The sequence below is a fragment of the Streptomyces sp. Ag109_G2-15 genome, assembly GCF_900215565.1.
Lineage (GTDB): Bacteria > Actinomycetota > Actinomycetes > Streptomycetales > Streptomycetaceae > Streptomyces > Streptomyces diastatochromogenes.
The window spans coordinates 3715381-3830723 of record NZ_OCNI01000001.1 but is presented as its reverse complement, the minus strand read 5'-3'; the positions used below and the strand labels follow the sequence as shown (position 1 = coordinate 3830723).

Annotated in this window: 96 protein-coding genes, 1 tRNA gene and 2 pseudogenes (2 of these 99 only partly in view); 36 read left to right on the top strand and 63 right to left on the bottom strand. The window is 71.7% G+C overall.

Annotated features, from left to right (window positions below; translation table 11 throughout):
* Nucleotides 1-965: the 5' portion of a galactose-1-phosphate uridylyltransferase gene (gene galT / locus CRP49_RS17200; RefSeq protein WP_097254162.1), read on the bottom strand. 97 nt of this gene lie to the left of the window's left edge; the window shows 965 of its 1062 coding nt (coding positions 1-965); it begins with the start codon at nucleotides 963-965; the stop codon falls past the left edge of the window.
* Nucleotides 966-1161: 196 nt separating this feature from the next.
* Here galT and CRP49_RS17195 point away from each other — a divergent pair, with 196 nt between their 5' ends.
* Nucleotides 1162-2853, top strand: coding sequence for a sodium:solute symporter family protein (locus CRP49_RS17195; RefSeq protein WP_097254161.1), 1692 nt, complete (start codon nucleotides 1162-1164; stop codon nucleotides 2851-2853).
* A gap of 21 nt (nucleotides 2854-2874) precedes the next feature.
* On the top strand, nucleotides 2875-3222 hold the full coding sequence (locus tag CRP49_RS17190; protein WP_097254160.1) for a hypothetical protein: 348 nt from the start codon (nucleotides 2875-2877) through the stop codon (nucleotides 3220-3222).
* On the opposite strand, the gene CRP49_RS17185 is transcribed toward CRP49_RS17190, so the two are convergent.
* From CRP49_RS17185 to rsmI, 12 genes are all read right to left on the bottom strand, one after another.
* Nucleotides 3223-3915 carry a LuxR C-terminal-related transcriptional regulator gene (locus CRP49_RS17185; protein WP_097254159.1) on the bottom strand — a complete coding sequence of 231 codons (693 nt, stop codon included), beginning with the start codon at nucleotides 3913-3915 and terminating at the stop codon, nucleotides 3223-3225.
* Between the two features lie 231 nt (nucleotides 3916-4146).
* Entirely contained in the window at nucleotides 4147-5910 is a 1764-nt protein-coding gene (locus tag CRP49_RS17180) for a PQQ-binding-like beta-propeller repeat protein (protein ID WP_097254158.1), read from the bottom strand.
* 67 nt (nucleotides 5911-5977) lie between these two features.
* On the bottom strand, nucleotides 5978-7705 hold the full coding sequence (locus CRP49_RS17175; protein WP_097257415.1) for a PQQ-binding-like beta-propeller repeat protein: 1728 nt from the start codon (nucleotides 7703-7705) through the stop codon (nucleotides 5978-5980).
* Nucleotides 7706-7898: 193 nt separating this feature from the next.
* Nucleotides 7899-9707 carry an ABC-F family ATP-binding cassette domain-containing protein gene (locus CRP49_RS17170; protein WP_097254157.1) on the bottom strand — a complete coding sequence of 603 codons (1809 nt, stop codon included), beginning with the start codon at nucleotides 9705-9707 and terminating at the stop codon, nucleotides 7899-7901.
* Between the two features lie 93 nt (nucleotides 9708-9800).
* Nucleotides 9801-11783, bottom strand: coding sequence for an ATP-binding protein (locus CRP49_RS17165; RefSeq protein WP_097254156.1), 1983 nt, complete (start codon nucleotides 11781-11783; stop codon nucleotides 9801-9803).
* A gap of 90 nt (nucleotides 11784-11873) precedes the next feature.
* Complete coding sequence (locus tag CRP49_RS17160; RefSeq protein WP_097254155.1) at nucleotides 11874-12653, bottom strand: MHYT domain-containing protein; 780 nt, start codon at nucleotides 12651-12653, stop codon at nucleotides 11874-11876.
* Between the two features lie 148 nt (nucleotides 12654-12801).
* Nucleotides 12802-13701 carry a 4-(cytidine 5'-diphospho)-2-C-methyl-D-erythritol kinase gene (locus CRP49_RS17155; RefSeq protein ID WP_097254154.1) on the bottom strand — a complete coding sequence of 300 codons (900 nt, stop codon included), beginning with the start codon at nucleotides 13699-13701 and terminating at the stop codon, nucleotides 12802-12804.
* Nucleotides 13698-14567: a 16S rRNA (adenine(1518)-N(6)/adenine(1519)-N(6))-dimethyltransferase RsmA gene (gene rsmA, locus CRP49_RS17150; protein WP_097254153.1), complete on the bottom strand. Its 870-nt coding sequence runs from the start codon at nucleotides 14565-14567 to the stop codon at nucleotides 13698-13700. Before rsmA ends, CRP49_RS17155 begins: the two co-directional genes overlap by 4 nt.
* A 202-nt stretch (nucleotides 14568-14769) precedes the next feature.
* The gene (locus tag CRP49_RS17140) at nucleotides 14770-16143 is read right to left on the bottom strand and encodes a resuscitation-promoting factor (RefSeq protein ID WP_097254151.1); all 1374 of its coding nucleotides are present in this window, start codon (nucleotides 16141-16143) and stop codon (nucleotides 14770-14772) included.
* Between the two features lie 115 nt (nucleotides 16144-16258).
* Nucleotides 16259-17137 carry a TatD family hydrolase gene (locus tag CRP49_RS17135; protein WP_097254150.1) on the bottom strand — a complete coding sequence of 293 codons (879 nt, stop codon included), beginning with the start codon at nucleotides 17135-17137 and terminating at the stop codon, nucleotides 16259-16261.
* 46 nt (nucleotides 17138-17183) lie between these two features.
* Nucleotides 17184-17591, bottom strand: a complete 408-nt coding sequence (locus CRP49_RS17130) for a hypothetical protein (protein WP_097254149.1) — start codon at nucleotides 17589-17591, stop codon at nucleotides 17184-17186.
* 297 nt (nucleotides 17592-17888) lie between these two features.
* A complete protein-coding gene (gene rsmI, locus CRP49_RS17125) occupies nucleotides 17889-18737 on the bottom strand; it encodes a 16S rRNA (cytidine(1402)-2'-O)-methyltransferase (RefSeq protein WP_097254148.1) in 849 nt (282 codons plus the stop codon).
* A 103-nt stretch (nucleotides 18738-18840) separates the two neighbouring features.
* Here rsmI and CRP49_RS17120 point away from each other — a divergent pair, with 103 nt between their 5' ends.
* The 4 genes from CRP49_RS17120 (at nucleotide 18841) to fxsT (ending at nucleotide 25728) form a co-directional block, all read left to right on the top strand.
* Entirely contained in the window at nucleotides 18841-19416 is a 576-nt protein-coding gene (locus CRP49_RS17120; protein ID WP_097254147.1) for an IS607 family transposase, read from the top strand.
* The gene (locus tag CRP49_RS17115) at nucleotides 19409-21046 is read left to right on the top strand and encodes a transposase (protein WP_097254146.1); all 1638 of its coding nucleotides are present in this window, start codon (nucleotides 19409-19411) and stop codon (nucleotides 21044-21046) included. Before CRP49_RS17120 ends, CRP49_RS17115 begins: the two co-directional genes overlap by 8 nt.
* A gap of 70 nt (nucleotides 21047-21116) precedes the next feature.
* Entirely contained in the window at nucleotides 21117-22865 is a 1749-nt protein-coding gene (locus CRP49_RS17110; RefSeq protein ID WP_097254145.1) for a dolichyl-phosphate-mannose--protein mannosyltransferase, read from the top strand.
* A gap of 172 nt (nucleotides 22866-23037) precedes the next feature.
* Nucleotides 23038-25728, top strand: a complete 2691-nt coding sequence (gene fxsT / locus CRP49_RS17105) for an FxSxx-COOH system tetratricopeptide repeat protein (protein ID WP_257033425.1) — start codon at nucleotides 23038-23040, stop codon at nucleotides 25726-25728.
* 82 nt (nucleotides 25729-25810) lie between these two features.
* Here fxsT and CRP49_RS17100 read toward each other — a convergent pair.
* Nucleotides 25811-26227 (bottom strand): annotated as a pseudogene (locus CRP49_RS17100) (YdcF family protein); the annotation flags it as partial.
* Between the two features lie 815 nt (nucleotides 26228-27042).
* Between CRP49_RS17100 and CRP49_RS17095 the strand changes: the two are divergent.
* Nucleotides 27043-28683 carry a penicillin-binding transpeptidase domain-containing protein gene (locus CRP49_RS17095; RefSeq protein ID WP_097254143.1) on the top strand — a complete coding sequence of 547 codons (1641 nt, stop codon included), beginning with the start codon at nucleotides 27043-27045 and terminating at the stop codon, nucleotides 28681-28683.
* 96 nt (nucleotides 28684-28779) lie between these two features.
* Nucleotides 28780-30444 (top strand): penicillin-binding transpeptidase domain-containing protein, encoded by a 1665-nt coding sequence (locus CRP49_RS17090; protein ID WP_097254142.1) that lies wholly within the window; start codon nucleotides 28780-28782, stop codon nucleotides 30442-30444.
* A gap of 15 nt (nucleotides 30445-30459) precedes the next feature.
* Here the strand turns inward: CRP49_RS17090 and CRP49_RS17085 are convergent, their stop codons facing one another.
* On the bottom strand, nucleotides 30460-30798 hold the full coding sequence (locus tag CRP49_RS17085) for an SsgA family sporulation/cell division regulator (RefSeq protein ID WP_097254141.1): 339 nt from the start codon (nucleotides 30796-30798) through the stop codon (nucleotides 30460-30462).
* 147 nt (nucleotides 30799-30945) lie between these two features.
* Between CRP49_RS17085 and CRP49_RS17080 the strand changes: the two genes are divergently transcribed.
* The 6 genes from CRP49_RS17080 (at nucleotide 30946) to CRP49_RS17055 (ending at nucleotide 35926) form a co-directional block, all read left to right on the top strand.
* On the top strand, nucleotides 30946-31989 hold the full coding sequence (locus CRP49_RS17080) for an energy-coupling factor ABC transporter permease (protein WP_097254140.1): 1044 nt from the start codon (nucleotides 30946-30948) through the stop codon (nucleotides 31987-31989).
* 1 nt (nucleotide 31990) lies between these two features.
* The gene (cbiQ, locus tag CRP49_RS17075) at nucleotides 31991-32752 is read left to right on the top strand and encodes a cobalt ECF transporter T component CbiQ (RefSeq protein WP_097254139.1); all 762 of its coding nucleotides are present in this window, start codon (nucleotides 31991-31993) and stop codon (nucleotides 32750-32752) included.
* Entirely contained in the window at nucleotides 32740-33498 is a 759-nt protein-coding gene (locus CRP49_RS17070) for an energy-coupling factor ABC transporter ATP-binding protein (RefSeq protein WP_097254138.1), read from the top strand. The genes cbiQ and CRP49_RS17070 overlap by 13 nt, the downstream gene beginning before the upstream one ends.
* The gene (locus CRP49_RS17065) at nucleotides 33495-33971 is read left to right on the top strand and encodes a MarR family winged helix-turn-helix transcriptional regulator (RefSeq protein ID WP_097254137.1); all 477 of its coding nucleotides are present in this window, start codon (nucleotides 33495-33497) and stop codon (nucleotides 33969-33971) included. The genes CRP49_RS17070 and CRP49_RS17065 overlap by 4 nt, the downstream gene beginning before the upstream one ends.
* A gap of 158 nt (nucleotides 33972-34129) precedes the next feature.
* Nucleotides 34130-34534, top strand: a complete 405-nt coding sequence (locus CRP49_RS17060) for an organic hydroperoxide resistance protein (protein WP_097257413.1) — start codon at nucleotides 34130-34132, stop codon at nucleotides 34532-34534.
* Between the two features lie 228 nt (nucleotides 34535-34762).
* Nucleotides 34763-35926 (top strand): serine hydrolase domain-containing protein, encoded by a 1164-nt coding sequence (locus CRP49_RS17055; RefSeq protein WP_097257412.1) that lies wholly within the window; start codon nucleotides 34763-34765, stop codon nucleotides 35924-35926.
* Between the two features lie 39 nt (nucleotides 35927-35965).
* On the opposite strand, the gene CRP49_RS17050 is transcribed toward CRP49_RS17055, so the two are convergent.
* The 15 genes from CRP49_RS17050 to CRP49_RS16980 all read right to left on the bottom strand — a co-directional run bounded on the left by CRP49_RS17050 (nucleotide 35966) and on the right by CRP49_RS16980 (nucleotide 51340).
* Nucleotides 35966-36241: a DUF1876 domain-containing protein gene (locus tag CRP49_RS17050; protein ID WP_097257411.1), complete on the bottom strand. Its 276-nt coding sequence runs from the start codon at nucleotides 36239-36241 to the stop codon at nucleotides 35966-35968.
* Nucleotides 36242-36331: 90 nt separating this feature from the next.
* Nucleotides 36332-37222, bottom strand: coding sequence for an NAD(P)-dependent oxidoreductase (locus tag CRP49_RS17045; protein WP_097254136.1), 891 nt, complete (start codon nucleotides 37220-37222; stop codon nucleotides 36332-36334).
* A 110-nt stretch (nucleotides 37223-37332) separates the two neighbouring features.
* The gene (locus CRP49_RS47900) at nucleotides 37333-38841 is read right to left on the bottom strand and encodes a zinc ribbon domain-containing protein (protein ID WP_257033424.1); all 1509 of its coding nucleotides are present in this window, start codon (nucleotides 38839-38841) and stop codon (nucleotides 37333-37335) included.
* Nucleotides 38842-38845: 4 nt separating this feature from the next.
* Complete coding sequence (locus tag CRP49_RS17030) at nucleotides 38846-39424, bottom strand: phage tail protein (RefSeq protein ID WP_097254134.1); 579 nt, start codon at nucleotides 39422-39424, stop codon at nucleotides 38846-38848.
* Nucleotides 39421-41382, bottom strand: a complete 1962-nt coding sequence (locus CRP49_RS17025) for a putative baseplate assembly protein (protein ID WP_097254133.1) — start codon at nucleotides 41380-41382, stop codon at nucleotides 39421-39423. Before CRP49_RS17025 ends, CRP49_RS17030 begins: the two co-directional genes overlap by 4 nt.
* Nucleotides 41382-41804 carry a GPW/gp25 family protein gene (locus CRP49_RS17020; RefSeq protein WP_097254132.1) on the bottom strand — a complete coding sequence of 141 codons (423 nt, stop codon included), beginning with the start codon at nucleotides 41802-41804 and terminating at the stop codon, nucleotides 41382-41384. Before CRP49_RS17020 ends, CRP49_RS17025 begins: the two co-directional genes overlap by 1 nt.
* Nucleotides 41804-42121 carry a PAAR domain-containing protein gene (locus tag CRP49_RS17015; RefSeq protein WP_097254131.1) on the bottom strand — a complete coding sequence of 106 codons (318 nt, stop codon included), beginning with the start codon at nucleotides 42119-42121 and terminating at the stop codon, nucleotides 41804-41806. The genes CRP49_RS17020 and CRP49_RS17015 overlap by 1 nt, the downstream gene beginning before the upstream one ends.
* A gap of 39 nt (nucleotides 42122-42160) precedes the next feature.
* Entirely contained in the window at nucleotides 42161-43990 is a 1830-nt protein-coding gene (locus CRP49_RS17010; protein WP_373560353.1) for a VgrG-related protein, read from the bottom strand.
* Nucleotides 43987-44709: a LysM peptidoglycan-binding domain-containing protein gene (locus CRP49_RS17005; protein ID WP_097254130.1), complete on the bottom strand. Its 723-nt coding sequence runs from the start codon at nucleotides 44707-44709 to the stop codon at nucleotides 43987-43989. The genes CRP49_RS17010 and CRP49_RS17005 overlap by 4 nt, the downstream gene beginning before the upstream one ends.
* A 63-nt stretch (nucleotides 44710-44772) precedes the next feature.
* Nucleotides 44773-45198, bottom strand: a complete 426-nt coding sequence (locus CRP49_RS17000) for a phage tail protein (protein WP_097254129.1) — start codon at nucleotides 45196-45198, stop codon at nucleotides 44773-44775.
* A 33-nt stretch (nucleotides 45199-45231) separates the two neighbouring features.
* Complete coding sequence (locus tag CRP49_RS16995; RefSeq protein WP_097254128.1) at nucleotides 45232-45615, bottom strand: hypothetical protein; 384 nt, start codon at nucleotides 45613-45615, stop codon at nucleotides 45232-45234.
* Between the two features lie 3031 nt (nucleotides 45616-48646).
* On the bottom strand, nucleotides 48647-48805 hold the full coding sequence (locus tag CRP49_RS46855; RefSeq protein ID WP_179851652.1) for a DUF6760 family protein: 159 nt from the start codon (nucleotides 48803-48805) through the stop codon (nucleotides 48647-48649).
* The gene (locus tag CRP49_RS16990; protein WP_097254127.1) at nucleotides 48802-49308 is read right to left on the bottom strand and encodes a zinc-ribbon domain-containing protein; all 507 of its coding nucleotides are present in this window, start codon (nucleotides 49306-49308) and stop codon (nucleotides 48802-48804) included. The genes CRP49_RS46855 and CRP49_RS16990 overlap by 4 nt, the downstream gene beginning before the upstream one ends.
* The gene (locus CRP49_RS16985) at nucleotides 49305-49745 is read right to left on the bottom strand and encodes a phage tail protein (protein WP_097254126.1); all 441 of its coding nucleotides are present in this window, start codon (nucleotides 49743-49745) and stop codon (nucleotides 49305-49307) included. Before CRP49_RS16985 ends, CRP49_RS16990 begins: the two co-directional genes overlap by 4 nt.
* A 35-nt stretch (nucleotides 49746-49780) precedes the next feature.
* Complete coding sequence (locus tag CRP49_RS16980; protein ID WP_097254125.1) at nucleotides 49781-51340, bottom strand: phage tail sheath family protein; 1560 nt, start codon at nucleotides 51338-51340, stop codon at nucleotides 49781-49783.
* Between the two features lie 424 nt (nucleotides 51341-51764).
* Here CRP49_RS16980 and CRP49_RS16975 point away from each other — a divergent pair, with 424 nt between their 5' ends.
* A complete protein-coding gene (locus CRP49_RS16975; protein WP_143670001.1) occupies nucleotides 51765-53162 on the top strand; it encodes a DUF4157 domain-containing protein in 1398 nt (465 codons plus the stop codon).
* Between the two features lie 22 nt (nucleotides 53163-53184).
* On the opposite strand, the gene CRP49_RS16970 is transcribed toward CRP49_RS16975, so the two are convergent.
* From CRP49_RS16970 to CRP49_RS16955, 4 genes are all read right to left on the bottom strand, one after another.
* Complete coding sequence (locus tag CRP49_RS16970; protein ID WP_097257408.1) at nucleotides 53185-55320, bottom strand: AAA family ATPase; 2136 nt, start codon at nucleotides 55318-55320, stop codon at nucleotides 53185-53187.
* A 50-nt stretch (nucleotides 55321-55370) separates the two neighbouring features.
* Nucleotides 55371-56078, bottom strand: a complete 708-nt coding sequence (locus CRP49_RS16965) for a DUF4255 domain-containing protein (RefSeq protein ID WP_097254123.1) — start codon at nucleotides 56076-56078, stop codon at nucleotides 55371-55373.
* Nucleotides 56075-59239: a DUF11 domain-containing protein gene (locus CRP49_RS16960; RefSeq protein ID WP_097254122.1), complete on the bottom strand. Its 3165-nt coding sequence runs from the start codon at nucleotides 59237-59239 to the stop codon at nucleotides 56075-56077. Before CRP49_RS16960 ends, CRP49_RS16965 begins: the two co-directional genes overlap by 4 nt.
* Before the next feature lie 198 nt (nucleotides 59240-59437).
* The gene (locus CRP49_RS16955; RefSeq protein ID WP_097254121.1) at nucleotides 59438-60133 is read right to left on the bottom strand and encodes a LuxR C-terminal-related transcriptional regulator; all 696 of its coding nucleotides are present in this window, start codon (nucleotides 60131-60133) and stop codon (nucleotides 59438-59440) included.
* Between the two features lie 231 nt (nucleotides 60134-60364).
* Here CRP49_RS16955 and CRP49_RS16950 point away from each other — a divergent pair, with 231 nt between their 5' ends.
* Nucleotides 60365-61717, top strand: a complete 1353-nt coding sequence (locus CRP49_RS16950; protein WP_097254120.1) for a hydrolytic protein — start codon at nucleotides 60365-60367, stop codon at nucleotides 61715-61717.
* Between the two features lie 151 nt (nucleotides 61718-61868).
* On the opposite strand, the gene CRP49_RS16945 is transcribed toward CRP49_RS16950, so the two are convergent.
* From CRP49_RS16945 to CRP49_RS16925, 5 genes are all read right to left on the bottom strand, one after another.
* Nucleotides 61869-62714, bottom strand: a complete 846-nt coding sequence (locus CRP49_RS16945) for a DMT family transporter (RefSeq protein ID WP_097254119.1) — start codon at nucleotides 62712-62714, stop codon at nucleotides 61869-61871.
* Nucleotides 62711-63226 carry a YbaK/EbsC family protein gene (locus tag CRP49_RS16940; RefSeq protein WP_097254118.1) on the bottom strand — a complete coding sequence of 172 codons (516 nt, stop codon included), beginning with the start codon at nucleotides 63224-63226 and terminating at the stop codon, nucleotides 62711-62713. Before CRP49_RS16940 ends, CRP49_RS16945 begins: the two co-directional genes overlap by 4 nt.
* 82 nt (nucleotides 63227-63308) lie before the next feature.
* On the bottom strand, nucleotides 63309-63683 hold the full coding sequence (locus tag CRP49_RS16935) for a hypothetical protein (protein WP_257033422.1): 375 nt from the start codon (nucleotides 63681-63683) through the stop codon (nucleotides 63309-63311).
* A gap of 172 nt (nucleotides 63684-63855) precedes the next feature.
* Nucleotides 63856-66084, bottom strand: a complete 2229-nt coding sequence (locus tag CRP49_RS16930; RefSeq protein WP_097254117.1) for an MMPL family transporter — start codon at nucleotides 66082-66084, stop codon at nucleotides 63856-63858.
* 103 nt (nucleotides 66085-66187) lie between these two features.
* Nucleotides 66188-66793: a TetR/AcrR family transcriptional regulator gene (locus CRP49_RS16925; protein ID WP_097254116.1), complete on the bottom strand. Its 606-nt coding sequence runs from the start codon at nucleotides 66791-66793 to the stop codon at nucleotides 66188-66190.
* Between the two features lie 167 nt (nucleotides 66794-66960).
* Between CRP49_RS16925 and CRP49_RS16920 the strand changes: the two genes are divergently transcribed.
* Complete coding sequence (locus CRP49_RS16920; protein WP_097254115.1) at nucleotides 66961-70266, top strand: S41 family peptidase; 3306 nt, start codon at nucleotides 66961-66963, stop codon at nucleotides 70264-70266.
* Nucleotides 70267-70382: 116 nt separating this feature from the next.
* Here CRP49_RS16920 and CRP49_RS16915 read toward each other — a convergent pair whose 3' ends face one another.
* From CRP49_RS16915 to CRP49_RS16900, 4 genes are all read right to left on the bottom strand, one after another.
* Entirely contained in the window at nucleotides 70383-70628 is a 246-nt protein-coding gene (locus tag CRP49_RS16915) for a hypothetical protein (protein ID WP_097254114.1), read from the bottom strand.
* Between the two features lie 88 nt (nucleotides 70629-70716).
* Nucleotides 70717-71601: an SDR family oxidoreductase gene (locus tag CRP49_RS16910; RefSeq protein WP_097254113.1), complete on the bottom strand. Its 885-nt coding sequence runs from the start codon at nucleotides 71599-71601 to the stop codon at nucleotides 70717-70719.
* Nucleotides 71598-72536 (bottom strand): alpha/beta fold hydrolase, encoded by a 939-nt coding sequence (locus CRP49_RS16905; protein ID WP_097254112.1) that lies wholly within the window; start codon nucleotides 72534-72536, stop codon nucleotides 71598-71600. The genes CRP49_RS16910 and CRP49_RS16905 overlap by 4 nt, the downstream gene beginning before the upstream one ends.
* The gene (locus CRP49_RS16900; protein ID WP_097254111.1) at nucleotides 72533-74080 is read right to left on the bottom strand and encodes an NAD(P)/FAD-dependent oxidoreductase; all 1548 of its coding nucleotides are present in this window, start codon (nucleotides 74078-74080) and stop codon (nucleotides 72533-72535) included. Before CRP49_RS16900 ends, CRP49_RS16905 begins: the two co-directional genes overlap by 4 nt.
* Nucleotides 74081-74282: 202 nt before the next feature.
* On the opposite strand from CRP49_RS16900, the gene CRP49_RS16895 reads away from it, so the two are divergent.
* Complete coding sequence (locus CRP49_RS16895) at nucleotides 74283-74903, top strand: MerR family transcriptional regulator (RefSeq protein WP_097257406.1); 621 nt, start codon at nucleotides 74283-74285, stop codon at nucleotides 74901-74903.
* A gap of 31 nt (nucleotides 74904-74934) precedes the next feature.
* On the opposite strand, the gene CRP49_RS16890 is transcribed toward CRP49_RS16895, so the two are convergent.
* A complete protein-coding gene (locus CRP49_RS16890; protein ID WP_179851651.1) occupies nucleotides 74935-75747 on the bottom strand; it encodes an exodeoxyribonuclease III in 813 nt (270 codons plus the stop codon).
* Between the two features lie 71 nt (nucleotides 75748-75818).
* Between CRP49_RS16890 and CRP49_RS16885 the strand changes: the two genes are divergently transcribed.
* A complete protein-coding gene (locus tag CRP49_RS16885; protein WP_097254109.1) occupies nucleotides 75819-76295 on the top strand; it encodes a GNAT family N-acetyltransferase in 477 nt (158 codons plus the stop codon).
* A gap of 49 nt (nucleotides 76296-76344) precedes the next feature.
* Here the strand turns inward: CRP49_RS16885 and CRP49_RS16880 are convergent.
* The 7 genes and pseudogenes from CRP49_RS16880 to galU all read right to left on the bottom strand — a co-directional run bounded on the left by CRP49_RS16880 (nucleotide 76345) and on the right by galU (nucleotide 81873).
* A tRNA-Ala gene (locus CRP49_RS16880) sits at nucleotides 76345-76418 on the bottom strand.
* A 93-nt stretch (nucleotides 76419-76511) separates the two neighbouring features.
* Complete coding sequence (glpR, locus tag CRP49_RS16875; protein ID WP_097254108.1) at nucleotides 76512-77750, bottom strand: gephyrin-like molybdotransferase receptor GlpR; 1239 nt, start codon at nucleotides 77748-77750, stop codon at nucleotides 76512-76514.
* 184 nt (nucleotides 77751-77934) lie between these two features.
* Nucleotides 77935-78567, bottom strand: coding sequence for a GNAT family N-acetyltransferase (locus CRP49_RS16870; protein WP_179851650.1), 633 nt, complete (start codon nucleotides 78565-78567; stop codon nucleotides 77935-77937).
* 20 nt (nucleotides 78568-78587) lie between these two features.
* On the bottom strand, nucleotides 78588-79088 hold the full coding sequence (locus CRP49_RS16865) for a molybdenum cofactor biosynthesis protein B (RefSeq protein WP_097254106.1): 501 nt from the start codon (nucleotides 79086-79088) through the stop codon (nucleotides 78588-78590).
* Complete coding sequence (gene moaC, locus CRP49_RS16860) at nucleotides 79085-79564, bottom strand: cyclic pyranopterin monophosphate synthase MoaC (RefSeq protein WP_097254105.1); 480 nt, start codon at nucleotides 79562-79564, stop codon at nucleotides 79085-79087. Before moaC ends, CRP49_RS16865 begins: the two co-directional genes overlap by 4 nt.
* Before the next feature lie 79 nt (nucleotides 79565-79643).
* Nucleotides 79644-80965 (bottom strand): annotated as a pseudogene (gene glp, locus CRP49_RS16855) (gephyrin-like molybdotransferase Glp).
* Nucleotides 80966-80970: 5 nt separating this feature from the next.
* The gene (galU, locus tag CRP49_RS16850; RefSeq protein WP_094217337.1) at nucleotides 80971-81873 is read right to left on the bottom strand and encodes a UTP--glucose-1-phosphate uridylyltransferase GalU; all 903 of its coding nucleotides are present in this window, start codon (nucleotides 81871-81873) and stop codon (nucleotides 80971-80973) included.
* A gap of 133 nt (nucleotides 81874-82006) precedes the next feature.
* On the opposite strand from galU, the gene CRP49_RS16845 reads away from it, so the two are divergent.
* Nucleotides 82007-82588, top strand: a complete 582-nt coding sequence (locus CRP49_RS16845) for a 5-formyltetrahydrofolate cyclo-ligase (protein WP_179851649.1) — start codon at nucleotides 82007-82009, stop codon at nucleotides 82586-82588.
* 104 nt (nucleotides 82589-82692) lie between these two features.
* Here CRP49_RS16845 and CRP49_RS16840 read toward each other — a convergent pair whose 3' ends face one another.
* Nucleotides 82693-85470, bottom strand: coding sequence for a penicillin acylase family protein (locus CRP49_RS16840; protein WP_097254103.1), 2778 nt, complete (start codon nucleotides 85468-85470; stop codon nucleotides 82693-82695).
* A gap of 269 nt (nucleotides 85471-85739) precedes the next feature.
* Between CRP49_RS16840 and CRP49_RS16835 the strand changes: the two genes are divergently transcribed.
* From CRP49_RS16835 to mscL, 6 genes are all read left to right on the top strand, one after another.
* The gene (locus tag CRP49_RS16835) at nucleotides 85740-87242 is read left to right on the top strand and encodes a potassium/proton antiporter (RefSeq protein WP_097254102.1); all 1503 of its coding nucleotides are present in this window, start codon (nucleotides 85740-85742) and stop codon (nucleotides 87240-87242) included.
* 267 nt (nucleotides 87243-87509) lie between these two features.
* A complete protein-coding gene (locus CRP49_RS16825; RefSeq protein ID WP_097254101.1) occupies nucleotides 87510-88805 on the top strand; it encodes an MFS transporter in 1296 nt (431 codons plus the stop codon).
* Nucleotides 88806-88873: 68 nt separating this feature from the next.
* On the top strand, nucleotides 88874-89194 hold the full coding sequence (locus tag CRP49_RS16820) for an FmdB family zinc ribbon protein (RefSeq protein WP_097254100.1): 321 nt from the start codon (nucleotides 88874-88876) through the stop codon (nucleotides 89192-89194).
* Nucleotides 89195-89296: 102 nt separating this feature from the next.
* Nucleotides 89297-90130: an S-methyl-5'-thioadenosine phosphorylase gene (locus CRP49_RS16815; RefSeq protein WP_097254099.1), complete on the top strand. Its 834-nt coding sequence runs from the start codon at nucleotides 89297-89299 to the stop codon at nucleotides 90128-90130.
* 275 nt (nucleotides 90131-90405) lie between these two features.
* Nucleotides 90406-90978, top strand: coding sequence for a hypothetical protein (locus CRP49_RS16810; RefSeq protein WP_179851648.1), 573 nt, complete (start codon nucleotides 90406-90408; stop codon nucleotides 90976-90978).
* A 138-nt stretch (nucleotides 90979-91116) separates the two neighbouring features.
* On the top strand, nucleotides 91117-91575 hold the full coding sequence (mscL, locus tag CRP49_RS16805) for a large conductance mechanosensitive channel protein MscL (RefSeq protein WP_097254098.1): 459 nt from the start codon (nucleotides 91117-91119) through the stop codon (nucleotides 91573-91575).
* A gap of 55 nt (nucleotides 91576-91630) precedes the next feature.
* Here mscL and CRP49_RS16800 read toward each other — a convergent pair whose 3' ends face one another.
* Entirely contained in the window at nucleotides 91631-91807 is a 177-nt protein-coding gene (locus CRP49_RS16800; RefSeq protein ID WP_097254097.1) for a hypothetical protein, read from the bottom strand.
* Between the two features lie 136 nt (nucleotides 91808-91943).
* Here CRP49_RS16800 and CRP49_RS16795 point away from each other — a divergent pair, with 136 nt between their 5' ends.
* From CRP49_RS16795 to CRP49_RS16780, 4 genes are all read left to right on the top strand, one after another.
* Nucleotides 91944-93182 (top strand): low temperature requirement protein A, encoded by a 1239-nt coding sequence (locus tag CRP49_RS16795; RefSeq protein ID WP_097254096.1) that lies wholly within the window; start codon nucleotides 91944-91946, stop codon nucleotides 93180-93182.
* A gap of 40 nt (nucleotides 93183-93222) precedes the next feature.
* Nucleotides 93223-94248 carry a P1 family peptidase gene (locus CRP49_RS16790; protein WP_179851647.1) on the top strand — a complete coding sequence of 342 codons (1026 nt, stop codon included), beginning with the start codon at nucleotides 93223-93225 and terminating at the stop codon, nucleotides 94246-94248.
* A 143-nt stretch (nucleotides 94249-94391) separates the two neighbouring features.
* Nucleotides 94392-95609 (top strand): Ig-like domain-containing protein, encoded by a 1218-nt coding sequence (locus CRP49_RS16785; protein ID WP_097254094.1) that lies wholly within the window; start codon nucleotides 94392-94394, stop codon nucleotides 95607-95609.
* A gap of 157 nt (nucleotides 95610-95766) precedes the next feature.
* Nucleotides 95767-96513 (top strand): DUF6227 family protein, encoded by a 747-nt coding sequence (locus CRP49_RS16780; RefSeq protein ID WP_097254093.1) that lies wholly within the window; start codon nucleotides 95767-95769, stop codon nucleotides 96511-96513.
* Nucleotides 96514-96544: 31 nt separating this feature from the next.
* Here the strand turns inward: CRP49_RS16780 and CRP49_RS16775 are convergent, their stop codons facing one another.
* From CRP49_RS16775 to CRP49_RS16755, 5 genes are all read right to left on the bottom strand, one after another.
* Entirely contained in the window at nucleotides 96545-96778 is a 234-nt protein-coding gene (locus CRP49_RS16775; RefSeq protein ID WP_094217325.1) for a hypothetical protein, read from the bottom strand.
* 111 nt (nucleotides 96779-96889) lie between these two features.
* Complete coding sequence (locus CRP49_RS16770; protein WP_097254092.1) at nucleotides 96890-98974, bottom strand: fructose-specific PTS transporter subunit EIIC; 2085 nt, start codon at nucleotides 98972-98974, stop codon at nucleotides 96890-96892.
* A gap of 259 nt (nucleotides 98975-99233) precedes the next feature.
* A complete protein-coding gene (pfkB, locus tag CRP49_RS16765; RefSeq protein WP_097254091.1) occupies nucleotides 99234-100181 on the bottom strand; it encodes a 1-phosphofructokinase in 948 nt (315 codons plus the stop codon).
* On the bottom strand, nucleotides 100178-100939 hold the full coding sequence (locus CRP49_RS16760; RefSeq protein WP_097254090.1) for a DeoR/GlpR family DNA-binding transcription regulator: 762 nt from the start codon (nucleotides 100937-100939) through the stop codon (nucleotides 100178-100180). Before CRP49_RS16760 ends, pfkB begins: the two co-directional genes overlap by 4 nt.
* A gap of 220 nt (nucleotides 100940-101159) precedes the next feature.
* On the bottom strand, nucleotides 101160-102671 hold the full coding sequence (locus CRP49_RS16755) for an MFS transporter (protein ID WP_097254089.1): 1512 nt from the start codon (nucleotides 102669-102671) through the stop codon (nucleotides 101160-101162).
* 62 nt (nucleotides 102672-102733) lie between these two features.
* Between CRP49_RS16755 and CRP49_RS16750 the strand changes: the two genes are divergently transcribed.
* Entirely contained in the window at nucleotides 102734-103717 is a 984-nt protein-coding gene (locus CRP49_RS16750; RefSeq protein WP_097254088.1) for a YafY family protein, read from the top strand.
* A 7-nt stretch (nucleotides 103718-103724) separates the two neighbouring features.
* Here CRP49_RS16750 and CRP49_RS16745 read toward each other — a convergent pair whose 3' ends face one another.
* Together CRP49_RS16745 and CRP49_RS16740 are read right to left on the bottom strand one after the other, a co-directional pair.
* Complete coding sequence (locus tag CRP49_RS16745; RefSeq protein ID WP_097257404.1) at nucleotides 103725-104336, bottom strand: TetR/AcrR family transcriptional regulator; 612 nt, start codon at nucleotides 104334-104336, stop codon at nucleotides 103725-103727.
* A 608-nt stretch (nucleotides 104337-104944) separates the two neighbouring features.
* Nucleotides 104945-105949: an RNA polymerase sigma factor RpoD/SigA gene (locus tag CRP49_RS16740; RefSeq protein WP_097254087.1), complete on the bottom strand. Its 1005-nt coding sequence runs from the start codon at nucleotides 105947-105949 to the stop codon at nucleotides 104945-104947.
* Nucleotides 105950-106139: 190 nt separating this feature from the next.
* Between CRP49_RS16740 and CRP49_RS16735 the strand changes: the two genes are divergently transcribed.
* Nucleotides 106140-106658: a GNAT family N-acetyltransferase gene (locus tag CRP49_RS16735; RefSeq protein ID WP_097254086.1), complete on the top strand. Its 519-nt coding sequence runs from the start codon at nucleotides 106140-106142 to the stop codon at nucleotides 106656-106658.
* Nucleotides 106659-106679: 21 nt separating this feature from the next.
* Here CRP49_RS16735 and CRP49_RS16730 read toward each other — a convergent pair whose 3' ends face one another.
* Complete coding sequence (locus CRP49_RS16730) at nucleotides 106680-107471, bottom strand: dioxygenase (protein WP_097257403.1); 792 nt, start codon at nucleotides 107469-107471, stop codon at nucleotides 106680-106682.
* Nucleotides 107472-107619: 148 nt separating this feature from the next.
* Here CRP49_RS16730 and CRP49_RS16725 point away from each other — a divergent pair, with 148 nt between their 5' ends.
* Nucleotides 107620-108129: a MarR family winged helix-turn-helix transcriptional regulator gene (locus CRP49_RS16725; RefSeq protein WP_097254085.1), complete on the top strand. Its 510-nt coding sequence runs from the start codon at nucleotides 107620-107622 to the stop codon at nucleotides 108127-108129.
* 16 nt (nucleotides 108130-108145) lie between these two features.
* Here CRP49_RS16725 and CRP49_RS16720 read toward each other — a convergent pair whose 3' ends face one another.
* Together CRP49_RS16720 and CRP49_RS16715 are read right to left on the bottom strand one after the other, a co-directional pair.
* Nucleotides 108146-109684 carry an MFS transporter gene (locus CRP49_RS16720; RefSeq protein ID WP_097254084.1) on the bottom strand — a complete coding sequence of 513 codons (1539 nt, stop codon included), beginning with the start codon at nucleotides 109682-109684 and terminating at the stop codon, nucleotides 108146-108148.
* Between the two features lie 143 nt (nucleotides 109685-109827).
* Nucleotides 109828-110469, bottom strand: coding sequence for a TetR/AcrR family transcriptional regulator (locus CRP49_RS16715; RefSeq protein ID WP_097254083.1), 642 nt, complete (start codon nucleotides 110467-110469; stop codon nucleotides 109828-109830).
* A 410-nt stretch (nucleotides 110470-110879) separates the two neighbouring features.
* Between CRP49_RS16715 and CRP49_RS16710 the strand changes: the two genes are divergently transcribed.
* From CRP49_RS16710 to CRP49_RS16700, 3 genes are all read left to right on the top strand, one after another.
* On the top strand, nucleotides 110880-112157 hold the full coding sequence (locus CRP49_RS16710) for a M6 family metalloprotease domain-containing protein (RefSeq protein ID WP_097254082.1): 1278 nt from the start codon (nucleotides 110880-110882) through the stop codon (nucleotides 112155-112157).
* A 60-nt stretch (nucleotides 112158-112217) separates the two neighbouring features.
* A complete protein-coding gene (locus tag CRP49_RS16705; RefSeq protein ID WP_097254081.1) occupies nucleotides 112218-113831 on the top strand; it encodes an IclR family transcriptional regulator C-terminal domain-containing protein in 1614 nt (537 codons plus the stop codon).
* Between the two features lie 104 nt (nucleotides 113832-113935).
* Nucleotides 113936-115343, top strand: the 5' portion of a protein-coding gene (locus CRP49_RS16700; protein WP_097254080.1) for a glutamate--tRNA ligase. Its footprint extends 233 nt past the window's final position; the window shows 1408 of its 1641 coding nt (coding positions 1-1408); it begins with the start codon at nucleotides 113936-113938; the stop codon falls past the right edge of the window.

The following is a 115343-nucleotide window of genomic DNA, read 5'->3' as shown; positions in this document are numbered from 1 at the left end:
TTCAGCTTGCCGGAAGTGCGGCGGATGGTGAAAAGCTCGAGGTGGAGCGCGAAGTCGTCCCGCGTCACACCGTCGAACTCCTCCAGCGCGCCGAACGGGGCCTGGTGCCAGGCCGCGATGTAGGGCGTGGGGGACTCACCTTCACCGAAGATCCGGTCGAAGCGCCTCAAGAGTTCCAGATAGATCTGGGGGAATTCTGTGCGTGCCGCCTCGTCGAGCGCGAGCAGATCGGGGACGCGGCGCCTCGGGTACAGGTGGACCTCGTACGGCCAGTGCGCCGCGTAGGGCACGAAGGCCAGCCAGTGTTCACCCTCAAGGACGACACGCTCCCCGGCGAGTTCCTGCTCCACGATGGCGTCGAACAGGTTCTCCCCGCCGGTCGCCTCCTTGTGGGCGGCGAGCGAGCGGAGCATCAGCGCGGTGCGGGGCGTGGTGAAGGGGTAGGCGTAGATCTGACCGTGCGGGTGTCCGAGGGTCACACCGATCTCTTCACCCCGGTTCTCGAAACAGAACACCTGCTCGACGGAGGGCAGATGCGACAGCTCCGAGGTGCGGTCCGTCCAGGCGTCCAGCACCAGGCGGGCCTGCTCCCCGGTGAGGTCGGCGAAGGAGGCGTCGTGGTCGGAGGTGAAGCAGACGACCTCGCAGCGGCCGGAGTCGCCGGCCAGCGAGGGGAAGCGGTTCTCGAAGACGACGACGTCGTACGAGGAGTCCGGGATCTCGCTCAGCCGCTCGCCCCGCGTGGGGCACAGCGGGCACTCGTCGGCCGGCGGATGGTAGGTGCGGCCCTGACGGTGGGAGGCGATCGCCACCGAGTCGCCGAGCAGCACATCGCGGCGGACCTCGGACGTGGTGATCGTACGGTCCAGCGGGCGGCGGTCGACGGCGTCCCGCACGGTGTCGTCCCGAAGGTCGTAGTAGATCAGCTCACGACCGTCGGCCAGCAGGGTCGAGGTCTTTTTCACGCCGGACTCCTTGTTCAGCCCACCAGGGGTGTGTCCCGCACCCAATCACTCAACACAATCAAACATAACAGACCACAACCCGACAACACCCTGGACCATCACAATCAAACAAAGGACATCAACAGAAGTGTTCAATTGCTGAACGCGGAGGCATAGGTTCCGCTCTGGATCAGTTCGCGCAACGAAGCGAGTTCTCATGCAAACCCCCACATATGCCCCCACAGAACTGGCGGCGGAGCTACGGCTCCCCACGAACGGGCTGGACTACACGATCCTGGCGATCTACTTCGTCGTCGTCCTCGGCATCGGCTTCGCGGCCCGCCGCTCGGTGAAGACCAGCCTCGACTTCTTCCTCTCCGGACGCTCGCTGCCCGCCTGGATCACCGGCCTCGCCTTCATCTCGGCGAACCTGGCGGCCACGGAGATCCTGGGCATGGCCGCGAACAGCGCCCAGTACGGCGCCTACACCGTGCACTGGTACTGGATCGGCGCCATCCCCGCCATGGTCTTCCTGGGCCTGGTGATGATGCCCTTCTACTACGGCAGCAAGGTCCGCTCGGTCCCCGAGTTCCTGCTGCTGCGCTTCGACCGGGGCGCCCACCTGCTCAGTTCGATCCTGTTCGCCTTCGCGGCCATCCTGATCGCCGGTGTCAACCTGTACGCCCTCGCGATCGTCGTCGAGGCCCTGCTCGGCTGGCCGCAGTGGGTGGCCATCGTGGTCGCCGGCGCCTTCGTGCTCGCGTACATCACGCTGGGCGGCCTGTCCTCGGCGATCTACAACGAGGTCCTGCAGTTCTTCGTGATCCTCGCCGCCCTCATCCCGATCACCGTCCTCGGCCTGAAGAAGGTCGGCGGCTGGAGCGGCCTGACCGACAAGCTCACCGCCACCCACGGCCCGAACTTCACGACCGCCTGGGGCGGCACCGGCATCGGCAGCGCCAACCCGCTGGGCGCCAACTGGCTCACCATCGTCCTCGGCCTCGGCTTCGTGCTCTCCTTCGGCTACTGGACGACCAACTTCGCCGAGGTGCAGCGCGCGCTGTCCGCGAAGAACCTCTCCGCCTCCCAGCGCACCCCGCTGATCGCCGCCTACCCGAAGGTCTTCATCGTCTTCCTGGTGATGATCCCGGGCCTGGTCGCCGCCGCGATCGTCCCGCACTTCGGCACCCCCGCCTCCGGCTACCAGTACAACGACGCCATCCCCTTCCTGATGCAGGAACTGCTGCCCAACGGCGTGCTCGGCATCGCGGTCACCGGCCTGCTCGCCGCGTTCATGGCCGGCATGGCCGCCAACGTGTCGTCGTTCAACACGGTGTTCACCAATGACATCTGGGCCCGCTACGTCGTGCGCGGCCGCGAGGACTCGTACTACGTCCGCTTCGGCCGCCTGATCACCGCGGTCGGCGTCGTCGCCTCCATCGGCACGGCGTTCCTGGCCTCGTCGTTCTCGAACATCATGGCCTACCTGCAGACGCTGTTCTCCTTCTTCAACGTGCCGATGTTCGTCGTCTTCATCGTCGGCATGTTCTGGAAGCGCGCCTCCGCCAAGTCCGGCTTCTGGGGGCTGCTCGCCGGCACCGTCACCGCGATGGTCAACTACTTCGTCTTCTACAAGAAGGGCATCATCGCGATCCCCTCCGACCAGGGCGCCAACTTCGTCTCCGCGATCGCGGGCTTCGTCGCCGGCGCGGTCGTCATGTTCGCCGTGTCCCTGTTCACCAGCCCGAAGCCGGCCGTGGAACTGCAGGGCCTGGTCTACGGCACCCGCTCCCCCGGCATGGCCGAACCGGCCGCCCCCGGCGACGAGGCCTGGTACCGCAAGCCGGCCCTGCTGGGCTGGGGCGCGGTCGTCCTGGCCGCCGCCTGCTACATCCCGTTCTCGTTCTGACCGCGGGAGGATGAGGAAACCATGAGCGAGCACTCTCGCCGTCACGAGCACGAGCACTTCCACTACTCCGAAGAGGATGTCCAGCGGGAAGTCACCGAGCTGGAGGGCAAGTCCGCGACCGCGGCCCGCATCTTCGACCTGCGCCGCATCATCGGCGGCCTCTTCGTGCTCTACGGCGTCATCGTCACCATCACCGGCATCACCGACTCCCAGGCCGAGATCGACAAGGCCCAGGGCATCAACATCAACCTCTGGACCGGCATCGGCATGCTGCTCCTGGGCATCTTCTTCCTGGCCTGGCTGAAGCTCCGGCCCACTCCGCCGCCACTTCCTCCGGAGGGGGTGCCGGAGGAGGAGCACCGTCCGTAGCTACAGCTCCGGTCCCGCCGAATCCAGCAGCGGGCCTGCCCTGTCCAGCAACCCCGTGCGCGCAGCCAACGCCGCCGCCTCCAGACGCGAACCCACGCCCAGCTTCATCAGCACCCGCTGGACGTGGGTACGGGCCGTGCTCGGCGCGATCCCCATGCCCGCCGCGATCAGCCGGGTGTCCTCCCCGTCGGCCACCCGCACCAGCACCTCCACCTCCCGCGGCGTCAGCATCTGCAGCAGCCGCTGCCCCTCGTCGTCGGGCTGGGCCGCAGGGTTGAGCAGCTCACCGAACGCACCCTGCAGCAACTGCGGCGCCACCGCCGCCTCCCCCGCGCGGGCCTTCATGATGGCCCGCTCGACCCCCTCGATCCGCTCGTCGTGCCGTACGTACCCCGACGCACCGGCCGCGAAGGCCGCCGCGATACCCCGCGGCGAGGGCACGGGACCCAGCACCAGCACCGCCACCTGCGGACGGTCCCGCTTGATCTTCACCACCGGGTCGAAGGCCCCCGGCTCGGCCGGCCCCGCCGTCCCCAGCAGGCACACCTCCGGCGCCCGCGCGATCACCAGATCCGCCGCGCCCGCGACCGGCGCCGCCGCCGCCAGCACCCGGTGCCCGCGCAGCTTCAGCGCCGACGCCAACGCCTCCGCGAGCAGGCGATGGTCGTCGACGACCATGAGCCGCACTCCCATAGAGCAACCCCCCAGTCCCCCTTATGGATGCCCCACTATGGACGCCCACCGGTCCACCACGACAGAGGGCCCCCCGGCTCCGCTGCCTTCATGCCCCCGGAAGCTACACGCTTGTTCGACGTCGCGCTGCCCCTATGAAGGAGAAGTGCCCCGGATCGACGAAATCCGGGGCACTCCCTGGTAATACCTGGCATTCACCCCGGGCGCTCTGAAGCGCTCGGGGGCGTGCGATCAGCCGCCCGCGCCGAACGCGAGCAGCAGATACTCCTTGCCGTACGACACCTTGTGCGCGTACACGGCCGACATGAACAGCCGGCCCTGCCCGTACAGGATCTCCGCGGAGTCCGGGAGCATCGTGGACTCCGCCTGCCGCGCGTCCCCCGCGGCCGGGTTCTCCAGCAGCTTGGTCGCCTTGAAGGAGCCGCCGTCGATGCTGACGACCTGGCCGCCCTTGTCGTAGGGCGGCTGCTTGTAGGCGAGCAGGTTGCCGCCGTCCATGCGCAGCGGGGTGATCGTGTAGCCGTCGCCGGCCTCGGCGCGCTGGCCGGTCTGCTTGCCGGTGGCCAGGTCGAAGGCGACGATCTCGTTGGTCTTGCTGGACTGGCCCGTGCCGTCGTGCTCCTCGGTCGGCACGTACAGCTTGCCGGCCCCCGCGACGACCTCCTTGCAGTCCTCGACGCGGTTGATGCCGTCGCAGCGGCCGGCGTAGGTGTCGCCGGGCGCGGAGATACGGGTGAGCAGCTTGCCGGTCTTGTTGTCGATGGAGAAGTAGTCCGAGATGCCGCTGCCGTCGCCCGCGCTGTCGCCGACGTCGGCGGCCACCACCAGCGGGTCGGTCGAGACGACGCTGGCGTACTCGATGCCCGTGGCCATCTGGTAGTCGGAGATCACCTTCCCGGAGGTCGGGTCGATGGTCTGGATGTGCAGCTCACGGCTGCCGTAGCTGCCGCACTTGCGCACCGCGACCAGCTTGGCGCCGCCGCCGTACCCGGCGTCGTAGCAGGAGTCCGTCGGCTTCGGCTGCCACAGCGACTTGCCGGAGTCGATGTCGAACGCGGCACCGCCGTTGGTGCTGCCGACCGCGACGGTGTGGTGAGAGACCGTCACGTTTTCCAGGTTGACCACGGAGTCGCCGGCCTTGACCGTCTTCGTCCACAGCTTGGTGCCCTTGGTGAGGTCGACGGCCGCGACCTGGCTGCATCCCGCGAAGGAGTTCTTCGCGGGCATCTTCGGCTGGAAGACGATCGCCGTTCTGCCGTCCGCGGTGGCCTGCTTGCTGGCCGTGCACACCGGGCCGGGCAGCTTCAGCGTCCACAGCTTGGTGCCCTTGGCGGGGTCGTAGCCGACGATCTCCGCGATCCCGCTCTTGGCGTACACCGTGTCGGTCAGCCAGGAACCCGCGGTGACGACGGAGTCGTTCGTCTTGGGCAGCGGGACCTGGAAGAGGATCTTGGCGGCGGTGTTCGCCGGCACCTTCTCCTTGCCGCCCCCGGACGTGCCCCCGGAGCCGTCCTTGCCGCCCGTGCCCCCACTGGAGTTGGCGGTGTCGTCCTTCTTGCCGTCGTCCCCGGAGGACTTGGCGTACCAGACCCCGCCGCCGACGATCAGGCCGATCACGACGAGCGCCGCGACGATGATGACGAGCGCGGTGTTGTTCCTCCCGCCGCCGGGCTGCGCGGGCTGCGGCGACATCGGCACGGTGGGAGCGCCCGGGTAGCCGTAACCCTGCTGCGGGACCGGCTGGGTGTACGGGTTCTGCTGCGCGCCGGGGTAGCCGTAGCCGGGCTGGGGCGGCTGCGGGGGCTGGGGTGCCTGAGGGGCCTGGGGGTAGCCGTAGCCGGGCTGGGGGGCCTGGGGCGGCTGGGGTGCCTGGGGATAGCCGTATCCGGGCTGGGGTGCCGGGGGCTGGGGCGGGCCGAAACCGCCCTGCTGCGGGGGCTGGTTCGGCGGCTGCTGAGGCGGTTGATTCGGCGGCGGAGGCGGCGGCTGGGTCATGACGGAGGTACCTCGGTGAAGCGCTCGGGGCCGGACGGCGGAAGGAGGACGGGAGACGGGCCGGGACTCACTTGCCGAAGGCCATCATCAGCTTCTCCTTCGAGTCGTCGTTGCCGGACAACCGGGTGGAGGAGATGAAGAAACGCCCGTCGGCCCAGTCGACGGCGCCGTCGAAGAAGGTGTCCTCGATCTCCGCGGTGCCCGCCGGGTTCTGCAGCAACCTGGTCGTGGTGTGCGAGCCGCCGGTGGTCGGGATCGACACGATCTGGCCGCCCGCCTCGTACGACGGATGCACATACGCGATCAGCTTGCCGCCCTCGGTCTTCACCGGGGACATCGACTCGTCCGCGGGGGACTTGACGCGCCACTTCTCCTTGCCGTTGGCCAGGCTGACGGCGACGATCTCGTTGGCACCGCTGGTGGTGTCGGTGGGGAGGTAGAGCGTGTCGGCGTCGACGGCGACGCCCTGGCAGCCCTGCAGGTCGCGTTCGAGGACCGCCCAGCCGCAGCGCGGGGCGAACTTCTCGTTCACCTTGACCTCCGAGCGGAACTTGCCGCTCTTGGTGAAGGTGGAGATGTTCCAGGCCTTCTTGCTCTCGTTGGTCAGATACACCACGAGCGGGTCGAGGGAATAGGTCCGCGCGACCGTCCAGCCCTTCTTGACCGGCTGCGTCCACCTGACCTTGCCGCTGGCCGGGTCGAGTTCCTGGATCTCGTCGTGCTCGTTGCTGCCGCCGGCGCCGCAGGAGGCCACCTGGACCAGCCGGCCCGTGCCGCCCGCGAACGCGGTCGGGAAGCAGCTCGTGCCGTACTTCTTCTTGTCGTACAGCTTGTGCCCGGTCTCCAGGTCGTACGCCGTGCCCGACTGCGAGCGGCCCACCATCAGCGTCTTTCCGCTGATGGTCAGTTCGATGCTGATCGCGCTGTCGAACAGCTCGCCGTCGGCGACCTCGCCGCTCCAGCCCTTCTTGCCGGTGTTCAGGTCGATCTGCTGGATCTGGTTGCACTTGGCGCGGTCGCTGACACCGCTCATGTACGCCACGACGATCTTGTCGTCGGTGGACTTCTGCGAGGTGACCGCGCAGATCTTCTGCGGGAAGGTGATCGGGTCCCAGCTCGGGTTGCCGTTGCCGACGTTGTAGGCGACGAGCTGCTTGTACGCCGCCTTGACCGCCGTCTTGCCGGTGATCCACATGCCGGGCGCGTCGGCGCCGGAACCGGGGGCGTCGGGTGCGGTCTTGTACCAGAGCACCTTCGCCTCGCCGGGCTTGCGGCCCTCGTTGAGGTTCTCCGGGTCCGCACCGCCGTCGCCGCTGCCGTCACCGGGGTTGACCGGCGCGCCGGAGGACTGCTTGCCGTCGTCGCTCTTCTGGGCGACCGGCTTCTTGTCGCCGCCGTCGCCGCTCGTGACCGCGTAGACGGTGCCGCCGATGACGGCCAGCGCGGCCACCGCGGCAGCGATGATCAGCGCCGTCCTCCCCTTGGACGCCGGCTTCCCGCCGAAGGGTGCGCCGGGCCCGGTGCCGGGCGCGCCCGGGAACTGGGGCGGCTGCTGCGGATAGCCGTAGCCGGGCTGCGGGGCGTACGCGTTCGGCTGGCCGTACGGTCCCGGCTGGGCGGGCCGGCCGTACGGGCCGGGCTGCTGGGGGTAGCCGTACCCCGGCTGCGGCGGGGTCTGCGGAGGCCCCTGTGGAGGCGGCGGGTTCTGCGGTGCGCCGAAGGCGCCGCCGGTCGGCGGCTGGTCCTGCGGCGGTCCGAAGCCGCCCTGCGGCGGCTGGTTGGGCGGCTGAGTCATCAGCGCGTTCCCCCGTTCGATCACTGATTTTTAGCCACGCCCTGAGGTTCGTGATGACCCAGAGTCGTACTCAGAAAGTTCTCAGACGGCTCTTTCTATCACTCACAACTGACAAGGCACGGGGCCGGTTCAACCCCTGTTCCCAAGGGAGGACCGGTCCGTGATGCCCTCGTTATGCGCCTTCACGCGCCCTTCACGCGTCTTCTGCCAGTTCCAGCCAGCGCAGCTCCAGTTCCTCGCGCTCCACGGCCAGATCGCGCAACTGGCCGTCCAGTTCGGCGACCTTCGCGAAGTCGGTGGCGTTCTCGGCGATCTGGGCGTGCAGCTTGGACTCCTTCTCGGAGATCTTGTCCAACTGGCGCTCGATCCGCTGGAGTTCCTTCTTGGCGGCGCGCTGGTCGGCGGCGCTCTTCTCCGTTGCGTCCGCCTTGGGTGCCGCGGCGGCGGCCTGCGCGGCGACCGCCTCCTCCATCCGCTGGCGCCGCTCCAGGTACTCGTCGATGCCGCGCGGCAGCATGCGCAGGGTGCCGTCGCCGAGGAGGGCGAACACACGGTCCGTGGTGCGCTCCACGAAGAACCGGTCGTGGGAGATGACGATCATCGAGCCGGGCCAGCCGTCGAGGACGTCCTCGAGCTGGGTGAGGGTCTCGATGTCGAGGTCGTTGGTGGGCTCGTCGAGGAAGAGGACGTTGGGCTCGTCCATGAGCAGGCGCAGCAACTGCAGGCGGCGCCGCTCGCCACCGGAGAGGTCACCGACCGGCGTCCACTGCTTCTCCTTGTTGAAGCCGAACGTCTCGCACAGCTGCCCGGCGGTCATCTCGCGGCCCTTGCCGAGATCGACGCGCTCCCGGACCCGCTGCACGGCCTCCAGGACCCGCAGGGCGGGGTCGAGTTCGGCGACCTCCTGGGAGAGGTAGGCGAGCTTGACGGTCTTGCCGACGGCGATGCGCCCGCCGGCGGGCTGCGCCTCCCCCTCGGTCCGCGCCGCCTCGGCCATGGCCCGCAGCAGGGAGGTCTTGCCGGCGCCGTTGACGCCGACGAGGCCGATGCGGTCGCCGGGGCCGAGCTGCCAGGTGACGTGCTTGAGCAGCACCTTGGGCCCGGCCTGCACGGTGATGTCCTCGAGGTCGAAGACCGTCTTGCCGAGCCGGGAGGAGGCGAACTTCATCAGCTCGCTGCTGTCCCGGGGCGGCGGCACGTCCGCGATCAGCTCGTTGGCGGCCTCGACCCTGAAGCGCGGCTTGGAGGTACGCGCGGGCGCCCCGCGCCGCAGCCAGGCCAGCTCCTTGCGGACGAGGTTCTGCCGCTTGGTCTCCTCGGTGGCGGCGATCCGCTCGCGCTCCGCGCGCGCGAAGACGTAGTCGGAGTAGCCGCCCTCGTACTCGAAGACGTCGCCGCGCTGCACGTCCCACATGCGGGTGCAGACCTGGTCGAGGAACCACCGGTCGTGCGTCACGCACACCAGCGCCGAGCGGCGGTTCTGCAGGTGCCGGGCGAGCCAGGCGATGCCCTCGACGTCGAGATGGTTGGTGGGCTCGTCGAGGACGATCAGGTCCTGTTCCTCGATGAGCAGCTTGGCGAGCGCGATCCGGCGCCGCTCGCCACCGGACAGCGGCCCGATGACGGTGTCGAGCCCCTTCGGGAAGCCGGGCAGGTCGAGCCCGCCGAACAGCCCGGTCAGCACGTCCCTGACCTTGGCGTTGCCGGCCCACTCGTGGTCGGCCATGTCGCCGATGACCTCGTGGCGGACGGTGGCGGCGGGGTCGAGGGAGTCGTGCTGGGTGAGCACGCCGAGGCGCAGCCCGCCGGAGTGGGTGACGCGTCCGGTGTCGGACTCCTCCACCTTGGCGAGCATCCGGATGAGCGTGGTCTTGCCGTCGCCGTTGCGGCCCACCACACCGATCCGGTCGCCCTCGGACACGCCGAGCGAGACGCCGTCCAGCAGGGCACGGGTGCCGTACACCTTGCTGACGTTCTCGACATTGACCAGGTTGACGGCCATTTCACTCCTGCCAAGGGGGACGGATCGACCTTCAAGCGTAGTCGGCGGCGGCCGCGCCCCTTCCCGCCGCTGGTCAGCGGCCCCCGGGGACGGTCATCCCGTGCCGGGAAGCAGGCCGGCCGCCGGTGCCAGGCCCCGCGTCCGGCCGGCCGTCGCGGCGGGGACGCCGTCCCGCGTCAGGCTCTCCGGGATCAGCACGGCCGCGGTGACGCCGCCGTTCGCCGAGGGGCGCAGCTCCACCCGCAGTCCCTGGCGCTCGCGCAGCCGGTTGACCACGAAAAGGCCGATCTGCTTGGCGTCGAGCAGGTCGACCGTGCCGGACTGGATCTTGCGGTTGGCCTCGGCCATCGCCTCCTCGTTCATGCCGAAGCCGCTGTCCTCGACCTCCACGAGCACCCCGTCCCGGAGCTGCGCGGCGCGCAGCTGCACCTTGGTGCTGGGCGGGGAGAAGGCGGCCGCGTTCTCGACCAGCTCGGCGAGCAGATGGATCACGTCGGCGACCGAGCCGCCGGCCACCGACACCTGTGGCACGGCCCAGATCTGCACCCGGGTCGCGCTCTCGATCTCGGCGACGGCGGCCCGCAGCACGTCCGCCAGCGGGATCGGGTCCCGCCAGCCCCGCCCGGGCGCGATGCCGGACAGGATCAGCAGGCTCTCGGAGTGGCGCCGCATGCGCGTGGCGAGGTAGTCGACGCGGTACAGGTCCTGCAGCTCCGCGGGATCGTGCTGGCGCCGCTGCATGCCCGCGAGCAGGTCGAGCTGCCGGTGCAGCAGCACCTGGCTGCGGCGCGCGAGGCTGACGTACACGCCGGAGATCCCGCTGAGCAGTTCGGCGCGTTCGGAGGCGGCCTTGAGGGCGGCCCGCTGTACGGCGGTCAGGGCGGTGCCGACCTGGGCCAGCTCGTCGCCGGCCAGGCGGCGCATGGGGGCCTCGGCGTCGATGTCGACGCCCTGCCCGGCGTGCAGCTTGCGCATGGCCTGCGGGAGCCGGCGGCCGGCCACCTCCAGGGCGTCGTTGCGCAGGTCGAGGAGTTCGACGATGAGGCCGCGGCCGACGAGCACGGAGACGAGCAGCGACAGCAGGACGCCGACCAGACCGAGGACGACGGCGACACCGGACGCGCCGAGCGTGCTCCAGCCGAACGGGTCGGCCTGGGCGGTGGCCCGGGTACCGGCGCCCTCCTCGGCGGCCGTGAGGGCCTTTAGCACGGTGGCGGCCGAGGTGTCCCAGCCGGAGAGCGCGGTCGCCGACACGGCGGTCGTGCCGGGCCCGGCCGCGCCGACCCGGTCCTCGACCACGGCCAGCCTCTTGTAGGCCGCGCTGTGCAGGACCTTGTCGTACGCCGCCTGGTGCGCGGCCTTCAGGTCGGCGACCGCCGGCTCCAGCAGCTCCTGCCGGGTCGCCGCGGCGCCCACGAACCGTGTGTACTGCGCCGGCGTCAGCTGCCCGGCCGCGCTCCCGGCGGCGAGCAGCGCCTGTTCCCGGGCCACCGCCTCGCGCGCGCGGGAGAGTTCGAGCACCACGCGCGCCTGGGAGGCGGAGTCGGTGCCCTTCTCGCCGGTGAGCGCCCCGGTGACGGCGAAGGCGTGCTCGATGACGGAGCCGTAGGCGGTGTAGGCCGCGGCGGCCTTGCCCTTCTGCTGGGTCTGCGCGCGCACCGTCGCCAGCCGTTCGGCGTCGGCGGACAGCCGCTCGATGCGGGCGGGGAGCGCGGAGTTGAGCAGGGCGGCGTCGGAGGCGGAGGCGTTGATCCCGTCGGCGAGCGCGGTCGTCGCCCGGTCGGTGGCGGCGCCGGCGGTCTTCAGCGCGGCGCCGGAGTCCGCGTCGGGCCGGGCGGCGTACCGGGTGGCGGCGGTCCGCTCGGCCTGCAGCGTGGTGACGAAGTCGGCCACGGGGGTGAGGAGTTCGGCGTTGACGTCCTTGGCCCGCTCGGTGTCGCCGATCCCGGCGACGGTCGTCACCGCGGCGTAGGCCCACAGCGCCATGAGGGACACGACGGGCAGCATCAGCAGGGCGACGATCTTCGCGCGGACCGATCTGGGGCGGAGTCTTCCGGAGGTACGACGCACACGCATGGGGGACCTCGTTCGGGGAGGAGCACGCCCGGGAACCGGGGGCTCGTGGACTCCGGTTCCCGGGCGGGTCGGGGGTGTTGAGGGGGACGGTCAGGCCGTCGTGAGTTCGACCTCGCGCAGCAGCTCGGCGGCGACGGCCGACTCGTGGCGCTTGCCGGTCGGGGACAGGGCGACGTAGGCGGAGGTCAGGAAGAGGAACGAGCCGAGCAGCACGGCGAGCGGGAAGAGGAACTCGGTGGCCGTGGCCCCGGCCAACTCGGCGTTGCTGGGCGCGAGATGGACGGTGACGGCGTACATCGCGGTGTAGTGCATGCTGCTGACCGCGAGCCCCATGACGAGCGCGGCGAGCGCGGCCAGGACGGGGCCGCGCACGATGAGCGAGAGCGTGAGCGCGGCGGTCGCGGCGGCGACGGCGATGGCGACGGAGACGATGACGAGCAGCGGGTCGTAGCCGACGGAGCCGTGCAGGTTGAGCGCGGCCATGCCGGTGTAGTGCATCGCGGCGACGCCGAGCCCGGTGCCGAGGCCGCCGAGGACGACCGCCGTCACGCGGGAGCGGCCGTATCCGGCGGTGAACACGCCGGCGCTGACGACGGCGATCGCCATGACCAGGCTGAGCACGGTCATCGGGACGTCGTAGCGGATGGGCGTGCCCTCCACGGAGAAGCCCATCATCGCGATGAAGTGCATGGTCCAGATGCCGGACCCGATGGCGAAGGAGGCGAGGGTCAGCCAGTTCCGTTTGGAGGCGCCCTTCGCCTCCAGCGCCCTGACGGTGCAGCGCAGTCCCAGGGCCGAGCCGACGCAGGCCATCGCGTAGGACAGGACGGGGGTGACCCATCCGGCGCTGAAGTGGTCCATGTGCCCCATGGAAGCTTCCTCTCTACCGCCGGTAACCAGGACCGGGGACGGCTGATCATGCCAGCCGTCGCCATGGATCAGAGGGGCACGAAAGGGATCATGGCGGAAATGATGAACATTAAATTACTGTGAAGTAGGTAACACCCGGTCCGTATATCTATGCAGGCAGTACGGTCGCGCCGGGCGCGGGCGCCGCTGCCGTACGCACCGTGCGGCAGGTGCCGGAGGCCTCGAGAGCCTCGGCGATCTTCGACGCGGACTCGGGATCGCGGGCGAGGAAGGCCGTGGTCGGGCCCGAGCCGGAGACGAGCGCGGTCAGCGCGCCCGCGCCGCGACCCGCCGCGAGGGTGTCGGCAAGCTCCGGGAAGAGGGAGAGCGCGGCGGGCTGGAGATCGTTGGAGACCGCGGCCGCGAGCGCGTCGGGGTCGCCCTTGGCGAGCGCGTCGATGAGGTCGGGCGAGGCCACCGGCTCGGGAATGGCACGCCCCTCGGCGAGACGGTCGAACTCGCGGAAGACGGCCGGGGTGGACAGCCCGCGCTCGGCCATCGCGAACACCCAGTGGAAGGTGCCGCCGACCTCCAGGGCGGTCAGCCGCTCACCGCGCCCGACGCCGAGGGCCGCGCCCCCGACCAGGCTGAACGGCACATCGCTGCCGAGGTCGGCGCAGATGGCGAGGAGTTCGGCGCGGGAGGCGCCGGCGCCCCAGAGCGTGTTGCAGGCCAGCAGCGCACCCGCGCCGTCCGCACTGCCGCCCGCCATGCCGCCCGCGACCGGGATGTCCTTGGCGATGTGGATGTGCACGGCCGGCTCGACGCCCCGGCGTTCGGCGAGCGCGACGGCCGCGCGCGCGGCGAGGTTGGTGCCGTCCAGGGGGACCTGGGCGGCGTCCGGACCCTCGCAGGTGACGCGCAGCTCGTCCGCCGGCGTGACCGTGACCTCGTCGTACAGGCCGACCGCGAGGAACACGTTGGCCAGGTCGTGGAAGCCGTCGGGGCGGGCGGCGCCCACCGCGAGCTGGACGTTGACCTTCGCCGGTACCCGTACCGTCACGCTCACGTGCCCGCCTCTTTCTGCTCGGCGATCCGGACGAACTCCTCCACCGTCAGCGACTCCCCGCGCGCCTGCGGCGAGATCCCGGCCGCGACCAGCGCCGCCTCGGCGGCCGGGGCGGACCCGGCCCAGCCGGCCAGCGCCGCCCGCAGGGTCTTCCTCCGCTGCGCGAACGCCGCGTCGACGACCGCGAAGACCTCCTTCTTGGAGGCCGTCGTCTTGATCGGCTCGGCTCGCCGGACCAGCGAGACCAGCCCGCTGTCGACGTTCGGCGCGGGCCAGAAGACGTTGCGCCCGATGGCGCCGGCCCGCTTCACGTCTGCGTACCAGTTGGCCTTCACCGACGGGACGCCGTACACCTTGTTGCCGGGTGCGGCGGCCAGCCGGTCGGCGACCTCGGACTGCACCATCACGAGCGTCCGCTCGATGCTCGGGAAGGTGTCGAGCATGTGCAGCAGCACCGGTACGGCCACGTTGTAGGGCAGGTTCGCCACCAGGGCCGTCGGGGCGGGGCCGGGCAGCTCGGTGACGTGCATCGCGTCGGAGTGGACCAGCGCGAACCGGTCGGCGCGCTCCGGCATGCGCGCGGCGACGGTCGCGGGCAGCGCGCCGGCCAGGACGTCGTCGATCTCGACGGCGGTGACCCGGTCGGCGACCTCCAGCAGCGCGAGCGTGAGGGAGCCGAGCCCCGGGCCGACCTCGACGACCACGTCGTCGGGGCGGACATCGGCGGTACGGACGATACGGCGGACCGTGTTGGCGTCGATCACGAAGTTCTGGCCGCGCTGCTTGGTGGGACGGACACCGAGCGCTGCCGCGAGCTCACGGATGTCGGCGGGGCCGAGGAGGGCGTCGGGGGTGGGGCTGCTCACGGGACAAGGGTACGGGGGTGTGGGTGCGGGGGTTGCCAGGTGCCCGGTGCTGCCGCGAGGTCAGGGGGTTGCCAGGGCGCCCGGTGCTGCGGCTGGGCGGGGGTGGGTTTCGCTTGCCCGCGCCGGCGGGGTGCCGCTGCGCCCACCCGTGCCGCCCCAGCGGCACGACTGCCCGCAGCTACGTGGGGACAGCCGGCCGCGGCTACCTGTGCAACCGCGCTCCGCAATGCGGCCAAGGGCTCGCCCCCCGGCGTACGTACAGCTTCTTCGCGCGGAACGTCTGCTCCTCCGCCGACGCGTCCTGCGGACGCCCGCTGCCGCCGAGGCTGTGCCAGGTGTACGTGTCGAACTGGTAGAGCCCGCCGTACGTCCCCGACGGGTCCACCGCGTGCGGGCGGCCGCCGGACTCGCAGACGGCCAGCCCCTGCCAGTTGAGATGGTCCGCGCCGTGCACGGACGGCGGCCGGGGCTTGGTGCCCACCTTGACCAGCTGGTTGCGCGGCTCCCGCACCACCTCGTACCTCTCCCGGCGCGGCTTCTCCCGGACGCCGTTGACGGTGCGCAGGAAGTAGGTGATCCGCCGCAGCCCGGGCTGTCCGGGCCGCTCGACGACCTCGGTGCCCTGGAAGAGGGAGGGGTCCTCGGTCCGCTCCACCTCGAAGGGGATCTGCTCCTCGCGCACCTCCCTGGTGCCGGTCACCCGCAGCACGGTCACCGTCTGCCCGTCGCGCGGGAAGCTGCCGGGTGGCACGGAGGTGGTGTCCTGGCCGTGCAGGGTGACGCCGGCCTCCTCGACGGCCTCACGGACGGTGGCCGCGTTGGTGCGGATGGTGCGGGTGCGGCCGTCCGCCATGATCGTGACGGCGCGCTCGGTGCGCACGTCCAGCGCGAGCCCGGCGCGTCCGATGGTCCGGGAGCGCGCGGCCGACAGGTACGCACCCTCCGCGCGCACCCCCAGCTCCCTGAGCGCCCCGTCCACCGTGCGCGCGGTCGTCCACACCTCGCGCCGCTCGCCGTCGAGGGTGAGCCGTACGGGGCGCCCGTAGCGCACCGCGATCTCGTCGCCGCTGGCGAGCGCCTCGCCCGGGCCGGGCGCGACCACGTCGTGCGTCCCGACGCGCACGCCCTCCTCGGCCAGCAGGTCCGACACGTTGTCGGCGAAGGTGTGCAGGGTGTGCTGTTCGCCGTCGACGCTCAGCTCGATCGCCTTGTCTTTGGCGACGAAGGCGGTGGTGCCGCCCGCGAGGAAGGCGACGACCAGCGCCTGCGGCAGCAGACGGCGCACGGCGGACTCCGGGCGCTCGGCGGAGCGCGCCCTGCGCCGGCGCACCGCACGCCCGCCCGCCGCTGCGGGCGCGTCGGACTCCGGGATCACCGGATCGGGCACGCGGGACTCGCTCGCCACGCCCGCCATCTGCCGCGGCAGCGGCAGCACCGGCTCGGTGACGAAGTACGCGTCGGCCTCGTAAGCGGGCCGGTAGGTGTCCTCGTACGTCCCGTAGGGCAGCGTCTCCGCGGTGTGTACGGAGGCGTCAGGGCCGTACGGGTCGTACGTCTCGTACTGCGACTTGCTCACGCCGACACGCTCCAGGGGGGCCAGAGGGGTCCGGATCGGGCCCCCAGAACCTAGCGGAGCGGATGTCACTGTCCAAAGCGACGCGACTACGTACTGTTGCGCGCCGAATGTGCGGTCAGTAATCGAACGCGCGGGCGGTGTTCGCGCCGAGCGCCGTCGCCAGCGTGTCCTCGTCGATGCCGCGCACGGCGGCCATCGCGCGCACCGTGACCGGCACCAGATACGGGGCGTTGGGCCGTCCGCGGTACGGCGCCGGCGTCAGGAAGGGCGCGTCGGTCTCCACGAGGACCAGCTCCAGCGGGGCGACGGCGAGGGCGTCCCGGAGGTTCTGGGCGTTCTTGAAGGTGACGTTGCCGGCGAAGGACATGAAGTAACCCTCGCGGGCGCAGATCCCGGCCATCTCGGCGTCGCCGGAGTAGCAGTGGAAGACGGTGCGCTCGGGGGCGCCCTCCTCCTTCAGGACGCGCAGGACGTCGGCGTGGGCGTCGCGGTCGTGGATGACGAGGGCCTTGCCGTGCCGCTTGGCGATCTCGATGTGGGCGCGGAAGGACCGCTCCTGGGCGGCCTTGCCCTCGGGGCCGGTGCGGAAGTAGTCCAGCCCCGTCTCGCCGACGCCCTTCACGTGGGGCAGCCCGGCCAGCCGGTCGATCTCGGCGAGCGCCTCGTCCAGCGCGGCGTCGCCGCCCGGCTGCCGGGCGCCCTGCCGGGACCAGCCGTCGGGGTCGCCGTGGACGACGCGCGGGGCCTCGTTGGGGTGCAGGGCGACGGTCGCGTGGACGTTCTCGTACGCGGCGGCCGTCTCGGCGGCCCAGTGCGAGCCCTTGATGTCGCAGCCGACCTGGACGACCGTCGTCACCCCCACCGACGCGGCCTTGGCCAGGCCCTCCTCGACGGTGCCGGACTGCATGTCGAGGTGGGTGTGGGAGTCGGCGACGGGCACCCGGAGGGGCTCCGGGAGCGGCGGTGCCGCGTTCTTGTCGGCGTTCGAAGGCATGCCCCGATCCTACGAAAGGGGCACGCCTGATCGACCGGCCCTCGGGTCAGCTCGCCCGGCGCTGGAACGGGTGCAGGAGATCGGACAGGTGCCAGTGGTGCGGCTCCTTGGCCTGCCCCGGCGCCTCCGCGGCCTCGACCGGGCCGCCCGCCCGCGGAGCGGGGTGATGGTGCCCCTCCGCCGCGCTGCGCACCGACGCGACCTGACCCGCGCGCATGATCCGCACGACGTGGCCGTCGCAGTTCTGGCACGCGGGCCGGCTCAGCGGGGACGGCACGATCCGCCCGTCGGCCACGTACCGCACGAACTCGTGACCGTCGCCGTCGGTGTGGTGCTCTATCTCGTACGACTGCTCCCAGCCGTGCCCGCATCGCATGCAGGCGAACGAATACGACTCGTGAACGACGGCTGTGGCCGTACCGCGGAGGCCGGACTGCCCTGCGATCTCACTCATGCCAGCTCCTCTGTACCGCTGGACAAGCGCCCCGAAGCGGGGATTCCCCCCGGAATCCCCTGGGGCGAGGGACGGGTGCGTCCCTTCGACCAGTGGACGCCTCCGCCGGAGCGAATGCATCAGGCCTGTCGAGTGTTGGAGGCGATTTGGACGACGCTTGCCAAATCGGCCCCTGGCACGGGGTCTGGTCTTTGCCTTTCGCGCCCCCCTTTTGCCCTCCCATGGGGCGCGCGCTCACAAGAGAACGCCCCTGCTCAGAGGGCATATTTCAGCAGGCACCAGCCGGACGGACCCGGTTCACTCCCCGGCGTGCTTGGCCGAAACCACCGCGTCGAAAACAGCCCGCTTGGGCAGCCCGGCCTCCGCCGCCACCGCCGCGATCGCCTCCTTGCGCCGCTCCCCGGCCTCCTCCCGGACCCGCACCCGGCGGACCAGTTCCGCGGCGTCCAGTTCCTCGGGACCGGACTCCGGAGCCCCCTCCACGACGACGGTGATCTCCCCGCGGACGCCCTCCGCGGCCCACCGCGCCAGCTCCGCGAGCGGCCCCCGCCGCACCTCCTCGTACGTCTTGGTCAGCTCGCGGCAGACGGCGGCCCGCCGCTCCGCGCCGAAGACCTCGGCCATCGCGGCGAGGGTGTCGTCCAGCCGGTGCGGGGCCTCGAAGTAGACGAGCGTCCGCCGCTCGCCGGCGACCTCCCGCAGCCGGGACAGCCGCTCCCCCGCCTTGCGCGGCAGGAAGCCCTCGAAGCAGAACCGGTCGACGGGCAGCCCGGACAGGGCGAGGGCGGTGAGCACGGCGGACGGCCCGGGGACGGCGGTGACCTTGACGTCCTTCTCCACGGCGGCCGCGACCAGCCGGTACCCCGGGTCGGAGACCGACGGCATGCCCGCGTCCGTGACGAGCAGCACGCGCGCCCCGCCGAGCAGCTCCTCGACCAGCTCGGGGGTGCGGGCGGACTCGTTGCCCTCGAAGTACGACACCACGCGCCCCTTGGGGGTCACGCCCAGCGCCTGGGTGAGCCGGCGCAGCCGCCGCGTGTCCTCGGCGGCCACGACGTCGGCGCCCGCCAGCTCCTCCGCGAGCCGGGGCGGCGCGTCCGCGATGTCGCCGATGGGGGTACCTGCCAGGACAAGGGTTCCAGTCACGCTCCCATCCTCCCAGGGCCGCAGAGGAGGGGTCTCCACCTGCTGGTCCTCGAAGTCGGGTAAGTGAGCATAACCATGTAGGAGTGAGTGTCGTTGTCAGAGCGTGAATCTGACGGAATGGGCGAAGACGCAGGGTGTGCATCCGCAGACCGCGTATCGCTGGTTCCGTGAGGGGATGTTGCCGGTACCGGCTCAGCGGGTCGGGCCACGCACGATCCTGGTGAACATTGACGCGAACACCAGGCCCGAGGCCATCGGCGGGCTGGGCCTGTATGCCCGCGTGTCCTCGCACGATCAGAAGACCGATCTGGAACGCCAGGTCGCTCGGCTGTCGGCGTGGGCAGCGAAGGCCGGTCACCGAGTCGTTCGTGTTGAGGCGGAGATCGCTTCCGGGATGAACGGCTGCCGTTCCAAGGCCCGGCGTCTGCTGGCCGACCCGAACGTGACCTGTGTGGTGGTGGAGCACAAGGACCGGCTCGGCCGGATGAACGTCGAGCTTGTCGAGGCCGCCTTGTCCGCGACGGGCCGTCGGCTGCTGGTCCTGGACGAGGGCGAGGTCGAAGACGACCTGGTGCGGGACATGGTGGAGGTGCTGACCTCGTTCTGCGCCCGCCTGTACGGGCGCAGGTCGGCGAAGAACCGCGCCCGCAAGGCACTGGAAGCCGCCGAACATGGCTGACCTCCGCCCGATTGCCGCGCCGTTCGTGGCTCTCGGCCCGTCCGGTGTTGCGATCCGTGCCCGGCTCAAGGAACCCACGCCCGAGGATGAGAAGGTTCTGCGCTTGGTGGGGGCGCACCTGGGCTCGGTGGCTTCGAAGGACCTCAAAGCGCGTTGCGCTGACGGCCTGGAGCACTCCACCGAGTCATGGGCGGCCCGTAAGAGGGACCTGACGGCCGAGTCGTCGTCCAGGTGGGCCGGGTCGATCACGAAGGCCACGCATGACCAGTGGGCGCTCGCCCGGCGCGGCCAGGCCGCACACGTGCAGTCCCTCGAAGCCGGTATCACGACGATCCGGCACCGGCTGTTGCTGCCGGTCGGGGAGAAGGGCACCAAGCGGGCTCCGGGCGGCTACCGCTCCGCGCACGAGTGGTTCCAGAAGACGCGACGGCTGCATGTGCTGGAGGACCGGCTCGACCGGGTTCGGGCTGACCGGGAAGCGGGCCGGGTGCATGTCGTACGTGGCGGTAAACGTCTGCTGGGCACCCGCCACAACCTCGACAAGGCGCAGCTCACCGAGGCCGAGTGGCGTGAGCGGTGGGAAGCCGAGCGCTGGTTCCTCCAGGCGGACGGCGAGGCGGGGAAAAGGCTCGGCAACGAGACGATCCGCATCACGCCCGAGGGCGAAGTATCGATCAAGCTCCCGGCCCCGCTCGCCAACCTGGCGAACGCCAAGCACGGCCGGTACGTACTCGCTGCGAAGGTGCGGTTCCCTCACCGGGGGCAGGAGCGGGCCGACCGCGTGGAGGCCAACCGGGCCGTGGCCTACCGCATCCACTACGACACGGGGCGCGGGCGCTGGTACGTGGACGCCTCCTGGCAGATCCCACCCACCAAGACCATCCCACTCAAAGCTGCCCTCGCCGATGGCGTGATCGGCGTGGACACCAATGCCGACCACCTCGCCGCATGGCGCCTGGACACTCACGGCAACCCGATCGGCCGGCCGCGCCGGTTCTTCTACGACCTGTCCGGCAACGCCCAGCACCGCGACGCCCAGGTACGGCACGCCCTCACGCGGCTGCTGAACTGGGCCAAGAGCTGCGGCGTCAAGGCCATCGCGGTCGAAGACCTCGACTTCCAGGCCGAGAAAACCAGAGAGAAGCACGGGCGCAAGCGCCGATTCCGGCAGCTCATCTCCGGCATGCCGACCGGCAAGCTCCGCGCCCGGCTGGCCTCCATGGCCGACGCCACAGATATCGCGATCATCGCCGTGGACCCGGCCTACACCAGCAAGTGGGGCGCCCAGCACTGGCAAAAGCCGATGGCCGGCCCCACCCGTAAGACCACCCGGCACGATGCGGCGAGCATCGCGATCGGGCGACGCGCCCAGGGGCACCCGATCCGGCGACGGACGACACCGCCCCGTGCACACCAGAGCGATGCGCACGGGCATCGGACCGTCCAGGCCGACCGGCGTACCCCTGGGCGTGAGGGACCCCGCCCCCGCATCCCCGGACCACGGACACGATCCGTGCCGCCGGACGCGGCGAGTACGCGGGCGACCAGGACATCCAAAACCGTTCGGGGTGTCCGCAGTGACCAGGTATGGGTCCAAGACTCACTCCTGCTCACTGATTGGGAACGGTGAAAGCGACCGCGTCCCGATCGGTACCTCACATGCACGGGACTCACACAGAACGGTTCCCTACGATGGCGCGGTGACCAGTACCGCGTCCTCCACGGACCTCCGGCAGGGCCAGGCACCGCACGACCAGCGGCCGTCGTGGCAGCAGCGGCTGCGCCGATTCGGCTACGCGCCCGCCAAGGACGCTCCCTCGGGTGACGTACGCGACCGGCTGGTGCCGCCGTACACGGAGCCCAGTCCGCGCCTGTGGCAGGTGCTGGGCGTCCCGCCGGTCCTGGCGGAGCGGATCAGCCGCTGGTCGGGCTGGGTCGGTCCGTTGCTGGTGACGCTGATGGCGGGCCTGATGCGGTTCTGGAACCTGGGCAGCCCGCGCGCGGTGATATTCGACGAGACGTACTACGCCAAGGACGCCTGGGCGCTCGTCCACCGCGGGTACGAGGTCAACTGGGACAAGAACGCCAACGACCTGGTGCTGCAGACGCACGGCCATCTCGCGATCCCCACGGACGCGGCGTACGTGGTGCACCCGCCGGTGGGCAAGTACGTCATCGGCCTGGGCGAGCTGATGTTCGGGTTCAACCCGTTCGGCTGGCGCTTCATGACGGCCCTGCTGGGGACCCTCTCCGTCCTGCTGCTGTGCCGGATCGGCCGCCGGATGTTCCGCTCGACGTTCCTCGGCTGTCTGGCGGGCGCGCTGATGGCGGTGGACGGCCTGCACTTCGTGATGAGCCGGACCTCGCTGCTCGACGGCGTGCTGATGTTCTTCGTCGTGGCCGCGTTCGGCTGCCTGATCGTCGACCGGGACAGGTCACGGCAGAAACTGGCCGCCGCGCTGCCTGCCGGGCCCGACGGCCGGGTACGCCCGGACGACCACGTCGGCGACACCTTCCGCTTCGGCTGGCGGCCCTGGCGCTGGGGCGCCGGGCTGATGCTGGGCCTGGCCATCGGCACCAAGTGGAACGGCCTGTACATCCTGGGCGCGTTCTTCGTGATGGCGGTGCTGTGGGACGCGGGCGCCCGCAGGGTGGCCGGCGCCCGGAACCCGTACCTCGCGGCGCTCAAGTACGACACCGGGATCGCGTTCCTCGCGACGTTCCCGGTGGCGCTCACCGTCTACCTGGTCTCCTGGACCGGCTGGATCCTCTCCCCGTCCAACGGCACCGGCGGCTACTTCCGCAACTGGGCGGCGACCGACGGCAGGGGCGGCCACTGGACCTTCCTGCCGGACTGGCTGCGCAGCCTGTGGCACTACGAGCACGAGGTCTACAAGTTCCACATCGGGCTGTCGTCCCCGCACACCTACCAGTCCAACCCGTGGAGCTGGCTCGTGCTGGGCCGCCCGGTGTCGTACTTCTACGAGTCCCCCTCCCCCGGCGCCGACGGCTGCCCGGCCGACGCCGGCGAGAAGTGCGCCCGGGAGGTGCTGGCCATCGGCACACCGCTGCTGTGGTGGGCGGCCTGCTTCGCGATCCTGTACGTGCTGTGGCGCTGGCTGCTGCGCCGCGACTGGCGGGCCGGCGCCATCGCCTGCGGCATCGCGGCCGGTTACCTGCCCTGGTTCATGTACCAGGAGCGCACGATCTTCCTCTTCTACGCGGTCGTCTTCCTGCCGTTCCTCTGCCTGGCGGTGGCGATGCTGGTCGGCGCGATCATCGGCCCACCGAACTCCAGCGAGACCCGCCGGGTGATCGGCGCGTCGGCGGCGGGCGTCCTGGTGCTGCTGATCGCCTGGAACTTCATCTACTTCTGGCCGCTGTACACCGGCACGGCGATCCCGATCGACAGCTGGCGGTCGCGGATGTGGCTGGATACCTGGGTCTAGCTCGACAGATGCACCACGACGGCGCGGCAGGCTGCTGTGCCGTCGTGGTCGTTGTTGGTCGCGCGGACACAATCCCGAGTCCATGCCCAGCCCGTCCGCGTGTCGTCCACACCGGATCTGTTCTTGGTCGCGAATAGCGGGAGAACCGGTGGGCTGCGCCAGTACGGTCAGGATGCTGGATCCGACCGTGTTCGAGGGGGCTTTGGTGGCGGGCGGGGAGGCGCGGTACGGCGCTGACGGTGGGGACCACGTCGACTTCCGTGGTGGTTTGTTCACCGGCCCGGTCACGGGCAAGGACATCCACCACCACTACTACGGAACACGGCGACCCACGGCCGTGTGGCCGCATCAGGTGGGGGTGATCCCGCCGCGGGCGGGCTGTTTCCAGACCCGCGCGGAAGTGGTTCGGCTGCGTGAAGCACTCACGGGTGGGCAGGCCGCGGTCCTGGTGGGGCAGGACACAGTCCACGGGCAGGTGCTGGCCGGGATGGGTGGGGTGGGCAAGACCCAGCTGGCCGCCGACTACGCCCGCACGGCCTGGCAGGCCGGTGAGCTGGACGTGTTGGTGTGGATCACCGCGAGCAACGCCACCGCGGCCGCCTCCGGTTATGCGCAGGCCGCCGTGGAGATCCTCGGTGCCGACCCCGCGGACCGGGAAACGGCCGCGCGCGCGTTCCTGGCCTGGCTGGAACCCAAGGCGAACGCCGCGCCATGCCGGTGGCTGGTCGTCCTCGACGACGTCACCGACCCGGCCGACCTGAACGGACTGTGGCCGCCGGCCGGCCCGCACGGCCGCACCTTGGTCACCACGCGCCGCCAGGATGCCGCCTTGGCCGGCCGTCTGATCAAGGTCGGACTGTTCACCGAGGCCGAATCCCTCGCCTACCTCACCTCCGCGCTGGGCGCCCGTAACCGCCACGAGCCCGCCGAACAGCTCACCGCACTCGCCCAGGATTTAGGGCACCTGCCGCTCGCGTTGTCGCAGGCCGCTGCCTATCTCATCGACGCCGGCATCAGCGCCGCCGCCTATCGGGGGCTGCTGGCCGACCGTAGTGCCTCTCTGACTGATGCCGCTCCCGAGGTCCTGCCCGACGGTCAGACCCAGACCGCGGCAGCAGCCTGGTCGCTGTCCGCCGACCGCGCCGACACCCTGCGCCCGGTGGGCTTGGCCCGCCCGATGCTCCAGCTCGCGGCGTTCCTCAGCCCCAACGGCATCCCCGAAACCGTCCTGACCAGCGCTCCCGCCCTCGCCCACCTGACCCGGCACCGCGCCGAAGAGCAGGACAAGACTCCCGCGTCCGTCACTGCGGACGAGGCGGTCGGTGCGCTGCGGGCACTGGATCGGCTCAGCCTCATCGACCACACCCCCGCTACCCCCCACCAAGCCATCCGCGTCCACCAGCTCATCCAGCGCGCCACCCGTGACACGCTCACCCCCGACCAGCACGACCAAATGGCCCGCACCACCGCCGACGCCCTCATCACCGCCTGGCCCGCCATCGAACGCGACACCGAACTCGCCCAGGCCCTGCGCGCCAATGCCACCACCCTCACCCGCACCGCCGGAGACGCCTTGTACCAGCCCGACGCACATGTGGTGCTGTACCGGGCCGGACGAAGCCTTGGCGAAGCCGGCCAGGTCACCGCCGCCACAGCCCACTTCCATCGCCTGACCGAGACCACCGGCCACCACCTCGGCCCCGACCACCCCGCCACCCTGACCGCCCGCCACGACCTCGCCCGGTGGCGGGGAGAGGCGGGGGACGCGGCCGGCGCTGCAGCAGCGTTCGAGCAGCTGCTGGCCGACCGGCTGCGGGTGCAGGGCCCCGACCACCCCCACACCCTGACCGCCCGCAGCCACCTCGCCCTGTGGCGGGGGATGGCGGGAGACGCGGCCGGCGCCGCGACCGCGTTCGAGCAGCTCCTGGCCGACCGGCTGCGGGCGCTGGGTGAGGACCACCCCCACACGCTGACCACCCGCAGCCACCTCGCCCGATGGCGAGGGGAGACGGGAGACGCGGCCGGCGCCGCAGCCGCATACGAGCAGCTCCTGGCCGACCGGCTGCGGGTGCAGGGTGAGGACCACCCCGACACGCTCGGCACCCGCCACAACCTCGCCCGATGGCGAGGGGAGACGGGAGACGCGGCCGGCGCCGCAGCCGCATACGAGCAGCTCCTGGCCGACCGGCTGCGGGTGCAGGGTGAGGACCACCCCCACACGCTGACCGCCCGTAGCAACCTCGCCCGGTGGCAAGGGGAGGCGGGAGACGCGGCCGGCGCCGCAGCCGCATACGAGCAGCTCCTGGCCGACCGGCTGCGGGTGCTGGGTGAGGATCACCCCCATACGCTGACCACCCGCAGCAACCTCGCCCACTGGCGAGGTGAGACGGGAGACGCGGCCGGTGCCGCAGCAGCGTTCGAGCAGCTACTGGCCGACCGGCTACGGGTGCAGGGCCCCGACCACCCCCACACCCTGACCACCCGCAGCCACCTCGCCCACTGGCGAGGTGAGACGGGAGACGCGGCCGGTGCCGCAGCAGCGTTCGAGCAGCTACTGGCCGACCGGCTACGGGTGCAGGGCCCCGACCACCCCCACACCCTGGCTGCCCGCAGCCACCTCGCCTACTGGCGGGGGATGGCGGGAGACGCGGCCGGCGCCGCAGCCGCGTTCGAGCAGCTCCTGGCAGACCGGCTGTGGGCACTGGGTGAGGACCACCCCGACACGCTGGCTGCCCGCAGCCACCTCGCCTACTGGCGGGGGATGGCGGGAGAGACCCCCGCGCCTGAGGGCTGGCGGGATCCGACGCCGCGTCCTGGCGGGGCGCAGCCTGCTCATAGGCGTCGTGGGCGCCAGGGGGAGTAGCTGTCTTTGTGCGCTGCTGTTGGCGTACGGGCTAGCGTGCGAGCAAGCGAGGGCCTAGCCATCGCCAGGCGGCCGACGATGGTCAGGCAACCAGCCGGCTTGTGAAGCCGCGTGACGAGAGCCGCTCGAACGCTTGGGTTACGTCGGCTGGTACTCCCTGCGTGATCATGAAGCCCTGGGACGGGTAGAGCAGCAGGCGTTGCAGCGATCCGACGAGCATGTCGACGACTAGGCGGGCGCTCTGGATCGAGTCGACGTATTCGGAGAGTGTCATGGACGTGGACGCGCTGACGAACTCCACCTCAGGCCACAGCTTGCGTGCAGTGGCGTAGGCACGGCGCTCCTCGTACGGCTTGCTGACGAGAAGCACGGATGTCACGACGATCCCGCGCTCCTCGAGCAGTGCACGGGACAGAGTGATGTTCTGCCCGGCATTTCGGGCGCATGGCTCGACAAGGATCGCGTCTGCCGGCACGCCCAGCTCCAGGGCGCGGTCCCGTCACCCCGACCCAGTCCACCCGCCGGCGGGCCGAGTCGCCCGCCAGGGCGGCCGCTCGGAGCAACGTCGACGATCACCGCTGGAATACGCCAGGTTTCGCCACCCCGGCGCGTCCGCTGCCTGGGGCTTTGTGATTCGCCACTCGAATACGCCATTCGAACGCAAGCCTGCCCGCCACCGGCAAAGAGGGGCAAAGCACCGTCCAAAGATCGCGGCCGGATGCTTGAGCAATACGGCCGACTTGGGGTTTCCTCGTCCCGCACACGCAGAAGGCCCAGCCCCGGGAGGCAACCCCGAGGCCGGGCCGGTGCGCGGGGCGGGTGGGTCCGGCCGCTTAGGCGTCGGCCGGGCTCACCTGTCATGCGTCACGAAAAGCGCTCGACGCATCCCGCGATGGCAGTGACCGCCGTGAGGAACAGTGCCGCGAGTTGCACCCAGTCGGACTTCGGGCGCCGCCCACGGCACCGTCCCCGCCTCGTCGATCGCTCCATCAGGTCCGGTCTCCCCTCTCGATGTGGCCAACCTGCCCACCACGGGCAGGCGTTGAGGGAGGGGCACGGCCGGACGACTCGCAACATACCGGCGCGCCAGGCTGCCGCACGACCGCGCGCCACCTTTCGCCAGCCTTCGCCATGGACCGTGTCGGGGAGTGATCACTCGCGTCCGGCAACGTCTCTGTTCGGACAACAATCGGCAACTCTGGCCACAGGATCCCCGCAGGCGCTTAGAGTTCCGCTGCGACCTGCTTTTGAACGCGTTCAGGAAATTGGGGGCGCGGCAGGTCCTCACGGGGAAACGGGGAGAGGATTCGCGCGATGCGCAGGGGAGTCAAGGCAACGGTCATAGGCGGGGTGTGTGCGGCCCTGCTGGGCGGGGCCGGGTACGGCGCCTACAACATCATGTCCGCGCTGAGCGGTGACGGGGGGACGGGCGGCGGTCCCGCGGCCGTGAAGAGCGGGCCGCCGAGCGGTACGGAGGTCGAGGAGACCACCGCGAAGTTCTTCGCGGCCTGGGAGAAGGGGGACGCCTCCACCGCGGCGGCCTACACCAACTTCCCGGAAGCGGCACGGGAACTGCTCGCGGCGTACGGCGGGGACGCGCACATCACCAAGGTGCACATCACGCCCGGCACGGCCACCGGCACGACCGTGCCTTTCACGGTCAAGGCAACGGTGTCGTACGGGGGAAAGACCCAACCGCTCAGCTACGAGAGCCACTTGACCGTCGTGCGCGGCAAGACCTCGTACCGGCCGCTGGTCGACTGGCAGCCCTCCGTCGTCCATCCGCAGCTGCGCAAGGGCGACACCCTGATGACGGGCGAGTCCGCGGCTCCGCCGATCGAGGCCGTGGACCGCGACGGGAAGGTACTGACGAAGGAGAAGTACCCGTCGCTCGGCCCGATCCTGGACGAACTGCGCAAGCGCTACGGCGACAAGACGGGCGGCCGGGCCGGCGTGGAGCTGGTGATACGGCACGAAGGCACGACGGAGACGGAGGAGGGCGCGGCCGACACCACCCTCCTCACCCTCACCAAGGGCAGACCCGGCACGCTGCACACGACGCTCAGCGCGGGCGCGCAGGCGGCGGCCGAGACGGCCGTGCGGAAGTACGCCGATTCGTCCGTCGTGGCCGTCAAGCCGAGCACGGGCGAGATCCTGGCCGTCGCCAACCACCGCGACGACGGCTTCGACGCGGCCCTCCTGGGCGAACGCCCGCCCGGCTCCACCATGAAGATCATCAGTGCGGCGGCCCTCATCGACAACGGCCTGACCACCGCGAACGGCCCGGCGCCCTGCCCGCCCTCCGCCGTCTCCGAGAGCCAGACCTTCCACAACCTCAAGGACCTCACCCCGGACGAGCACGCCACCCTCTCCGACAGCTTCGCCCGCTCCTGCAACACGGCGTTCGTGAAGTTCGCGAACGAGGTCAAGGTGGACACCCTCACCAGGGAGGCCCAGGAGCGGTTCGGACTCGGGCAGAACAACTGGCAGATCGGCGTCCCGTCCTTCGACGGCCGGGTCCCCGCCGCCGGCGGCCCCGACACCGCGGCCGCCCTGATCGGCCAGGGCCAGGTCCAGATGAGCCCGCTCAACATGGCCTCCGTGACGGCGACCGCGACGACCGGCACCTTCCGGCAGCCGGTGCTCGTGCCGCTGAGCCTGGACCACCGCGAACCGGCACGCGCGCGCGGGCTGTCGCAGAGCACGGTCCAGCAGCTGCGCGCCATGATGAACCGCACAGCGACCAGCGGCACCGCGGCCGGGGTCATGTCCGGGCTCGGCCCCGACTTCGGCGCGAAGACCGGCTCGGCGGAGGCCGACGGGCAGGCGAAGTCGGACAGTTGGTTCACGGGGTACCGGGGCGACGTCGCCGCGGCCGCGATGGTCCAGGACGGCGGGCACGGCATCGACGCGGCCGGACCGATTGTCGCAAGCGTGCTACGGAGTGCCGGCTGACATCACCCGCAAAGACGGGGACCTTACTGTGGTTGTCGTCGTTGGGGAGTGTGAGGGCTGCGGGGACCCTGGGGAAAGCGCGGAGGAACTGAGGCTGTGGGCAAGAGAAGGCGCGTCGCCGAGCGACGGAAGACCAGACCCGCCGTACTCGGCGGGATGATCGCCGTGGTCGTCGTCGGCGCCGGGTTCGGCGTCTACGCGCTGTACGACGGCGGCGCGGCGGCCGACGAGCGGACGTCCGCGGCCGACCACAAGGCCGTCAAGACCGGCCCGCTCACCGCCGCCGAGGTCCGCACGGCCTCCACCCGCTTCCTCACCGCCTGGCAGCAGGGCCGGGCCACCGAGGCGGCGGCCGCCACCGACGACCCGGCCGCCGCCACCACTCTGCTCACCGGCTACACCAAGGACGCCCACCTCAAGGGCGTCACCCTCAAGACCGGCACCGCCACCGGCGCCAAGGTGCCCTTCTCCGTCAAGGCGACGGTGGCGTACCAGAGCCTCAGCAAGCCGCTCGCGTACGACAGTTCGCTCACCGTCGTCCGGCGCAAGAGCGACGGCAAGCCGCTGGTCGACTGGCACGCCTCCGTGGTCCACCCGGACCTGAAGGACGGCGACACGCTCGTCACCGGCGAGTCCGGCACCCCGCCGATCAAGGCGCTGGACCGCGACGGCGGGGAGCTGACGACCGCCACGTACCCGTCGCTGGGCACAGTCCTGGACGGGCTGCGGGAGAAGTTCGGCAAGACGGCGGGCGGCAAGGCCGGCGTGGAGCTGCGGGTGGTGCGCGGCAAGGCGTCGGAGGCGGCCAAGCTCTCCGACAAGACGCTCGTGGAGCTGAGCAAGGGCACGCCGGGCACGGTGAAGACGACGCTGAGCCCGACGCTCCAGGCGGCCGCCGAGAAGCAGGTCGACCAGCGGACGCGGGCCTCGGTGGTGGTCATGCGGCCCTCCACCGGTGAGATCCTCGCGGTCGCCAACAGCGGGCACGGGTTCAACACCGCCTTCCAGGGCTCCCTGGCGCCCGGCTCCACGATGAAGATCGTGACGTCGACGATGCTGTTCGAGAAGGGACTCGTCACCCCCGACGCGTCCCACCCCTGCCCCAAGACGTACAAGCTCGCCGGCTGGACGTTCCACAACGACGCCGACTCCGAGATCAAGAAGGGCACGTTCAAGCTGAGCTTCGGGGCGTCCTGCAACAACGCCTTCATCAATTTCGCGCCGAAGCTGTCCAACAGCGACCTGACGCAGGAGGCCCAGCAGGTCTACGGCCTCGGCCTGAACAACTGGGCCATCGGCGTCCCGTCCTTCGACGGCTCGGTCCCGGTGCAGAGCGGCGCGCAGATGGGCGCCTCGCTGATCGGGCAGGGCGGGGTGCGGATGAACCCGCTGAACATGGCGTCGGTGGCGGCGACCGTGGAGTCGGGCGTCTTCCGCCAGCCGTACCTGGTGGCCCCCACGGTCGACCACCGCACCCTGGCGAAGGCCTCGCGCACCATGTCGTCGAAGACGCAGGCCCAGCTGAAGGACGTCATGCAGTACACGGCGGCGTACGGCACGGCGGCCAAGGCGATGGCGGGCCTCGGTCCGGACTACGGCGCCAAGACGGGCTCCGCCGAGGTCGACGGCCAGAAGAAGCCGAACGGCTGGCTCACCGCCTACCGTGGCGACCTCGCCGCGGCGGGCGTGGTCCAGGCGGGCGGGCACGGCGGCGACACGGCCGGGCCGATCGTCGCCGCACTGCTGAAGCTGGGCGGCTGAGCGGTCCCGGAGGCGTCAGCTGCTGACGGGCTCGGCCGTGTACGTCCGGCGCAGGAACCGGAGCAGCGCCTTCGACTCGAACTGCACCACCTCCACGCCGTGCGCGGAGTGGAACTCCACGACGGCCTGGACGCGCCCGCACGGCCACACCCGTACGTCGCCACTCTCGACCGGCGCCCGCAGTCCGCGTTCGAGCAGCGCGCGCGAGAAGGTCCACTCGTGCGGTCCGGGCAGCCCGAACCGGACCGACCGTGGATCGGTGTCGGGGTCGTACCGCAGCACAACGGGTACGGCCCCCGGGTCCTCCTCATCCGTGACGATGTGGGCGCGCGCGTACTGCTCGACTACAGACATCGGATCGCCCTCTCACGCTCAGTCACCTATGCGAAAGCTGTGCATCCGCTTCCATCCAATGTCGCATATTTTTCGGTTTGCGCCGCGGTGAGAGTGAGACTTCGTCTCTCTTGCAAAAGGTTCGCAACAAGCGTCTAAAATCGTACGGTGCACGTACCTGACGGATTCATCAACGCCCCCACCTCCGCGGTCACCGGAGTCGTCGCCGCCGGGGCCATCGCGGTGAGCCTGCGCGGCGCCCGCCGTGAACTCGACGAGCGGACGGCCCCGCTGGCCGGTCTGGTGGCGGCGTTCATCTTCGCCGTGCAGATGCTGAACTTCCCGGTGGCGGCCGGCACCAGCGGCCATCTGCTGGGCGGTGCGCTCGCCGCGATCCTGGTCGGCCCGTACACGGGCGTGCTGTGTGTGTCGGTCGTGCTGCTCATGCAGGGCGTGCTGTTCGCGGACGGCGGGCTGACGGCGCTCGGCGTGAACATCACCGACATGGCGATCGTCACCACCGTGGTGTCGTACGCCGTCTTCCGCGGGCTGCTCGCCGTCCTGCCCCGCAAGCGGCGCTCGGTCACCGTCGCCTCCTTCGTCGCCGCGCTGGTCTCCGTGCCGGCCGCCGCCGTCGCCTTCACGTTCATGTACGCGATCGGCGGCACCACGGACGTCTCCATCGGCAAGGTGGCGACCGCGATGATCGGCGTCCATGTGCTGATCGGCATCGGCGAGGCCGTGATCACCGCGCTCACGGTGAGCGCCGTCATCGCCGTACGCCCGGACCTCGTGCACGGCGCGCGCGGCCTCCAGCAGCGCCTGCGGCTGCGCGTGAACGGCGACCTGGTGGACGCTCCGGCTCCCACGGCGCCCGTGGCGGCCCGCACCTCCCGGCGCACGCTGTGGATCACCGGCCTGGTCACCTCGCTGGTGCTCGCCGGGTTCGTGAGCTTCTACGCCTCGGCCAACCCCGACGGCCTGGAGAAGGTCGCGCACGACAAGGGCATCGACAAGAAGGCCGAGAAGCACGCGGCGGCCGACTCCCCGCTCGCCGACTACGGCGTCAAGGACGTCTCCGACGCCCGGCTGTCCGGCGGCCTCGCGGGCGTGATCGGCGTCGGCGTCACGGTCGTCGCGGGCAGCGCGGTGTTCTGGGCCGTGCGCAGGCGCCGCAGCGCGGACGTCTCGCCCGTGAACACGGGCCTGTGACATGGGAGCGGGACACGCGCACCGCCTCTACCGGCACGGGCACTCCTCCGTGCACGCCCTGCCGCCGCACACCAAGCTGGCGGCCGTCTTCGCGTTCGTGGTGGTCGTGGTGTCCACCCCACGCGAGGCGATGTGGGCGTTCGCGGTGTACGCCGTCCTGCTCGCGTTCGTCGCGTACCGCGCGCGCGTACCCGCCGGTTTCCTGCTCAAGCGGCTGCTGATCGAGGTGCCGTTCGTGGCGTTCGCGGTCCTCATGCCGTTCGTGGCCGAGGGCGAGCGGGTCGACGTCCTCGGGCTCTCGCTGAGCGTGAACGGCCTGTGGGGCGCCTGGAACGTGCTCGCCAAGGGCACCCTCGGCGTCGCCGCCTCCGTGCTGCTGGCCGCCACCACCGAACTGCGTGAACTGCTGCTCGGGCTGCAGCGGTTGAAGCTGCCGCCGCTGCTCGTGCAGATCGCCTCGTTCATGATCCGCTACGGCGACGTCATCACCGACGAGATGCGCCGGATGCGGATCGCCCGCGAATCGCGCGGCTTCGAGGCGCGGGGCGTACGGCACTGGGGGGTGCTCGCCAAGTCCGCCGGCGCGCTGTTCATCCGCTCCTACGAGCGCGGGGAGCGCGTGCACCTCGCCATGGTGAGCCGGGGGTACGCCGGCGCGATGCCGGTCATCGACGAGGTGACCGCGTCCCGCGCGCAGTGGTCGTACGCCCTCGCGCTCCCCTCGGCCGCCCTCGTCGTCTGTATGCTGGGATGGATCCTGTGACACCTTCGCTGGAAGTGGCCGGACTGGCCTTCGCGTACCCCGACGGCCATCAGGCCCTGTTCGGCGTGGACTTCTCGATCGGGCGCGGCGAACGGGTCGCGCTGCTCGGCCCGAACGGCGCCGGCAAGACCACCCTCGTCCTGCACCTGAACGGCATCCTGGGCGGCGGCACCGGGACGGTGACCGTGGCCGGGCTGCCGGTCGGCAAGCGGCACATGGCCGCGATCCGGCAGAAGGTCGGCATCGTCTTCCAGGACCCCGACGACCAGTTGTTCATGCCGACCGTGCGGGAGGACGTGGCGTTCGGGCCGGCCGCCGCCGGCATCAAGGGGGCCGCGCTGGGGGAGCGGGTGCGCACGGCCCTGGAGCGGGTCGGCATGCAGGACTTCGCCGACCGGCCGCCGCACCACCTGTCCTTCGGCCAGCGCCGCCGGGTCGCCGTCGCGACCGTCCTCGCGATGGAGCCGGAGATCCTGGTCCTGGACGAGCCGTCCTCCAACCTCGACCCGGCCTCCCGGCGTGAACTCGCCGACATCCTGCGCTCGCTGGACGTGACGGTCCTCATGGTCACGCACGACCTGCCGTACGCCCTGGAGCTGTGCCCGCGCTCGCTGATCCTCAGCGACGGCGTGATCGCGGCGGACGGCCCGACCGGCGAGCTGCTCTCCGACGACGCCCTGATGCGGGCGCACCGTCTGGAGCTGCCGTTCGGCTTCGACCCGAAGTCCGTGACAATGGGCGCGTGACGCGTCAAGACGACCGAGACGACAACGGGGCCGCCGGGTCGCTGCGCCTGGACGACCAGCTGTGCTTCGCGCTGTACGCCGCCCAGCGCGCCGTGACCGCCGCATACCGTCCGCTCCTCGACGACCTCGGGCTCACCTACCCGCAGTACCTCGTGCTGCTGGTCCTCTGGGAGCGCGGCGAGACCAGCGTGAAGGAGCTGGCGGGCGCCCTGCGCCTGGATTACGGCACCGTCTCGCCGCTGCTGAAGCGGCTGGAGGGGGCGGGCCTGGTGCGCAGGGAGCGCGCGGCGGACGACGAGCGCTCGGTGCTCGTGGCGTGCACCGGGCGCGGTGAGCAGCTCAGAGAGCGCGCGGAGCGCGTGCCCGGCGCACTGCTCACGACCACGGGGCTCGGCACCCAGGAGATCGCGCGGTTGCGCGAGGAGCTGTGGAAGCTCACCGAGCGCGCCGACGCGGCGGCCGACCGGCGCTGATCTCGCGTTACCCACGGTTGTAACCCCCTGCTGGCGCAGACTGACGTACCGGCCAGTACCTTGTGCACGATGTACTTGTGCGCCACTTGTCCTGGGGGAGGCCAACCTTGACCGATGTCACCGCAGACACCGCTGTCGACACCCGTCCGACGAAGATCATGTACGTCGCCGAGGCCACCGCCCACGGCGGCCGGGACGGCTACGTCACCAGCCAGGACGGCCAGATCCAGCTGAAGGTCGCGATGCCGCCGCAGCTGGGCGGAGACGGCAACGGCACCAACCCGGAGCAGCTGTTCGCGGCCGGCTACAGCTCCTGCTTCCACAACGCGCTGATCCTCGTCGGCAACCGCTCGGGCTACGACCTGACCGGCTCCACGGTGGCCGCGAAGGTCGGCATCGGCCCCAACAAGCACCGCGGCTACGGCCTCGCGGTCGCCCTCAGCGTCTCCCTGCCGGTCCTGGACCCCGAGGTCGCGGCGAAGCTGGTGGACGCGGCGCACGAGGTGTGCCCGTACTCGAACGCGACGCGCGGGAACATCGACGTGACGATCCTGCTGGGCTGAGCCCCCGCGCCCGGGTGACGGCATCCCTGCCCGGGTACAACGCCGGTGTCGCCCGTCGAGAAGCTCGTCCGGGCGGCGCACGAGCCGCAGGACGCGGTCCCGGCCGGGTACGAGGGCGGGTCCGAGGACGTCAGGCCGTAGCGGATATCACCACCCGCCGAGGAATCCAAGGCCACACGCCCGTGTTTCACTCGTGGTCGTAAGCGAGTGGAGGGACCGGGCGTGGATGTGGACGTGAACGGCACGGTGGCCGAGGGCTTCGAGCCGGTCAGGGAGGCGTTCGCAGCGAACTTCGCGCTGCTCGGGGAGCGCGGCGCGGCCGTCGCCGTGTACCGGGACGGCCGGAAGGTCGTCGACCTCTGGGGCGGCACCAGGGACGTGGACGGTACGGCCCCCTGGGAGCACGGCACCGCGCAGGTCGTGCGCTCCGCGACCAAGGGAGTCGCCGCGGCCGCGCTCCTGCTGCTGCACCAGCGCGGCGAACTGGACCTGGACGCCCCGGTCGGCACGTACTGGCCCGAGTACAAGGCGGCCGGCAAGGAGCGCACGCTCGTCCGGCACCTGCTCGCGCACCGCGCGGGCGTGCCCGTGCTGGACCGCCCGTTGACCCCCGAAGAGGCCGCCGATCCCGACCTCGGCGCGGCGGCCGTCGCCGCGCAGGCGCCGGTGTGGGAGCCGGGCGCGGACCACGGCTACCACGCGCAGACCTACAGCTGGCTCACCGGCGAGCTGGTCCGGCGGATCACCGGGCGGCCGGTCGGCGCATGGGTGGCGGAGGAGATGGCGGCGCCGGTCGGCGCCGACCTGTGGCTCGGCCTGCCCGCGGCGGAGCAGGCGCGCGTGGGCCGTGTCGGCCCCGTGGAGGCACCTCAGACGGCCGGCGCGCTGAGGACCCGCCCGAAGCGGTCCGTGTCCGAGGCCTACGCCGACCCCGACTCCCTCACCCGGCGCGCCTTCGCCGCGATCAGCCCGCTCCCGGACGAGAACGCGCCCTCCTACCGCGCGGCCGCCCTGCCCGCCTCCAACGGCATCGCCACCGCCGACGGCCTGGCCCGCTTCTACGCCTCGCTCATCGGTGAAGTGGACGGCGGCACACGCCTGTTCACCCCCCGGACCATCGAACTGGCCCGCGCCGAGCAGTCCGCCGGACCGGACCGGATCCTCGTGGTGGGCACCCGGTTCGGCCTCGGCTACATGCTGCACGGCAGCGCGTCCCCGCTGCTCTCCCCCGGTTCCTTCGGCCACCCGGGCCGGGGCGGCGCCCTCGCGTTCGCCGACCCGGAGACGGGCATCGCGTTCGGCTACGTCACCAACGGCTTCAGGAAGAGCGTGACGGCGGACCCGCGGGCGCAGGCGCTGGTACGGGCGGTACGCACGGCGCTCGCACAGTAGGCAAGGGGCGCGTGCAGCGCCGCACGCGCCCCCTCGGCGTCACACGTTGATCGGATGCGAGGTCCGCCCGGACTCCGCGTCGATCTCCCCATGGGCCTTGGTCAGCAACTGCATGGCCAGTTCGTTGAGCGCGCGGGCGCCCGCTATCTCCTCGCCGACCCTGGGCTGGTTCGCGTCGACCCGGTGACGGCTCGCGTGCCCGTGCGCCCGGACCTCGGTGCCGTCGGGCAAGCGCACCAGGGCGACGGCACGCGTGTGCGTGTCGTCCTCCTGGAATTCCATCTCCACATGCCAACCCACAGCGGTGTGCATCATCTCGACCACCTCCGGAGTACCACTGATTCCAGGGTGCTCCCCCGCGCGCGGAACGTCATGTGGAGGCCGGGTCACCGTCCTTGAGCCGTCTCAGTCGGCCGGCTTCTCGTCGAAGCTGGCGAAGTAGGCGGCGACCATGTCCTCGTCGGCGTGCCCCTGCGCGGCGGCCCTGGCGAGCCGCTCGGCCGTCGCGGCGGCGACGTCGAGCCGGACCCCGTTACGCTCACCCGCCTCGACGATGAGCCGGGCGTCCTTCGCGGCGGTGGCCACGGCGAACGACGCCGGAGTCAGCTTCCCGTCGAGCACCAGAGCGGACTTGGCCCGCAGGTAGCCCATGTCGAGCGGTCCGCCCTGGATCAGGTCGAAGAAGTCCTGCGGGTCGACACCGAGGGCCTGGGAGAGGGCCAGCACCTCACCGGCCGCCGCGGTGGCCGCGAGGACCCAGCTGTTGGCGACCAGCTTCAGCCGGCTGGCGCTGCCCGCCGCCCCGTCCGCACCGGTCCACACGGTCTTGGCGCCGACCGCGTCGAACACGGGCGTGACCGTCTCCCGGCCCTCCTCGGGCCCGGCGGCCAGCACGGTCAGCTGACCGGCCTCGGCGGGCTGGCGGGTGCCGAGGACGGGGGCGTCGTAGAACACCAGCCCGTGCTCGCGCGCGAAGGCGGCCAGGTCGGCGACCAGGTCGATCCCGGCGGTGGTGCACTGCGCCCACACCGCGCCGGTACGCAGCGCCGGGGCGGCCTCGCGCATGACCTCCAGGACGGCGTTGCCGTCGTACAGCATGGTCAGCACGACGTCGGCGCCCTCGACGGCCTCGGTGGGCGTGTCCGTGACCCGGATCCCGTCCGCGGCCAGCGGCTCGGCCTTCTCCCGGGTACGGTTCCACGCCCGGACCTCGAATCCGGCGCGGGCGAGGTTGCGGGCCATGGCGGCGCCCATGATGCCGGTGCCCAGGACACTGACGGTCGGCTTGTCGGTCATTGACGGCTCCCTGTCGTACGGTTCCTGCTCTCGTCGTCCGCGATCATCTTCGTACGGACGAGGTCCGCGTACGGGAGACACTCCAGCGGGCGGCGCGCGACTGGTGGTCGTCAGCTGCGCTGGAAGAACTCCACCTCCGCCAGGGCCAGGTGGCGGCCCCGGGTCAGACCGACGGGCGAGCGGAGTACCAGGCGTACCGTCTTCGCGTCGCTGATCCCGGTGGGGATCGTCTGGGGGCCCGGTTTGTCGCTGAGGGTGACCTCCTTGCGGTGCTTCTCGCCGTCCTGCGTCGTCACCTCCATGTCCAGCTGGAGTGCGCGTGCCTGGCGGGCGTACTCCTCCGGGGACGAGGACGCGCCGTTGGTGATGATCACGTCGACCAGCCGGAACGGCTTGCGGAAGGTGTAGGTCACCGAGGCGCCCGGCCCGGGCGCGCCCCAGTAGTGGTTGCTCAGCCCGTCCGTGGTGTCCGTCGCCGGATGCCCGTGCACCTCTGCGCTCGCCTTGACCTCGGCCGGGGTCACGGACCTGGCCTTGCCCAGTTTGTCCCGGGTGTCCTCGAACAGGGCGCGTCCGGCCGGCAGCAGCAGGAAGCCGCCCGCGCACAGCGCCAGTACGACGGCCAGGATCACGAAGAACCGGAACGCGCGGCCGGAGCCCGCGCGGGTCCGGCGGCGGAACGGCCATACCGTTCGCCACCACGGCAGCGGGGCGGGCTTCGCGGCGGGCGTCAGCTCGGCGGCGCAGCGTCGGCAGAAACGGCGTTCCGGCTGGTTGAGGGTGCCGCAGGCGGGGCAGGGCCGTCCCGTTCCTTCGTCCGGCGCGGCGACCGGTCGTACGACGGGGCGGGGGGCGACGGGTTTCGCGGGGCGTACGGGGCCGATGGGGTCCGGGGCGGGTGCGGGTGCCTGCGGCGTGCGGGGCGGGATGGTCGGAGCGGGTGGGGTGGGGGGTACGGCGGCCTCGGCTTCGCCTTCGGCCGGGTTGTTCCCACCCGCACCACCCGTGCGGATTTCGTCGTCGGGTGCGGGTGGCCCCTGTGGGGCGTCCTCGCCGTCGGCGGCCAGCGGTTCGTTCGTCGTGGCAGCGGCGGGGCCGCGGGTTGCGGGCGGTTCGTTCGCGGCCGACTGGGGTGGAGGGGTGGTCTCGGTGCGGCCGGGGGCGGCGCCGGAGCCCTCGGTGTCCGGGGTGCTCGTCCCCCTCACCTCACCGCGGCCACGGCCGGTCAGCCGGTCGCGCAACGATGAGGTGCGGGTGCGCGCGGCGGGCGCCGGGGTGGGCGTGGAGGCGGGCGCGGACTCGGACTCGGACGGAGGCTCCGAGGACGGGGTCGACGGCTCCGGCGGCGCGGGTGTACCCGGGGTCGACGGCTGCGGTGTCGCACGTGTACCCGAGGCCGGCCGCTCCGGTGCCGCACGTGTACCCGAGGCCGACGGCCCAGGTGCCGCATCTGCACCCGAGACCGACCGCTCCGGCGCCGGAGGTGTGTTCGGCGCGTACGGCTCCGGGGCTGTCGGCGAGGGTGTGCTGGAGTCGGACCAGCCCAGGTACGCGCCGCAGTTGCCGCAGAAGTCGTCCGTGGGGTCGTTGGACGCCCCGCAGGCGGGACACGCGCGCATGACGTCACCTCCCTTCGTCGGCGGGCGGGGCGGGCAGGGCCTCCACCCGGAAGGCCATGTGCACCGGGCACATGGCCCGGACGATCTCGCGGACCCTGACCATGTCGACCCCGACCACGTCGACCCGCGCCTCGCGGGCCGGCCACACCCGGACCAGGATCTCGGCGCCGGGGTCCGGCGGTAGCTCGGCGCCCGCGGTGCTCGACCACGTCGCGCCGCCGTCGCCGGTCACCTCGGCGTGCACGCCGAGCGCGAGGTGCAGGGCCTCGATCAGGCCACGCCTGGTGCCGCGCCAGCGGTGCAGCTCCACCGCGCGGACGACCGCCTCGCGGCGCAGTTCCACGGGCCACTGCGGGTCGTCCGCGACGCCCACCCAAGACGCCAGCCAGGCCAGGAAGTCGGTCGGGGTCACCCGGGGGTCGAGGTAGGCGGGCAGGTTGTCGAGGGTCGCGAACACCGGGGCGAGGACGGTGTCGAGACCGGCGGTGAAGCGTTGCGCGAAGTCGTCGTCGGCGTACAGGGCGGGCAGTTGCTCGCCGATCGGGTACCTGCTCGGCAGGCCGGGCACGGCGGCGCGGCTCATCCCCGCGCCTCCGGATCGACGGCCGTGACGACCACCTGGTGCTGGTAGGAGAAGACCAGCGCGCCCGGGGCCACGTCGATGCGGTCCGACGGGGCGCCGCGCCGGCCGGTGATCGGGTCGGCGGGGAACAGCCGGATCTCCTCCACCAGCGCGTTGCCGGTGGCGCGTTGCAGGACGCCGAAGACGTCGCCGTACTGCACCGGCCGCCCGAACGGCCAACCCGTGCCGTCCGGACCGCCGTTCAGCGGGTTGAGGTGCCGGAACAGCGCGTCGAGCGCCGCGTCGCGCACCCGGTCGGTGTCGCCCGGTGCCGCCGCGAGCCGGGCCACCACGGTGACGCCCTGGTACACCGGCGGCTCCACCACGAGGCGGGTGCCGATCAGGCGCCGCTCGTCGAGGCTCGTGGTGATCGCTTCGAGCACCTGGTCCGAGGGGATCAGCTGCTCGAAGCGGAGCCGGTCGTCGCCCTCGTCGGCCACCGCGTCCGGCACCACCAGGACCCGTACCGCGCCCGGACCGTCCGCGGCGGGCAGACAGCGGACCCGGCGTACCGAGGGCGCGGCCTGGCGGCTGATGATCTCGTAGTCCTCGGCGGTCACCGCGCGCTCCTGCATGCGCAGCACCTCCGGCGCCCGCAGCTTGGCGTTGGCAACGGTCTCGCCGGCGACGCCGCCCCGGGCCGCCTCCCGGTTGGTGACCCGGGCGACGTACGGAACGGAGCTGCGCAGCACGGAGATCGCGCCGCGGGCGACGTTGCCCGCCGGGCCGCCGCCGGTGCGGTAGCGGGCCACCCGTATCTGGGCTCCCTTGGGCGGTACGGCGCCGCACTGCCGCAGCGTGCCGTCCGGTTCGCGCAGCGCCGGGGGGAAGGTGAACTCCCCGGTGGTGGCGTCCACGCGGACGTGCGGGTCGGTGGGGCCGGAGCGGCCGAAGTGCTCCACCACCTCCCAGCGCTGCCACCCCTCGGCCGAGGACACCTCGACCACGGGGGGCTCGCCGTCGAGCAGGACCGGCGGGCGGCCGAGCCGGAACGTCTGCCCCGAGACCCCTTCCGAGGTGCCGAGCGGCACATCGGTCACGGTCTCCGCGTGCTCGACGGACATGGTGCCGCCCACGGTGAACACGGCCGCCTCGCGCACCGTCGGGGACTCCGAGTAGAACGGCTGGCCCGACTCCGCCTCGGTCACCCGGCAGCGCAGCCAGCCGGCCCGGATCCCGCCGATCACCGACGCCGTGTGCCCGGCCGGTACGTACACGATGACCTCGCCGGGCCGGTTCAGCCCGCCGGTGGTGTCGGTGCCGGTCTCGCACCGCTGCCAGCCGCCGCCGTCCCAGGCCTCCCACACGAGCGGGGGTTGGCGCGGGTCCACGCCGACGCCCTCCACGCGGCTGTCCAGGCGCACCGCGACGACACAGCGCGGCACCGCCGTCGGCAGGCCGAACAGCAGGGCGTCGCCCGGCTCCGGTGCCGGCTGGAAGCAGGGGATGTCGTGGCCCTCGGCGAGCACGGCCGTCCGGTCGGTCTGCTGACCGGACCGGGGTGCGGTCACCAGGCGCATCAACTCGCTGGGGACGATGCGCAGCTCGTCCGTGGTCGTGAACACCACGGCCTCGTCGGTCTCGCCGCCCGCGGTGGTCACCTCGGTGCCCGCGGGCAGCGCGACCGTGTCGGGCTGCGGCGCCGAGAGCCAGAAGTCGACGTCGGCGTGGGCCGCGGTGGGCGGGAACAGACGGATGTCCAACAGATCGAGGAACGCGGTGTAGTTCTTGTCCGGGACCCGGTTCAGCCGATACAGCAGCTGGTCCACGAGGTAGGCGAACGTCTCGATCAGGGTGACGCCCGGGTCGGAGACGTTGTGGTCGGTCCACTCCGGGGCGCGCTGCTGCACGTACCGCTTGGCCTCGTCGACGAGTTGCTGGAACCGCCGGTCGTCCAGGTTCGGGGAGGGCAGGGCCATCAGTGAGCGCCCGCTTCCTCGGCCCCCTCCTCGGAGGGGATCGTGTAGAAGGGAAAGACCAGGTTGCGCCGGTCGTTGGTGGAACGCACCGTGTAGTGCACGTCGATGTAGAGGGTGCCGTCCTCGACGGCGTCGAAGGCGACCACCACGTCGTCCACCGCGATGCGCGGCTCCCATCGCTCCAGGGCCTCGCGCACCTGCTGCGCGATGCGTCCGGCGGTGGCTCCGTCACCGGGGGCGAAGACGTAGTCGTGGATGCCGCAGCCGAACTCGGGGCGCATGGGGCGCTCGCCGGGCGCGGTGCCGAGCACCAGGCGGATCGCCTCCTCGATCTCCCGCTCCCGTTCGACCATGGCGATCCCGCCGGTCGGCCCGACCCGCAGCGGGAACGCCCAGCCACGGCCGATGAACCGCTCGCTCATCACACACCGCCGATCAGGACGTTCGGGGCGCCGGTCACGATCATGGCGCCGCACGTCGTCTGGTCGCGCGCCCGCGCGGCCGGCAGCCCGCCGATGAGGACGGTGCCCCGGGTGGCCGCGGCCGGGTTGGGCATGATCACGTTGCCCGGTCCCAGGGCCGCGTGCGGCGGTACCACACAGGTGTGCAGGCTGCCCACGACGGCGGCGGGGCGGCCACCGATCAGCACGGTCGCCACCGCCCTGGCGGCGGCGGGCGGCGGGGTGGCGATCACCCCGCCGTGGTTGGTGGGGTCGCCGGTACGGGCTGCGGCGGGCATGCGGCGCTCCTTTCGAGTCGAGATCTCGGGGGCAGGGGGTCAGTTGATGCGGATGAGCTTGGCCTTGAGGACGCCGAGCAGACCGCCGTCGACGGTGACGTTCGAGCTGCCGGTGACGCTCACCCTGCGACCGCCGATCTTCACCCCGACCCTGCCGTTGATGTCCACGTTCGTGCCCGACACGCTCACGTTGCCCCGCCCCGCGTCCAGGGTGATGCCCTTCCTGTCGAGCTGGACGGAGGTGAGGGGTTGCCGGCTGCCCTTCCCCGCGTACACCTTCAGCTCGATCCGGTCCCGCCGGTCGTCCAGGAACACTTCGAGGCGCTCGTCACCGGTCATCAGCCGCACCCCGGAGCGTCCCGGTGCCCTCGCGTCCAGCAGCTCCACCCGGTGCCCCGAACGCGACACGATGGAGCGGCGGTTGACCTTCCCGCTGGTCCTGTCGATCAGCGGGACGTCGTGCGGTGACGGCTTGTCCACGCCGTTGTAGAGCCCTCCGATGACGTACGGGCTGTCCAGCAGGCCCTGTTCGAAGCCCACCAGGACCTCGTCGTTGACCTCCGGGCTCACCACGCCACCGCCGCCCTTGCCGCCCCACTGCACGGTGCGCACCCAGTCGGTGACGTATGTGTCGTCCAGCCAGGGGAACTTCAGTTTCACCGAGCCGCGCTCGGAGCCGCCCGGTTCGCGTACGTCCGTCACCACGCCGATCGCGAGTCCCGGCATGCGCGGGCCGCGGGACGGCGCGTTGGCTCCGGTCACCAGGCCGGTGAGCGAGCGGTCCGGGCTGGCACTGACCCACACCGTCGTCCGGTACCCGCCCTGCGGTTCGAGGACGTGCTGCACCGCCGTCGCCGTGTACTTGCCGGAGAACGCCTTCCCGACGTTGCCGAGCGCCACGGGCTTGCCCGCCCGCAGCTTGGGGTTGCCCTCGGCCACCACCTCCAGCTCGCCGAAGCCCGCGCTGACCTGGGCGGCCACCGCGTCGGCGACCGCGGTCGTCTCGGCCTGGGTGCGGTACGGGGTGTCGGTGACGGTCAGTTTCGACGACTTGCCGAACCGGGCGGCGAACGCCGGGCTCAGGCCCGGCACCACCGTGTCACTGTTCACCGACGGCTGCCGGGACACCAGCGGCCGCTTCGTGGTGACGTCCCAGCCGCGCACCTCCACCTGCTGCGCGCCGTCCGCGGCCGACAGCGAGGCCCGCAGCGCCAGCAGGTTCCGCCCGTACTCCAGCACCATCGGGTTCCGGGTGGCCGACGTCGACGGCGCCGGCGCGCCGGACGCCTTCTGCGGCTTGGTGAACTGCAGCAGCCCCTTGTCGTCGACGCGCACCAGAGCCCCGCTCTCGGCCGCCAGGAACTGCAGGAAGTCCCAGTCGGACACGTTCGCCTGCGACAGCTGCTTGTACGTGACCGGCGCGGCCTGCACGGTGCCGCAGGCCAGCCCGGCCCCGGCGGCCACCTTGCGGACGATCGCCGCCGCGGTCATGTTCCGGTACGCCACCACCTTCCGGCCGCGCTGGAGGCGGTGCGCCTTGGAGTAGGCGCGCACCACCGTGAACGAACCGGTGCGGTCCCGGTCCAGCTCCAGGGCCGTCACCTCTCCGTTGAACAGCCGCTCGCGGGCCTGTCCGCTCACGGTCACGACGGACACCTTGAGCGGGGTGCCGATGGTGATGCCGGTCGCCGTCAGGAACTCGTGGTCGGGGTCGCGGAAGGTGAGCACCGCCGTGTCCGGCAGGCCCACGTTCTCGTCCACCACGCAACTCACCAGCTGGGCGGCCCAGATCGGCGGAAGTTCGCCGGGTGCCTCCACGACCGGGTCCGCCGCGAACGACCGGCCGCCCTGTTCCCCGGATATGCTCACCGCTCCTCCTCTGTGCCCGCGTCCCGCAGCGCCGGCACCACCAGTTCGGTGCCGGGTACGAGCGCCATCGGGTCGTCGATCTCGTTCGCCTCGGCGATGGCCCGCCAGGCCGTGGCGTCGCCGTACTCCCGCCAGGCCAGCAGGGCCAGGCTGTCGCCCGCCACGACGGTGTGCGTACTGCGGGCGGTGCGCGCGCCGGACGTCGGGTTCTGGCCCGGCGGGTCGACGCTCGCCTCCTCGATCGACAGCGCGCAGGTGGCCCGCAGCGGCTTGCCGTCCACGTCGAAGAGCGTGTACGTCACCGACAGGCTGGAGAGCACCCCGTCGAACGAGGTCGTCCGCGCGGTGCCCCACTCGAACCGCACCCACGGACTGGCCGGCTTCTTGCGGCCGAGGCTGGCCGGAGTCGGCACGCACGCCTTCATCAGCTTCTCCACCGCCAGTTCCACGGAGTTGTCGTGGGTGGCGGTGGCGTCCAGGAACACCTCCAGGCTCAGCTCGCGCGGGCCGCTGCCGACGAATTCGGGCAGCGCCGACTGCCCCGCCATCCGGGACGGGGAGCGCCGCCACTCGGTGGTCTTGCGCAGCTCCAGGGTGGAGGGGTTGAACTGGAGGTTCAGCCGCGCGATCGTCCCGCCGGGCTTCGCGCCGACGGAGGCCGGGGGCTCCTTCAGCGTCAGCTGGGCCCTGGCCCGACTGGAGCGGGACGCTGGGGACATGCCGGGACTTCCTTTCCGGGACGAGGGCGAATCACTGGCTGCGGGAGGGTTGATGACGGTGCGTCAGGAAGGGCGAAGCCCCTCGTGGGCGATCTCCAGGGTCTCCACCGCGGCCTGCGAGCTGTTGGGGTCGAAGGACGGGCCCTGCCAGCGCACCGGGACGATCCCGAACACCTGCCAGCTGATGATCCTGGTCAGGTCGGGCTTCAACGCCACGATCTCGCCGTCCTTGGGCTCCACCCGCCTCAGCGTCTCGTCGAGCCAGCGGGCGATCTTCGCCGTGTCGGCGGTGACCGGCCGGGTGAGCGTGATGTTCGACCAGGTCACGCGGCCGGGGAGCTGCCAGGTGAAGTCGTTGTTGCCGCCCTCCGCGTAGCTCTCCATCTCGACCTCGGCGCCCATGCCGGAGCAGGTGTGGAAGGCGCCCAGGTCGTTGCCGCCGATCGCGAGCCGGAAGAACACGCTCGTCGCGAAGATGTTGTCCGTCATTCGTCCGTCATCCGTCCGATCCGTTCCGTGCCCTCAGCGGCGTCCGTCGTAGGGGCGGCCCGTGCGTTCCCGGCCGCGCCGCAGCTCGGTGCGCAGCAGCCGGGCCATGGGGTCCAGCAGGCGGCGGGCCAGGTCGTCCAGGTCGATGCCGGGGTCCTGCGGTGCCTCGGCGCGGTGGGGGGTGCGCTTGCCGGAGGCGGAGGGCGTGGAGGACGTGGTTGACGTCGAGGACGTGGTGGACGTGCCGGACGGCTGCTGCTTGCCGCGCGCCGGGGCCTGCTTGGCCGGTACGCCCTTGGACACGGTCTTCCCAGCGCCGGAGACCTCGCGCTGGACCGGGAACGCCGCCGGGCTGTTCCCGCCGGCGTCGCCCGCAGTCGATCGGGGGCCTGGCGCGACGTTCCTCGGCCGGACCACGGGAACGGTCCCTTCCGGTGCCGGTGCCGACGTGGCCGGCGGGCGGTCCGGGAGCGGTGGCGCCTGCGGAGCGGTCACCGGTAGGGGGCGCCCCGGTACGGCGGCGGCCCGGGCGAGCGGCCCGGAGGTCTCCGACCCCGGCGGTGCGGGGCGTACGACTGGGACGCGCTGGGCGTTTCCCGGGGAACTGGTGCTTCGTACCCCTGAGTTCTCCGGTCCGTACGCGGTCGCGGCTCGCTGTTCGTGAGGCGTCACCGGTGAACTCGTGCTTTGCACCCCCGAGTTCTCAGGTCCGTACGCGGTCGCAGTCCGCTGTACGTGAGGCGTCACCGAGGAACTGGTGCTTCGTACCCTTGAGTTCTCCGGCCCGTGCGCGGCCACGGCCCGCTGTGCCTGAGGCGTCGCCGGGGTGCCTGCGGACGGGCTCGGGCTCCGGGACGGCCACGCGGACGCCCCGGTGGACGGCGCGGGCTCGCCCTGCGGGGCGGCCGGCGCGCCGGGCCAGCGCACGGCCACCACGGGACGGCCGCCGGTGCGGGAGGCGGCGGGCTGCGCCACCCCTTCCGGAGCGCGGGTGTTCACGGTGAGCGGGCGCGCGTGGAGCAACTGGAGGGTGCGGGGCGCCGCAGGGACGGCGTGCGCTCCGGAGCCGGTCGCGGTGAGAACACGCGGGTCGGCCGCGCCGCGAGGTCGGTCGGCCGCGGTGCCGAGGGAGTGGGGTGCCGTCGGTGCGGACGGCGGGCCGGTGGCAGGGGTCCGGCCGCCTTCGGTGCGCTCGGTGCCTGCTTCGGCCAGGGTCCGGGCCACGACGACCGGGCCCGGGGCGCCGGGTTCCTGGGGCCGTTGCCCGCCCGGGCCGGGCCCGCCTGAGGTCACACCGGAACGTGACGCATTCCCTGCCGGTCCTGCCGAGCCCGCCGTACCCGCTGTGCCTTCCGGCGCTGCGGCCGGAGACGGCGTCACCAGCGGTGTGGCCGGCCCGTCTCCATGGCTTGTGGGGCGGGGTGACGTGGTGCCCCCTGTGGTGGGCTGGTCCGCGAGGCTGCGCTGGACGTCGACGGCCCCCAGCAGCGGCGCGTCCGCTCCGCCCGCTCCCCGCCGGAGGGGTGCCGCCTCGCCGGGCGCCCGGTCGCGATCCCCCGCGGACGGTGCCGGAGCGGCTCCGGCGCCCCTGTCCTGGTGGGCCGGGGCGCGCTGGACGTCCGGGCTGGGCGCCGTACGGGCCGCACGGGCGCCGGACGCGGCTGAACCGGGCAGGTCGACGCTCGGCGGCAACGCAGGCAGCGGCGCGCCCAGGCCACCTCGCACCCGTGCGCCGCTCCGGGCCGGGCCGGGGGTCCGGCGCGACTCGTCGGTGGCGTCCGGGGTGCCGTGAGCCGTCCCCTTCCCTCCGCCGTCGGCCGGGCGCGGGGCGCCGCGGTTCGTCCCCCTTGCATCGCCGTCGACCGGCCGGGAGGCGCCGTGCTTCGTCCCACTCCCGCCACCGTCAGCCGATCGCGAGGCGCCATGCCTCGTCCCACTCGCACCACCGTCAACCGACCGCGAGACGCCAACTGCCCCTTCCGCTGTGCCCTCGGCGTGTCGCTGGACGACGGGAAGCCCCCGGCCGGGCGCGGGCTGTGGGGCGGGGGCGGCCTGCGCCGGCGGAACGGCCGTGGCGGGCAGCTCGCTCAGTGGTGCGCCAAGAGGTGCGCGGCTCGCCGTGCGGGTGGCGGCACGCTGTACGGGGGCGGTCGAGGGCACCCCCGTACCGGCCGGTTCGGTCGTGGCGGAGGTGGGACCGGGTGCCTCGGAGGCGGCGCCGCCTGCGGTCGCCGGGGTGACGGCGGGCCGCAGGACAGGGATGCGGCGCGCAGGTCCGGCCGGGCGCAGGGCGACGGTCAGCCGAGTCCCCACCGGCCTGAGCCGGACGGCAGGGTGGGACGCCTCCGGCTGTCCGGCTCCCCGAGCGGACGGTGAACCTGTCGTCCGGGCGGCGGGGCCGGAGGGCGTACGGCCTCCTGAACCTGCCGCCGGCCGGGATGCGCCCCCGGAGTCCCGTTCGGGCGCGCCGGCCCGGGTCGCCGGGGCGGACCCGTCGGACGCGGAGCGGGCCATGCCCCCATCGGCTGCTGCGCCCGGGAGCACCGCCACACGTCGTACCAGCGGAATCTCCCGAGCGGCCGGCGGGCGGCCAGTGTCGGTGGGAGTCACGACCGGGGCCGTGCCCGGCGCCGTGGCGCGTTGGACAGGGGGAAGTGACGAGGAAAGCACGGCCGGGGAATCCCCGGACGTGAGGCCACGGGTCGGCGGAGCGCCGCTCGAACTCCCCTTCCCCGCTGAGTTGTTGCCGCTGTTGCCAGCGGAACGCGCCACCACGGGTTCCGGGCCCGCACCCGCTTCCGCCGCTCCCGTACCGCCGGAGCCGCCAGTGGTGGGCCGTACAGCGGAGGCGGAGGCGGAGGGCAGCGGACCGGACGGGGCCGAACCGGATGGTGTTGAAACGGACGGCGCGGGACCCGACATCCGCGCCCCCGCACGCACCCGGCGCTGCACCTGCGGTGGCCGGCCATCCGGCGTCCGAGCCGTGCCGTCCGGAATCCCGGCATCCGGAATCCCGTGGCCCTGCGCCCCCTCCGCCCCCTCAGGGCGCAGTGCCCGAAGCAACAACGGCCCCCCGCCGGTGTGGCTGGGCTGCGCGGCGGCCGGATGCGTGACACCCCGTACGAGGCCGGTCGGGGCCGTGGGCTGCAGGGCGTGTCCGAGGCCGTTGTCGAACGACGGGTTCTGCCAGGCGGCGAGGCCCGCGCGGAAGGTGAGGCCGTCGCTGACGCCGAGCGGAGCGCGGGAGAGGGTCAGTTCGGGCGCGGCGGTGCGGCGCCAGCCGCCGTCCCACTCGTGCGGCACGGAGGGAACCGGCGCGGCGGAACCCGAGCCGTCGGGCGCGCTCGGGACCGGGCCCTCGCCGGTGCGCCCCGCACTCCGCGGGCGCTCCGCGGTGTCCGGTCCTCCGGTGGCCCGGCGGCGCAGCCAGTCCCGCCATGCCATGTGCTCAACCGCCTTCGTTCATGCGGGTGTTGATGCGGGCGATCTCGCCCACCCACTGCTGGCGCTCGCCGTGGGTCAGGTCGAGGATCTCCTCGCGCTGCCAGTGGAAGTGGTAGGCGATGTACGCGATCTCCTCCCGGAGCCGGGGAAGGGCGTACGTCACGATTCCCCCAGGCGCCCACCCGAGAGGTCGACCTCGAAGCCGCCGTCGCAGTGCGGGCAGGTCACCGCCGCACGGGTGTGGCCCTCGCTGTTGACGCGGCGGTAGAAGTCCTGGAGGAAGGCGACGTCGGTGGCGTACATCCGTTCCACGATCCCGGCGTGCACGTCGGTGATGTTCCCGAGCCGGGTGATCACCTGGCTCAGCAGTACGACGCTCAGGTACGCCGGGTTCTCCTTGACCCGCAGATCGATCTGGGGCCGCAGCTCGTCCCGGGCCGTGGCCAGGCGCATCGCGCCATGGCGATGCACCGTGCCCGCCTCGTCGACGTACCCGCGCGGCAGCTCGAACTCGAACTCGGTGCGCAGGCCGTGGTCCTCCCGGGGCGCCGGGGCGGCGGCCGGGGCGGCCGCCGCCTGTTCCGGCGCCGCGGCGGGTGCCGTGCCGGGTGCCGTGACCTGGAGCAGCTCCTCCAGGTTGCCCGCCGTGACCGTACGACGCCTCATTCGACGACGATCTCCTCGAACACGATCGTGACGGACTCGGTGGCCGCGGACGACTCGCCCGCCTTCAGGGACGGGCCCTCCCACTTGGAGGCCCAGCCCTGCATCAGCTGGATGCGGCGGACCGTGTTGCCCTCGGTGTCCTTGATCTCGATGGTGAGGTTCTGCCGTGCGGAGTTCACGGCCCCGTTGTTCAGGGTCTCCTTGATCCACTTGGTGAACTCGCTGCTCTGGTCGAGTCCCCGGGTGATCGTGATCTCGCCGGCCTGCCGGGCGCCCGGCTGCTTGCGGATGATCTGCTTGCCTTCCGAGGTGACCTGCTTGACCTCGACTACATCCTCTTCGACGGTGAACCCGCTGATCTCCTGGATCGACTCGACCATGTAGCCGCCGAGCTGCACGCCGAAGACGTGGGTGGAAAGAGCATCGCCCGTTGCCATGACTGTCTGTCAACCTTTCCTTGCAGACCCGCGGGTCACTCGTCGATGAGGCTGGTGGTGTCGGAGAACTGGGCCAGCCGGAAGACCACGAACTCAGCGGGCTTGACCGGCGCGACGCCGATCTCGCAGACGACCCGGCCCTGGTCGATGGACTCCTGCGGGTTGTTGTCGCGGTCGCACTTCACATAGAAGGCCTCTTCGGCGGTGCGGCCGAACAGGGCGCCCCGGCGCCACTCCTCGCTGAGGAACGCCGTGACGTTGCGCCGGATGCTCGACCACAGCCGGTCGTCGTTCGGCTCGAAGACGACCCACTGGGTGCCCAGGAGGATCGACTCCTCCAGGTAGTTGAAGAGACGGCGCACGTTCAGGTAGCGCCAGGCCGGGTCGGAGGAGAGGGTGCGGGCGCCCCAGATCCGGATGCCCCGGCCGGGGAAGGCCCGGATGCAGTTCACGCCGATCGGGTTCAGCAGGTCCTGCTCGCCCTTGCTGAGCCGGGTCTCCAGGTCGACCGCGCCGCGGATCACCTCGTTGGCGGGCGCCTTGTGCACACCGCGCTCGGCGTCGCTGCGCGCCCACACACCGGCGATGTGCCCGCTCGGCGGGACGACGGTGTTGCGTCCGGCGGCCGGGTCGAAGACCCGTACCCACGGGTAGTAGAGGGTGGCGTAGCGGGAGTCGTAGCCCGCATCGTCGTTGCGCCAGGTGCGCACCTGCTGGGCGGAGAGCCCGGGCGGGGCGTCCAGGACGGCGACCCGGTCGCCCATCTGCTCGCAGTGCGAGATCACGGCGAGCTGCACGGTGCGCACGCCCTCGGCGTCGATGTCGCCGCGCTGGTAGGCGCTCATCAGGTCCGGCACCGCGACCATGGTGATCTCGTCGATGGTCTCCAGGCCGCCGAACCCGGTGCGGGCCCCGGCGTCACCGACGTACTCGGCCGGGTCGAGGCGGGACACCGCGCCGGAGCCGGGCACGGCCGGCGCGGCCGGGGCGTCGGCCAGCGCCACGGTCTGGTTGGCGGGCCTGCTCTGGGTGGCACCGGGCTGCTCGGTGACCTCGATCAGCTTGGAGGCGCGGGCCTGGTTGACCAGGTACCCCTTGACGTTCTTGCGGGCGGAGACCTCGTACGTCTCCGCCACCTGGTCGCCCCGGCGGACCAGGAGCTTGAAGCGGTCCTCCGGCGGGTTCTCGCCGTCCGCGTCGGCGACCTCCACCGACACCCCGGAGGTGCCGGGCTTGGCCGCGACCAGGAAACCGCCGAGTTCCGCCGGTTCCACGGCCTTGGTCTGCTGCCGCTTGGCGCCCTGGGCCGCCGGCGCGGAGGCGTCCTCGGCGGATCCGCCGATCCGCACGATGTACGCGGCGCCACCGCCGTTGGCGAAGTAGCCGTAGACCGCGTGGGGCAGGTAGGCGCCCTCGGCGAAGCCACCGAACAGCTGGGTGTACTGGTCCCAGCCGGTGACCAGCGTCGGCGCGTGGAACGGGCCGTTCTCGGCGAAGCCCACGAACGCGGCGACAGCGGTGCCGACCCCTTCGATCGGCCGGGCACCGGACTGCACCTCCTCCACGTACACGCCCGGGGTGAGGTACGTCGGCATGCTCGCTCCTTCGCGTCCTACGGGTCTGTCAGCTGTGTCCAGGCCGAGTCTGTGCGGGAGGTCCGCCGGGGCGACAGGGACGCGGGGACCTGGCCAAGGGCAAGATCGCTGCCTTCGGCTGCCCGCTCGGGCGGTCCGGCCGCCGCCCGGAGTTGCCCTCGTCCTGCCCGTACGGGCCTGGACGTCCCGGTCGCCCGGGCGGTCCACTGGGGGGCCGGAGCAGGGGTGCGGCCGACTAGGAGGCAGCGAAGTGCGGACGTCCGGGGCGCACACAGAGCAGACCGAGATCCGACAGGCCACGCGCGGCCCGGCCGCCGCCGCCCGCCGGGAGACGTCCTCGGGCGGCGCCGCCACGCCGCCGCCACTCACCGCCGACGCGCTCCGGGCCGCGCAGCGCGGCGCGGGCAACGCCGCGGTCACCGCCATGATCGCCCGGCGCGCCCGGCGCGCGCCCGCCCAGGAACAGCCGGACGCCGGGGTGCACGAGGACCCTCACTCGAAGCATCAGCACGGCGCGGGACACGGCCGGGAAGCCGCGGCGCAGCCGAGCGCCGCCGACGCGGTGAACTCCGTGGTGCGGTCCGCCGGCAGCCGACTGCCCGCCTCGCTGCAGCGGGAGATGGAAGCCCGCTTCTCGGGCGAGGACTTCTCCGACGTCGCGGTCCACACCGGCGCCGCTGCCCGGCGTTCCGCCGAGGCGGTCGGGGCCGAGGCCTACACCACCGGCACCCGTCACATCGTGTTCCGCGGCACGATCGACAAGAAGACCCTCGCGCACGAACTGGAGCACGTCCGCCAGCAGCGTGCGGGGGCTGTGGCCGGTACCGACAATGGCAGCGGTCTGAGCATCAGCGACCCCTCCGACCGCTTCGAAAGGTCGGCCGAGCGCAAGGCCGAGCAGGTGATGCGGGGCGGAGCGGACGTCCAGCGCTCGGTCGCGGACCACACCGCCGACGCCGCGCACCGGACGACCGGGGCGTCGGCCGAGGTGCAGCGCATGCCCCCCAAGAAGAAGCAGACGAAAAAGCAGGCGGGGAGCAACCCACCCGCAGCAGCGGCCACTTCCTCGAAGACCGAGTTCGAGCAAATAATGGAGTACTTCGAGGGACGCAGCGAAGAATTCAAGGCAAAGAAGCAGAACGAGAAGGAGTACATCCTCGAACAGATCGGAATCGAACCCGGAGGTGAACTTTTCACGCTCGACGAAGTAAAGAATGACGAGTCAATGATGGACCTTCTCCTCGCGGAGATCGAAACCGCGAAACACGCGTCCGGGTTCGCGGGTACGGGCGGCGGCAGCAGCGACTGGGCGGCGAGCGCGGTCACTTCGGCACATGCGGGGATGCGGGCGGACCATCCGATCTGGGGCGACAAGACGACCCTCCATCACAAGATCTCCCGTAGCGAGTTGGACGCTGTACTCGCCTCGGCCGAGAGGGACAAGGCAAGCGCGAAACCACTGTTCGAGTTCCTGGACGAGGTACGGACGGTACTCGGCTCGACTGCGGCGAACAAAAAGGCCCTGCACAACATGCCGGCCAACCTGGAAATGGGACCGGCGAGCGACACGAGGACCGGCGACCCGGGATCCGGAACCGACTTCAACTACACGCCCGAGGGCGCGATGACGCCGCGGTCGAGCGAGCTGAAGGATGCACTGAGCTTGGCGAACGCGCCCACCGTCGACTGGGGGGCCGTTGCGGACAAGCTGAGGGAGGCGCAGCGCCTTCACGAAAAGGAGTACGGAGGCGCGATCCTCTCCCCGCCCGCCCTGGAACGGTGGGAGAAAGTGGGCGCCAAGTGGAAGAAGGCCTCCGACTGAGGTCTTCCGCGCCGCCCCCGGCTCAGGCGTCGAGGGCGTCCGCCAGGTAAGGCCCGAACTCGCCCTCCAGGACCAGCCGTCCCAGCTTGCGGTACTCCTGCGCGACCGCCCTCACCAGCTGCCGCATGGTGAGCGGGCTGCCGGACTCGGCCGCGAGGTAGGCCGCGGTCACCGCGCAGGCGCGGATGGAGCCGCCGGCGAGTTCGAAGCGGACGGCGCAGAAGGCGAGGTCCAGGTCCCCGGCGCGGGGCAGCCGGCCACCCAGGCAGCGCTCCCACAGGGCGAGGCGCTGGCCGGCGTCGGGCACCGGGAAGTCGGCGATCACATCCAGCCGTCGGGTGAACGCCTCGTCGAGGTTGGCCCGCAGGTTGGTGGTCAGCACCGCGATCCCGTCGAAGGACTCCATGCGCTGCAACAGGTACGCCGACTCGATGTTGGCGTGCCGGTCGTGCGCGTCCTTCACCTCCGAGCGCTTGCCGAAGATCGCGTCGGCCTCGTCGAAGAGCAGCACGGCGTTGACCGCCGACGCCTCGGTGAAGATCCGCTCCAGGTTCTTCTCGGTCTCCCCCACATACTTGTCCACGACTGTGGACAGGTCCACCACATACAGGTCCATGCCCAGGTCCGCGGCGACGACCTCGGCGGACATGGTCTTGCCGGTGCCCGACTCCCCTGCGAAGAGCGCGATCACGCCGCGTCCCCGGCCGCCGCCGGGCCGCATCCCCCACTGCCCGAGCACCTGCTCGCGGTGGCGGGCGCGCACCGCGAGTTCGTGCAGCCGCCGGTGGGTGGCCGGCGGCAGCACCAGGTCGTCCCAGCCGACGCCCGGCTCCACCCGGCGGGCAAGCCGCTCCAGCCCCGCGCCGTTCTGGGCCCGTACGGCCGTGCGCAGGTCGTCGGGGCGGACCGGACGCCCCGCGAGGGCGGCCGTGCGCACCGCCACGTCGGCAGCGCGACGCAACTGCCCGGAGTCCAGGCGGTGCGCGGCGACCGCCTCGGCGAGCGCTGCCACGTCACCGGTCGCGAGGTCGTCACCCGAGATGTCGTCGGCCGCCCCTTCGAGGGCGTGCCGCCAGCGCGCGGCCTGCCGTTCGGGCGAAGGCGCCGGCACGGTCAGGGCGACGGGGGTGTCGGCCGCCCACTCCGGGGCCCAGCCGACGGTGCCGTGGGTGATCAGGGGAATCCCCCGTAGCGCCGCGCACAACGCCCCCAGCGTGGCGGCCCGTTCGGCGGGTTCCCCGGGGAGCGCCTCCAGGGGGCCGAGGACGACTCCGGCGCCGGTGAGGCGGGCTTCGAGGGCGGCTGTCCGGGCGAGTTCCGGTACGTCGGCCGAGCGCCGGGCGAGGGCCACCGCGTCCAGGACGAGCGGTGGCAGCCCGGCCGCGCGCAGGGCGGCGACGGCGAGACCCGCCGCGTCGCCGCCCCGGCTGCGCAGATGGACGAGGCCGACGCCGGTGCCGGCCGCGGCCGCCGTGCGGTGGACGTCGGCCGCCTCGGCGGTCGGGTCCTCGCGGGCCTCGCCGAGTATCCCGGCGAGCCGGGCGTCGGGCCGGGCACTGCCCAGCAGATGTCCGGTGACCCGGTCGGAGACCGCCAACCCCCGTGACAGTGGCGGCCGTTCGGGCTCGGTGACCTCCACCAGACCGCCCGCGATCAGCGGGGCGCCCGGAGCGAGCCGGAACCGGGCGGACGCCGCCCCGGCGAGCCCGCACAGTTCCAGGGCGAGCCCGACCGTGGGGCGCCGTCGTGTCAGGTCGTCGTTGAGGTAGCCGTAGAGCCGCTCGAACCGTGCGTCGAGGTCGGGTGCCAGCGCGACCAGGAGCAGGTCCAGGTCGAGCGGGGACAGTCCGAACCTCCGGGCGAGGCCGTCGAGGACGGAACCGGCGGGCGGCCGCCCCGGCTCGTGCGCGGGTACGTCGAGGCCGCCCGGCTCGTCCAGGATGCGGGCCGCCGCCTCGGGGGTGAGGTACTGGCCCCGGTACGGGTCGTCGGGGTCGGGGTCGCCGGCCCGGCGGGCCGCCACCGCGTGCCGCACGCGCTCCTCGACCACGCGAAGCCGCGTCCACAGGTGGTCCACGTCGACGAAGACGGCTTCGGCATCGGGGCGGACGTCGGTTCGGGCAGCCACGTCGGCTTCGGTACCGGAGGGGCCGGGCATCTCGGCTTCGCTTTCGGCTCGGACGTGCACGACATCTTCGGCGGTGTGTGTCACGGCTGACGGTCCCCCCGGCGACGGCGTCGGGCGGGGGCGGGCGGCCGTTCACGCGGGCCGGTGAAGCCCTCCGGGCCCGGATCGCCGACCTCCGTGTAGCGCAGCCGGCGCCCGGACGTCACTTCTTCGCCCTCGCGCCCGGCCGCGGAACGGACGACCAGGCCCTCGGTGACCGGTGGTGCGGCGGCGGCGGTCACACCGGCGAGCGGTGCCCGCACCTGCACCGCGAGGGAGGCCTTCATCTCCCCGCCGAGCGCCGACCACACGTCGGAGGCGGCCGGTGCGTCGAGCGCGCCCCCGGCGGTGTCCAGCGCCACGGTCAGGCCGAGTTCGGCGAGCGTGCCGGTGAGCAGCCGCGCGGGAAGCGTGTCGTTGGCCACCAGACAGGTGAGCACCTGCGAGAGCAGCCGGTGTTCGTCCTGCGGGCGGTTCGCCCACGCCGTGACCAGGTACGTCAGCTCGAACCAGCGCGGCGGGCTGCGCCGCGCCACGAGGTACCCGTCCTCGTCGTACACCTCCCCGGCGCCGCTGCCGCGCCGGGTTGCGTCCTCGCGGATGTGGTACAGGAAGACGCACACCGTCGGGGCGCTGCGGCGTGCCGCCCAGTCCCGGGTGGGGGCGTCGAAGACCACGTCGACGCCCGATGCCTCCAGGCCCGACTCGCCGAGCAGGCGGCGCAGCCCCTCGTCGACCTCGTGGATCACCGGCGGGTCACCTCGTCGGGCGGCTGCACGCTGCCGTTGACCACCAGGAAGTCGGTGGTCACGGGCGAGAACCCGGGGCCCTTGGCGGTGATGACGCGCGGTCCCGTCTGGTCCTTGGCGAGGATGAGCAGCTGGCCGATGAACGTGCCGTCCGGCTTCGGAACGGTCGGCGCCGCGGCCGCGGTGATCCCCGGCTTCCAGGTGAACCGCACCGGCGCGCCCGGCGGGAAGTCCTTGCCGCGCACCGAGGTGACGAACCCGGGCTTGCCGATGTCCGGCACCGCGACGATGCGCGGCTGCAGGATGCGCAGCCGCTGCCGTGCGGTGTTGTCGCTCTTGTCGGCGTCCGTCCCGGTGGTGGTGAGGACGCCGGTGACCCGGCCGGTCAGTGCCTTGTCGGGGCTGAGGACGACGCGTACGACGGTGCTCGCGCCCGGCGTCAGGTCCGGCAGCGCGCACACCCAGGAGCGGTCGCAGCCCTCCGGCGGCCCGCTGTTCGGGATGCCCTTGGGCAGGCCGATGCGCAGCCGCAGACCGGTCGCCAGCGCATTGCGGCCGTTGCGCACCGTGTACGTCACGACCACGCGCCCGCCGACGTAACCGGGGTTCGGCTGGGCCGTGACGCGCACCCCGGGCCCGGCCTTGGGCTCCGGCGGCGTCGGCGGCACGGTGGGCGGCGGCGTCGGAGTGGGCGGCGTCGGGGTCGGAGTGGGGGTCGGGGGCGGCGTGGCCTCGCGCACCGGGACCACGGTCCGGCCCGCGTTGTCGCTGGGCCGCGGATCCAGGACGGTGCCGGTGACCGACCAGTCGACGGGCGCGTCGCCTGGGGTGACCCCGGTGAGGGTGACGTCCACCGGAACGGTCGTGCCGGGCGGCACCACGCCGACGTCGCACTGGAGGGAGGCGGCGTCGCAGGTGCCCCCGGACCAGGTGATCCGGGTGACGCGCACGCCGAGCGGCGGGGCGACGGTCAGCCGGGTGCCGGGGGAGGCGGCGGGGCCGTTGTTCACGACGTCGACGCGGACCGTGGTGGAGTCGCCGACGGTCACCTCCGGGACGGTGCCGGGCGCCTTGACGGCGAGGTCGACGGACTGCTGGACGCTGGGTTCCTTCTGCCGGCCCGGAAGCTCGGTCGTGAGCTTGGTGAGTTTGCCGGACGCGATGTCCAGGAGCTTGAGTTTCTCGGGGGTGTTGACCGGACGGCTGGGGCGGGCGCTGATCACCAGCCCCTTGCCGTCGGCCGTCCAGGCGGCGTCCCGAGGCTGGAACGGGCCGGTGTTCTCCGGCAGTTCCCGGCCGCAGGCGCCGGGCAGGCCGCGGGCGGCGGTGGGCAGCAGCACCTGGCAGTCGTCGCCCGACAGCGACGTCAGGAGGATGCCGTTCTGCTCGTCGATCCGGCCGGCGCCGTTCTTGCGGTTGAAGGCGATGCTCAACCCGTCCGGGGAGAACGCCGGGCTGTCGTCGATGACCGCGCAGTCGCCCGGGCAGATCGTGGCGCTCAGGTCGCGCTGCCGGGACAGGTTGTTCACGGGCACGGTCCAGATGTGCTTGTTGCCGCCGCCCCCGTTGATCTGCATGTTGCGGGTGAAGGCCAGGGTGGTGCCGTCGGAGGACCAGGTGGGCTGGGCGTCCTGGCCCTGGAGCTGCCCGGCCGGCGGGGTGATCCGGCCGATGATCGCGCCGGTGGCGACCTCCGCGACGAGGATGCGGCTGGGTCCGGCGGCCTGGCCGACACCGCCCGGCGAAGTCCGGGTGAAGGCGAGGTACTTGCCGTCCGGGGAGAACGCCGGGTCGGTGTCCCAGTCCTTCGCCCCGCGTCCTGCCAGCGGCAGGGGGGCGGTGTTGGAGCCGTCGGCGTCCGTCATCCAGATCCGCTCGATCCGCTGGCCGTCGGCGTTGTTCTCGAAGCGGGTGACGACGATCCGGCGGCCGTCGGGCGTGTAGTTCTGCCGCTCGGTCCACGGGTCGTACCCGGCCGCTGGCTGGAACAGCGGATCCTTGGCGGGATCGGTGTTGGTGTCGGCCGCCGGGTCCTCGTTGAGGACCGTCAGGCCGAGGTCGCGGGGGTCGGCCCCGTCCATCCGGATGTCCTGCAAGGTCACCACGTGCGGGGTGGCCGCCGAGGTGCGCTCCACGACCACACCGCCGCCGTTCAGCGGGCCGAGCCAGGTGGGCGAGAGGACCTCGCGGTTCTCGTTGAGCACCAGTGAGGGGACCTGGTCGGAGTGGGCGGTCGCCCGGAACACGTGGTCCCAGTCGCCCTCGCACTCACAGGTGATCTCCGGGCTCAGGAACAGCACCCCGTCCCCGTCGGGCAGCCATGCTGCCCCGTGGGCACGCCACTGTGCCCGCGCGCCCCCGAGGAGCGGCTCGTCACCGGTGCCCTCCGCGTTCGTCACCCGCAGCCGGGGCACGGACTGCCCGTCGACGGTGGTCGTGGCGGTGTACGCGATCCAGTTCCGGTTCTCGTCGTCGTTCACCGGGTTCCACGCCGGTTCGCCGGCCGTGCCGTTCGCCGGGTCGGTGACCCGGGTGGCGGTGCCGCCGTTCAGGGGCCGGACGTAGATCTGCCGGCCGGCCACCGGGTCGCTGTCGCTGGAGTACGCCAGGCGCTGCCCGTCCGGGGACACCGTCGGGCACTCCTCGTCGGCGGGCGTGTCGGTCAGCCGGGTCAGGCCAGTGCCGTCGGTACGCACCAGCCACAGGTCGCGCTGCGTCCGGCCGTCCGGGCCGCCGGGTGCGGCCGCGTCGAACACCACGGCCCGGCCGTCCGGCGTCAGCCGGGGGTGTGCCGCGTCCAGGCCCCTGGTGAGCCGGCGCACCGAACCGTCGGCGGACCGCAGGTAGATTTGCGGCTTCTTCTCGTCGCGGCGGCTGGCGAAGACCATCTGGTCGCCGAGGGCGGACGGCTGGACGTCGTTGTGGGCCGGGCCCGCGCCGAACAGCGGTGTGCTGGAGGTGGTGGTGGCGACCCGGCCGAGACTGCGGTGCCGGGTACCGGCGTACGCGACCCGGGTGGCCGCGGCGTCGGCCGGCCTCGCCTGGGGTTCGGCGCTGCCCGGCCCGGCGGCCGCGGCCACCCCGAACAGCGGGACGAGCAGCAGCAAGGCCGAGCCGAGTCTCCCCAGGCGGTACCGCCCGCCGGAGCCAGCGGTTTCCATCGCGGTCCCCTTCGCAGTGTGGTGCGGCATCCGGATGTGCCCCCGCCACCCTGCACCGGCCGCGCGCGGCGCGGCAGGGCGGCGGGGCCGTACCCGGGGAAGCGCGCGGTGCGCTTTCGGGCAGTGCCGGGTTCCCTGCCGTCGCCCGGCCGACCGGCCGACCGGCCGGCCCCCGTCCCGGCCCGACGGCGCCGTCCGTCAGATCAGCCCGTTGCGCAGCGCATAACCGACCGCGTGGGCCCGGTTGCGCAGCTGCAGCCGGGTGACGATCTCGTGCAGGACGTTCTTGACGGTGCGTTCGGAGTACGCGGTCTTGCGGGCTATCTCCGCGGTGTCCAGGCCCTCCGACACCAGGCGCAGCATGTCCGCCTCGCGCGTCGTCAGGGTGGACAGGGACAGGCTCCCGTGGTCGAGCGCCGAGCGCTGCAGGCTGCCGACGTGGGAGAGCAGCTTGCCGAGCAGGTCGCCGGGCAGCACTCCCTCGCCGTTGGCCAGCGCCAGGACCAGACGCAGGAGCTGGTCCTGATCGGCCTCGGCGCGGCGCAGCACCGCCGCCACGCCGCACTCGATGACGCGTTGCAGCCCGCCGGCCGCGAGGGTGCCGACCACGAGGCCCGTGTGCGTGGCGTTGTTGTGCCGCAGCCGGTTGAGCAGGGCGGCGACGTCGTCGTCGACGCTGTCCACGACCACCAGTGACACCTGGGCCCGGTCCGCGTCGGCCTCGTCCACCAGGTCGACCTCGGGGCGCTGGCGCAGCTGCTGGACGACGCCGATGCGCAGGACGGGATCGGCGGCGTAGAGGGCCACGGTCACCCGGTTCGGGAGGGCTGGGCGGGAGGTCCGGTGGGTCGAGTCGATCCAAGCGGCAGCATCTGACGTGGTGGTGTCGGACATAACAGGGCCGTTCTCCTCAACAGGGGACATGGTGTACCTGTTTCATGAGTTCGTGGGGGTAGAAGTGCAGCTCGAGGCGACCACGGGAGGGCGGCCCGCGGGAGGCGGCGCGCCACATCAACGACCCGCTGTCACAAAGACGTTCGATTTGACTTCACGGGCACCGTGACTGCCCGGATGTTGCCCTCGCGCTCCTCGCCACACTCCGGAGCGCTCTCCTACGGTGCTGGCGTGACGCCTTCCGCAGCCTCTTCCGGACCCGGTGCGCCCGGCCTCGACATCCCGGCCGTGACGGTGACGCCCGGTGACATCGCCACCACCACCCTGACCGTGCGCAACGACAGCGACATCGTCGAGGCGTACAGCCTGGAGGTCGTCGGGGACTGCGCCCCCTGGACCACGGTGGAACCCGCGCGTGTCTCGCTGTACCCCGGCACCTCCGAGACGGTGACGCTCCGTCTGGCGCCGCCGCGTTCCCCGGAGATCCGGGCCGGCGACAAGCCGCTGGGCGTGCGGGTGCTGCCGACCGAGCACCCCGAGTCGGTGCGGGTCCTCGAAACCACCGTGCATGTCGAGGAGTTCCACGAGCTGCAGACCGAGCTGGCCCCGCGCCGCCGGCGCGGCTGGCTGCGCGGCCGCTACCGGCTGGCCGTACGCAACCAGGGCAACACCCCGGTGCAGGTGGGTTTCACTCCCGGCCAGGCCGGTGAGGAGCTGGGGTTCGCCTTCACCCCGGCGGAGCCGAACCTGGAGCCCGGTGAGTCGACGGAGGTCGTGCTGCGGGTCCGCACCGCCAAGCCGGTGTGGTTCGGCAAACCCGTGGTGTGGCCGTTCACCGTGGACACCACCGAGACCGGGGACCAGGAGGAGGCGGCGGAGACCAGGCGGGACGATCCCGCCGTACGGGCGCCGCTGGACGCGGAGTTCGTCCAGATCCCCATCTTCCCGAAGTGGCTGCTCGCGCTGCTCGCCGCGCTGATCGCGCTGTTGCTCGCCTGGTTCGCGCTGGTCCGTCCGGCGGTGCGCAGCGCCGCCAAGGAAGCGGCCCACGAGGCGGTCCAGCCCCGTCCCACGCCCGGCGGGGACCAGGGTGCCGGGGACTCTCCGGGCACCGGCGGGAACAACAAGCCCGGCGGCAAGGCGTCTGGGGCACCGTCCGGAACCGGCGGTGACGGCGGCTCGGGTGACGGCGGCTCGGGCGGCGACGGCACCTCCGGCGGCGACGGCCGGCAGAGTTCGGCGACCATCGATCTGAAGACGTCCGGCGGGCAGACCAAGACCGGTACCTACAAGGTGCCCGAGGACAGTGTCTTCGGGGTCACGGACATCGTCGTCGCCAACTTCCAGGGCGACGAAGGGGTGCTGACGATCACGTTCGGCGAGCGCAAGATCACCACGATCGCGCTGGAGACCTTCCGGAACCAGGACTACCACTGGGTGACCCCCATCAAGATCCCCGCGAACGACACCGTGACCATCAACGTGACGTGCGCGAAGCCCGGCACACCGGCCACCGGACGTCAGGCACAGGGGTGCCACGAGGTCCTGAACGTCAGCGGAGTGCTCAGCAGTACCAGGGAATGAACCGGTCCTTCCGATTCCGGGCCATTGTCGATCGTTACCGACGGCTTATGTAAAGGGTTGACTTTTGTTCCGGCCGGAAATCGGCAATCCAGGACCAAAAACCACACCATTACCGACAGAAACAGGTCACAGCCGTGTGCCGGGGCGCCCGCTACCCCGCGTGCAGCATCAGCCCGATGCCCACGACCAGCAGACCCGCCGCCGCGATCCTCGGCATGCCGAAGCGCTCCTTGAAGAACAACGCCCCGATGGCCGCGCCCACGATGATCGAGGACTCGCGCAGGGCGGCGATGGGGGCGAGGGCGGCGCGGGTCTGAGCCCACAGGACGAGGGCGTACGCGGCGACGGACAAGGCGGCACCGAGCAGGCCGAGCGAGACGTACGGCCGTAGCTGCCGAACCGCGTCACCGCGCACGCGCGCGTACATGTACGCGGGGACGAAGACACCCTGAACGGCCATCAGCCAGGCGATGTAGCCGAGCGGGGCGTGCGAGGCGCGTACGCCCAAGCCGTCGATCACCGTGTACGCGGCGATGGTCAGCCCCGTCGCCAGAGCGGCACCGATCGCGGCCCAGTCGGGCCGGCGGCCGCGCAGCCCCCACAGGCTGACACCGCTGAGCCCGACGCACGACACGGCGATCCCGGCCGCCGCCCACGCGCCGGGCACCTCGTGCGCGAACACCGCCGCCAGCACGGTCACCACCAGCGGTGCGCTGCCGCGCGCGATCGGGTACACCTGCCCGAAGTCGCCCAGCCGGAACGAGGTCATCAACAGCGCGTAGTAGGCGATGTGCACGCCCGCGGAGGCGAACAGGTACGGCCAGGCCGGCCCCGCCGGAAACGTGACGAACGGCGCCGCCGCGAGCCCGATGAGCATGCCGCCGCCGGAGATCAGCGTGAACCCGACCAGTTTGTCGGTGATGCGGTGCGCGATGGCGTTCCAGCTGGCGTGGGTGACCGCGGCGAGCAGCACCGCCGCGGTGACCAGCGGCGTCACGCGTTCTGCTCGCGAACGTCCACCAGGTCGGCACCGGCGTGGGCGACGAGCGCCTTCGGCTCGACAGGAAAAACCGTGTGCGGCGTCCCGGCCGCCGCCCACACCACATCGTGCGCGAGCAGCGAGCGGTCGGCGAGGACCCGGGTACGGGTGCGGTGCCCGAAGGGCGGTACGCCGCCGATGGCGTACCCCGTGGTCTCGCGTACGACGCCGGCGTCGGCCCGGGTCACCTTCCCGGCCCCCAGCACCTCCCGCACCCGCTCCATGTCCACCCGCGAGGCCCCGTCCATCAGCACCAGCACCGGCACCCCGTCGGCGGCGAAGATCAGCGACTTGCAGATCTGGCTCAGCTCACACCCGATCGCGGCGGCGGCCTCGGCGGCGGTACGGGTGGCTTCCGGGAAGCGCCGGGTACGGGCGAGCAACTCCTCCAGCCCGAGCGCGCGGAGGGCTTCGGCGAATCGGGGGTGGGCTCCGGGCTCTTCGGCGTCAGTGGCGGCTGTCGTCGTCATGCGGGGCACGGTAGCGGTGGGTGTACGGCGCACGCGACCGAGTTGTCCGAGCGCACGGCGCTCTCAGGTGTGGGGCGGACGTTCAGCCGACCTGAACCCACGTCCACACAGCAAGGCCGGCCGGCACCGGGCAGGCGAGGGCGCCCGTCAGGAGGAGGCGGGTGAGCGGGGTGAGGCGGCGGACGCCGGGGGCGAAGGCCAGCGCGGTCAGGGCCGCGGCGGCGCCGGCGACGGTCAGGGCGTACGGCAGCACGAAGCCCCGGACCTCCGCCCAGGACATGCCGTCCGCCAGGCCCCACAGCGCCACCATGCCCACCAGGAACGTCAGCCAGCCCAGCGAGGTCAGGGTGAGGATCCAGAGCACGGCGGCCAGCAGGCCCACCGCGGTCTCGCCACGGCCGTTTCGCGGAGCCGGCCGCGCGGGGCCGTACAGGGTCGTATACGTCTCGGGGTTCACGGGACGATCCTGCGCGGAGGGCCGCCGGTGCGGCATGGGCGCGGATACTCAGCCCGTGCCCCCAGGTACTCAACCCGTCCCCCTGGGCTCAGCTGGACCCACCCACAAAAGAAGCCGGTGAGGGCGCCCCGTCCCCACGGACCCTCACCGGCGGTCTTTCAGCGGCGGTACGTCAGACGCGTACCAGCTCCCGTTCCCCGTCGGGGTCGGCGTCCCTGCGCTCCTCGGCCGTGCGCAGACCCTCGCCCTCGACGTCGACGTTGGGCAGGGCGCGGTCCAGCCACCTGGGCAGCCACCAGGCCTTCTTGCCGAGCAGCGCGAGCACCGCCGGGACGATGGCCATGCGGACGATGAACGCGTCGAAGAAGACGGCGACCGCGAGGCCGAAGCCGATCATCTTGACCATCGACTCGCTGGAGCCGATGAAGCCGGAGAAGACGGCGATCATGATGATCGCGGCGGCCGTGACGACCCGTGCGCCGTACCTGAAGCCGGTCACGACGGCCTGGCCGGCCTTCTCGCCGTGGACGTAGGCCTCCCGCATGCGGGTCACCAGGAAGACCTCGTAGTCCATCGCGAGACCGAAGACGACACCCACCATGAAGATCGGCATCATCGACATGACCGGGCCGGTCTCCTCGACGTTCATCAGGCCGGACAGCCAGCCCCACTGGAAGACCGCGACCACGGCGCCGAGGGCCGCCATGACGCTGAGCAGGAAGCCGAGGGCCGCCTTCAGCGGGACGAGGATCGAGCGGAAGACCACGATCAGCAGCAGGAAGGCCAGGCCGACGACGAGGGCCAGGTACGGCAGCAGGGCGTCGTTCAGCTTCTGCGAGACGTCGATGTTCATCGCCGTGGAGCCGGTGACCAGCACCTTCGCGTCGGTCGCGGAGGTGATGTCCGCGCCCTTGTCGCGGATGGCGTGCACCAGGTCCTCGGTGGTGGTCGAGGACGGCTTGGAGTTCGGGATCACGGTGATGGTGGCCGTGTCGCCCGCCTTGTTGGGCGTCGCCGGGGTGACCGTGACGACGTCCTTCAGGCCCTTGATCTCATCGCCGACCTTGGTGAAGGCCGCCTTGGGGTGCGCGCTGTCCTTGGCGTCGACCACGACCATCAGCGGGCCGTTGAAGCCCGGTCCGAAGCCCTCGGACAGGAGGTCGTAGGCGCGGCGCTGGGTGGTGGAGACCGGCTGGGAGCCGTCGTCCGGCAGGCCCAGTTCGAGGGAGGTGGCCGGGACCGCCGCCGCGCCGAGGCCGATCACACCGAGCAGGAGGACGGCGACCGGGCGCCGTACGACGAAGCTCGCCCAGCGGGTGCCCATGTTGGGACGGCCGGCGTTCTTGGGGTTCTTCGCCTTGCGGCCGCCGCCGAGCAGCTTGCTCTTCTCGCCGGCCGGCTTGATCCTGCGGCCCGCGTAGCCGAGCAGCGCGGGAATGAGGGTGAGGGCGATCAGGACCGCGATGGCGACCGTGCCGGCCGCCGCCACACCCATCTTGGTCAGCATCGGGATGTTGACCACGGACAGGCCCACCAGGGCGATGACGACGGTCAGTCCGGCGAAGACCACCGCCGAGCCCGCCGTACCGACGGCCCGTCCGGCCGCCTCCTCGCGCTCGCGGCCCTCGGCCAGTTCGGAGCGGTAGCGGGAGACGATGAAGAGGGCGTAGTCGATACCGACGGCGAGGCCGATCATCGACGCCAGGGTGGAGGTGGTGGTGCCCAGGTCCAGGGCGTTGGCGAGCGCGGTGATCGTGGAGACGCCGATGCCGACACCGATGATGGCGGTCAGCAGCGGGAATCCGGCCGCGAGCAGCGAGCCGAAGGTGATGACGAGGACGACCGCGGCGACCGCGAGGCCGATGACCTCGCTGGAGCCGGTCTCGGGCGTCGCCTGCAGCGCGTCACCGCCGACCTCGACCGTGAGCCCGGCGTCCCGCGCGTCCTGCGCGGCCTCCTTCAGCGCGTCGCGGGAGGAGTCCTCCAGCTCCATGCCGGAGACCTTGTACTTCACCGAGGCGTAGGCGATCGTGCCGTTCTTGCTGACGGCGTGTCCGGTGTAGGGATCGGCGACGGAGGCGACCTCGGAGCCGCTCCGCAGCTCCTTGACGGTCTTCTTGACGGTCGCCTTGTTGGCCGCGTCCGTCATCTTCTCGCCGTCCGCCGCCTTGAAGACGACCCGTGCGGTCGCGCCGTCGGCGCTCATGCCGGGGAAGCGCTGTTCCAGCAGGTCGAAGGCCTTCTGGGCCTCCGTGCCCGGGATGGAGAAGGAGGAGTTGCCGGCGGCCGGCGCGGAGGCGGCGCCCACCCCGGCGAGGGTGAGCAGCGCGACCCATATGAGCGCGACGAAGTGCCGTCGCCGGAAGGCAAGCCGGCCGAGTTTGTAGAGGAACGTGGCCACGAGGGCGTACTCCCGGTCAGGTCGTGGGGTTCATCTGGGCAGGGGTGATCAGCCCGACGACGTGAGCGGTGACGTCAGTTGGTGGGCTTGCTGGGGAGAGGGTTCAGCTGGTGGTGACGCCGAGGGCGGGGAGGACCACGGCGTCGATGTACGAAATGAGGAAGGTCTGCGTCGGCGGCTGCTCGTCGATCAGGGTGCGAGCGGCGAACGCGCCGATCATCATGTGCATCACGTAGTCGATCGCCGGGTTGTCCGCATGGACCTCGCCCCGGTCGATCGCCCGCTGCAGCACACGACGGAACTCCGCCATCTCCGGTTCGATGAGATGGTCACGGAACGCCTTCAGGAGGTCCGCGTTGCCGTGCATCGCCATGGCCAGACCCCGCATCAGGGCGGAGTTCTGCTCCATCTCGCAGTCGTCCGAACGCAGGGTGAGGGCGTGCAGGTCGCCCTTGAGCGACCCGGTGTCGATCTGGCCGAGGCCGATGGCGCCCGGCTTGTTGTGCCGCACCGCCTTCGCGACCAGTTCGGCCTTGCCGCCCCACTGGCGGTAGAGCGTGGCCTTGCTGGAGCGGGTGCGGGCGGCCACGGCGTCCATGGTGAGGGCGTCGTAGCCGACTTCGCGGAGCAGTTCGAGGACGGCCTCGTACAACTCGGCCTCGCGTTCGGGCGTGATCCGACTGCGACGCGCGGCGGCGACCTCAGTCATGTCTCTCACCTTCCCGACGCGGTTGCCCGCTCCGAACGACACTGTTTCGTACGTGATGAATGTACCGCAGCCGCAAGCGAAACGAAACCGTTTCGTACGTGTGTTGGCTCACGCCTGTCGGTTTTCCATAAGTTGCTGGGCCTCCTCCACCGGAAAAGCATGGTGAGGTGAGCTATCTGCGCTTCCCCCACCTCAACGGCGACCTGCTGTGCTTCGTGGCCGAGGACGACCTGTGGCTGGCCCCCCTCGACTCCCCGGACCGCGCCTGGCGGCTCACCGTGGACCGCACCAAGGCCGGCCCTCCCCGCTTCTCGCCCGACGGCCGCCAGATCGCCTACACGACCTGGCGCAGCCTCATGCCCGAGATCCACCTCGTCGGCGCCGACGGTGGACCCGCGCGGCAGCTGACGTACTGGGGCAGCATCGACACCCAGGTCTGTGGCTGGACACCGCCCGACGAGGAGGGCCGGAGCGAGATCCTCGCCGTCGCCTCCCACGGCGAGCCCTTCTCCTACTACACCTGGGCCTACAAGGTGTCCCCGGACGGCGACCCCGGCCGCAAGCTGCCCTGGGGCCCGGTCTCCGACATCCAGGTCGCCGACATCGACGACGTGCACATGACCCTGCTGCTCACCGGCACCCCGCCGCACGAACCGGCCTCCTGGAAGCGGTACCGGGGCGGCGCCATGGGGCGGCTGTGGCTGCACGGGAAGCGGCTGCTGGAGGGGATCGACGGGCATCTGGCCTCGCCCATGTTCGTCGGCGGCCGGATCGCCTTCCTCTCCGACCACGAGGGCGTCGGCAACCTCTACTCCTGCGCCTACGACGGCTCCGACCTGCGCCGCCACACCGACCACGACGCCTTCTACGCCCGCAACGCCGCCGGCGACGGCACCCGGGTGGTCTACCAGTGCGCCGGCGACCTGTGGCTGGTGGACGACCTCGCCGCGAACTCCGTACCGCGCAGGCTCGACATCCGGCTGAGCGGCCCGCGCGCGGGGCGCCGCAGGTACCAGGTGCCGGCCGCCCAGCACGTGGACGGCATCTCCGTGGACGAGACCGGGCGGGCCAGCGCCGTCGTCGTGCGCGGCAGCCTGTACTGGCTCACGCACCGGGACGGCCCTGCCCGCACGATCACGGACACACCCGGCGTACGGGTCCGGCTGCCGGAGATGCTCGGCTCGACCGGGCAGCTGGCGTACGTGACGGACGCCGAGGGCGAGGACGCCATCGAGATGGCCCAACTCCCCCGCGCCACCGGCGACCGCGCCCCACGCCGACTGGCCTCGGGTCAGCTGGGCCGGGTGCTGGAGATGGTGTCCGACCCGCTGGGCGAGCGGCTGGCGATCGCCTCGCACGACGGGCGGCTGCTGTTGATCGACGTGGCGGACGCGGTGGAGGGGGCGGAGGGAGCCGGTGCGGAGGCCGGTGAGGGCACCGCAGACCCGGACGGTCAGGTCACCGAGCTGATCCGCTCCATCAACGGGCCCGTCCGCGACCTCGCCTTCTCGCCCGACGGCTCCTGGCTCGCCTGGTCCCAGCCGGGCATCGGCCGCTCGCTGCGGCAGATCAAGCTGGCCCGTATCAAGGACCGGCTCATCGTGGACGTCACCAACGGCCGGTTCGAGGACGAGAACCCCGTCTTCACCCGCGACGGCCGCTACCTCGCCTTCCTGTCCTGGCGCGGCTTCGACCCGGTGTACGACGTCCACACCGGTGACCTGTCCTTCCCGCTGGGCTGCCGCCCGTACCTGGTCCCGCTGTCCTCCGCGACCCCGTCCCCGTTCGCCCTGAACCCCGAGGGCCGGCCGGCGGCGGGCGGGCTCGACCCCGTGGAGGACGAGGAGAGCGGTGAGGGCGGCACCGTGACCGTGGAGGTGGAGGGCCTGGAGAACCGGGTGACGCCGTTCCCGGTCATCGCCTCCAAGTACTCCGCGCTGTATCCGGTCGCGGGCGGCGGCCTGGTCTGGCTGCGCTGGCCGATCTCCGGCGCGCTCGGCGAGACCTTCGTCAACCCGGCCGACATCAGCGGACGGCCGACGCTGGAGTACTTCAACATCACCAAGGCGAAGAAGTCCGAACTGGTCGACCATCTGGACTGGTTCGCGGTGAGCGGGGACGGGACCCGGCTGGTGGTGGTCGACGAGGGCGATCTGCGGGCGGTGCCGTCGACCGAGTCCGGCGACAGCGACACGACCGTCTGGATCGACCTGCGCCGCATCCTGCACCAGGTCGACCCGGCCGCCGAGTGGCGCCAGTCGTACGAGGAGGCAGGCCGTCTCATCCGCGCCTACTTCTGGGACCCCGGCATGTGCGGCATCGACTGGAGCGCCGTGCTCGACCAGTACCGGCCGCTCGTCGAACGGGTCGCCTCCCCCGACGAGTTCGCCGACCTGCTGCGCGAGGTCCTGGGCGAGCTGGGCACCTCGCACGCCTACGTCACGGCCGCCCGCCGCAACGAGGGCCCGGCCCACTACCAGCGCCGGCAGGGCCTGCTCGGCGCCAACTTCGTACGCCGGAACGGAGGCTGGACGGTCAAGCGGATCCTGCCCGGCGACTCCTCCGACTCCAAGGCCCGCTCGCCGCTGGCCGGGACGGGCATCCACGAGGGCGCCGTACTGACCCACGTGGACGGCCGCCCCGTCGACCCGGTGACCGGACCGTATCCGCTGCTCGCGGGCTCGGGCGGGACGACCGTGGAGCTGACCTTCTCCCCGGCCGAGGGCGAGAGCGGCGCGGCCCGGCGGGTCGCCGTCGTCCCGCTCGTCGACGAACGGCCGCTGCGCTACCAGGACTGGGTCACCAAGCGCCGTGAGGTCGTACGGGAGTTGAGCGGCGGCAAGTGCGGCTACCTGCACATCCCCGACATGGGCGGCTCGGGCTGGGCCCAGTTCAACCGGGACCTGCGCATGGAGGTGTCCCGGCCCGCGCTGATCGTGGACGTGCGCGGCAACGCCGGCGGGCACATCAGCGAACTCGTCATCGAGAAGCTCACCCGGACGATCCTGGGCTGGGACCTGACCCGCGACGCGCAACCGGTGTCGTACACCTCGAACGCGCCCCGGGGCCCGGTGGTGGCCCTCGCGGACGAGGCGACCTCCTCCGACGGCGACATGATCACCGCCGCCTTCAAGCTCCTGAAACTCGGACCGGTCGTGGGGCAGCGCACCTGGGGCGGAGTCGTCGGCATGACCGGCCGGCACCGCCTCGGCGACGGCACGGTGATCACGGTCCCGATGAACGCCGCCTGGTTCGACGCCTACGGCTGGTCCGTGGAGAACCACGGCGTCGCCCCCGACCTGGAGATCCTGCGCACCCCCCTGGACTGGGCCGAGGGCCGGCACGCCCAGCTCGACGACGCCGTACAGCTGGCCGTCGAGCTGCTGGACACCAACCCCGCGGCGATCCCCCCGGACTACAGCGACGTACCGGACCGTTCGAGGCCGAAGCTGCCGCCGCGCCAGAAGCCGTGAGCGGCGAGCCGGGTGCCCGGGCAGGACGAAGCAAAGCCGGGTGCCCGGGCACGACGAAGCGGGGTGCCCGGCGATCACCGGGCACCCCGCCTCAGGGGTGAAGTCGAGCGCGGCGACTAGGCGTCGTAGTCCCGGTCGAGGCGGTCCTTCATCTCCTGCTCCGTGTCCTCGATGTCACGGAAGTTCTGGCGACCGCGCTCGGGCTGCTGGCCGCGCTGCTCCTGGCCGCGCTGCTGCTGACCGCGCTGCGACTCCTGACCGCGCTGCTGCTGGCCACGCTGCTGCTGACCGGCCTTCTCACGGGCCTGGCCGAGCTTCTCCTGGGCCTGCTGCTTCTGACTGGGCTTGTCCTTCATACCCATGTGGGTTCACTCCCGTAGTGAGTGGGGGGTTGACCCCTCGGTGGGGCCTCGACCAGATTCACATGGGGGAACACGCGGCGCACTTCGATCAGTTACGGTGCGTAGCCCTCGCCGCTTCGTCGGCCGCCCCACCTGCGCCGACGAGTCCGGAGCGCATCCCTTCCAGACGGGGCGCGAACCGCTGCATCTCGCGCTGTCCGACCCTGCCGATGAGGGCCGGAAGATATCCGCGCACGCCCTGCATGCCGCGCAGCCACCACTGTCCGTACACGTGCGCCGAGCGCCGCTCGATCCCGGCGACGATCCGGTCCACCGTCGGGCCCAGCGGGTACGTCTTGTTCGCCGGCCACAGCAGCCGCTGCCTCAGCTCCCGCATGACGTCGTCCTGGTCGGCCCCGCGCACCATGTCGGTGTCGGTCCAGGACAGGTACCCGACACCGACGCGCACGCCCTGGTGGCCGACCTCGGCGCGCAGGCTGTGCGCGTACGCCTCCACGCCCGACTTGGAGGCGCAGTACGCCGTCATCATCGGCGCCGGGGTCATCGCGGCGAGCGAGGCTATCTGCAGCAGATAGCCGCGGCTCTCGGTGAGCACCGGCAGGAACGCCCGGGCCGTCACCGCCGAACCGATCAGGTTCACCTCGATCACCCGCCGCCAGGCCTGCGGATCGGAGTCGGCGAAGGGCCCGCCGGTCGCCACACCGGCGTTGGCGACGACGATGTCGACCTTGCCGAACCGTTCCTTGACCTCCTGCGCCACCCGGCTCATCGCCTCGTGGTCGGTGACGTCGGCGTACCAGTGCGCGCTGTCGCTGTGCAGCCGCTCGGAGACCTCCTTGAGCGCCTCCTCCTCCAGTCCGACGAGCGCCACCTTGGCGCCGCGCGCGGACAGCTTGCGGGCGAGCAACTCGCCGACGCCGCGCGCCGCTCCGGTGACGACGGCGACCTGCCCTTCGAGGCTGACCCTGCTCATGCGCCCTCCTTGATCTGCTGCACGGGGCTGTTCTCTGTGACGTACGTGGTGACGAGTTCCCGGATCCTGCCGGTCACCAACTCCGGGGCCTCGATGGGAGTCATGTGGCCGACACCGGGGAGTTCGGTGAGGCCGATGCACCGGGGCAGCGCGGCGGCCAGCGCGCGGGCGTGCACGGGGGGCGTGAGCCGGTCGGACGCGCCATGCACCACCTCGGTGGGCGCGTGCAACTCCCGTACGCCGTGGTCGAGGTCGAGCGCCGCGAGCACGGCGCTCCAGGTGTGGCGCACGGCGCGCGGGCAGGCGTGCACGATCCGCGCGCACGCCTCCACCATGTGCGGGGCGGAACCGGCGCCCATGGTGGCGTACTTGAGGATGCGCTTCGCGACGGGCGTGACGGGGCCGAGAGGGGCGCGCGAACCGAGAACGCGCCCGGTGACCCAGGTGCGCACGCGTCCGGCGCGCAACGGCACCACGCGCGACTCCGCGACCAGCCGCGAGCTGCCCGTGCTGCACAGCAGGACGGCGGCGGTGTGTTCCCGGAAGCGGGGGCGCGCGGAAGCTGCCATGACCGTCATCCCGCCCATGGAGTGGCCGACGACCAGGGCCTTCTCCCCGCGCGCGAGCGTCTGCGCGAGCACCGCTTCGAGGTCGTCCGCCAGCGCCTCGGTGGTGCAGGCGTGGCTCGCGGGGCTGCGGCCGTGCCCCCTCTGGTCGTAGGCGATCACCCGGTGATCGGCGGCCAACTCCCGTATCTGGGCTGCCCAGAACGCGGTCGAGCAGGTCCAGCCGTGGGAGAGGACGACGGGAGGCGCGTTCTCGGGCCCGTGCACCTCGACGTGCAGCCGCGCGCCGTCGGCGGAGACGGCGGTGAGCGTGCGGGCGGGGGCGGGCGGAGCGTAGGGGCCGGCGGCCACGGAGGTGATACGGCTCATGCGGCGGCCTCGCTCTTCTTCTCGGCGCGCGACGCCTTCTTCTTCTCGGCGGGCGACACCTTCTGCTTCTCCTCGGCCTTCCGGATCACCTCGTACTCCGCCAGATCCACCCGACGGGTCGCGCGCCGGAACTCGGTCGTCGTACCGGGCCAGATGGTGGTGTTGCGGCCGCTCGCGTCGAGGTACCAGCTGGTGCAGCCGCCGGTGTTCCACACGGTCCGCTTCATGCGCTCCTGGACCTTGCGGTTCCAGTCGTCGACGGCCGCGGGCCGGGCGTCGAGGGCGGTGCGGCCGCCGAGGACGTCGAGCTGGCGCAGGAAGTCGGCCATGTAGTTCAGCTGGGACTCGATCATGAGGATCATGGAGGAGTTCCCGAGGCCGGTGTTGGGCCCGATGATCGTCATCCAGTTCGGGAACCCGGCGGCCGAGGCGCCGCGCAGCGCCTGCATGCCGCTCTTCCAGGACTCCGTGAGCGTGCTGCCGTCCGCGCCGACCACGCGCTCGGCGATGGGCATGTCCGTGACGTGGAAGCCCGTACCGAAGATGATCGCGTCGACCTCGGCCTCGCTGCCGTCGGCGGCGATCACGGTCGACCCGCGGATCTCGCTGAGCCCGCTCGCGACGACGTCCACATTCGGCTGGGTGAGCGCCGGGTAGTACGCGCTGGACAGCAGGATCCGCTTGCAGCCGATGCGGTAGTCGGGCGTGAGCTTGGCGCGCAGGGCCGGGTCCTTGACGGCGCGGGCCATGTTGCGCTTGGCGAGCTGTTCGACCAGGCCGAGTTCGTCGGGGTGCTTGGTGAACGCCTGCACCTGCAGTTCCCGCAGGCCCCACAGCAGTCCGCGCCGCAGCTGGGTGGTGAAGGGCAGCGCCCGGTGCAGCCGGCGCTCGGCGCCGCTGATGGCGCGGTCCACGCGGGGCATCACCCACGGCGGGGTGCGCTGGAAGAGGGTGAGCCGGCCGACCTGGCGCTGGATGGCGGGCACGATCTGGATGGCGGAGGCGCCGGTGCCGACCATGGCGACGCGCTTGCCGCGCAGGTCGTAGTCGTGGTCCCAGCGGGCCGAGTGGAACACCTTGCCGGGGAAGGAGTCGAGCCCCGGGATCGCGGGGATCTTCGGGTCGGACAGCGGCCCGGTGGCGGAGACGACGACGTCGGCGGTCAGGGTCCCGCGGGCCGTCTCGATCTCCCAGCGCAGCCGCTCGCCGTCCCAGGTCATCAGCTTCACCTCGGAGTCGAAGCGGAGGTGCGGGCGCAGCCCGAAGACGTCGGTGACGTGCTCCAGGTAGGCGCGGATGTGCTGCTGCCCGGAGAAGGTGCGCGGCCAGTCGGGGTTGGGCGCGAAGGAGAAGGAGTACAGGTGGGAGGGGACGTCACAGGCGCACCCGGGGTAGTCGTTGTCCCGCCAGGTGCCGCCGACGCTGTCGGCCCGCTCCAGGACGACGAAGTCGGTGATCCCCTCGCGGCGCAGCCGCACCGCGGCACCCAGCCCGCCGAACCCGGACCCGATCACCGCCACTCGTACATGCTCGTGCTCGGCCATCCCGGAGCCTCCACGCATCGCCTTGGACTCTGCCAGTGAACACTGGCGCAGTGGGACTGTAGAGCAGCTCCGTACCGAGCGGTAGGGGTTGAGGTGAAGGAAAGTTACCGGCGGTACAACATAGGCTTCGGACGTGGCAGACGACGGCGAACACCAGGACGAGCAGGGCGGCAGGCAGGTCGGTGGAGTGCGCGAATACCGCATGGAGGAGCTGGCCCGCCTGGCCGGCATCACCGTGCGCACGCTGCGCTTCTACCGTGAGCGCAAGCTGATCCCGCCACCCCGCCGCGAGGGCCGTATCGCCTGGTACGACGAGCACCACCTGGCCCGCCTGCGCACGATCTCGGCCCTGCTGGAACGCGGCCACACCCTCAACGGCATCGCGGAACTCGCGGAGGCCCTGGACCAGGGCCGCGACGTCGCCGACCTGCTCGGCCTCGGCACCCCCACCGAGGAGGAGCCGGTCCACCTCACCCCCGAGGAACTCGCGGCCCGCTTCGAGGGCCAGGTCACCCCCGAGAACCTGGCCGCCGCCATGGAGCTGGGCTACCTCGGCACCGACGGCGACGAGATCGTCCACATCAGCCGCCGCCTGCTGGACGTCTCCTCCACCCTGGTCCGCGAGGGCATCCCCCTCGCCGAGGTCCTGGCGGCCGCCAAGCGCGTCCGCGAACACACCGACGCCCTCGCCGAACTCTTCCGCGACCTGATCCTGCGCCACGCCCCCGAGGAGGACCTGCACCGCCTGCGCCCGCTCGCCCGGAGCGTCGTGGAGGCGGAACTGTCCCTGGCGCTGGACCGGCGGCTCAGCAAACGGGACTGAGCGGCCCCCTGCGGGTCGTAAGGGGCAGCCCCTACAGGTCGTACACGACGGTCACCGGCGCATGGTCGGACCACCGCTCGCCGTGCGTGGCCGCGCGCTCGACGAACCCCTTGACCGCCTTGGCCGCGAGCCCCGGGGTGGCCACGTGGTAGTCGATGCGCCAGCCCGAGTCGTTGTCGAAGGCCCGCCCGCGGTAGGACCACCAGGTGTACGGCCCCTCGGCGTCCGGGTGCAGGGCGCGTACTACATCGACATAGCCGCCGTATCCGCCGTCCTCGGCGGCGAGCACCTGGGTGAGCCACTCCCGCTCCTCGGGCAGGAAGCCCGAGTTCTTGGTGTTGCCGCGCCAGTTCTTGAGGTCGGCCTGCTGGTGGGCGATGTTCCAGTCACCGCAGACGACCACCTGGCGCCCGTCGGCGGCGGCCCGCTCGCGCAGCGCCTTGAGGTGGACGAGGAACTCGCCCATGAAGCGGACCTTCTCGTCCTGGCGCTCGGTGCCGACCTCGCCGGAGGGCAGATAGAGCGAGGCGACGGTGACGCCGGGCAGGTCGGCCTCGACGTAGCGTCCGCTGCCGTCGAACTCGGCCGACCCGAAGCCGACCCGGACGCGGTCGGGCTCGCGCCGCGTGTACAGCGAGACGCCCGCGCGCCCCTTGGCGGCCGCCGGGGCGTGCACGACATGCCAGCCATCGGGCTGCCGGACCTCCTCCGGCAGCTGGTGCGGCTCGGCGCGCACCTCCTGCAGGCAGACGACGTCCGCGGAGGTCCGGGCGAGCCACTCCACGAAGCCCTTCTTGGCGGCGGCCCGCAGTCCGTTCACGTTCACCGAGGTCACAGTCAGCACCAGGGCACGATACCGGCACACTGGTCGTGGCCCAGATTTCCCACCCTCTGCATAGAAGTACGATATCCAGCATGAATATACGTCGTGTTCGTTTCGATCACCCCGACGCCGTCAAGCTCAACGACGAGGTCCAGGCCGAGTACCACGTGCGCTACGGCGACGGCGGCGACGCCACGTCCCTCGACGCCGCCGACTTCGACCCGCCCCGGGGCGTGTACCTGATCGCCTACGACGAGCACGACCGCCCGGTGGCCACCGGCGGCTGGCGCAGCCAGGACAGCAACGAGGAGGGCAACGAGGACGGCGACGCCGAACTCAAGCGCATGTTCGTCGTCGCACAGGCGCGTGGCCGGGGCCTCGCCCGCCGCATACTCGCCGCCCTGGAGGAGGACGCCCGCGCGGCCGGCCGCGTCCGCATGGTCCTGGAGACCGGCACCAAGCAGCCGGAGGCCATCGCCCTGTACGCCTCCAGCGGTTACGAGCCCTGCGCCAAGTTCGGCTACTACCGCCACTACGAGGACAGCCGCTGCTACGCGAAGCAGCTGTAAACGCGATGAAGCCCCAGTCGGCTACTGCCGACTGGGGCTTCATGATGCGTGGACCTGAGGGGATTTGAACCCCTGGCCCCCTCGATGCGAACGAGGTGCGCTACCGGACTGCGCCACAGGCCCTTGCAACGAGTGAAACTCTAGCATCCCCATCGGGGTGCTTGGAAATCCGTTCCCTGACTGGTCAGAGGCGGGGTTCCGGCGGCGTGACGGCGGTCACTCGTTGGCCGCGCGGGGGCGCTCGCCCTCCTCGTACTGGTCGAAGAGGGGCGTGCGTCCGCGCTCGCGTGCCCGGCGCGCGGAAGCCGCGCGGCGGGCGTCGCTCCGGCCGTCCGCCGACTTCTCCTCGGATTCGAGCGCCGCCTCGCCCTGCTCGGCCTCCGGCGCGTGGCTCGCCTCCTGCTCGGGCGCGACCGAGCTGGACCGCGCCGAACTCCAGGTGTCCGGCGCCCCGAGGTCCACGTCGGAGGTGGCCCGCGGCGCGACCGGCGCGGTCACGTACGTCGGGAGCGGCACCGGCACCGGGTCCCAGCTGTCCCCGTGCCCGGGGCGCCGCTGCCGCTCACGCTGCTGGTCGACCCACTCGGCGTGGTCGGTCTGTTCCACGAGGGCGCGGCGGTCCGCGGCGAGCGCGGAGAGGCCGGTGTCGGTCCCGGTCTCTGGTCCCTCGTCCGGTTCGTCGGCGCCGGGGCCCGCGTCCTGGGTCGCGCGTCGGCGCGGCTGGCGCTCGCGTTCCCGCAGGCGCTGGGCCGCGACCTCGGCGCGCCGGCGGTCCATCTGGTAGGCGAACCGGCGGCGCTCCTGGGAGCGCAGATAGGCGATGTACGCACTGAGCATGACGGCGGGTACGCCGGGCGCCCACAGGAAGGCGAGGCCTCCGACGGCGGCGACGATCGCGCCGAGCGTGAAGGCGAGGAAGAGCATCACGGTGGTGCGCCGACGGCGCGCGAGCGCCTTCGAGCGCTGGGCGCGCGCCGCGGACGCCTGCGCCGAAGGCGCGCGCCGAGCCGCCGGCACGCGCTTCTGCGCGGGGGCGGAGGCGGAGGGGCGCGCGGGGGCGCCGGCCGCGTGATGCGCGGACGCGGAAGGGGACTTGGGCGCCGGGATGACGGGCTTCTCGCGCACCGGTTCCGCCCGCCCGGGCGCCTCCGCCTCGACCTCCGCGCGCACCTGACGGCGGGTCGGAGGCATGGCGAAGGCCCGGACGTCCACCGAGTCGGTGACGGCGTCCGGATCACTGGCGTCCGGCTCCCCCTCCTGGGCGGAGCGCGCCCGCAGGTCCCTGGCGTACCGGCGCTCCATCCCCGCCCGTCCGGACAGCAGCCGGATGGCGGTGCTGAAGCGTTCCGTCGGACGGGCCTCGTTCAGCTCGTCCTGCCTACGGAGCCACATCGGCACCAAGTAGGCGGCCCAGGCCCCGACAATGACTGCGTAGATGAGGCCGCTGCTGCTCACGCCTCACACGGTAGAGGGGTTTGCGTGAGGCCATCCGCCAATTGGGCCGGTGTGTCGCACGATCTGGCTGATATTTCCAGCTTTTTTTGCGACCGATGCGATCAGCGGACCGTCCGAGGCGCCAATTCAATGCACCGAGACGGTCATCAGCCGATCAATTTCGAACACATATTCAATTTCTGGCCTAGACGGGATTCCCCGGAGTGTTCTCCTGCGTGTGCCGCGTCTGCTGAGAGCGTGCCCGCTTCCAGCGCCCCAGCAACCCCTCCGGCACCTCTTCCGCGGTGAGCGCGAAGACGAGGTGGTCGCGCCAGGCTCCGTCGATGTGCAGATAACGCGGCCGCAGCCCCTCCTCGCGGAATCCGAGTTTCTCCACGACCCGGCGGCTGGGCCGGTTCTCCGGTCGAATGCAGACCTCGATGCGGTGCAGCCCGACCGTGCGGAAACAGTGGTCCACCACGAGGGCGACGGCCGTCGGCATCACCCCGCGCCCGGCCACCGACTCGTCGACCCAGTAGCCGACATGGCCCGAGCACATCGACCCCCAGGTGATCCCGGCGACCGTCAACTGCCCGACGAGCCGCCCCTGGTACTCGATGACGAACGGCAGCATCCGGCCCGCGTTGGCCTCGGACCGCAGATGCCGGACCATCTGGCGGTAGGTCGGCCGGTGCGCGATCGGCCCGCTCGGCGTGGGCGGTGGAATGGTCGCCTCCCAGGGGCGCAGCCAGTCCCTGTTGCGCCGGTTCACCTCACGCCAGGCCCGCTGGTCGCGCAGCTTTATCGGCCGGAGGACGACATCTCCGTCCGCCAGCACGACGGGCCAGGAAGGGCTGTTCAGCTCGCACCCCCACTACTGGGTCTCGGGTGGTCGCCGCCGCGGATCTGGTCGACGGCGTGGACCAGCAGCGGCTCCAGGACGGCGAGGCCGTCCCGCACCCCGCCGGTGGAGCCCGGAAGATTGACGATCAGCGTCCGCCCCGCCACCCCGGCCAGGCCCCGGGACAGCGCCGCGGTCGGCACCTTCTCCCGGCCGAACGCACGGATCGCCTCCGCGATGCCCGGCACCTCGTAGTCGATCACCGCGCGGGTCGCCTCGGGCGTGCGGTCGGTGGGCGAGATGCCGGTGCCGCCGGTGGTGACGATGGCGTCGTAGCCGGCGTCGGCGCCGGCGCGCAGCGCCGCCTCCACCGGATCCCCGTCCGGCACGACCTGGGGGCCGTCGACCTCGAAGCCGAAGCTCCTCAGGCCGTCGGCGATCAGGGGGCCGCCCTTGTCCTCGTAGACCCCTGCGGCAGCCCGGTTGGAGGCGGTGACCACCAGAGCGCGGTAGCTCATGCCCGGCTCCAGTCGCCCGACTTGCCGCCCGTCTTCTCCTCCACCCGCACGTCCGTGATGACCGCTCCCTTGTCGACCGCCTTGACCATGTCGATCACGGTGAGCGCGGCGACCGTCACCGCGGTGAGGGCCTCCATCTCGACGCCCGTGCGGTCCGTCGTCTTCACGGTGGCCTGGATCTCCACGGCGTCGTCCGCGACCGACAGATCCAGTTTCACACCGGACACCGACAACGGGTGACACAGCGGGATCAGGTCCGGGGTGCGCTTGGCGCCCATGATCCCCGCGATCCGCGCGGTCGCCAGGGCGTCCCCCTTCGGCACCCCCTCACCCCGCAGCAGCTCGACCACACGGGGTGACACCAGGACCCGGCCGCTCGCGCGGGCGGTGCGCGCGGTCACGTCCTTCCCGGATACGTCGACCATGCGGGCCGCGCCCGCGTCGTCGATGTGCGTCAGTCGGTCCTCGGTACTCATGCTGTGCGGCGCTCCCGGTCCGGGCCCGTCACGGTGCGGTGCACGGGCCTGTTGTGCGCGACACGGTACCGCCCGCTCGTCAGCCGAGCAGCACGACCTCCACGTCCGTACCGGGCTCGACGGACTCCACGTCCTCGGGGACGACGATCAGCGCGTCGGCGTGCGCCAGCGCCGCGATCAGATGGGAACCGGAGCCGCCCACGGGGGTCACCTCGCCGTCGGCGTACGTTCCGCGCAGGAACTGCCGGCGCCCCTTGGGCGAGCCGAGCGCCTTGTCCGACCGCAGGGTGGCCCGGGTGTGGGGCCGGTGGACGTCCTCGAGGCCCATCAGGGTGCGGATCGCCGGGCGGACGAACAGCTCGAAGGAGACGTACGACGACACGGGGTTGCCGGGCAGGGCCAGCAGGGGCGTGTGGTCACGGCCGATGGAGCCGAAGCCCTGGGGCTTGCCGGGCTGCATGGCGATCTTGCGGAAGTCGATGCCGCCGCCCGCCTCGTCCTCGTCGCCGACGTGCGACAGCGCCTCCTTGACGACGTCGTACGCCCCGACGCTCACCCCGCCCGTGGTCACCAGCAGGTCGGCACGGATGAGCTGGTCCTCGATGGCGGAACGCAGGATGTCGGCGTCGTCGGCGACGGCGCCCACCCGGTAGGCGATGGCGCCCGCGTCGCGTGCGGCCGCGGTGAGGGCGAAGCTGTTGGAGTCGTAGATCTGGCCCTTGCCCAGTTCCTCGCCCGGCTGGACGAGTTCGCTGCCCGTGGACAGGACGACCACGCGCGGGCGCGGGCGCACCCGTACCGTGCCCCGGCCGATCGCGGCGAGCAGCGCGATCTGCGGCGGACCGAGGATCGTCCCGGCCTCCAGGGCGAGATCCCCGGCCTTCACGTCGCTGCCCCTGGCGCGCACGTGCGCGCGTGCCTCGGCGGGGCGGTGCACGCGTACGTGCCCCTCCGCGCCCTCGGGGCCAGGGCGCGGGCCCGCATCCCGCTGGCCGGCCCCTCGCCGAGCCCGCCGTCGGTCCACTCGACGGGGACGACGGCCTCGGCACCGGGCGGCAGCGGGGCACCGGTCATGATGCGGGCCGCCTGGCCGGGGCCGACCCGGACCAGGTGGGCGGCGCCGGCCGCGACGTCCCCGACGACCTCCAGGACGGCCGGGAACTCCTCGGTGGCGCCGGCGACGTCCGCGACCCGCACCGCGTACCCGTCCATCGAGCTGTTGTCGAACGGCGGCAGGGAGACCGGCACCGTGACGTCGTCGACCAGGACACAGCCCTGGGCGTCGAGCAGCTGCAGCTCGATGGGTTCGAGGGGGCGGACGGTGGTGAGGATGTCCTCCAGGTGCTCGTCCACTGACCAGAGGTGGTCCGGGCCGGCGGGGCTGGTCGCGGCGCTGCTCAACGTTGCTACATCTCCTCGGCTACGTAACTGCGAAGCCAGGTCCGGAAGTCCGGGCCCAGGTCTTCACGTTCGCACGCCAGTCTGACAATGGCACGCAGGTAGTCGCCACGGTCGCCGGTGTCATAGCGGCGGCCCTTGAAGACGACGCCGTGCACCGGGCCGCCGACCTTCTCGTCCTGGGCGAGCTGCTGGAGGGCGTCGGTCAGCTGGATCTCGCCGCCGCGGCCGGGCTCGGTCTTGCGCAGTATGTCGAAGATGTGCGGGTCGAGGACGTAGCGGCCGATGATCGCGTAGTTCGACGGGGCGTCCGCCGGGTCCGGCTTCTCGACCAGGCCGGTCACCTTGACCACGTCGCCGTCGGCGGTGGTCTCGACGGCCGCGCAGCCGTAGAGGTGGATCTGCTCGGGCGCGACCTCCATGAGCGCGATCACGCTGCCGCCGTGCTGCTCCTGAACCTCGATCATGCGCTGGAGCAGCGGGTCGCGCGGGTCGATCAGGTCGTCACCGAGGAGGACGGCGAAGGGCTCGTGGCCGACGTGCGGGGCCGCGCACAGGACGGCGTGGCCGAGGCCCTTGGGGTCGCCCTGGCGGACATAGTGCATGGTGGCCAGGTCGCTGGACTCCTGGACCTTGGCGAGCCGACCGGCGTCGCCCTTCTTCTGGAGGGCCGACTCGAGCTCGTAGTTGCGGTCGAAGTGATCCTCGAGGGGACGCTTGTTGCGTCCGGTGATCATGAGGACGTCGTCGAGCCCCGCCGACACGGCCTCCTCGACCACGTACTGGATCGCCGGCTTGTCCACGACCGGCAGCATCTCCTTGGGAGTGGCTTTGGTGGCCGGCAGGAACCGGGTACCGAGGCCTGCTGCGGGAATGACAGCCTTGCTGATCCTGGGGTGCGACTGAGTCATGCCCGCAACCTTATCCGGTGCCTTTGTAGGGAATCTGTGGCTCCGGTCAGTTGGCCCTCATATGAGCACATCAAGGAAGGCGCGGGAACGACCTGTGGAACACGACGGACGCACGGCCGAGCCTGACAAGCGAATGTTGCGACGGGAGTTCCTCGCGGTGAGGAACAGGTTGACGGAGGATGTCGTGCGGGAGGCGGGCGACACGCTGGCCGCGCGCGCCCTTGAGCTGCCCGAACTGGCGCGTGCGCGCTCGGTGGCGGCGTACGTCTCCGTCGGGAGCGAGCCCGGCACGCTCGCACTGCTGGACGCGCTGCGCGCGCGGGGCGTGCGCGTCCTGCTCCCCGCGCTCCTGCCCGACAACGACCTGGACTGGGGCGAGTACGCCGGTCCGGACTCGCTCGCGCGGATCCAACACGGCGGAAAGATGGCCCTGTTCGAGCCTTCCGGCGAGCGCCTCGGCCCGGACGCCGTGACCGCGGCGGACGTCGTTCTGCTGCCCGGGCTCGCGGTGGACGCGCGCGGGATGCGCCTCGGGCGCGGCGGAGGATCGTACGACCGGGTGCTCGCGCGGCTGGAGAGTGCGGGCGCACACCCCGCGCTCGTGGTGCTCCTGTACGACACGGAGGTCGTCGCGCGCGTCCCGGCGGAGGCGCACGATCAGCCGGTGCACGCGGTGGTGACGCCGTCGGGCGTGCGCCGCTTCCGAACGGCCTGAGAACGGTCCTCTCGTACCGGAACGGCCCTCCACGCGCGCGTGGAGGGCCGTTGTGCCGGTGTGCTGATGGGGGTCCCCCAGGCCCTTAAGGCACTGGGGGAGGCTCACGGTTTGAGGACGAGGGTGTCGCTCGTGCTCCGGTCGACCGCCTTGTCCGAGAACGACCAGGGCAGCAACTCGCCCTTGGCCCACTTGCTCGTCTGGTCGGTGTAGTGGGCGCTGAAGGCGTGCCCGGAGGCTCCGGTCAGGTTGATCCACTTCGACTTGTCGAAGTCCTTGAGGTTGACCACCATGCGCATCGACGGCACCCAGACGACGCCGTAGCCGCCGGCCGCGTTCCAGCCGGTCGCGTTGACGGTGGCCTCGCCGCCGCTGAGCTTCCACGGGCCGCGGTTGAGGATGTACTGCAGGAACTCGGGACCCTCGGTGCCGAGCGTCTGGTTCTTCAGGAACAGGCGGTGCAGCCGGCCCCAGCTCCAGGTGTCGATGTCCTTGCCGAGCTTGGCGGTCAGCTCCCAGCGGGCGTCGATCATGGCGCGGGCGAACAGCTGGTCGCGGTTGTTCGCCTCGGGGCGGGTGCCCGACTTGGGCGTCTTCCACCAGTCGCTGTCCGGCTTGTCCATCAGCTTGCGCACGACCTCGAACCAGCGGTCGCCGCCGTCCGGCTGCGCCTGGTCGGCGTCGCGCTGGCCGCACTCGCGCACCTTGGTGTCGTCGTCCACCGGACCGGTGCTGTCGATCTTGTCGACCCACAGGCACTGGCCCTTGACGCGCAGCTCCTTGGGGAGCTTGTTGCCGAAGGCGAGCTTGAGGATGTTGCGCCACACCGCGTTGAAGTAGGCGGCCGCCGCGGAGTCGGCGTCCTGGGTGTAGTCCCAGCCCTCCAGCAGCTTCTGCGCCTCCCGGACGTTCTTGTCGTCGAGGTTGATCTTCAGCAGCTTGGGCACCAGCAGCTTGGCGATCTCGCTGCTGTTGTCCAGCTGCATCTGTCGCATGTCCTCGGGGGAGATCCTGCCGCCGTCCTTGATCTTGGACTCGATCAGGTCGGTGATGCGCTGGCTGCGGGCGCCGTAGCCCCAGTCGGTGGTGAGCGTGTACGGGTACTTGTCCGGGTCGACCACGGCCTGGTTGGCGGTGACGATGTAGCCGCGCGCGGGGTTGTACTCGTAGGGCAGCTCGTCCTGCTTGATGAAGCCGGTCCAGCGGTACTTCGAGTCCCAGCCGGGCGCCGGGATGGAGCCGTCGTCCACCGAGGAGCGGGTGGGGATCTTCCCGGGCAGGGTGTAGCCGATGTGGTTCTCGGTGTCGGCGTAGATCAGGTTCTGCGAGGGCACGTCGAACAGGGCGGCGGCGGTGCGGAAGTCCTTCCAGTCGGCCGCCCTGTCGATGGCGAACACGGCGTCCATGGAGGTGCCCGGGTCGAGCGCCGTCCACCTCAGGGCGATGCCGTAGCCGTCGCCGCGGTCGGGCGCGGCGGTGTTGACGGCGGCCTTCCTGCCGACCTGGACGAGTTCGTCGTCACGGTCGGACAGCAGCGGCATCCCGTCGGCGGTCTGGCGTACGACGATCGTCTTGGACTTGCCGCCGGCGACCTTGATGGTCTCCTCGCGGGTCTTGAAGGGCCGGACCTTGCCGTCGTACAGGTAGCCGTTGCCGCTGACCTTCTCCAGGTACAGGTCGGTGACGTCGACGCCGGAGTTGGTCATGCCCCAGGCGATGTCCGCGTTGTGGCCGATTATCACGCCGGGCATGCCGGCGAAGGTGTAGCCGGTGACGTCGTACTGGCACGTGCTGGAGACGGTGCGGCAGTGCAGGCCCATCTGGTACCAGACGGACGGCAGCGACGGCGACAGGTGCGGGTCGTTGGCGAGCAGCGGCTCGTTGGTGATGGTGTACTTCCCGGAGACGACCCAGGAGTTGGAGCCGATGCCCTGGCCGTTCACGCCGACGGCGGTGGGCAGGTCGTCCAGGACCTTGTAGAGGCCCGCCAGCTGGCTCGAGAGCGCCGAACCGGCCGTGGACGAGGTGGAGGAGCCGGTGGCGCCCGTCGCGCCCTGAGAGGTGCCTGTGCCGCCGCCCTGCTGGAAGGTCTTGGTCAGCTCGCTGTACTGGCCTTCCTGGACGATCGGCTTGTTGCGGCTGTAGGGGTACTCGGGGTACAGGTCCTCGATCTGCTGCGGGCCGAGGCGGCTGGTCATCAGGGCCCGGTCGATCTCGTCCTGCATGTTGCCGCGCAGGTCCCAGGCCATCGCCTTCAGCCAGGAGACGGAGTCGACCGGGGTCCACTTCGCCGGCTTGTAGTCGTTGGTGAAGCCCAGCGCCGCGTACTCCAGGGAGATGTCCTTGCCGTCCTTGCCCTGGAGGTAGGCGTTGACTCCCTTGGCGTACGCGTCGAGGTACTTCTTCGTGGAGTCCGACAGCTTGGTGTCGTACTCCTCCTTGGCGATCCGGTCCCAGCCGAGGGTGCGCAGGAACTCGTCGTTCTTGACCTGGCCCTTGCCGAACATCTCCGACAGGCGCCCGGAGGTCATGTGCCGGCGCACGTCCATCTCGTAGAACCGGTCCTGCGCCTGGACGAAGCCCTGCGCCATGAACAGGTCCTCGTCGGAGGAGGCGTAGATCTGCGGGATGCCGTTGCCGTCCCGCTTGACGTCGACGGGCCCCGACAGGCCCTGGAGCGTGATCGAACCCTTGGTCTGCGGGAAGGAGGCGCGGACGGTGCTGATCGACCAGTACGCCCCGTAGGCGACGCCTCCGATGATGGCCAGGACGAGCACCAGCACGACAAGTCGGGCTTTGCGCCCCTTCTTCCTGCCGGACTTGACGGACGTGGCACCCGTTGTGGCGGTGTCACCCGTTGTGGCGGTGGTGTTGGGGGGCATCGCTGTCCTTGCTGTCCTAACGCGAGCGGCAGGTCGGGCTGTGACTTTGAATGAGCGCTGGAGCAACCATAGGCGCAGGGCCCCGAGCCGCTTGACGCGGAGTCGGGAACCGGCGTGCACGGACGTTCGATCTTGCCTCGGCGAGTGTCAAGAAAACGTCAAGAGTTAGGTAAGGTAACGAAGTACTTGGATGCGGTGCGCCGCAGCCTCGGGTCTTGTGTACGTGAGCTTGCACGCCCCCGCGCGCGAGCCAAGGAAGGGAACCGCCGCTGACTGTTCACCACCTCGACCAGCTCCTGCTCGTCTGCTCCCTGGTCCTCCTGGTCGCCGTCGCGGCCGTCCGGATCTCCTCCCGCAGCGGGCTCCCCAGCCTGCTCGTCTACCTGGGGATCGGCGTCCTCATGGGCCAGGACGGCATCGGGAACATCCACTTCAACAACGCCGAGATGACCCAGGTCATCGGGTACGCGGCCCTGGTCGTGATCCTCGCCGAGGGTGGTCTGGGCACGAAGTGGAAGGAGATCGAGCCGGCCCTGCCGGCCGCCTCGGCCCTGGCACTGTTCGGGGTCGCGGCGAGCGTCGGGGTCACGGCCGCGGGCGCGCACTACCTGATCGGGCTGGAGTGGCGGCAGGCGCTCATCATCGGCGCGGTGGTGTCCTCGACGGACGCGGCGGCGGTCTTCTCGGTGCTGCGCAGAATTCCTCTCCCCGCGCGCGTGACGGGCACCCTGGAGGCGGAGTCCGGCTTCAACGACGCCCCGGTGGTCATCCTGGTCCTCGCCTTTTCCGAGGCGGGCCCGATCGAGCACTGGTACGTGCTGGTGGGCGAGATACTCCTGGAGCTGGCCATCGGCGCCGCCATAGGCCTCGCGGTGGGCTGGCTCGGCGCCTGGGGCCTCAGGCGCGTGGCACTGCCCGCCTCCGGCCTCTACCCCATCGCCGTCATGGCCATCGCGGTCATGGCGTACGCGGCAGGCGCGCTGGCGCACGGCAGCGGCTTCCTGGCGGTCTACCTCGCGTCGATGGTGCTCGGCAACGCCAAGCTGCCGCACTGGCCCGCCACCCGCGGCTTCGCCGAAGGGGTCGGCTGGATCGCCCAGATCGGCATGTTCGTCCTGCTCGGCCTGCTGGTCACCCCGCACGACCTGGGCGACGACATCTGGCCGGCCCTGGTCATCGGGCTCGTGCTGACCATGGTGGCCCGGCCCCTGAGCGTGGTGCTCAGCCTGGTGCCGTTCCGGGTGCCCTGGCGCGAGCAGGCGCTGATGTCCTGGGCCGGGCTGCGCGGCGCCGTACCCATCATCCTGGCGACGATCCCCATGGTGAACGGGGTCGACACCAGCCGCCGCATCTTCAACATCGTCTTCGTCCTGGTCGTCGTCTACACCCTCGTCCAGGGGCCGACCCTGCCCTGGCTGGCGCGCATGCTGCGGCTCGGCGAGAAGGGCGAGGCGTCCGACCTCGGCATCGAGTCGGCGCCCCTGGAGCGGCTGCGCGGGCATCTGCTGTCCGTCTCGATCCCCGAGGGCTCCCGGATGCACGGCGTCGAGGTCAACGAGCTGCGGCTGCCGCCCGGAGCCGCCGTCACCCTCGTCGTCCGGGAAGGAAAATCGTTTGTTCCGCTGCCCACGACGGTGCTGCGGCGCGGCGACGAACTCCTCGTGGTCGCCACCGACCCCGTGCGCGACGCGGCGGAACGGCGCCTGCGCGCCGTCGCCCACGGCGGCAAGCTGGCCGGCTGGCTGGGCACGAACGGGGCGGGCGCGCGTTAAGGGTGCGTTTCACACTGTTCACACCCTCACCAATGCCAGGTGAACGCACCTTGTGGTGCTCATTTTCACAGGCGCACAAGGTCTGGACCCCTGTAACATAAAGGCACCCTGATCGAACCAACTCTGCCTGACGCAGAGCTGGCGCGACCGTATGGCGGCCGGGACGCCCTCCACAGAGGCGCCGGTATCTACCGCAGTTCCGCGCAAGAGGACAGCTCTCGGCGCCCCCGCACGGGCGCGCTACCAGGCGGCAGAAAGGCACGGGCCGTGGAATCCACGGTCACCACCGAGCCGTCGAAGAACTCGGCGGCTCCGTCCCGCCCGGGATACGGCCAGCTGCTGCGCACCCGCGGTGCCTGGACCTTCCTGCTCCCCGGCTTCGCCGCGCGCCAGCCGTTCGCGATGCTCACCATCTCCATCGTGCTGCTCGTGCAGCACACCACCGGCTCGTACGGTGCCGCGGGCGCCGCCGCGGCCGCCACCGGTGTCTCCATGGCGCTGTTCGCGCCGTACAGCGGCCGCCTCGCCGACCGCTACGGGCAGCGTGCCGTCCTGATCCCCGGCGTCCTGGTGCACGTGCTGTCGGGCCTGACCCTGACGGCGCTCGCGCTGGCACACGCCCCCCTGTGGGCGCTGTTCGCAGCCGCCGTGCCGACCGGTGCCTCGGTCCCGCAGGTCGGCCCCATGGTGCGCGCGCGCTGGGGCGTGAAGCTCCAGGGCTCGCCCCTGATGACCACCGCGGCGGCCTTCGAGTCCGTCACGGACGAGCTGACCTTCGTCTTCGGGCCGCTGCTGGCGACCGCGCTGTGCACCGCCGTGACCCCGTCCGCGGGCCTGGTGACCGAGGCCGCGCTGACGCTCGTGGGCGGTCTGCTGTTCGCCGCGCAGAAGAGCACACAGCCGCCGGTGACCGATGAGAGCGGGCACGCGCGCGTGCAGCACGCCTCCGCCCTGCGCGTCCCGGGTGTACGGGTGCTGATCGTGACCTTCCTGGGCATCGGGTCGGTCTTCGGCGGCATGCAGGTGTCGCTGGCGGCGTTCACCGAGTCGATCGGCGAGCCCGGCCTGAACGGGGTCCTGTACGGCACCTTCGCCGCGGGCAACATGCTCTCCGGCATCGTCTGCGGCGCCATCGCCTGGAAGGTCGCCCCGCAGCGGCGCCTGGTCCTCGGCTACGCGGCGCTCGCGCTGACCGCGTCCGCGCTGTGGACGGCGCACTCGGTGCTGCTGCTGGCCGGTCTCGGCCTGCTGGTCGGCATGTGCATCGCACCCGCCCTGATCACCGGCTACACGCTGGTCGAGGGCCTGGTGCCGGCCGGGGCCCGCACCGAGGCGTTCACCTGGCTGACCGGCGCCGTCGCGCTCGGCCAGGCGGCCGCCGTCACGGTCGCCGGACAGCTGGAGGACCGCCTCTGGGGCGGCGCGGGATTCCTGGTGCCGATGGCCGGCACCGTGCTCGCGCTGGCCACCCTGGTCGCCCTGCGTTCGCGGCTGGTCGCCCGGCCCCGGACCCTGACCGTCGCACGTGGCGTCGGTCACCGCGTGCCGGTGACGGTGGACTGATCCCCGGGGAATACGTCACTATGGACCGTTGTTAGCACTCATTGAGCGAGAGTGCCAGGAGGAAGACAGTGCCGACCTACCAGTACCAGTGCACCGAGTGCGGCGAGGGCCTCGAGGCGGTGCAGAAGTTCACCGATGACGCCCTCACCGAGTGCCCCAGCTGCGGTGGCCGCCTGAAGAAGGTGTTCTCCGCGGTCGGCATCGTCTTCAAGGGCTCCGGCTTCTACCGCAACGACTCCCGCGGCTCCACGTCGAGCAGCAGCCCGGCGTCGAAGCCGTCCAGCTCCTCGTCGTCGAGTTCTTCCTCGTCCGACTCGAAGTCGTCCTCGTCGACGTCCTCGTCGTCCTCGTCTTCGTCGGGCTCGACCAGCAGCAGCTCCGCAGCCTGAGATATCGCTCCCCGGGCCCTGCCGTCACGCGACGGCAGGGCCTTAGGCGTACCCTTCGGCACCGGCTCCCCCACCCTTTCGTGGCCAGCTAATGTGCTCGTCATGGCGAACGCAGAGATCGGCGTAATCGGTGGATCGGGCTTCTACTCGTTCCTCGACGACGTGACCGAGGTCCAGGTGGACACCCCCTACGGGCAGCCCAGCGACTCCCTCTTCCTCGGCGAGATCGCCGGCCGGCGGGTCGCCTTCCTGCCCCGGCACGGCCGCGGCCACCACCTGCCACCGCACCGCATCAACTACCGCGCCAACCTCTGGGCCCTGCGCTCGGTCGGCGTCCGGCAGGTCCTCGGACCGTGTGCGGTGGGCGGGCTGCGCCCCGAGTACGGCCCGGGGACGCTCCTCGTACCGGACCAGTTCGTGGACCGCACGAAATCCCGGGTGCAGACCTACTTCGACGGGCTGCCGCTGCCCGACGGCACGGTGCCCAACGTGGTGCACGTGTCCATGGCCGACCCCTACTGCCCCGCCGGACGGGCCGCCGCGTTGAAGGCGGCACGCGGACGGGACTGGGAACCGGTGGACGGCGGCACGCTGGTCGTGGTCGAGGGACCGCGCTTCTCGACCAGGGCCGAATCGTTGTGGCACCAGGCGCAGGGCTGGTCGGTGGTGGGCATGACCGGCCACCCCGAGGCGGCGCTCGCCCGTGAACTGGAGCTGTGCTACTCGTCGCTGACCCTGGTCACCGACCTGGACGCCGGTGCCGAGACCGGCGAGGGGGTCTCCCACGAGGAGGTGCTGCAGGTGTTCGCGGCCAACGTGGACCGCTTGCGGGGTGTGCTGTTCGACACGGTGGCGGCGCTGCCGGAGACCGGGGCGCGGGACTGCCTGTGCGGGAACGCGCTCGGCGGGATGGATCCGGGCTTCGAGCTGCCGTAGCACGAGGGGGGCGGGAGCGGGCCCGGGGCGGGAGCGGGCCCGGGGCGGGAGCGGGCCCGGGGCGGGAGCGGGCCCGGGGCGGGAGCGGGCCCGGGGCGGGAGCGGGCCCGGGGCGGGAGCGGGCCCGGGGCGGGAGCGGGCTGGCGGCGGAATTCCCCGTTCGCGTGGGCGGGTTGTCCACAACCTGCCAGTAGTCCACCGGCTCCGGCGGGCTTCGGCGCGAGACGTCATCGTGGCATCGCAAGCCGAATTCCTCGTCGCAGGCGGTGATCCCCGTGCCCTTGACCTCGTCGTCCCCCACTCCCTCCGCGCCCTCTCCCTACCTCCCGCGTCCACTGGGCACCGATGCCCCGGCGACCTGCGAGGTCCCGCACTTCGCCCCGGTGCGGGTGCGCGGCGGGCGGTATCAGCTGCAGCGGCTCGTACGGCATCGCAGGCGGGCTCTCGCGGCCGGTCTCGCCGTGACGGCGGCCGCGCTCGTGGCGGCGGGGCCGCGGACCGCGGCGGAACCCCACCGCGCCGACCGGGTCCGCGGACACCCGGTCACGGAACCCGTACGACGGCACGGAGCGGCGGACGTGGTGACGGCGCCGGTGCGGATCTCGGACGCCGCCACCGTCCGGTTGCTGCGGCCCGGCGACCGCGTCGACGTCATCGCCGCCGAGGACCCGGCGGCCGGAGGCGGCGCCCGGGTGCTCGCGCGCGGCGTGCGGGTGACGAAGGTGCCGGAGCCCCTGGAGGGTGCCTCCGAGAGCGGGGCGCTGGTCGTGCTGTCGGTGCCGCGCACCACGGCGGCGCGGCTCGTCGGTGCGAGCGCCACGGCACGACTGGCGGTGACGCTGTGCTGAGCCGCCTCGGCCGCTTCCTCGGCGGCCCGCCGTCAAGTCCTTCGATCAAGCTACGGAATTGGACACAATGGCCTACCCGTGCCGTAGGTTGCGGAGCGTTCCGTTCCACACCCGGTGCAGGCGAGGAGAGTCCCCGAAGTGAGCGTGAAGAAGGAACCGAACATCTTGCAGGGCTTCAAGGCCTTTCTGATGCGCGGGAACGTCGTCGATCTGGCAGTCGCGGTGGTCATCGGCGCCGCCTTCACGAACATCGTCAACGCGGTGGTGAAGGGGATCATCAACCCGCTGGTGGGCGCGATCGGCACACAGAACCTGGACAACTACAGCTCGTGCCTCAGCACCTCGTGCAAGGGGACGCACGGCATCCAGCTGATGTGGGGCTCCGTCCTCGGCGCCGCACTGACCTTCCTGATCACGGCGACGGTCGTGTACTTCCTGATGGTGCTGCCGATGTCGAAGTACCTGGCGCGGCAGGAGGCCCGCAAGAAGGCGCGCGAGGGCACGCAGGAGGTCATCGAGGTGACCGAGCTGGAGGTCCTCAAGCAGATTCGCGACGCGATGGTCGCGCAGCGCGGATCGGAACACGACCAGCGCTGACGGCGCTCCCGCGGGCGGCTCAGAGCCTGCGGGCGGGTGGGAGCCTGCGGACGGCTCAGAGGTGGTGGGGCGGCTTCTCGTCGAGGAAGCGCTTGAGGTCGGCGGCGCTGTCGCCGTCCGGGCGCTCGCCCCACCCGTGGTCGGTGTCGTCCGAGGACTGCCGGCTCAGCGGGTCGTCGAAGATCAGCGCGGGCTTCGGGTCGCGCGGCTCGGGTGCGGGGGCGGTGCTCATGCCCCAAGGGTACGGCCCCGGCCCGAAGGCCAAGAGATGCCTTCCGACCTGGGGCTTCTCCGGGGCCTGTGGTCCCCCGAGCGCTTGTGAATGCGTTCACAAGATATTGCGGCGGTTTTCTGCTGTCCTGAGAGGCATGACGTCCAGTTCCACTCCGGCGCCCGCTTCACAGGGCGCGCATGAGTCCCACGGGCCCCTGCGGAGGCTCACCGCGCGAGGGCGCGACGAGGCGCACCGGGTCTCCTCACCTCTGGAGCTCTTCTTCGACCTGTGTTTCGTCGTGGCCATCGCACAGGCGGGCATGCAACTCGTGCACGCCGTCGCCGAGGGGCACGCGGGCAACGGGATCCTGAACTACGCGATGGTGTTCTTCGCCATCTGGTGGGCCTGGATGAACTTCACGTGGTTCGCCTCGGCGTACGACAACGACGACCCGCTCTACCGGGTGGTGACCCTGGTCCAGATCGCCGGCGTGCTGGTGCTGGCCGCGGGCGTCTCCCGGGCGTTCGTGGAGCACGACTTCCTGGTGGTCTGGCTCGGCTACGTGATCATGCGGCTGGCGATGGTCGCGCAGTGGCTGAGAGTGGCGAGATCGGCCGAGGGCGCGGAGCGGACCGCGGCGCTCAGATACGCGTGCGGTGTGCTGGTGTGCCTGGTCGGCTGGCTGGGGCTGATCCTGCTGCCCGAGCCGGCCCGGCCCTGGGTGTTCCTGGTGATGGCGATCGCGGAGCTGTGCGTGCCGGTGTACGCCGAGAGGAACCACGAGACGTCCTGGCACGCGCACCACATCGCGGAGCGGTACGGCCTGTTCACGATCATCGTGCTGGGCGAGACGATCGCCGCGGCCACGGTGGCCGTGAAGTCGGCGGTGGACGAGCACGACGCGCTGGGTGAGCTGCTGCCGATCGCGGCGGGCGGCCTGCTGATCGTCTTCTCCGCGTGGTGGATCTACTTCGTCGTGCCCATCCACGGTCACCTGGCCTCCAACAGACAGGCGTTCCTGTGGGGCTACGGCCACTACCTGATCTTCGCCTCGGCCGCGGCGATCGGCGCGGGCCTGGAGGTGGCGGTGGAGCAGGCGGTCGGCAAGGCGCACATCTCCACGCTGTCCGCCTCGGCGGCCGTGACCCTGCCGACGGCGCTGTACCTGCTGACCGTGTGGGCACTGCACTCGCGGCACTTCAAGGTCGGCACCAGCCAGCAGCTGATCCTCCCGGTCACGGCGCTGCTGGTGGTCTGCTGCACCTTCCTGGGCGGGTGGGCGGTGCTCGCCGCGGGGCTCGTGTCGGCGGCCGCGGTGGCGGTCGGGGTGACGCTCACGGCGCGCATGGTCGACCGCGAGCGGCGCGCGAGCGCGACGGCGCCGGCCGCCTGAACCCTGCGGACGCGTCCTGGGGGTGGGCCAGACTGCCCCCATGACAGTTGACGCATTGACGGATGTCGCCGGGCTGCGGGTGGGACACGCCACCCTCAGCGGGGACGGCTGGCTCACCGGCGCCACGGTCGTCCTCGCGCCCGAGGGCGGCGCCGTCGCCGCCGTGGACGTGCGCGGAGGCGGCCCCGGGACCAAGGAGACCGACGCCCTCGACCCGCGCAACGTGGTGCAGAAGGTCGACGCCGTCGTGCTGACCGGAGGCAGCGCCTACGGGCTCGACGCGGCGTCCGGTGTCATGGCCTGGCTCGAGGAGCGGGGACGTGGGGTGCCGGTCGGGACGGATCCGGCCCATGTCGTGCCGGTGGTCCCCGCCGCCTGCGTCTTCGACCTGGGGCGCGGCGGGAACTTCCGCGCCCGCCCGGACGCGGCGACCGGGCGGGCGGCGGTCGAGGCTGCTGCGGCGAGCGCGCCGGGCGCCCGGGTGCACGAGGGGTGTGTGGGCGCTGGTACGGGAGCCGTGGCGGGGCAGTTCAAGGGCGGGGTGGGGACCGCGAGCACGGTCCTCGGCTCGGGGGTCACCGTGGCCGCGCTGGTGGTCGCGAATGCCGCGGGGGCGGTGATGGATCCCGAAACGGGCGTGCTGTACGGGGAGTTGTTCCAGGGGCGGGTGGAGTACCCGGAGGCACGCGTGCACGAGGCCGCGCGCCGGCGGCTCGACGCGGCCGCTTCCAAGAACGCGCCCCCGCCGCTGAACACGACGCTCGCGGTGGTCGCGACCGACGCCGACCTCACCAAGGCGCAGGCGCAGAAGCTCGCGGGCACGGCCCACGACGGCATCGCACGCGCCGTACGGCCGGTGCACCTGCTGCACGACGGCGACACGGTGTTCGCGCTGGCGACGGGCGCGCGCCCGCTCGGCGGGCATCCGCTGGCGCTCAACGACATCCTCGCGGCCGGCGCCGATCTCGTGACGCGCGCGATCGTACGGGCCGTGCGCGCCGCCGAGTCGGTCGACGGGCCGGGTGGAGTGTGGCCGTCGTACGAGGAGTTGTACGGGGGCCGGTAAAACCGGGGTTGAGCCCCGGATTGTCGCGGTTCTGTCACGTGATGGCGTGCATGAGCAACGGAGGGAACCTCCCCCGGGGCCGGATCCCTCTTTCTTCACGCACTGGAACGGATCACGCACATCACACGAACCTGGAGCAGCCCGTGACAACGCCGGACATTGCAGCGCGGCGCGCACTGGGGGCCTGTGCCGCCCTGATGGTCGGCGCCCTCACCCTGACCGCCTGCGGCGGAAACGCCAACGCCACCGACGACGGCAAGGGCGGCAAGGACTCGCCCAAGACGTCGACGGCGAAGGTGGTGATCTCGGCCAAGGACGGTTCGACCGGCGCGTCCATCAACGCGACCGGCGTGAAGGTCAGCGACGGCAAGCTGACGGACGTGAAGATGACCGTGGCGGGGTCGGGGCAGACGGTCCCGGGGGCGATATCCGCGGACGGCAGCAGCTGGAAGCCGAAGGAGCAGCTGGAGCGCGGCACGAAGTACGAGATCGACGCGACCGCGAAGGACGCGAGCGGACGTACGGCGGCGGCCAACTCCATCTTCACCACCGTCAGCTCGGCGAACAGCTTCATCGGCACGTACACGCCGGACAACGGCTCGACGGTCGGTGTGGGCATGCCGGTGTCGTTCACCTTCGACAAGTCCATCACCGACAAGAAGGCCGTGCAGTCGCACATCACGGTCAACTCCAGCAGCGGGCAGCAGGTGGTCGGGCACTGGTTCGGGGACCAGCGGCTCGACTTCCGGCCGCAGGAGTACTGGAAGGCCGGCTCCAAGGTCACGATGAAGATCGACCTGGACGGGGTGCAGGGCGCGAGCGGCGTCTACGGCGTGCAGAAGAAGACGGTGTCCTTCACGATCGGGCGCTCGCAGGTCTCCACGGTCGACGTCAACACGCAGACCATGACGGTGGTGCGGGACGGCAAGACGCTCAAGTCGGTGCCGATCTCCGCGGGCAGCGCGCAGCACACCACGTACAACGGGCAGATGGTGATCTCCGAGAAGTTCGTGCAGACCCGGATGAACGGGTCGACGGTCGGCTTCGGCGGGGAGTACGACATCCCGGACGTGCCGCACGCGATGCGTCTGACGTCGTCCGGCACCTTCATCCACGGCAACTACTGGTACAACCGGGGCAACCCGCCGTTCGGCCGGGAGGGCACCAGCCACGGCTGCGTCGGCCTGGCGGACGTGCAGGGCGCGCAGGGCGACACGACGGCCAAGTGGTTCTACGACAACTCGCTCATCGGGGACGTCGTGATCGTGAAGAACTCCCCGGACACCACGGTGTCCCCGGACAACGGGCTCAACGGCTGGAACATGGCGTGGAGTGCCTGGACCGCCGGAAGTGCCGCCTGACCGGCAGGTTCTGACGGGATGTGAGGCCGCGCGGGAACTTCTCGCGCGGCCTTCACGTTTTCCCGGCATACGTTTTCTCGGTTCCCGGACATGATGTCCGACCGAGGGGCTACGGTATGCACCCACAAGGTGACATGCAGCAACGCCGGGAGAAGCCTTGAGCGTTCCGTACGAGACGGCAGCGTACGAACCAGCCGAGTCGCCCGAGTCTCCGGAGGAGCATCTCGAGCGACTCCTCGGCCGTGCCCTGAACTCCTTCGAGCTGCCCGACGAGGTGATACGGCGGCTCGACTGCGCCCTGGCGCACGACAGTTCCCTGCGCTCCGCCCACCACAGCGCGGGGCTGCACCGCGAGACGTACCGGCACACCTGGCTGCTCGCCGACGGCTCGGCGGTGACCCTGTGGGAACTCGTCCACAACACCGTGCCGGGTGGCGACGCACAGCACGAGGTGTACGTCGACGAGGAGGAACTGCACACGGCCACCGCCCGGCTCGCGCTGTCGCCCGACACACCGGACTTCGAGCTGCCGGTGCTGATGCAGCTGTCGTCGATTCCCGAGCCCCGGCATGTGTACGCCCCGGACAACTCGGCGGACCACGCGCGCCGGCTGCTGCGCCGTGCGGAGAACCCCGACCGGCCGGGCGCGGAGACCGCGGCGCTGCTGGCGACGGCGGCCGCGCACCAGATCACCCAGGCGTTCGGGCGGCCCGGGCGGGTCGGCCGGGCGGGGCTGAGCTTCGCGCTGTACGAGCACGCGTTCCTGCTGGCGGACGGCCGGGAAGTCTCCCTGTGGGAGGTCGAACACACGGCGACGCCCGACGGGCGGCACATGTGCGAGGTCTACACGACGGAGGACGCGGCCCGGGACGCCATGGAGCGGCGCGCGGCACGGCAGGGCTGAGGCGCCCGGCAGGAGCTTCGGCGCTCTTCCGTCAGCGGCCGTCGAGGCGTCGTACGAGGCCCGCGAAGGCGTCCTGTTCCGCCGGGGTCAGTTCGACGTACTCGTGGACGGGGCCGACGTCCGGCTGGTGCGGGAGGGCCGGCAGAGCGGCGGCCTCGACGCGGGCGCGGCGCATCAGGCGCGTCACCGCGAGGGCCCAGACGACGCCCGCCACGGTGAGGACGGTCACGCCGATCAGTTGAAGAGTCGAGACGTGCTCAGGCATGCGGTCCAGTACACACCACGGTCCGGGACTTTGGCCCCGGACCGTGACGTATCTCGCATGAGCCGTGAACAACTCACAGCTCACCAAAGGGACAAGAGGTGGCCCTGCCGATCAGGCGGCGACCGGCTGCTTGGCCTCCTTCGGCGCCGTGGCCGGGTTCGCGCCGGGGTCGGTGGCCGTGGTCTCCGGGGCCTGCTTGCGCATGCCCTTGAGGAGGACGACCAGGGCCGCGGTGACGCACACGCCGACCGCGATGGCGATCAGGTAGAGGAACGGGTTGCCGATCAGCGGGACCACGAAGATGCCGCCGTGCGGGGCGCGCAGGGTGGCGCCGAAGCCCATCGACAGGGCGCCGGTGATCGCGCCGCCCACCATGGAGGACGGGATGACCCGCAGCGGGTCCGCCGCGGCGAACGGGATCGCGCCCTCGGAGATGAAGGAGGCGCCCAGCACCCAGGCGGCCTTGCCGTTCTCGCGCTCGGTCTGGGTGAAGAGCTTGCCGCGGACCGTCGTGGCCAGGGCCATCGCCAGCGGCGGGACCATGCCGGCCGCCATCACCGCGGCCATGATCTTCATCGCGGAGTCGCTCGGGTTGGCGACCGCGATGCCGGCCGTGGCGAAGGTGTAGGCCACCTTGTTGACCGGGCCGCCCAGGTCGAAGCACATCATCAGGCCGAGCAGGGCCCCGAGCAGGATGGCGTTGGTGCCGGTGAGGCCGTTGAGCCAGTCGGTCAGGCCCTTCTGGGCCGAGGCGATGGGCTTGCCGATCACGACGAACATCAGGAATCCGACGATCGCCGAGGAGATCAGCGGGATCACCACCACCGGCATGATGCCGCGCAACGCCGCCGGGATGTTGACCTTCTGGATCGCCATCACCACGCCACCGGCGATCAGACCGGCCGCCAGACCGCCGAGGAAGCCCGCGTTGATGGTGAGGGCGATCGCGCCGCCGACGAAGCCGGGGACGAGACCGGGGCGGTCCGCCATGCCGTAGGCGATATAGCCGGCCAGGACCGGGACGAGGAAGCCGAAGGACACCACGCCGATCTGGAACAGCAGCGCGCCCCAGCTGCCCGTCTGGGTCCACACGAAGTGGTCCATGACCGACGGCGCCTTGTTGACCTTCCAGCCGCCGATCGCGAAGCCGAGGGCGATCAGCAGACCGCCGGCCGCGACGAACGGGACCATGTAGCTGACGCCGGACATCAGCCACTTGCGGAGCTTGGTGCCGTAGCCCTCGGTGGAGTCGCCCGCGCGCTCGACCGGCGTGCCCGCGGCGGCGGCCGCGGTGACCTCGCCGCGCTCGGCCTTGCCGCGCACCTCGGTGATCAGCTCGGCGGGGCGGTTGATGCCCGCCTTCACGCCGACGTCGACCGTCGGCTTGCCCGCGAAGCGGTCCTTGTCGCGTACGGGGACGTCGTGCGCGAAGATCACGCCGTCCGCCGCCGCGATCGCCTCCGGGTCGAGCCGGGTGAAGCCGGCCGAGCCCTGGGTCTCCACGATCAGCTCGACGCCCGCCTCGCGGCCCGCGTTCTCCAGGGACTCGGCCGCCATGTAGGTGTGGGCGATGCCGGTCGGGCAGGAGGTGACGGCGACGATACGGAAGGGCCGTTCGGCGGAGTCAGGACCGGTGCTCGCGCCCGGCGCCGGTGCCGTACTGCCCGCCGCGGCGCCGGCGGAGGCCGCCCCCGGCGCCGCAGCGGTGTCTTCGGGGGCGTCCACGGCGCCCTGAGCGCCCTCCGCCGAAGGCGCCTCGTCCCCGCGGATCAGCGCCGCCGCCGTCCCCGCGTCGCCCGCCGACCGCAGCGCATCCGTGAACTCGGTGTTCATCAGCTGGCGGGCCAGGGACGAGAGGATCGTCAGGTGGGCGTCGTCGGCGCCGGCCGGGGCCGCGATCAGGAAGATCAGGTCGGCGGGGCCGTCCGGAGCGCCGAAGTCGATGCCGGCGGCGCTGCGGCCGAAGGCGAGCGTCGGCTCGGTGACGTGGGCGCTGCGGCAGTGCGGGATGCCGATGCCGCCGTCGAGGCCGGTCGGCATCTGGGCCTCACGGGCGGCCACGTCGGCGAGGAAGCCCTCCAGGTCGGTCACCCGGCCCTTGGCCACCATGCGCTCGGCGAGGGCGCGCGCCGCCGCTTCCTTGGTATCGACGGACAGGTCGAGATCGACCAGGTCCGCGGTGATCATGTCGCTCATCGCGGGCTCCTATGCACGCGTATCGCCCGGGGAGTGAGGTGGGCGGGGGTGGGGACGGGGGTGCTGTGGGGGAAGGCAGCGGGTTGGGCGGAGGCGGGGCCGGGGAGACCCCGCCTCCTGGGGGCGGCGGCAGAGCGGCTCGGGGCGCCCTGCCGGCCCGCTGAAGCGGCGAGTAACGGGGAGCCTCGCCGCTTCAGGACCGGTGGGTGGAGCGGCGCCGACGGCAAGGCCGGCGTGGTCGTACGGGCAGTGCGGACGTTCATGACACCGGCTCCGTCAGTTCGCGGTCGATCGGGATGTCGGCCGTGACCGTCACCGCGGCCGGGTCGAGGTCCGCGGGGGTCGGCATCACGCTGCCGGGCAGCTGGACGGCGGCGGCGCCGTGGGCGACGGCGGAGGCGAGGGCCTCCGGACCGCTGCCGCCGGCGATCAGGAAGCCGGCGAGGGAGGAGTCGCCGGCGCCCACGTTGCTGCGTACGGCGTCCACGCGCGCGCTGCCGAACCAGGCGCCCGCGTCGTCCACGAGCAACTGCCCGTCGGCGCCCAGGCTCGCGAGCACGGCACGTGCGCCCATCTCGCGCAACTCCTCGGCCGCCTTCACCGCGTCGCCCACCGTGGCCAGGGGCCGCCCGACGGCTTCCGCGAGTTCCTCGGCGTTCGGCTTGACCACGTCGGGCCGCGCGCGCAGCGCCTCCAGGAGCGCACGCCCCGAGGTGTCCAGGGCGATGCGCGCACCCCCGGCGTGCGCCCGCGTGACGACGTCGGCGTACCAGGAGGGCGCGAGCCCCCGGGGCAGGCTCCCGCAGCACGCGATCCAGTCGGCGTCGCGGGACTGCGTGCGGACGGTGTCCAGGAGCAGTTCCTGCTCGGCCGGGGACAGCTCGGGTCCCGGCGCGTTGATCTTCGTGAGCACCCCGTCCGCCTCCGCGAGCGCGATGTTCGAGCGGGTGGCTCCGGTGACCGGGACCGGCGCGACCTCGATGCCTTGCGCGTGGAGCAGATCGGCGACGAGCGCCCCCGGCGCACCGCCCAGGGGCAGAACGGCGACCGTGCGCCGCCCGGCGGCCGCGACGGCGCGCGAGACGTTCACACCCTTGCCGCCGGGGTCCATGCGCTCGCCGGTGGCGCGGATGACCTCGCCGCGCTCCAGGGACGGGACCTCGTAGGTGCGGTCGAGGGACGGGTTGGGGGTGACGGTGAGGATCATGCGCGCACTACTTCCGTGCCGCCGCGCTCGATGACGGCGGCGTCTTCGGGGCTCAGCCCGCTGTCGGTGATCAGCAGGTCCACGTCGCTCAGGTCGCCGAAGCGGGCGAAGTGCTCCTGGCCGTGCTTGGAGGAGTCGGCGAGGAGGACGACGCGGCGGGCGGCGGCGATGGCCGCGCGCTTGACCGCCGCCTCGGCGAGGTCGGGGGTGGTCAGACCGTGCTCGGCGGAGAAGCCGTTGGCGGCGACGAACAGGACGTCGGCGCGGATCTCGCCGTACGCGCGCAGCGCCCAGGCGTCCACGGCGGCGCGCGTACGGTGCCGTACGCGCCCTCCGACCAGGTGGAGCTGGATGCCCGGGTGGTCGGCGAGGCGGGCAGCGATCGGCAGGCTGTGCGTCACGACGGTGAGGGAGGCCTCCAGCGGGATGGCCGCGGCCATCCGCGCCACCGTCGTACCGGCGTCGAGGACCATCGTGCCCTCGGCGGGCAGCTCGGCGAGGGCCGCCTTGGCGATGCGGTCCTTCTCGTCGGCGGCGGTGGACTCGCGTTCGCTGAGGTCCGGCTCGAAGTCGAGGCGGCCGGCCGGGATGGCACCGCCGTGCACCCGGCGGACCAGGCCGGCCCGGTCGAGGGCCTTCAGGTCCCGGCGGATCGTCTCCGCGGTGACCTGGAACTCCTCGGCCAGCGACAGCACGTCCACCCGGCCGCCGTCACGGGCGATCCGGAGGATCTCCTGCTGCCGCTCCGGTGCGTACATGTCCGTTCGCCTCCGACTCATGCCCGAACGTGTGGTTTCACCGTGAGAGTACGCGCGGATTTCCGGGAAGTAAACAGGTTCGGGCCAGAATCGGGCATGAACGGACTTCCGGTTCCGTCCGGGCGTCTGCCCGGCAGCTACCCGGACAGCTGCCAGGACAGCAGCCCGGACGCAGAAGGGCCCGGTACCTGGCCGGTACCGGGCCCCTCGTCGTGCCTGGTCAGGCCACCAGCTCGGGCTCCCGCTCCGCCACCGAAGCGTCGGCCGCACCCTCCACGTGCTGCGCCGGACGCTTCGGCAGGGCGGACATCAGCAGGAAGATCACGCCCATCACGCCGGCCACCCACCACAGCGCGTGCTGGAAGCCGTGTACGAAGGCCGGGCCCACCTGGGCGCGGGTCAGCCGGTCGCCGATCACGCCGAAGAACACCACCGAGACCAGCCCGAGGCCGAGCGCGTTGCCCATCTGCTGCACGGTGTTGATCAGGCCGGACGCGGACCCCGCGTGCTCCCGCGGGACCTCCGAGAGCACCGCGTCCGTCAGCGGGGCGACGATCAGGCCCATGCCGGCGCCCATCACGACCAGCGGGAGCGCCATCTGCCAGGAGGCGATGGCGAGGCCGTACCGGTGCGCCTCCCAGATGTAGAGGAGGACGCCCGCGGCCATCATCAGCGCGCCCGCCTGGAGCACCTTGCGGCCGAAGCGCGGGACCAGCTTCTGTACGGACATCCCGGCCGCCGTCGCGACCGCGAGGGAGAACGGCACACCGGTCAGGCCCGCCCGCAGCGGGCTCCAGCCCAGGCCCACCTGCATGTACAGCGTCCAGACCAGGAAGAAGATGCCGAGCGCGACACCGAAGACGGTCTGCACGGCGATGCCGGCGGCGAAGCTCTTCACGCGGAACAGCGACAGCTCGATCAACGGGGAGCCGTCCCGGGCCGCCTTGCGCCGCTCGTACGCCACCAGCGCCGCGAAGACGCCGAGCGCGCCGGCCATCGAGACGTACCCCCACAGCGGCCAGCCCAGCTCGCGGCCGCGGGTGAGCGGGTAGAGCAGCATCAGCAGGCCGAGCGTCACCAGGGCGACGCCGACGAGGTCCAGCTTCAGGGCCTTCGGGGCGCGGGACTCGGTGATGTAGCGGCGGCCGAGGAGGAAGGCGGCGACGCCGACGGGGAGGTTGATCAGGAAGATCGGGCGCCACTCCAGACCGAACAGGTTCCACTCCGTCAGCAGGGCACCGAGCAGCGGGCCGGAGACCGCGCCCAGACCGACGATCGCGCCGAAGAGACCGAACACCTTGCCGCGCTCATGGGCGGGGAAGGTGGCGTGCACGATCGACAGGACCTGCGGAACCATCATCGCCGCCATGCCGCCCTGCAGGATGCGGGAGGCGACCAGCATCTCCGGGTTCGCGGCGAAGCCGCACAGGGCGGAGGCCAGGGTGAAGCCGCCGATGCCGATCAGGAACAGCCGACGGCGGCCGTGGATGTCGCCGAGGCGGCCGCCGGTGATCAGGCCGGCGGCGAAGGCCAGCGCGTAACCCGCGGTTATCCACTGGATCTGGCTGAAGGAGGCGCCCTCGTCCTGCTTGATCGAGGGGATCGCGATGTTGACGATCGTGACGTCGACGAGGTCCATGAAGGCCGCGGTCATCACGATCGCGAGGGCGAACCATCGGCGGCGGTCGCCTGGGGACTGCTGCGTACTGAGGGGCTGTTCCGTGGAGGTCATGCGCCCAAGCTAGGACCCCATTAGGTCAGATCGCGTCCTATTTCTACGGCATCCTCGACAGCATGACGACGGACACTCCGGCTCGGCTCCTCCAGCTGCTCTCCCTCCTGCAGACCCCGCGCGAGTGGCCCGGCGGTGAGCTGGCCGACCGGCTCGGGGTGTCCCGCCGTACCGTGCGGCGGGACATCGACCGGCTGCGGGAGCTGGGGTATCCCGTGCAGGCCAGCAAGGGTGCCGACGGCGGCTACCGCCTGGTCGCGGGCAAGGCCATGCCGCCGCTGGTGCTCGACGACGAGGAGGCGGTGGCGATCGCGGTCGGGCTGCGGGCCGGGGCCGGGCATGCGGTGGAGGGGGTGGAGGAGGCGTCGGTGCGGGCGCTGGCGAAGCTGGAGCAGGTGCTGCCGTCGCGGCTACGGCACCGGGTGTCGACGCTTCAGGCCGCGACAACGGCGCTGACCAGCGGGGACGGGGCGAGTATCGCGCCGGAGACGCTGACCGTGATGGCGTCGACGGTGGCGGGGCGGGAGCGGTTGCGGTTCGCCTACCGGGACAAGGACGGCAGTGAGTCGCGGCGGCTGACCGAGCCGCATCGGCTGGTGTCCACGGGGCGGCGCTGGTACCTCGTCGCGTACGACCTCGGGCGCGAGGACTGGCGGACGTTCCGGGTGGACCGGGTACGGGAGCCGTTCGCCACCGGTGTGCGGTTCGCTCCGCGGGAGTTGCCGGAGGGCAGTGCGGCGGAGTATCTGCGCCGGTCGATTCGGCGGGGGCCGGAGGCGCGGGAGACGTACGAGTTCGAGGTGCGGTTCGCCGGGTCGGTGGAGGTCGTGGCGTCGAAGGTGCCGGGGTGGGTCGGGGTGCCGGTGGCGGACGGGGAGGGTGGGTGCGTGGTGCGGGGGAGCAGCGGGGATCCGGTGGAGTGGTTGGCGGTGCGGTTGGCGATGGTGGGATGTGAGTTCACGGTTCGGGGGCCGGATGAACTGGTGCAGTGTGTACGGGAGTTGGGTGGGCGGTTGAGTCGGGCGGGGGGAGTCGGGGAGGCCTAGGCGGGTTTCAGGACTCCTCGCCCCAGTCGAAGCCCGCCAACGCCTCCAGGTTCTGCAGGGCCAGGGCCGCCGGCCCGTCAGGGCCAGTTGGCGGGGACGTCGTCGTGGACCAGGATTCGACGGCCACCCGGATCGCGGCGCCGGCAACTGCCGCTGCGAAGCGGAGGTGTTGAGGGGCCGGTGCCGGGTGGGCAACGTTGTCCTGAGGCTTGCCGGCGGACGCCAACCGCTCCGCCAGGATTTCCGCGAGCGTGCTCTCCGAGGCCTGGCAGACCTCCGCCCAGACCTTGCGCAGGGCGGGGCTCGCGTCAGCCAGGCGGATCAGGGTGCGGACCCATTCCCAGGACGATGCCGAGACGCCGACGCCCGGGGTGAGGGTGTGATGGACCGCGTGGCGCAGGGCCTCCGGGACGGTGAGCGTGGGCGGGGCCTCGCGGACCGCCTGCGTCCAGCGCTGGGCGCCCGCCGCGTAGAGCGGGGCCACCGCCTCTTCCTTCGAGGCGAAGTAGCGGTAGAACGTGCGCGGCGCGATGCCCGCCGCCTGGGCGATGTCCTCCGCGCGGGTGGCGCGCAGGCCCTGGCGGACGAACAGGGCGGCTGCCGCGCGGGCGATCTCCATCCGGGTCTCCGCCTTGCGGCGTTCGGTGAGGGACGCCGGGGCAGCGGCGGAGGCGGGGGCCGAGGCGGAAACAGGCTGGTGGGCGGTGTTGCCGGTGGTGCTGGGGGTGCTCACCTCGGCAGGCTATGCCGATGTGGCAGAATCTGCCATCCGGCGGGCCACCCCGGGGTTCAGGTACGGGGTGGCCCGCCGCTCCAGCATGTCCGCGCCGCCGGCCTTCGGCACGCCCGGTGTTCCGCACCATCGGCCATACGGGCCGCGGCTCTCCCCCAACGAAAAGCCGGGCCCCGGCGCCTGGGGGGGTAGGCGCCGAAGCCCGGCTCTGGGAAGGTCCCGGCGCCGGGGGGGGATGGCGCGGGGACGTGGCTCACAGCTAGCGTCGGATCAGGTTGCTACGACGTGCTCGTCATGGCAGGTGTGGGGTGTCTGCGAAAGGTGGGAGTGCGGGCCCTCGGGGTCCAACTCCTGGGCCCTGAAGGGTTGTTCCCTCGGGCCCCGGGGTTGAAGCGATGGGACCGCGCCATGTTTGCGCCGTCTTTCGCCACCGGGCGCACGCGGTCGTACGCCCGGTTGAGTCAGGGTCCGTCATAAACCGTAGGGCCGGTCCGTCAGGCCGCCGCGTCGAAGCCGGTGCTGCGGGCCAGCTTCTTCAGTTCGAGCAGCGCGTGCTTCTCGATCTGGCGGATGCGCTCGCGGGTCAGACCGTGCTCCTTGCCGACCTCGGTCAGGGTGCGCTCGCGGCCGTCATCGATGCCGTACCGCATCTTGATGATGGAGGCCGTGCGCTGGTCCAGACGGCCGATCAGGTCGTCCAGCTCCTCGCTGCGCAGCAGCGTCAGCACCGACTGCTCCGGCGACACCGCCGAGGTGTCCTCCAGGAGGTCCCCGAACTGGGTCTCACCCTCGTCGTCCACCGACATGTTGAGGGAGACCGGGTCGCGGGACCAGTCGAGCACGTCGGTCACGCGCTCCGGCGTCGAGTCCAGCTCGGCGGCGATCTCCGCGGGCTCCGGCTCGCGCCCGTGCTCGCGGTTGAACTCGCGCTGCACGCGGCGGATGCGGCCCAGCTCCTCCACCAGGTGGACGGGGAGCCGGATCGTGCGGGACTGGTCGGCGATGGAGCGGGTGATGGCCTGACGGATCCACCAGGTGGCGTACGTCGAGAACTTGAAGCCCTTGCGGTAGTCGAACTTCTCGACCGCGCGCACCAGACCGGCGTTGCCCTCCTGGATCAGGTCGAGCAGGGGCAGGCCGCTGCGCGGGTAGCGCCGGGCCACTGCCACGACCAGGCGGAGGTTGGAACGGATGAAGACGTCCTTGGCCCGCTCGCCCGCGGCGATCAGGGCCTCCAACTCCTCGCGGGAGGCGTCCGTCTCGGACTCCTCCTCGCCGTCGAGGACCTGCCGCGCGAACACACCCGCCTCGATGGTCTGGGACAGCTCGACTTCCTTGGCAGCGTCGAGCAGCGGTGTACGCGCGATCTCGTCGAGGTACATGCCGACCAGGTCGCGATCGGCGATCTCGCCGCCATGGGCGCGAGCGCGAACACTGCTTGCCGAGTCGGCCGTCTCGCCGGTGGCGGACTGACGACGGGCGACGGCACGGGTTGCCATGCGTGCTCCCTTGCGATGGTGGGCGGGCGGGTGTCCTTTAAGGGATGCTCAGCACTCCTGGAACTCCTGGGACTCTCCACGAGTGCCCGGCATCCGAAGGAAACAACGACTGGAATCCGGACAGAATTCCCAACCCTCCCCTCAATTTTTCTGATCATGCAGTACCCTGTCCGACCACAGGGGAGGCCAGATGCCCTCAGCACGTACAGAAGTGCAGGTCAGGCCGGGATTCGAGAGCGACCTCGAAGCCCTCACGGACATCTACAACCACTACGTACGTGAGACGCCCATCACGTTCGATACCACGATCTTCACGCCGGAAGAGCGCCGCCCTTGGCTGCTCTCCCACCCAGAAGACGGCCCGTACCGCCTGATGGTTGCCACGGACGGAGACTCTCAGCGAATTCTGGGGTACGCCACATCCAGCCCTTACCGGGCGAAGCCCGCGTACGCGACATCCGTGGAGACTTCGGTGTACGTCGCCCCGGACGCCGGCCGCCGCGGGATCGGCACCCTGCTCTACGACGCCCTCTTCAAGGCCCTGGCCGACGAGGACGTCCACCGCGCCTACGCCGGCATCGCCCAGCCCAACGAGGCCTCCGAGCGGCTGCACACACGCTTCGGCTTCCGGCACGTCGGCACCTACCGGGAGGTCGGGCGCAAGTTCGGCCGCTACTGGGACGTGGCTTGGTACGAGAAGGACCTGTAGGCCCTCTAGAGGCCGGTTGGCTCAGCCGAACTGCACCGACCGCTTCGCCATCCCCATCCAGAACCCGTCGATCACGGACTTCTGCGCGTCCAGCTCGCCGCCCGCCTCCGCCGCGCCCATGGTGACGAAGAGCGGGGCGAAGTGCTCGGTGCGCGGGTGGGCGTAGCGGCCGGCCGGGGCCTTGTGGAGGAAGTCCAGCAGGCCGTCCCAGTCGCGGGCCTCCAGGGCGCGCCGGCCCCAGTCGTCGAACTCGGAGGACCAGCTGGGCACGCCGCTGCCCGCGTGGCGCAGGGCGGCCAGGTTGTGGGTGAAGAAGCCGGAGCCGACGATCAGCACGCCCTCGTCGCGCAGCGGGGCGAGCTTGCGGCCGATGTCCATCAGGCGGACCGGGTCGAGGGTCGGCATGGAGATCTGGAGGACCGGGATGTCGGCCGCCGGGAACATCTCGACCAGGGGGACGTAGGCGCCGTGGTCGAGGCCGCGGTCGGGGATGTCCTGGACGGGGGTGCCGGGGGCGTGCAGCAGCTTGCGGACGGACTCGGCGAGTTCGGGCGCGCCGGGGGCGGCGTACTGGACCTGGTAGTAGTGCTCGGGGAAGCCCCAGAAGTCGTAGACGAGCGGGATGGTCCGGGTGGCGCCGAGGGCGAGCGGGGCCTCCTCCCAGTGGGCGGAGACCATGAGGATCGCCTTGGGGCGGGGCAGGTCCGCGGACCAGGCGGCGAGCTGACCGGGCCAGACCGGGTCGTCGGCGAGCGGCGGGGCGCCATGGCTGAGGTACAGGGCGGGCATGCGCTCCTGGGTGGCGGCGGACATGACGGCGGCTCCCAATGCTTCGGTGCGCACCACCAGGATGCGCTTCACTCAGATGTTCCGAGCCTGATGCTTTAACTCTCAAGCTCTGGATAACAGAGTACGCCCGACTTGTTCAAGTTTCAAGGAGATGCCCCGTACAGTGGGATACATGAACACGGCAACGGACTCCGCCGGCCGGCACCGCTGGCTCACCGACGAGGAGCAGCGCGTCTGGCGCGCCTACCTGCATGCCACTTACCTGCTGGAGGACCATCTCGACCGGCAGCTGCAGCGCGACGCGGGTATGCCGCACATCTACTACGGCCTTCTCGTCGGCCTCGCCGAGGCACCGCGCCGGCGGCTGCGGATGACCGAGCTGGCCATGAAGGCGAAGATCACCCGCTCCCGGCTGTCGCACGCCATCGCGCGCCTGGAGAAGAACGGGTGGGTCCGCCGCGAGGACTGCCCCTCCGACAAGCGCGGCCAGTTCGCGGTGCTCACCGACGAGGGCGCCGAGGTGCTGCGCCGGACCGCTCCGGGCCATGTGGCCGCCGTACGGCAGGCGCTGTTCGAGCGGCTGTCCCCGGAACAGCAGAAGACCCTCGGCGAGATCATGGAGATCGTCGCCGAGGGCCTTCAGCCCAACGAAGCGGGTGCGGACCTGCCCTGGCTCCGCTAAGTCACGGTCCCGGGGGTCAGTGGGCGACCACCGGCACCGGCACCTCGTCCTCGACCCCCTCGCCGGAGGCCACCGTGGTGGAGCCCGGCCGGCCGGCGTTGACGAAGGTGAACGCGATCAGCGCGGCGAGGCCCAGGATGCCGACGGCGAACCAGATCGCCGCGCTGTAGCCGTGCACCATGCCCTGCAGCTGGACCAGCTGCTGCTGCGGCTTGGAGGCCGCACCACCGATGTGGTCCTTGATGAACGACGTCTGCGCGGAGGCGGCGATCGTGTTCAGCAGGGCGGTGCCGATCGCGCCGCCCACCTGCTGCGAGGTGTTGACCATCGCGGAGGCGACACCGGCGTCCCGGGGCTCGACGCCCATGGTGGCCAGGGACATGGCCGGCATGAAGGCCGTACCCATACCGAGGCCGAGCAGCAGCATCGCGGGCAGCAGCAGGGTGGTGTACGAGGAGCCGACCTCCAGCTGGGTCAGCAGCAGCATGCCGAGACCGGCGACCAGGAAGCCGGGGCCCATCAGCAGCCGGGCCGGGACCCGGGTCATCAGCCGGGTGCCGATCTGGGTGGAGCCCGTGATCATGCCCACGATCATCGGCAGGAAGGCGAAGCCGGTCTTGACCGGCGAGTAGCCCTTCACGATCTGCAGGTAGTAGGTCAGGAAGAGGAACAGGCCGAACATGCCGATGATCGCGAGGCCGAGGGAGAGGTAGATCCCGCCGCGGTTGCGGTCGGTGACCACGCGCAGCGGCAGCAGCGGGGCCTTGACCTTGGACTCGACCAGCACGAACGCGAGGAGCAGCACCGCGGACGCGACGAACATCGAGACGGTCACGGCGTCGCCCCAGCCGTCGGACTCGGCGCGCGTGAAGCCGTAGACGAGCGCGACCAGACCGAGGGTGGACAGGATCACGCCGGGGATGTCGAGCGGGGAGCGGTTGCGGCCGCCCTCGGGCTCACGGATGACGAAGTAGGCGCCGGCCGCGGCGACGATGGCGAACGGGACGTTCACGAAGAAGGTCCAGCGCCAGTTCAGGTACTCGGTGAGGAAGCCGCCGAGGATCAGGCCGACGGCACCGCCGCCACCGGCGATCGCGCCGTAGATGCCGAACGCCTTGGCGCGCTCCTTGGCGTCCGTGAACATCACGGCGAGCAGGGACAGCGCGGCCGGGGCGAGCAGGGCGCCGAAGACACCCTGGAGGGCGCGGGCGCCGAACATCATCGCGCCGGTGGTGGCGACACCGCCGAGCACGGAGGCGGCGGCGAAGCCGGTCAGACCCAGGACGAAGGCGCGCTTGCGGCCCCACAGGTCGGCGATGCGGCCGCCGAAGAGCAGCAGACCACCGAAGGCGAGGGCGTAGGCGGTGACGACCCACTGCCGGTTGCCGTCGGATATGCCGAGGTCGGTCTGGGCGGAGGGAAGCGCGATGTTCACGATGGTGGCGTCGAGGACGACCATCAGCTGGGCGAGCGCGATGAAGACGAGCGCCTTCCAGCGGTTGGCGTCACCGCTCGGGGCGGCGGCGCCGGGAGCCTTGAGGGCTGTTTCGGACATGGGGATACCCACTTCGGGACTTCGTGACGGAAAAATGATCAGAAAACGGAAGACTGTCGGGCGTGCTGGAGGGACGGCTCGTCGTCGGTGACGGCCTGGGCTTGCTCGTACAGGAGACCGGTGTCGCGGTCCGAACTAATCGGTCAGGACCGGCGCAGCTCCTTGATGGTCACTGCCGTGCCGGGCAGGGTCGAGCGGGCCGGGGCCCGCAACCCGTCCAGGAACAGCTGCAGATGGCGGTGGACGAAGCGGTCGCTGCTCAGGCAGTCGGTGCCGGCCGGCGGCCGGCTGAGCTGGGCCACGACGACCAGCAGGTCGCCGACGCCCACGTCGGGGCGGAGCTGGCCCGCCTCCTTGGCCCGGCCCATGACCTCCTCGACGAGCTGCTCGACCCGTCCCTGGGACTCCACCAGGTCGGGGTGGTCCTTGTCGAAGGTGCTGGAGACCATCGGGCACAGCGCGCTGATCCGCTCGTCGGCGGCGGTGTGCACGAAGCGCTCCAGGGCGGCGAAGGCGTCCCCGGTCTCCGCGAGGGCCTGCTCGGCCGCCTCGGCCGTACGGTCCATGACGGAGCAGACGACCTCGCGGACGAGGGCATCACGATCCGGGAAGTTGCGGTACAGCGTGGCGTTGCCGACCCCGGCCCGGCGGGCGATCTCGTCGAGCGGCACGTCCGGGCCGTGCTCGACGAACATCTCCCGGGCGGCGGTGACGATCCGCTCCCGGTTGCGCAGGGCGTCGGCGCGGGGCCGGGGCGCCTTGCGCGTGGGGGTTGCGGTCTGCACGGTGTACTCCCTGAATCGGTGAGGCGGTCTTGGTCGGTGAGGCGGTCTTGGTCGGTGACAGCCGCCTGGGTCGGTGACTGTGGTCTGTGTCGGTGAGGCGATCCGGTGAGGCGATCCGGTGAGGCGATCCGGTGAGGCGATCCGGGGAAGGCGTCCCCGTTTCGATCGGACACAGGTCTAAACGGGGAGAGCTTCCCCGGTTATTTCCCGCCACCGGAAAGAATTCCTGTGACCTGAACCACACTTGCCGGGCGCGGTCCCCACACTCACCGAGCGCGGTTCCCACCCGCTCGCACGCGGATTTCCCACGATCGGTCTCCTCCAGCGCGCGCCCTCCACCCCGGCGACACAGGGTGAGCGCAAGGGTGCAGCCGGAGACCAGCGGCTGCCGTGGAGCGGAAGGTCCATGCATGCAGCCGCACTCGCCCCGCCGCCGCATACGCCCGCGCCGTGTGGCCGCCCTCGCCGCGGTGACCGTACTGACCCTCGCGGTCAGCACCTCGGCCGGGACCGGGCATCTGACGGCGCCCACCACCGCCGGGCCCATCGGCCTGGCCCGCTCCTCCGTCCTCTCCCCCTGTCTGATCCGCAGCGGCCTGGACGTCCAGATGACGGAGGGCCTGCCCACCCCGGCCGGTTACTCCCGCTCCACCGGCACGGTCCACGCCCTGACCCTGATGGTCGACTTCTCCGACGCGCCCGGGCAGGGCAGCGCGCTCGACCGCTTCCACGAGTTCTTCCCGCAGACCCAGGACTGGTTCCGCACGGCGTCGTACGGCCGGCTCGACTACCACCCCGAGACCCCGATCACCACCTGGCTGCGGATGCCGAAGTCCTTCAAGGCGTACGGCATAGAGCGCGGCGCGCCCTTCGACCCCGGCTACCGGCAGCTGGTGCAGGACATCGTGGCCGCCGCCGATCCCGAGGTGGACTTCCGCTCGTACGACCTGCTGAACGTGCTGGTCACCCCGAACGCCGGCCCCTCCGCCCTGGACACGGTGCTGTCCGTGACCTTCGCCGGCAACGGCGACGCCCCGGTCGCCGACGGCGTCCCCATCTCCAACGCGTCCTTCGTCTACTCCCGCCAGGACGACGGCTCCGGCTCCTACGCCCGCACCGGCTACCGCGTCCTGCCGCACGAGAACGGCCACACCTTCGGCCTGCCCGACCTCTACACCCAGGAGGGCGGGGGCACGGTCGGGCACTGGGACATCATGAGCGAGGACTGGGGGGCCAACAACGACCTGCTCGGCTGGCACAAGTGGAAGCTGGGCTGGCTGGACGGCAACCAGGTCGGCTGCGCGGCGACCCCGGGCACCGTCACGTACACGCTGACGCCGCTGTACAAGGCGGGCGGCGGGAAGCTGGTCCTCGTGCCGGTGAGCGCGCGGACCACGTACGCGCTGGAGCTGCGCACCCCGGGCGGCAACGACGAGGCGGTGTGCAAGCCCGGCATCCTCATCTACAAGGTCGACGCCACCGTGGACACCGGACGCGGCCCGGTCACGGTCTACGACGCCCACCGCAGCAGCGGCGGCTGCACCCGCAGCCCCAACGTCCACGCGGAACTCTCCGACGCCCCCTTCTCCCCCGGCGAGAGCTTCAAGGACCCGCGGCACGGGATCACCGTCGAGGTACTGGAACCGGACACCTCCGGGAACTACAAGGTGCGGATCACCAGGAGCTAGCAGGGTGGGAGACGGGGCGGGTTTACCGTAGGCGTGCCTGGATGCCGTATCGGAGAGTTGATGCCCGCCAACACCGCACTGGATGCCGAGGTCCGCGCCGGGGTGCCGGCCGAGGCGGTCGCGCCGCTGATCCGTGGGATCGCCGTGCTGCGACGGCTGACCGAGGCGGGCGGCACGCTGAGCCCGAGCGCGCTGGAGCGGGCCACCGGGCTCGCCCGGTCCACGGTCGACCGGATCACCGCCACCCTGGCCCGCATGGGGTACGTCCGCCACGACGGCCGGGACATCGTCCTCACCCCCCGCGTGATGGAGCTGGGCAACGCCTACCTGGCCGCCCTGCGCCTGCCCGCGCTGCTCGACGCGCGCGCCGACGCCCTCGCCGACGAACTGGACGAGTCGGTGTCGCTCGCGGTCGCCGACCTGGACGGCATCCGCTTCATCCACCAGGCCACCCGCCGCCGTGCGATGTCCGTGAGCTTCCGGATCGGCGACCTGCTGCCGGCCGAACGCACCGCGCCCGGACCGCTGTTCGCGGCCGGCTGGACGGAGGCCGTCTGGCAGCGGTGGCGGGCCCGGCGGGCCGAGGATCCCGAGGACGCCTCCTTCCCTGCCGTACCGCCCCGGTCCGCGTCCGCCCCGGACGACTTCGAACGGCGCGTGGAACAGGCCCGCCGGGACGGCTGGGCGCTGGACGACCAGTTGATCGAGCCGGGCCTGGTCGCGGTGTCCGTACCGGTGCGGGAGCCGGACACCGGCCGTGTCGTCTGCGCGGTGAGCGTGGTCAGCCACACCAGCCGCCACTCGGCCGCCGACCTGCGCACCTCCCTGCTCCCCCGGCTGCGTACGGCGGTGGCGGCGATGGAGGCCGACCTGCGTGAGGCGGCGCGGCCGCGGCCAGGCCCGCCGCCCTCGGGCCTGGCGACCTGGACGACGGCGTCCAAGCACGAGCTGGGCCGGGAATTCGTCGAGTCCCTGGCCCGGGGCCTGACCGTGCTGACCGCGTTCGGCGAGGGCCGCTCGGCGCTCACCCTGACCGAGGTGGCCCGGGCGACCGGCCTGGCCCGCGCCACGGCCCGGCGGGCGCTGATCACGTACGAGCACCTGGGCCTGGTGGCCGCCGGCCCCGACCGCACCTTCACCCTCACGCCCCGCGTCCTGGACCTGGGCTTCCCGCCCCTGTCCCGCAGCACGCTCCCCCGCCTCGCCGAGCCCCACCTGAGGGCCCTCACCGACCGGTTGCACGAGCCGACGGCACTGGCGGTCCTGGCACCGGGCACGGAGACGGAGATCCAGTACACGGCCGGGGCGGGCGCGAGCCGGGTGCTGACCGTGGACATCACGGTGGGCGCGCGACTGCCGGCCGCGTCGACGTCCCTGGGCCGCGTACTCCTCGCGGACGCCGACGAGCCCCTGTCCCCCGCCCTCACCAAGGTCCGCGCGCAGGGCTACGCCCTGGTCGACGAGGAACTGGAGTCGGGCCTGCGGTCGATAGCCGTACCGGTACGGGACCGCACGGGCCGGGCGGTCACCGCGGTGAGCGTGGCCACCCACCCGGCCCGCCGCACCCTGGAGGACTGCGTCCACGACCTCCTCCCCGCCCTGCGCGCGACCGCCGACCACATCCAGACGGACCTGAACACGGCGTCCCGCTTCACACGGGTCCCGCCGGCCTGAGCGGCAGCCTCCCGCCCAACTTCCGCCCCGCCGAAGCCAAGCAGCCCGTTGATAGCCTGAACGCCCCTTCCACATACTTCCTACGCCGGAAACCGAGACCCTCCATGCTCGACGCCAGCACCATCGACGCACTGTTCCCCGCGGACCTTCCGGAGCCCGCGTACTGGGAGCAGCGCTACCCGGCCCGTGACCTGCCCGCCGGCGCGCAGGTCACGCGGCTGGCGCCGTCGCCGACCGGCTTCGTCCACATCGGCGGGATCTACGCGGGCCTGATCAACCAGGCTGTCGCACACCGCACCGGCGGCAGGTACCTGGTACGCATCGAGGACACCGACCAGTCGCGCCAAGTCGACGGCGCCTTCGAGCAGTTCAACCGGGCGTTCGAGTACTTCACCCTGCCCGCCGACAGCCCCACGGCCATCGGCGACTACGGCCCCTACCTCCAGTCGGCACGCCAGGACATCTACCTCAGCCACGTCCGTGCGCTGCTCCGGACGGGCCAGGCCTACCTCTGCTTCGCCACCCAGCAGGAGCTGGCCGACATCCGGCAGCGCCAGGAGGACACCAAGGTGCCGACCGGGTACTACGGCGACTGGGCGATCTGGCGCGACGCCGACCCCGGCGAGGTCGCGGCGAGGCTCGCCGAGGGCGCGCCCTACGTGGTGCGTTTCCGCTCGCCCGCCCTGCCGGGTGCGCGTCGTGCCTTCACGGACGCCATCCGCGGGCGCCTGGAGCACGAGGACAACCGCAACGACGTGGTGATCCTCAAGTCCTCCGACAGCGCGGTGCGGTTGCCCACGTACCACTTCGCCCACGTCGTGGACGACCATCTGATGCGGGTCAACCTCGTCATCAGGGGCGAGGAGTGGATCTCCTCCGTCCCCGTGCACCTTCAGCTCTTCGAGGCGCTCGGCTTCGAACCGCCCGTGTACGCGCACATCGCGCCGCTGATGAAGCAGATCAAGGGCGGCAAGCGGAAGCTCTCCAAGCGCAAGGACCCCGAGTCCACCGTCGACTTCTATCTCGGCGAGGGCTACCCCGCCGAGCCGGTCCTCTACTACCTCCGCGGGCTGGCGAACGGCCGCCTGGCCGACCTCCCCCTCGCCCAGGCGCTTCAGGAGCCCATCAGGCTCGAGGACTGCGGGGTGGCGGGTCCGCTGGTCGACCTGGTGAAGCTGGAGGGCATCAGCGCGGACCACATCGCCACCCTGACCAGCGAGCAGATCCTCACCGCCGTGCGCGAGTGGGCCCTGTCCCACGACCCCGACCTCGTACCCGTGCTGGACGCCGAGCGGACCCTCGCCCTCGCGGCCGTGGACGTGGAGCGCGTGGGTGTGGACAACCCCCGCAAGGATCTCCGTAAGTGGGCGGACTTCCGTGACGCCTACGGCTTCTTCTTCCCGCAGCTGTTCACGCCCGTCGCCGCCGGGGACGAGCGTCTCGGCGGCCTCGACGAGGACCTGGTCCGCGCCTTCGCACAGGACTTCGCCGACCGGTACGCGGAACTGGACG

Coding starts and splice junctions, on each gene's coding strand:
- CRP49_RS16885 (WP_097254109.1), top strand. CDS start 75,819: ATGAATATACGTCGTGTTCGTTTCGATCACCCCGACGCCGTCAAGCTC.
- CRP49_RS17060 (WP_097257413.1), top strand. CDS start 34,130: ATGTACGTCGCCGAGGCCACCGCCCACGGCGGCCGGGACGGCTACGTC.
- CRP49_RS16775 (WP_094217325.1), bottom strand. CDS start 96,778: ATGCCTGAGCACGTCTCGACTCTTCAACTGATCGGCGTGACCGTCCTC.
- CRP49_RS16925 (WP_097254116.1), bottom strand. CDS start 66,793: ATGACTGAGGTCGCCGCCGCGCGTCGCAGTCGGATCACGCCCGAACGC.
- CRP49_RS16745 (WP_097257404.1), bottom strand. CDS start 104,336: ATGGAGATCGCCCGCGCGGCAGCCGCCCTGTTCGTCCGCCAGGGCCTG.
- CRP49_RS16755 (WP_097254089.1), bottom strand. CDS start 102,671: ATGACCTCCACGGAACAGCCCCTCAGTACGCAGCAGTCCCCAGGCGAC.
- CRP49_RS47900 (WP_257033424.1), bottom strand. CDS start 38,841: ATGCGCGCGTGTCCCGCCTGCGGGGCGTCCAACGACCCCACGGACGAC.
- CRP49_RS17070 (WP_097254138.1), top strand. CDS start 32,740: ATGGATCCTGTGACACCTTCGCTGGAAGTGGCCGGACTGGCCTTCGCG.
- CRP49_RS17030 (WP_097254134.1), bottom strand. CDS start 39,424: ATGAGCCGCGCCGCCGTGCCCGGCCTGCCGAGCAGGTACCCGATCGGC.
- cbiQ (WP_097254139.1), top strand. CDS start 31,991: ATGGGAGCGGGACACGCGCACCGCCTCTACCGGCACGGGCACTCCTCC.
- pfkB (WP_097254091.1), bottom strand. CDS start 100,181: ATGATCCTCACCGTCACCCCCAACCCGTCCCTCGACCGCACCTACGAG.
- CRP49_RS17135 (WP_097254150.1), bottom strand. CDS start 17,137: ATGCCTTCGAACGCCGACAAGAACGCGGCACCGCCGCTCCCGGAGCCC.
- CRP49_RS16970 (WP_097257408.1), bottom strand. CDS start 55,320: ATGCCCGGCCCCTCCGGTACCGAAGCCGACGTGGCTGCCCGAACCGAC.
- CRP49_RS17185 (WP_097254159.1), bottom strand. CDS start 3,915: ATGGGAGTGCGGCTCATGGTCGTCGACGACCATCGCCTGCTCGCGGAG.
- CRP49_RS16900 (WP_097254111.1), bottom strand. CDS start 74,080: ATGGCCGAGCACGAGCATGTACGAGTGGCGGTGATCGGGTCCGGGTTC.
- CRP49_RS16725 (WP_097254085.1), top strand. CDS start 107,620: ATGAACACGGCAACGGACTCCGCCGGCCGGCACCGCTGGCTCACCGAC.
- CRP49_RS17045 (WP_097254136.1), bottom strand. CDS start 37,222: ATGACCGACAAGCCGACCGTCAGTGTCCTGGGCACCGGCATCATGGGC.
- CRP49_RS16760 (WP_097254090.1), bottom strand. CDS start 100,939: ATGTACGCACCGGAGCGGCAGCAGGAGATCCTCCGGATCGCCCGTGAC.
- CRP49_RS16955 (WP_097254121.1), bottom strand. CDS start 60,133: ATGTCCGACACCACCACGTCAGATGCTGCCGCTTGGATCGACTCGACC.
- CRP49_RS17005 (WP_097254130.1), bottom strand. CDS start 44,709: ATGTCCCCAGCGTCCCGCTCCAGTCGGGCCAGGGCCCAGCTGACGCTG.
- CRP49_RS16800 (WP_097254097.1), bottom strand. CDS start 91,807: ATGAGCACCGCCCCCGCACCCGAGCCGCGCGACCCGAAGCCCGCGCTG.
- fxsT (WP_257033425.1), top strand. CDS start 23,038: ATGCTGGATCCGACCGTGTTCGAGGGGGCTTTGGTGGCGGGCGGGGAG.
- moaC (WP_097254105.1), bottom strand. CDS start 79,564: ATGAGTACCGAGGACCGACTGACGCACATCGACGACGCGGGCGCGGCC.
- CRP49_RS16940 (WP_097254118.1), bottom strand. CDS start 63,226: ATGACGACGACAGCCGCCACTGACGCCGAAGAGCCCGGAGCCCACCCC.
- CRP49_RS17050 (WP_097257411.1), bottom strand. CDS start 36,241: ATGATGCACACCGCTGTGGGTTGGCATGTGGAGATGGAATTCCAGGAG.
- CRP49_RS16795 (WP_097254096.1), top strand. CDS start 91,944: ATGACGTCCAGTTCCACTCCGGCGCCCGCTTCACAGGGCGCGCATGAG.
- CRP49_RS16895 (WP_097257406.1), top strand. CDS start 74,283: ATGGAGGAGCTGGCCCGCCTGGCCGGCATCACCGTGCGCACGCTGCGC.
- CRP49_RS17130 (WP_097254149.1), bottom strand. CDS start 17,591: ATGAGTGAGATCGCAGGGCAGTCCGGCCTCCGCGGTACGGCCACAGCC.
- CRP49_RS16705 (WP_097254081.1), top strand. CDS start 112,218: ATGCCCGCCAACACCGCACTGGATGCCGAGGTCCGCGCCGGGGTGCCG.
- CRP49_RS16980 (WP_097254125.1), bottom strand. CDS start 51,340: ATGCCGACGTACCTCACCCCGGGCGTGTACGTGGAGGAGGTGCAGTCC.
- CRP49_RS17015 (WP_097254131.1), bottom strand. CDS start 42,121: ATGCCCGCCGCAGCCCGTACCGGCGACCCCACCAACCACGGCGGGGTG.
- CRP49_RS17095 (WP_097254143.1), top strand. CDS start 27,043: ATGCGCAGGGGAGTCAAGGCAACGGTCATAGGCGGGGTGTGTGCGGCC.
- CRP49_RS16710 (WP_097254082.1), top strand. CDS start 110,880: ATGCAGCCGCACTCGCCCCGCCGCCGCATACGCCCGCGCCGTGTGGCC.
- CRP49_RS16730 (WP_097257403.1), bottom strand. CDS start 107,471: ATGTCCGCCGCCACCCAGGAGCGCATGCCCGCCCTGTACCTCAGCCAT.
- CRP49_RS17085 (WP_097254141.1), bottom strand. CDS start 30,798: ATGTCTGTAGTCGAGCAGTACGCGCGCGCCCACATCGTCACGGATGAG.
- CRP49_RS16910 (WP_097254113.1), bottom strand. CDS start 71,601: ATGAGCAGGGTCAGCCTCGAAGGGCAGGTCGCCGTCGTCACCGGAGCG.
- CRP49_RS16865 (WP_097254106.1), bottom strand. CDS start 79,088: ATGAGCTACCGCGCTCTGGTGGTCACCGCCTCCAACCGGGCTGCCGCA.
- galU (WP_094217337.1), bottom strand. CDS start 81,873: ATGACTCAGTCGCACCCCAGGATCAGCAAGGCTGTCATTCCCGCAGCA.
- CRP49_RS17165 (WP_097254156.1), bottom strand. CDS start 11,783: ATGCGTGTGCGTCGTACCTCCGGAAGACTCCGCCCCAGATCGGTCCGC.
- CRP49_RS17020 (WP_097254132.1), bottom strand. CDS start 41,804: ATGAGCGAGCGGTTCATCGGCCGTGGCTGGGCGTTCCCGCTGCGGGTC.
- CRP49_RS16790 (WP_179851647.1), top strand. CDS start 93,223: ATGACAGTTGACGCATTGACGGATGTCGCCGGGCTGCGGGTGGGACAC.
- CRP49_RS16975 (WP_143670001.1), top strand. CDS start 51,765: ATGATCGCCCGGCGCGCCCGGCGCGCGCCCGCCCAGGAACAGCCGGAC.
- CRP49_RS16750 (WP_097254088.1), top strand. CDS start 102,734: ATGACGACGGACACTCCGGCTCGGCTCCTCCAGCTGCTCTCCCTCCTG.
- CRP49_RS17195 (WP_097254161.1), top strand. CDS start 1,162: ATGCAAACCCCCACATATGCCCCCACAGAACTGGCGGCGGAGCTACGG.
- CRP49_RS17160 (WP_097254155.1), bottom strand. CDS start 12,653: ATGGGGCACATGGACCACTTCAGCGCCGGATGGGTCACCCCCGTCCTG.
- CRP49_RS16720 (WP_097254084.1), bottom strand. CDS start 109,684: ATGTCCGAAACAGCCCTCAAGGCTCCCGGCGCCGCCGCCCCGAGCGGT.
- CRP49_RS16735 (WP_097254086.1), top strand. CDS start 106,140: ATGCCCTCAGCACGTACAGAAGTGCAGGTCAGGCCGGGATTCGAGAGC.
- CRP49_RS17115 (WP_097254146.1), top strand. CDS start 19,409: ATGGCTGACCTCCGCCCGATTGCCGCGCCGTTCGTGGCTCTCGGCCCG.
- CRP49_RS16960 (WP_097254122.1), bottom strand. CDS start 59,239: ATGGAAACCGCTGGCTCCGGCGGGCGGTACCGCCTGGGGAGACTCGGC.
- CRP49_RS17170 (WP_097254157.1), bottom strand. CDS start 9,707: ATGGCCGTCAACCTGGTCAATGTCGAGAACGTCAGCAAGGTGTACGGC.
- CRP49_RS16815 (WP_097254099.1), top strand. CDS start 89,297: ATGGCGAACGCAGAGATCGGCGTAATCGGTGGATCGGGCTTCTACTCG.
- CRP49_RS17000 (WP_097254129.1), bottom strand. CDS start 45,198: ATGACGGACAACATCTTCGCGACGAGCGTGTTCTTCCGGCTCGCGATC.
- CRP49_RS17190 (WP_097254160.1), top strand. CDS start 2,875: ATGAGCGAGCACTCTCGCCGTCACGAGCACGAGCACTTCCACTACTCC.
- CRP49_RS16985 (WP_097254126.1), bottom strand. CDS start 49,745: ATGGCAACGGGCGATGCTCTTTCCACCCACGTCTTCGGCGTGCAGCTC.
- CRP49_RS16770 (WP_097254092.1), bottom strand. CDS start 98,974: ATGAGCGACATGATCACCGCGGACCTGGTCGATCTCGACCTGTCCGTC.
- CRP49_RS16740 (WP_097254087.1), bottom strand. CDS start 105,949: ATGGCAACCCGTGCCGTCGCCCGTCGTCAGTCCGCCACCGGCGAGACG.
- CRP49_RS17175 (WP_097257415.1), bottom strand. CDS start 7,705: ATGACTCAGCCGCCCAACCAGCCGCCGCAGGGCGGCTTCGGACCGCCG.
- CRP49_RS16990 (WP_097254127.1), bottom strand. CDS start 49,308: ATGAGGCGTCGTACGGTCACGGCGGGCAACCTGGAGGAGCTGCTCCAG.
- CRP49_RS16845 (WP_179851649.1), top strand. CDS start 82,007: ATGTTGCGACGGGAGTTCCTCGCGGTGAGGAACAGGTTGACGGAGGAT.
- CRP49_RS17180 (WP_097254158.1), bottom strand. CDS start 5,910: ATGACCCAGCCGCCGCCTCCGCCGCCGAATCAACCGCCTCAGCAGCCG.
- CRP49_RS16840 (WP_097254103.1), bottom strand. CDS start 85,470: ATGCCCCCCAACACCACCGCCACAACGGGTGACACCGCCACAACGGGT.
- CRP49_RS16915 (WP_097254114.1), bottom strand. CDS start 70,628: ATGGGTATGAAGGACAAGCCCAGTCAGAAGCAGCAGGCCCAGGAGAAG.
- CRP49_RS17025 (WP_097254133.1), bottom strand. CDS start 41,382: ATGGCCCTGCCCTCCCCGAACCTGGACGACCGGCGGTTCCAGCAACTC.
- CRP49_RS16905 (WP_097254112.1), bottom strand. CDS start 72,536: ATGAGCCGTATCACCTCCGTGGCCGCCGGCCCCTACGCTCCGCCCGCC.